Raw genomic sequence first — 113570 nt, 5'->3', positions numbered from 1 at the left:
TCCGGGCTCGAAGGTCGTCACCGGGTACTACGACAAGGCCGGCATGTGGCCCTACCTGGAGAAGCTCGGCTTCCACCTCGTCGGCTACGGCTGCACGACCTGCATCGGCAACTCGGGTCCGCTCAACGAGGAGATCTCCAAGGCGATCAACGACGCCGACCTCGCGGTCACGTCCGTCCTCTCGGGCAACCGGAACTTCGAGGGCCGGATCAACCCGGACGTCAAGATGAACTATCTCGCGAGCCCGCCGCTCGTCATCGCCTACGCACTCGCCGGGACCATGGACTTCGACTTCGAGACCGAGCCGCTCGGCACGGGCTCGGACGGGGCAGATGTCTATCTCAAGGACATCTGGCCCGCGCCGGAGGACGTCGAGCAGACCATCGCCGCCAGCATCAACCAGGACATGTTCACGGAGGACTACGCGGACGTGTTCGCCGGTGACGACCGGTGGCGGTCGCTGCCGACGCCCGAGGGCGACACCTTCGAGTGGGACGGCGAGTCGACCTACGTGCGCAAGCCCCCGTACTTCGAGGGCATGGCGGCCGAGCCGGCCCCGGTCGAGGACATCGCCGGGGCACGGGTGCTGGCCAAGCTCGGCGACTCGGTCACGACGGACCACATCAGCCCGGCCGGCTCGATCAAGGCGGACAGCCCGGCGGGCCGCTACCTGGCGGAGCACGGCGTCGAGAAGCGCGACTTCAACTCGTACGGCTCGCGGCGCGGCAACCACGAGGTGATGATCCGCGGCACCTTCGCGAACATCCGGCTGAAGAACCTCCTGCTCGACGGCGTCGAGGGTGGCTTCACCCGCGACTTCACCCAGGGTGGCGAGCAGACGACCATCTACGACGCAGCCCAGAGCTACGCCGAGGCGGGGACACCGCTCGTCGTGCTGGCCGGCAAGGAGTACGGCTCGGGGTCCTCGCGTGACTGGGCGGCCAAGGGGACCCGCCTGCTCGGCGTGCGGGCAGTCATCGCCGAGAGCTACGAGCGGATCCACCGCTCGAACCTCATCGGCATGGGCGTCATCCCGCTGCAGTACCCCCAAGGCCAGAACGCCGACTCGCTCGGGCTCGACGGCACCGAGACCTTCTCGATCACCGGGATCACCGAGCTCAACGAGGGCCGGACGCCCAAGACGGTCAAGGTCGTCGCGGCGAAGGACGGTGGCGAGACGGTCGAGCTCGACGCCGTGGTGCGCATCGACACCCCCGGTGAGGCGGACTACTACCGCAACGGCGGCATCCTGCACTACGTCCTGCGCTCGCTCGTCGCGAGCTGACGGACCGCACCGCCGGGACGGTCTGAGAGTTCCGAGACAGGCCGCGTGCGGCGCCCTCCCGGGTCGAGAAGGACTTCGGGAGGGTTGCCGGACGTGGCCTTTCGGCCTCTGGCATGCTCATCCGGTGAACGAGCGACACGCCACGCTGACCGTGTGGGAGAACGGCATCGGCTGGGCCTCTGCGGAACCCCTGACGTATGCCGACGAGCACGTCGAGGGGGCACGGCCCCAGACGTACGTGGCGCGCAGGTGGGAGTCTCCGGTCGTCGAGTCTGCCTTCCCCGCAAGGGAGCTCATCCCGTCGTGGAACGCCGCCACACCCCCTGGGACGTGGCTGCTGGTCGAGGGCCGGGTGGCCGACGAGGCCGGGTGGACCCCGTGGTTCACCTTCGCCCGGTGGGCGCAGGATGACCCGATGGGGGAGTCCCCGATCACCCGGACGACCGTCACCGGCCAGGGGTTCGACGCGGGCCAGGTCGAGACCGACACGTACCTCGCCGCGCCCGGCCGCCACTTCGACCGCTGGCAGCTGCGCCTGACCGGGCTGGCTCTCGCGCAGGAGGCGGGGCACGCGAGTGCCGGGGCGTCCTGGCCGTCGGTGTCACTCGTCGCCGGAGCAGCGTCCTGGTTCGCGATTCCGGACGACGCTCCGGCGAGCTCGCCCTCGGTCGGCCTCGGCCACGAGATCGACGTCCCGCGCCACTCGCAGCGGCTGCACGTCGGGACCTTCCCGGAGTGGGACAACGGGGGCGAGTCCTGGTGCTCGCCCACCTCGACGACGATGGTGCTCGAGCACTGGGGCATCGGCCCGAGCCGGGCGGAGAGCGCGTGGGTGGGCCACGACACGGACCCGTCGGTCGTCCACGGTGTGCGACGCGTCTACGACCGCGCCTACCGCGGTGCGGGCAACTGGGCGTTCAACACGGCATACGCCGGTTCGCGCGGGCTGCGTGCCTACGTCACCCGACTGCGCGACCTGACGGAGGTCGAGCGGTTCGTCGCGGCCGGCATACCGCTCGTGGTCTCGGTGACCTTCGCCGTCGACGAGCTCGACGGCGCGGGCTACGACACGAACGGCCACCTGCTCCTGGTCGTCGGCTTCACCGACGAGGGTGACGTCATCTCCAACGACCCGAACTCCCACCTCGTGGCGAGCAACGACGAGGTGCGGACGGTCTACCGGCGGGACCAGTTCGAGCGGGTCTGGTTGCGGCACAACGGGGGTCTGGCCTACGTCATGCACCCACCGACCGCGGAGCTGCCCGCCCCGCCCGCCGAGGCGAACTGGCGCTGACCCGTCCGGCGTCCAGCCGGCACCCGGAACGGGTGATCTTGTGGTGGGAGACGGCCCGGTCGCGGTTTTTTCTGCTGCTAGGCCCCCCTCGCCACTCGCACGGGTGTTGACTGGCCCCGCCATTTCCCCTCCAGGAAGGTCAGCCATGCCCAGTCGTTCCGTCGTCTCAGAGTCACCGTTCCAGCCGAGCCGTCGCACCCTGCTCGCGACCGCCGCGGCCGGCGTCGCCCTCGTCGGCGTCGCGCCCCGCGCCAGGGCCGTCCAGGCCAAGAAGGGTGACTCCACCCGCCACATCGCCCGCTCGTCGTGGGCGGGTACGGACTTCTCGCGTGGCACCGGCTACGGGGTCGCGGTCTCCGATGCGGGCATCGCGTTCGCTGTGTCGCAGGAAACGGTCTCCTACACCGACCCCCACGCCGCGAACCCGACGCCGCGCGCCTACGAGGTCGCCCGCTGGGTCGCGCCGACCGTGCCCCTCCTCTTCGGACTCACCGAGCTGGTCGCGTCGTGGAACGCCTCGACCCCCGGGGAGTCATGGATCGAGGTGCTCGTTCGCGGTGACCAGGGTGGCGGCACCCTGACGAAGCAGTACGTGCTCGGCCGCTGGGCTGCCAAGGACCCCGCCGACGGAGGCGGCATCCACCGGACGTCCCTCAACGGCCAGGGTGACACGGTCGCCACCGTCTTCACCGACACTCTGGCCACCCGGAGCGGGTTCTCCCTGACGTCGTACGAGCTCGAGGTTCGCCTGTACCGGCCGGTGGGCTCCAGCGACGTCCCCACGATCACCGAGCTCGGGGCCATGGCCTCGGCGCTGCCGGGCGACAAGAAGGTGCCGCGCAGCCCGAACGGCCCCGCCTGCGGCACCACCCTTAACGTCCCGACCTTCTCCCAGGAGAAGCACAAGGGCCACTTCCCGCAGTGGGACAACGGCGGCGAAGCCTGGTGCTCGCCGACGTCGACGTCGATGGTCGTCGCCTACTGGGGTGCCGGTCCGAGCGCAGCAGAGACCCAGTGGGTCACGACACAGATCCCTGACGAGAGCGACCCACAGGTCGACTTCACCGCGCGCAACGTCTTCGACTACACCTACGACGGGGCGGGCAACTGGCCGTTCAACGCCGCGTATGCCGCGACCCGCGGCCTGCGCGGTTTCGTCACCCGCCTGCGCACGCTGACCGAGGCCGAGGAGTTCATCAAGGCCGGGATCCCACTGGTGGCGTCGGTCTCCTTCACCAAGGGCGAGCTGAAGGGGGCGGGCTACAGCACGAACGGTCACCTCATGGTGATCGTCGGGTTCGCACCCAACGGCGACGTCGTCTGCAACGACCCGGCGTCGCACCTCATCCCCGACAACGGCCAGGTCCGCGTCACCTATGACCGTGAGCAGTTCGAGAACGTCTGGGCGCCCCACAGCGGCGGCATCGTCTACGTCATCCACCCCGACACCGTGGAGCTCCCGGTCGCCCCGCCCGAGGCGAACTGGTGACCCAGATCTCCTGACGAAGGGGCGGCGCCTGCGCTGACCTGGTCGCCGCCCCCTTCACGTCAGCTGCCGCCCGCCGAGGCAGACTGGGACCGTGACCGCGCACACTCCTCCCGGCTGGCCGCCCGGCGTGCCGCCCGCTCACACCCCTGGGTGGGAGGACCGCGCGGTCATGTGGCTGCTGGACCAGTGCCCGCCGGACTACCGGTCGTATGCCGGGTGGCGACGGCACCCCATCGCGCTCGCCTGGCTGGCCGGCCGGCACCTCGACGGCCAGGTGGTCGCCATGCGTGAGGCCTGGCGTGAGGCGCGCGTGGCGATCGGGCCGGACGTCCCTCCGGAGGCGCTCGCCGAGATCCTGCTGCAGATCGAGAAGGAGGGGATGCGCCTGCGGGCCGCCAGCCGCGGGGCGAGCCTGCTCCACGAGGCGCTGCAGGGCAAGGTCTTCGCCCCACGCCTGTGAAGGTGGGGTGAAGACCTGTCCGGCCGGCCACGCACAAACAGGCACGGCCTGGGACAAGTGCGACGTGAGGTACGTCGCGTCAGGTGCACCTTTGGGAGCGTTCGTGCGTTGACCCGTAGACTCGATCGACCCCGTTCGAGTCTGCCGAACGACGACAAGCACCGAGAGGACGAGCCAGCGTGGCGCTGCTGGAGAAGATCACGAGCCCGGCCGATCTCAGGGCGCTGCCGGAGACCCAGCTGCCGGCGCTCGCCGAGGAGATCCGCACGTTCCTCGTCACGGAGGTGTCCAAGACCGGTGGGCACCTCGGGCCGAACCTCGGCGTCGTCGAGCTCACGATCGCGCTGCACCGCGTGTTCGACTCGCCGAGCGACACGATCGTCTTCGACACCGGGCACCAGTCGTACGTCCACAAGCTCCTCACCGGGCGCCACGACTTCAGCAAGCTGAAGAAGCAGGGTGGCCTCTCCGGGTACCCGAACAGGGCCGAGTCCGAGCACGACGTCGTCGAGAACTCGCACGCCTCGACCGCTCTCTCGTGGGCCGACGGGATCGCGAAGGGTCGGCGGCTGCGCGGCGAGGCCGGGCGGCATACGGTCGCGGTGATCGGCGACGGTGCCCTGACCGGCGGGATGGCCTGGGAGGCGATCAACAACATCGCCGTCGACAAGGACCTCCCGCTCGTCATCGTGGTCAACGACAACGAGCGGTCCTACGCGCCGACGACCGGCGGTCTGGCCGACCACCTGGCGACCCTTCGCACCACCCGCGGCTACGAGAAGTTCCTCTCGTGGGGCAAGCGGTCCCTGGCGAAGACCCCCGTCGTCGGTGCACCGATGTTCGAGACGCTCCACGGCGTCAAGAAGGGCCTGAAGGACATCGTCGCGCCGCAGGGCATGTTCGAGGACCTCGGGCTCAAGTACCTCGGGCCCGTCGACGGCCACGACGAGCAGGCGGTCGAGCGGGCGTTGCGCAAGGCAAAGGACTTCGGGGGACCCGTCATCGTCCACGTCCTCACACAGAAGGGGCGCGGCTACCAGCCGGCGGTCGACGACGCTGCGGACCAGTTCCACGGGGTCGGCAAGTTCAACCCCGAGACGGGCCTGCCGTTCGAGGTCGCCGGCCGGATCTGGACGGACGAGTTCAACGAGGAGATGGTCGCGATCGGGGCCGAGCGCCGCGATGTCGTCGCCATCACCGCCGCGATGCTCATCCCGGTCGGCCTCGACGGCTTCGCCGCGGCCTACCCTGACCGCGTCTTCGACGTCGGCATCGCCGAGCAGCACGCCGTCACGATGGCGTCCGGGCTCGCGTATGCCGGCCTGCACCCGGTCGTCGCGGTCTATGCCACCTTCCTCAACCGGGCCTTCGACCAGGTGCTCATGGACTGCGCGCTGCACCGCGCCGGGGTCACCTTCATCCTCGACCGCGCCGGGATCACCGGCAGTGACGGCGCCTCGCACAACGGTATGTGGGACATGACCCTGACCTCGATCGTGCCTGGTCTTCGACTCGCCGCACCTCGAGACGGCGACCAGGTCAAGAAGCAGCTGCGCGAGGCCCTCGAGGTCGCCGACGGCCCCACGGTCATCCGCTTCCCGAAGGGCGATGTCGCCGACCCGCTGACGGCGGTGCGCAGCATCGGTGGCCTCGATGTCCTGTTCGAGAACTCCGGCGACGAGGTCGACCTGCTCGTCGTGGGCGTCGGCGCCTTCGCCGGACTCGCGATCGAGGCGGGCGAGAAGATCGCCGCCCATGGCCGGACCGTCCGCGTCGTCGACCCCCGGTGGGTCGTCCCGGTGGCCGACGAGCTCGTGGAGCTGGCCCGCAGGGCCGGTGCGGTGGCCGTCATCGAGGACAACCTCGTCAGTGGCGGGGTCGGCGCTGCCGTGACGCTTGCGCTCGGGGAGGCGGACGTCGCGACGCCGGTGCACTCGTACGGCATCCCCAAGCGGTTCCTTCACCACGCGTCGCGCGGCCAGATCCTCGAGGAGCTGGGCCTCACGGCCGACCAGGTCGTGGCAGACCTCGAGCCGCGCCTGACCTGACCCGCGTCGCCCCGCGCCCGGCGGGGGCCGCACCGTGTCGTCGAAGCACACGAGTCCGGCGTGTTTGTGGTGGGACACCCCATCCGGGCCCTCCGTCCGTCCGACTACGTTCGCCGGAAACGGTTGGGCGTCAATGGATCTCGTCGCAGCAAACGCGCGAGCGCCCACCAGAGGTGGAGGACATCGGTGTCCAAGCGTTGGAGCCTCGCCGTGGCGAGCGCGATGATCACGTTCTCGGTCGCAGCCTGCGGCTCGCCCGGTCAGCCCGGCGCCCCTGCCGCGGGTGACTCGACCGCAGGGGCTTCGGGCGCGACGGCCGCGCCGTACAAGGTCGGACTGGTCTACTCCAAGTCGGGTCCGCTCGCCAGCTACGGCGAGCAGTACCGGATGGGCCTCACCGCCGGCCTCGCCTACGCCACGAAGGGAACCGGCGCGGTGGCCGGGCACAAGATCGAGCTCACCGAGCAGGACGATGCGGGTGACCCCGCCAAGGCCGTCGCGTCGGCGACGGACCTGATCGGCCAGGGCAACAAGATCATCGCCGGCTCGACCGCGTCCGGGGTGGCCCTGCAGGTCGCGCCGCTGGCGAACGACAACAAGGTCCTGTTCATCTCCGGGCCGGCCGCCGCGGATGCGATCACCGGAGCCAACCGGTACACCTTCCGTTCGGGCCGTCAGACCTACCAGGACGTCGCCACGGCGGGGTCGATGCTCGGCGACGTCAAGGGCAAGAAGGTGACCGTGCTCGCCCAGGACAGCGCCTTCGGCAAGGCGAACGTCGCCGCGGTCACCGCCATCCTCGGGAGCAAGGGCGCCACCGTGAGCGCGGTCGAGGTGCCCGCCGCCGCAACCGATCTCACCCCGTTCGCCACGAAGGTCAAGAGCGCGACGCCCGACCTGCTCTTCGTCGCCTGGGCCGGGGCCAACGCGACGGCGATGTGGACGACCCTCGGCCAGCAGGGCGTCTTCGACCGGACGAAGGTCGTCACGGGCCTCGACATCAAGGCGACCCACCCGCTCTTCGGCGAGGTCGCGACGAAGATCGCCTTCCTGTCCCACTTCTTCGACGGCGCGGCGGACAACGCGGCGTACCAGGCACTCGACGAGGGCATGAAGGCTCAGGGCAGCACCGTCGACCTGTTCACCAACGACGGCTTCGTCGCGGGACAGATGATCGTGCACGCGCTGGAGACCGGCGGGGACGACGTCGACAAGATGGTCACCGCGCTCGAAGGCTGGAAGTTCGACGGCCCCAAGGGCGCCCTCGAGATCCGGGCCGAGGACCACGCGCTGCTGCAGCCGATGTTCACCGCCACGCTGAAGCAGGACGGGACGAACATCGTCCCCCAGCTCGGTGAGACGCTCGACCCGGCCGCCGTCGCGCCGCCGGTCACGCAGTTCAAGTGATCACCGCACAGGGCGTCGGCTGGAAGGTGGGCGGCGCGCAGATCCTCGACGGCGTGTCGCTCCAGGTCGGTGCCGGGGAGCTGGTGGGCGTCATCGGTCCCAACGGCGCGGGCAAGTCCTCGCTCGTCAATGTCCTCAGTGGGGTGACCCGACCGACGAGCGGCCGGGTCACCTTGCGGGACAAGGACATCACCCGAGCCAGCGCCACGTCGCGCGCCCGCATGGGGCTGGCCCGGTCGTTCCAGACATCGGCCCTCTTCGACGGCCTCACGGCGGGGGAGAACGTGCGCCTCGCGGTCCAGGCCGCCCGTCCCGCATCGATGTCGCCGTTCCGCGGCGCACGGGACCGCCACAGCGAGCGCGTGGCGGGCCTTCTGGCCCGGGTCCGTATGCCGGGTCGTGCGGAGACGCTGGCCGGTGACCTGTCGCACGGGGACCGTCGCAAGCTCGAGCTCGCCATGTCCCTCGCGTCGGAGCCGGCCGTGCTCCTGCTCGACGAACCGATGGCGGGCGTGTCGGCCGAGGACGTCGACGGCCTCACCGAGATCATCGGCGAGGTGCGCGACGCCGGGGTGGCGGTCGCGATGGTCGAGCACCACATGCACGTGGTGCTCGGCCTCGCAGACCGCGTCGCAGTGCTCCACCACGGTCAGCTCCTAGCCGTCGGAGCACCCGACGACGTCACCGCGGACGAGCGGGTCCAGCGGGCATACCTCGGGGAGGCACTGTGACGGACCGGACGTCGACCGAGCATTCCGGGTCGCCGGACGCCATGCAGCCCGGCGGGCGACAAGGTCCGGACCGGGTAGTGCTGCGCCTCGACGACGTGCACGTGCGATACGGGGGGTCGCACGTCCTGCAGGGGGTGACGTTCGACGTGCCAGACCGGGGCGTCACCGCGCTGCTCGGCCGCAACGGCGTCGGGAAGAGCACAACCCTCAAGGCCATCATCGGCCTTGCGCCGCGCGCAGGCCGCATCACGCTGCGCGGCAAGGAGATCCACGATTCCTCGACGGCCACGATCGTGCGTGGGGGCGTGGGTTACGTGCCTGAGGACCGTGAGGTCTTCGCCGCTCTCACGGTCGACGAGAACCTCAGGCTCGTCGATCCTGAACGGGGCGTCGAGGCTCCGGTCATCGCCGACCTGTTCCCCGACCTGCTCACGCGGCGGGCCCAGCGTGCCGGCACCCTTTCGGGTGGCCAGCAGCAGATGGTGGCCCTGGCCCGGGTCCTGCTGCGCGACAACGACGTCCTGCTCGTCGACGAACCCACCAAGGGCCTGGCGCCCAAGCTCGTCACGGAGGTGGCGGACGTGCTGGCGGAGGTGGCCCGACATACGCCGATCCTGTTGGTGGAGCAGAACCTCCCGCTTGTTCGGCGGATCGCCGACCAGGTCGTGGTCCTCGACGCAGGCACGGTGGTGCACCGAGGTGGCGCGAGCGAGCTCGTCGCCGACTCGGCGCTGACTCGGCAGCTCCTCGGCGTCTCGATGCACAGGGCGGGGGCCGCATGAGCGACCTCGTCCTGCTGCTCGTCACCGGTCTCGGGCTCGGCGCACTCTACTTCCTCGCAGCGAGCGGGCTGAGCCTGATCTACGGCCTGATGGGCGTGCTCAACTTCGCGCACGGCGTCTTCATGACGGCGGGCGCCTACGCCGGGTGGATCGTCATGGAGTCTCTGCCCGGGAGCTGGCCGGCCGCCGGGCGGCTCCCGGGCGCGATCGTCGTCGCGATCGCGGTCGGTGCCGGGATCGGCCTCGTGGTCGAGGTGCTGCTGATCCGCCCCCTCTACCGGCACCACATCCAGCAAGTGCTCGTCACCGTCGGCCTCTCGCTTGCGGGAGTGGCTGCGGCGCAGGGGACCTGGGGCGCAGACCCGCGACCCGTCGAGAAGCCGGCATGGATGAGCAGCACGACCGAGGTCCTCGGTGCCCGCCTACCCAACGACCGTCTCGTCTACATCCTGATGGCGGGGGCCCTGTTCGCGGGACTCGTCGCCCTCCTGCAGCTCACCCGGCTGGGGCTCGTCATCCGAGCCGGAGTCGAGAACCGCACCATGGTCGAAGCGTTGGGCATCAACGTGCACCGGACCTTCACCGTCGTGTTCGCCATCGGAGGGGCGGCGGCGGGCCTGGCCGGCGTCATGTACTCGCAGTACGCCGGAGCCGTGTCCCCGACGCAGGGTGGCTCGCTGCTGATCTACGCCTTCATCGTCGTCGTCATCGGCGGAATGGGTGCGCTGACAGGCACGGCCGTGGCCGCGGTCGTGGTCGGGCTCGTCCAGCAGCTGGCCAACTTCTACGCGGCCAGCGGTGTCGGAGACCTGTCGGTCGTCTTCCTGCTCGCACTGGTCCTGCTGCTCCGCCCCTCGACCCTGAAGGGAGCGACGCCATGACCAGTCCCGAGCTGACCAGTCCCGAGCTGACCAGTACCGACCCGACCAGGACCGAGATCTGGGCTGACGAGCCGGGACCTCGGACCGCGCTCGACGGTCCTTTCGCGACGGCCCGCTCGAGGCGGCGTATCCCGACACTCGGGGCCCTCCTGGCGGTGCTCGTCCTCGGAGTGCTCGCCTACCTGCCGTATGTGCCCGCCGAGCTGCCCGGCATACTCCCGGGGCGACTCAACGGGCCAGGGTCGATGCAGCTGCTCGCCACGTGTCTTGTCATGGGCGGGATCGCGCTCAGCTACGACGTTCTCTTCGGCAGGACCGGCCTGCTCAGCTTCGGGCACGCCCTGTTCGTCGCCTCGGGCAGCTACCTGCTGACGATCTCGGTGTCGGCGCTCGGCCTGCCCCTGCCCGCAGCGGCCGCGCTCGCCCTCGGCGCATCGACCCTGCTAGCGCTGGTCGTCGGGGGAGTCGCTCTTCGTGTCGGTGGGATCGCGTTCGCCATGGTGACGCTCGCGTTCGCGCAGGCAGCCTCGATTCTCGTCATGCGCAACCCGGGCGGGGTCACGGGCGGCGAGGAGGGCATCACCCTCGACCGTGCGGAGCTGCCCAGCCGGCTCGTCGGGGTCGCCAACGCGCCGTACCGGTACTGGCTCGCCCTGGCCTTCCTCGTCGTGGCCTGGCTGGTGGTCACCCTCGTCGTGCGGTCGCGGGCCGGCCATGCGATGGCGGCGGTTCGCGAGAACGGCGCCAGGGCCGCGGTCCTCGGCTTCGGGACCTACCGGGTGCGACTGCTCGCTCTCGTCGTCGGGTCGGCCCTCGGTGCGCTCGGCGGGATCGTCCACGCCCTGGTGCTCGGCGGGTCGAACCCGCATCTGACCACCTCGGAGTTCACGCTGTCGCTGCTCCTCATGGTGGTCCTGGGCGGCGCGGGAAGCCGCTGGGGCGCGGTAGTCGGCGGCATGCTGTACACCTATGCAGACGCCAGGCTGGTCGAGGTGAGTGGCGCGCCTTTCATCGACGCGCTGCCACCGCTTGTCGGCCAGGTGCTCTCGGAGCCGCTGTTCATCCTCGGGGTCTTCTTCATCGTCGTCGTGTACTTCGCACCCTCCGGTATCACCGGGCTCGGCGCGAGGCTGATCAGGAAGGCAGGGGCTTCATGACCACTCAGTCCGCGTTCGTCATCGAGCTGCCAGAGGGGAGCCTCGCGATCCACGACCTCACCGTCGGCTCGGCCGCTCCCGATGCGCCGGTCGTGCTGGCCGTCCACGGCATCACCGCGAACGGCCTGTCCTGGCGGCGGGTGGCCGACGAGGTGGCTCGGCGTCACGGTCCAGGCACGGTCCGAGTCCTCGCCCCGGACCTTCGAGGTCGCGGCGACAGCCGCTTTGCACCGGGCCCGTACGGCCTCGGCGCGCACGTGGACGACCTCGTGTCGGTGGCTACCGCGTTCGCGGCAGCGCCCGTTCTGGTCGGCCACTCCATGGGCGCGTTCGTCGCGGCGCTCGCGGCGGCCCGCCATGCCGACCGGTTCCGCCGTATCGTCCTCGTCGACGGGGGCCTGGCGTTCCCCGTCGCGCCGGGCCTCGACATCGACGCTGCCCTGCAGTCGGTCATCGGCCCGGCCATGGACCGACTGCGCATGACGTTCGCCGGCCCTGCGGCATACCTCGGGTTCTGGGACCGGCATCCCGCCCTCGGCCCGGTGCTGCGCGGCCCGGCAGGCGACGTCGCGCGGGCCTACATCGAGCACGATCTCGTCGAGGACGCGGCCACACCGGGGGCCTGGCGCAGCTCGTGCGTCCTCGACGCCGTCAGAGCCGACGGCGCAGACGTGATGGCCGACCCCGAGACGCACGGTGCCCTCGCCAGAGCGGTCGAGCAGGGCGTCCGAGCCGAGCTCGTCTGGGCTCGCCGAGGGCTGCTGGACGAGCCGCAGGGCCTCTACGACCCAGGTCGCCTGGCGGCGATCGGCGTCCCTCCCGGAGTTGTCACGACCGAGGTCGACGCGAACCACTATGACGTCGTCATGGGCGGCCCAGGTGTCGCCGCCGTCGTCGACGCCATCGACCGCCAGCTCGGATCGACGGGCTGAGAGTCGGCGTCAGCGGGCCTGCAGCGCGCGCAGCCGCAGGGCGAGCTGGAGCTCGAGCGACTGGTCAGGCGACTGCCACGACTCACCGAGCAGGGCGGTGACGCGCTCGAGGCGCTGCGACACCGTGTTGACGTGCACGTGCAGGGCACCGGCCGCGTGCCGCGGGCTGCCGCCGGCCGCAAAGTATGCCGTGAGCGTCCCCACGAGGTCGGTGCCGCGCCGCTCGTCATAGTCGAGCACCGGCCCGAGCTGCTTGCGGACGTACTCGTCGACATCGGGTTGCGCGCCGACGATGAGGCCGGCGAAGCCGAGCTGCGTCGCGGCGGCTCCCTTGCCCTTGTGTCCGAGCGCGATGAGTGCGCCGACCGTGCGGGCGCCCTCCTCGTGCGCCTCGGGGACGCGCACGACGTCGGAGACCGGGCCGACTCCCGCGACAGTGACGCACGTGCGCTTGGCGATGCGGGCCGCCACCGACCGCGCGAGCCCGTCGGCATCTGCGCCCGGCACGAGGGCCACGACGTCACCGTTGTGCGACCCCACCAGAGCCGCCTCGCCGGTCGCCGCGCTGGCCGAGATGAGCAGGGCACGGTGCCCGTTCGGGTCGTCTCCACGAAGGACGAGCAGGCAGAACGGACGCTGCGGCTCGAACCCTGCCGCGCGGGCGAGCTGGACTCGCTCGTCCCGGGAGCCACGGGCGCTGATGAGGTCGCTGACCAGCCGGTTGCGTGCAGACTGGCGCGCGTCGGCCGCCTGGCGCTCGAAGAGCAGCACCAGCGCGGTGACCACTCCAGCCCGCTCGACTGTCCGCTGCTCTGAGTCGCTGAGGGTGCCGAGGCCGCCGACATAGATGGTGCCGAGGCGCTCGCGGGCCGCGGTGATCGCCACCGCATACGCGCCGTTCCGCTCGACAAGCCGCCCGCTGTCGAGCCCGGGCACGGCGTTGAGCGCGGCGAACGGGTCGGCGCCGCCCGGCGCGTCGGCCGGCGCAGGGCCGGAGGCGCCGCGGCGGGCGCCGGTCTCGTCGACCAGCACGGCCCAGCCGCCGAGGAGCTCGGCGAGGGCGTGTGCGATGTCGTCGACGCCACCGCCGTCGAGCACGAGGGAGGCGAAGCGGTCGTGTGCGGCGGCCGCCTTCTCGACGCCGGCGGCATACTGGCGGACCGTCTCGTGGGCGTCCGACAGGGCAGCCAGGGCATTCTCCGCGTCGGCGAGCGCACGAGTCTGAACGAGTGTCACGGCGGCCAGCGTGGCGAGGTTGCCGAGCAGTGCGACCTCTTCGCGCGTGAACGGGCGGGACGTGCGGTTCGCCGCGAAGAGCACGCCGACGAACTCCGACTCGACGATGAGCGGCGTCCCGCAGATGGCGATGATCCCTTCTTCGCCCACCGCGCCGTCGATGGCAGCCGTGTGGCGGAACCGCTCGTCGGACCAGTAGTCCGCGGTCCAGTAGGGCTTGCGCGTCGACGCGACGAGCCCACCGAGGCCGGCACCGAGCGCGAGCCGCACCGACTGGAAGGCGGCTGAGACGGACCCGTCGGTCGCGCGCATGTACGTGTCGCCGGCGACGGGGTCATAGAGCGTCAGGTAGGCCAGGTCCGTGCCGAGCAGCCGCCGCGCCCGCCGCACGATCGCGTCCAGCACCTCGCCCGGGTCGCTCTCCGTTGCCAGCTCGCGCGCGGTGTCGAGCAGGGCGGCCAGTCCGGCCTCGCGGTGCTGGTGCACCTCGCGCGCGTTGGTGATACGCAACGCGAGCTCGCGTGCGGCCGCCGGGGCGTCGGCCGCTGCGACCTGGGCGGTGGTCGCGTCGCGTGCGAGCAGCTCGAGCAGGTGCAGCATCTGCTCGGCCGGGCGAGCCGCCGGGACGGAGTCGGCGCCGGGGTCGCTCACGCTGGTGCCGTCGGCGGTCGTTTCGGCGATGTGGGTGCTCCGTGCCACGGGCAGATCCTAGGGTCGAACCTCAGTGTGCCGTCCATCCGCCGTCCATCGAGAATGACGTGCCGTTGACCGACGCGGACGCGGGACCGCAGAGGAACAGGGCCAGTGCGGCCACCTCGTCGGGCTCGACGAGGCGCTTGACCGCGACGGGCGCGAGCATGATCGTCTCGACGACCTCGGACTCCGGTATGCCGTGGGTGCGGGCCTGGTCGGCGATCTGCCTCTCGACGAGCGGGGTCCGCACGTAGGCAGGGTTGATGCACGTCGAGGTCACCCCGTGCGGACCGCCCTCCAGCGCAACGACCTTGGACAGGCCCTCGAGCCCGTGCTTGGCGGTGACATACGCCGCCTTGAACGGGCTCGCGCGCAGGCCGTGGACGCTCGAGATGTTGACGACCCGGCCCCAGCCCTGCTCATACATGTGCGGGAGCGACTGCCGGATCAGCCGGAACGGCGAGACGAGCATGAGGTCGACGATGAGGTCGAACCGGTCGAGCGGGAAGTCCTCGATGGGGCTGACGAACTGGATGCCTGCATTGTTGACGAGGATGTCGACGTCGGTCGGGAGGTCGGAGAGGGCATCGAGGTCCGCGAGGTCCATCGTGGTCGTCGCGACGCCCGCCGAGTCGGCGAGCACGGCCAGGCCCTCGGCATCGCGGTCGACCGCGTGCACCTTGGCGCCGGCCGCGGCCAGCGCCCTGGCGACGCTCGCACCGATGCCGCTCGCGGCTCCGGTGACCAGGGCGGCGCGCCCGGTCAGGTCGATCGGGTCGTTGACCGCCACGGGCACTCGCAAAGGATCCCCGTGAGCGTCGTCGCGTGCGTCGGTGCGGGCGTCGGGCATGCGGGAAGACTAGGGACCGCACCCCCGACCCCCTGTGTGGCCGCCGAACACAAATCCGCTGTATCCATGTGTCCGGGCCCACGGCCGCTAGATGTCGCGGAACACCTCGATCGTGGCGCCGAGTGCGTTGAGCCGCTCCGCGAGGTCCTCGTAGCCACGGTTGATGACATAGACGTTGCGCAGCACCGACGTGCCCGGAGCGGCGAGCATCGCGAGCAGGACGACGACGCCGGGACGCAGAGCCGGCGGGCAGACCACCTCGGCCGCACGCCACCGGGTCGGGCCTTCGACGATGACGCGGTGCGGGTCGAGGAGCTGGACGCGCGCACCGACCTTCGTCAGCTCGGTGAGGTAGATCGCGCGGTTCTCGTAGACCCAGTCGTGGATCATCGTGCTGCCCTCGGCGACGGCCCCGATGAGCGCGAAGAACGGCAGGTTGTCGATGTTCAGGCCCGGGAACGGCATCGGGTGGATCTTGTCGGTCGGGGCGCGCAGCGGACCCGGGATCGTCGTGAGGTCGACCAGGCGGGTTTTGCCGTTGGCCGACATGTACTCCGACGTGAGGTTGTACTTCATCCCCATGCCGTCGAGCGTCGCGAGCTCGATCTCGATGAACTCGATCGGCACCCGCCGGATCGTGATCGACGAGTCGGTGACCACGGCGGCCGCGATCAGGCTCATGGCCTCGATCGGGTCCTCGCTGGGGGAGTACTCGACATCGACGTCGATGTCGGCCACGCCCCGCACGGTCAGGGTGGTGGTGCCGATGCCCTCGATCCCTACGCCGAGCTTCTCGAGGAAGAAGCACAGGTCCTGGACCATGTAGTTGGGGCTCGCGTTGCGGATCACGGTCGTGCCGGCGTAGCGCGCCGCCGCCATGAGCACGTTCTCGGTCACCGTGTCGCCGCGCTCGGTGAGCACGATGGCGCGGGTCGGGTTGACCGACCGGTCCGAGCGCGCCTCGTAGAAGCCGTGGGTCGCGGTGACCTCGAGCCCGAACGAGCGCAGCGCGGTCAGGTGCGGCTCGACGGTGCGGGTGCCGAGATCGCACCCGCCGGCATACGGGAGGTTGAAGAGCTCGTGCTCGTGCAGCAGCGGGCCCAGGAACATGATGACGGTCCGGGTGCGCCGCGCCGCGGCCACGTCGATGTCGGACAGGTTGAGCCGCGCGGGCGGAATGATCTCGAGGTCGTTGCTGTCCGGGAGCCAGCGGGTGCGCACGCCGATGGAGCCGAGGACCTCGAGGATGCGGTTGACCTCCTCGATGCGAGCGAGGTTGCGCAGGGTGGTGCGGCCGCGGTTGAGCAGGGAGGCGCAGAGCAGCGCGACAGCGGCGTTCTTGGACGTCTTGACCTCGATCGAGCCGGACAGCTGCTTGCCGCCGACGATCCGCAGGTGCTGTGGGCCGGAGTGGCCGAGCGAGACGAACTCGGAGTCGAGCGCGTCGCCGATCTTGGCCAGCATGTCGAGACTGAGGTTCTGGCGTCCGGCCTCGATGCGCGTCACCGCTCCTTGGGACGTGCCGAGCAGCTCTGCGAGCTCCGCCTGGGTCATGCCCTTGTGCCGCCGAGCGTCGCGGATGAGGCCGCCGATCCGGGTGAGGTAGGTCTGTGCCACGCGGTCGACCTTAACTCATATATGAGTTAAGGCAAGTCGACCCGCCGTGACGGGCCCGTATGCCGTCCGGCCCCGACGCGCGCCCCGGCCCACCGTTTGGTCGGGTGGACCGGGACCATCGGCTGCGCGTCACGGATGGGCCGCGAGACTCTCAGCGCGAAGCGTTCGCCACGCCGAGTGGCAGGAACCGCGAGCCGGTGACCTGCTCCGAGATGCCCGTCCGGTCGAGCAGCGGCGTGATGCCGCCGTTCCAGAACTGGAACCCGGCGCCGGTGATCATGGCCAGGTCGATGTCCATCGGTGCCTGTGCCACGCCTTCGTCGAGCATCCGTCGGGCCTCGTCGGCCAGCACGGTGAGCACGCGCTCGCGCACCTGCGCCACCTCGAGGACGACCGGCTCGGCCGGCCGCTCGATGAGCTCGGCTGCCGTCGGGAGCAGGACCGGCTTGCCCGTCGAGAGGTCGTAGAAGCCCGGGAGCCCCGCCGCCACCAGGCGCTGCAGTGTCGGCGATGCGTAGAACCGATCCGGGAAGGCCCGCACGAGCGTCTCGCCGTTGTGCAGGGCGATGGCCGGACCGACGAGGCCGATGAGCACGAACGGGGGCATCGGGGCGAGGCCCGCGAAGGCCAGGTCGACCACCTCGATCGGCGTCCCCTGATCGACGATGCGCGCCGCCTCGCCCATGAACCGGCCGAGGAGCCGGTTGACGATGAACGAAGGCCGGTCGGCAGCCCGGATGCAGGTCTTGCGCAGGCCCTTGCCCACGGTGAAGGCGGTCGCGAGGGTCACGTCGTCGGTGCGCTCGCCGGGGATGATCTCGAGCAGCGGCATCACCGCGACCGGGTTGAAGAAATGGAAGCCGACGACCCGCTCGGGGTGCTCGAGGAGGGAGGCCATCTCGGCGACGGACAGGCTCGAGGTATTGGTGGCGAGCACGCAGTCCGGCCGCACGACGGCCTCGAGCTCAGCGAACACCTGCTGCTTGACGGACATCTCCTCGAAGACCGCCTCGATGACGAAGTCGGCGTCGGCGAAGCCGTCCTTGGATGTCGAGCCGCTCACCAGGGCCTTGTAGCGGTTCAGCTTGTCGTGGTTGAGGCGGCCCTTGGCCGCGAGCTTGTCGAGCTCGGCGTGGACGTAACCGACGCCCCTGGCTACGCGTTCGTCGTCGATGTCGGTGAGCACGACAGGCACCTGCAAGCGCTGGACGAACAGCAGGGCCAGCTGGCTCGCCATCAGTCCGGCCCCGACGATGCCGACCTTGGTGACCGGCCGCGCGAGGGCGGCGTCGGGCGCGCCCGCGGGCCGCTTGGCGCGCTTCTGGACGAGGTCGAACGAGTAGAGGCCCGCCCTCAGCTCGTCGCTCATGATGAGGTCGGCGAGGACCTCGTCCTCTGCCGCGAAGCCCGCCGTGCGCGACGAGGTCCGCGCGTCGACCAGCAGGGCGAGAGCGGCATACGGGCTCTTGGCCTGGCGGCCGGTCTTGACGTCGGCCAGGGCCTTGGCCTTGGCGATGGCAGTGACCCACGTCGTCTCGTCACGGTCGACCTCCGGGCGGCTGACGGTGACCTCCCCGCTGAGCACGCGTGCGGCCCAGGCGATCGACTCCTCGAGGAAGTCGGCCGGCTCGAAGATCGCGTCGGCCATCCCGAGCTGGAAGGCCTCGATGCCGCGGAGCATGCGGTTCTGGCTGAGCGGGTTCTCGATGATGACCTTGATGGCCGACTCGATACCGACGAGGTTGGGCAGCAGCCAACAGCCTCCCCAGCCGGGCACCAGCCCGAGGAAGACCTCCGGGAGGGCGACCGCCGGCACGCCGGCGCTGATCGTGCGGTAGGTGGCGGACAGCGCCAGCTCGACGCCGCCGCCCATGGCCGCGCCGTTGACGAACGCGAAGGTCGGGACCGGCAGGTCGGCGAGCTGCGCGTATGCCGCGTGGCCGGCTCGTGCGACCTCGAGCGCCTGCTCGCGCCCCGTGACGAACGGGATCCCCGTGAGGTCGGCGCCGACCGCGAAGACGAACGGCTTGCCGGTCACGGCGACCGCGGTGATCTCGCCCGACTCGGCGCGCCCTCGCAGCCCGTCGATCACCTCGGAGAGGATCGAGATCGACTGGGGGCCGAAGGTGTTCGGCTTCGTATGGTCGTGACCGTTGTCGAGGGTCACGAGGGCGAGCGTGCCGGCGCCGCCGGGCAGGTCGACGTCGTGGACGAGGGCGCGGGTCACGACCTCGCTGGTGAATGCGGCGGCGCCGCCCGATCCAGCAGAGGCGCCGACGTGGGTGTGCTCGGTGGTCGCGGTCACTGGACGGACTCCTTCGTCGCAGAGGTGGTGGCGGTCGGCGTGTAGTCGGCGTGGTGTGGGTTCTCCCAGATGACCGCGCCGCCCATGCCGATGCCGATGCACATCGCGGTCAGGCCGTAGCGCACCTCGGGGTGCTCCTCGAACTGGCGGGCGAGCTGGGTCATGAGGCGCACCCCTGAGCTGGCAAGCGGGTGTCCGGTGGCGATCGCGCCGCCGTACTCGTTGACGCGGGGGTCGTCGTCGGCGATGCCGAAGTGGTCGAGGAAGGCGAGCACTTGGACGGCGAACGCCTCGTTGAGCTCGAACAGGCCGATGTCTTCGATGCCGAGGTCGGCCTTGGCGAGGGCCTTCTCGGTGGCGGGCACGGGCCCGACCCCCATCACCTCCGGCTCGACGCCGACGAAGGAGTACGACACGAGGCGCATCCGGACGGGCAGGCCGAGCTCGGTGGCGGCCGCCTCGGATGCGAGCAGGCAGGCGGTAGCACCGTCGTTGAGGCCGGCGGCGTTGCCGGCGGTCACGTTGCCATGCGCGCGGAAGGGGGTCTTGAGCGCGGCCAGGTCCTCGACGGTCGTGCCGGGCCGCGGCGGCTCGTCGGCCGTGGCCAGGCCCCAGCCGAGCTCGGTGTGCCGGGTCGCCATGGTGACGAGGTCGCGCTGGATCGTGCCGTTGGCATACGCCTTGGCCAGCTTGTCCTGGCTGCCGACCGCGAACGCGTCGGCGCGGGCCCTGGTCAGATGCGGGAAACGGTCGTGGAGGTTCTCGGCCGTCTTGCCCATGACGAGCGCGTCGGGGTCGACGATCTTCTCGGCCACGATCCGCGGGTTGGGATCGACGCCCTCGCCCATCGGGTGGCGGCCCATGTGCTCGACGCCGCCGGCGATGGCGACGTCGTACGCGCCGAAGGCGATCGCGGTGGCCGTCGTGGTGACCGCGGTCATCGCGCCTGCGCACATGCGGTCGACGGAGTATCCGGGCGTCGTGGACGGCAGGCCGGCGAGCAGCGACGCGGTGCGTCCCAGCGTCAGCCCCTGGTCGCCGATCTGCGTGGTCGCGGCGATGGCGACGTCCTCGACCCGCTCCTTGGGCAGGTCGGGGTTGCGGCGCAGCAGCTCGCGGATGCACCGGATCACGAGGTCGTCGGCGCGAGTCTGGGCGTACATGCCGTTCTCACCCGCCTTGCCGAACGGCGTCCGGACGCCGTCGACGAAGACGACCTCATTGAGTGCGCGTGGCACGGTGCCTCCTCAGGGATCACGGGGCAGCCCCGGTGTACCCGGGGCCCGACTCGATCCTACTGCTGAGTAACTTCAGGGCAAACGGTCGGTCGGGTGACCATCCTCACGCTGGGTCAGCCGCGTGGGTTCTCACCACAGGCGAGCGCGATCAGCGGCGCGGTCACCGTTGTCTGCCAGCGACGGGCTCCGAGCGAGACGAGCGCGTCGGCGACCTCGGTCGTCGACGGCGCCGCGGGACCCTCCCAGAGGAAGCGCCGAAGCAGGTCGGGAGTCAGGAGGTTCTCGACGGGGACCGCGAGCTCCGTGGACAGGGCGCCGATCAGCTCACGGGACCGGGCAAGGCGTGCGGCGGCGACCGGGTCGCGGTCGATCCAGGCCTTCGGGGGTGGCGGTCCGGTGGGCGGCAGCGCCAGGACTGGCAGCTCGCTGTCGGGGAGCTCGAGCGCACGAGCGACCACCTCGACGATGGCCTCCTGGTTGCGCCTCATCGCTCGCGCGAGGCGCGGGTCGCTGGACCCGACACTGCGCGGCGGCTGGGTCGCCCGCTGGTTCGAGATCGCGATCTCGCTGATGGCCGCGTCGGGCAGGACCCGGCCGGGTGAGAGGTCTCGCTGCTGGGCGACGTCGTCGCGCCACAGCCACAGCTCCCGGACGATCGCCAGCCCTCGTCGGCCACGCACCTTGTGCATGCCGGACGTCCGCCGCCACGGGTCGACCCGCGGCTCGGGTCCGGTGAAGGTCAGCAGGCTGTCGAACTCCTCGGCCGCCCACCCGGCCTTGCCCTGGGCCTCGAGATCGGCCGCGACCGCGTCACGAAGGTCACCGAGCACCTCGACGTCGAGAGCGGCATACCTGAGCCATGGCTCCGGAAGGGGCCGCTCCGACCAGTCCACCGCGGAGTGCTCCTTCGCCAGCCCCAGACCGAGGTAGTGCTCGACCATGGCCCCGAGGCCGACGCGTGGCAGCCCCGCGAGGCGGCCGCCGAGCTCGGTGTCGAAGAGGTGTCGCGGGTGCAGCCCGAGCTCGGTGAGGCAGGGGAGGTCCTGGGTGGCGGCATGCAGGATCCACTCGCCCTCGCCGATCGCCTCGTCGACGGGCGAGAGGTCGGGGCATGCGACGGGATCGATCAGCCACGTCCCGGAGCCCTCCCGCCGCAGCTGCACGAGGTAGGCGCGCTGGCCGTAGCGGTAGCCCGAGGCGCGCTCGGCATCGATCCCGATCGGGCCGCGACCGGACGCCATCGCCTCAGCCGCCCGCATCAGGGCCCGCTCGTCGACGACGACATCAGGGATGCCGTCTCGCGGCGTCGTCAGGGGAGTGAGGTCGACCTGCGAACCGGTGTCGCCGTGGTCCTCGTCGATGTCGTTGGTCTCCGCCGTCACCGTCGCTGCCCCGGCAGGGGGACGACTCCGTCGGGAAGCGGCGGGATGCCGGCGATCGTGCACAGCATGTCCGCCCACGCCCGCAGGTGGTCCACGAGGTCACCGCCCACCGGGGTCCACGACGCACGGATCTCCATCTCGACGCTCGCCGCCCGGTCGGCGAGCCCGGCAAAGCTCTCGCTCACGACCCGCGTCACGGTGCCCGCCTCGGCGGTCCACGACAGGTCGCGCCCACCCAGCGAGTCGGTGAGCCACGACCAGCCGACGGCGCCGAGCATCGGGTCCCCGGCGAGCTCCGGCTCGAGCTCGGCGCGGGCAAAGGTGACGATGCGCCACTGGCCGTCCCACGTCTCAGGGGCGGCCGGGTCGTGGAGCAGGACGAACCTGCCCGTCGCGAGGTCCTCGTCAGGGTTCGCGACGTCGACGACATCGGCGGTCAGGGCAGCGGCATACGGCGCGATGCGCGTCGGCGCCGGCACCTCGGTGAGGTGCACCTCAGAGCGCATCCGGACGTCGCGCAGGGCGTTGAGCGTCCTCGCGAAGACCGCGCCGTGGTTGCCCGGCAACGTTCTCGTGTGCACCTGACGAGGGTATGCCGGACTGTGGCGATCTGTCCTCAGGGCGCGCCGAGCTTCGGCGGCCCGCGAGTCCCCGCCCGGACTGGCGGGGGGCGCTCCCTGCGCGTGGCAGGATTGACCGGTGCCGACATCCGCCCTGCCGACCACCCGCCAGAGCGACCTCGTGCGCGCCGCGCGCCGCGAGCAGGTCTCGCGCACCCCGGTGTGGTTCATGCGCCAGGCGGGCCGTTCGCTGCCGGAGTACCGCGCGGTGCGGCGCGGCATCCCGATGCTCGAGTCGTGCATGCGCCCCGACCTCGTCACGGAGATCACGCTCCAGCCGGTGCGACGGCACGGTGTGGACGCGGCGATCTTCTTCAGCGACATCGTGGTGCCGCTCAAGGCCATCGGCGTCGACCTCGACATCGTCCCTGGCGTGGGGCCCGTCGTGGCGCGGCCGATCCGTTCGGCGCAGGACCTCGACCAGCTCGTGGACCTGACCCCGGAGCACGTCCCGTACATCACCGAGGCAGTGCGCCACCTCGTCGCGGAGCTCGGGGATACCCCGCTCATCGGCTTTGCCGGCGCACCGTTCACCCTCGCCTCGTATCTCGTCGAGGGCGGGCCGTCGAAGAACCACGAGCGCACCAAGGCGCTCATGCACGGCGACCCGGCGCTGTGGGACGCCCTGTGCGCCCGCCTGGCGCGGATCTCCGGCGCCTTCCTGCGCGTGCAGGCCGAGGCCGGCGCCAGCGTGGTGCAGCTCTTCGACTCCTGGGCCGGGGCGCTGTCCCGCGCCGACTACGCAGCCCGGGCCATGCCCCACTCGGCGACGACCCTTGCGGCCGTCGCCGATCTCGATGTGCCCCGGATCCACTTCGGCGTCGGCACCGGAGAGCTGCTCAGCCTGATGGGCGAGGCCGGAGCCGACGTGGTGGGTGTGGACTACCGCGTGTCCCTCACCGACGCCGTCGAGCGCCTCGGTCCGGGGTACGCCGTGCAGGGCAACCTCGACCCGGCCCTGCTCTTTGCTCCGTGGGATGCCCTGGAGCGGCGGGTTCGCGAGATCGTCGGGGAGGGGCGCACCGCCCCGGGCCACATCTTCAACCTCGGGCACGGCGTGCTCCCCGATGTCGACCCCGACGTGCTGACCCGGGTGACCGCACTCGTGCACGAGTGCTCGAGCCGCCGATGACGGCAGCTCCGTCGGTCGCACGCTCCAGCCTCACCATGTTCGGTGGGTCTGTGGCCTCGCGCGTGCTCGGCACCGTGCGGGCGGGGCTCATCACCTCGATCATCGGCGCGCGGCTCGCGGGCGACGCGTTCTCGCTGGCGAACACGCTGCCGAACGTCCTCTACATGCTCGCCGCAGGCGGCATTCTCAACGCCGTCCTGATCCCGTCGCTGACTCGCGCGATGCGGCTGCCCGACGGTGGGCAGCAGTTCACCGACCGTGTCATCACCATCGCACTCGTGGGGATGACGGCCCTGACCGTGCTCGTCACGGCTGGCGCGGGACTGTTCGTCCAGCTCCTCGCGAGCACCAGCGCGCCCAGCATGAAGCGGCTGGCGCTCGCGTTCTCCTTGATCACGTTGCCGCAGATCTTCTTCTACGGTCTCTTCGCCCTGCTCGGCCAGATCCTCAACGCGCGGGGGAGGTTCGGCGCGTTCGCCTGGGCGCCGTTCATGGCCAACATCGTCGCGGTGACGGGCCTGGTGCTGTTCATCATCCTGTTCCCGGCGCCGCACCAGGTCGACCAGACCGGACAGCCGTTGCCGCGCGCCCCCGAGCAGTGGACCGGCCCGATGATCTGGCTGTTCGCGGGGTCGGCGACGCTGTCAGTCGTCGTGCAGTCGCTGTGGCTCGTGCCGGCGCTGCGCCGCAGCGGCTTCCAGTACCGCCCCCGGTGGGGCATCCGGGGTGCCGGGCTCGGCGGGGTGAGCAGGCTGGCCATGTGGGCCTTCGTGGGGCTGGTGGTGTCGCAGCTCGGGTTCTTCATCACCCAAGGCACGCTCAACCATGCCGTGAGCGAGGCGCCACGCGGAGTGCCGGTGGGCGGTCCCGCGGTGTCCGGCATCGCCTTCACGATCTTCATGCTGCCGCACGCCTTCGTGACGGTGTCGATCATCACGGCGCTCTTCCCGCGCCTGTCGGCGGCCGCCGCCCGGGGCGACGCGGGCCATATGCACGGCGACTTCCGCACGGGCCTGATCATGCCGCTCGTGGTCAATGTGGCCGTCATGGCCTTCGTCATGGTCGAGGCGGAGCCGATCGTCGCGTTGCTCAATCCCGGTCTGTCGCAGGACTCCGTCCGCGACTCTGCCGTCGTGCTCGTCATCATGATCCTTGGCATCATCCCGTTCGGGATCGACCTGCTGTGCTACCGCACGCTCTTCGCCCTCGAGGCCGGGCAACCCACGTTCATCATGCAGATCATGCTGACCGGGACGAGCGTCGTGGCGATGCTGGTCACCTTCGTCGTCGCTCCGCAGTGGGCGGTCGCCGTGATGGCCTTCGGCCAGACGGTCGGCAACATCATCAGCTGCGCCTACGGCCTGCGCTGCGTCCGCACCCGCATCGGCCCGATCGGCGGTGCCGCGGTCATCGACGCGGCGGCGCGCGTGGGGGTCGCCGCGACCGTGGCCGGCGTCATGGCTTGGGGGACGCACAGCGTGCTGGCCCCGATCCGCACGTATGCCGCTGAGGGTGAGGGCACGACCGTTGTCGGAAGGATGATCGCCAACGCCCTCGAGATCGGCCTCGTCGGCGTCGTGTTCGTAGCCATCTATGTCGGCATCGCCCACCTGCTGCACGTCAAGGAGGTCCGCGAAGCCGCCGAGATGGTCCGCGACCGGGTCAGCGACACCGGCATGGCCTGACGCCGCTTCCGATCCCGGTGCCACAACGCGGCGTTCGGTGTCGTCACGTGGTGCTGGTCGGGTCACTCGGGGGCCGGGTCGGGTCACTCGGGGGCCGGGTCGGGTCAGGTGTGGTCGCTGCGCCTGAGGTCGCGGTGCCCGAGGTTGCGGGACCCGAGGTGGGTGCGGCACCCGTGGAGGGTGCGGGACCCGGGGAGGGTGCGGCACCGACGGTCGCGCCTGCAGGCGCCGGAGCGACGGTGCCGGTGCGGCGGCGGTAGATCCTCAGCCCGAACCACGCGAGCAGACCGAGGACGAGCAGCCAGGGCAGCAGCGCGGCCAGGCCGGTGAGGATGACGGTGACCGAGCTCAGCAGCCCGTCCCATGCGGTCCGCAGTCCGTCGACGAAGCCGTTGCTGGTCTGGGCGGGCGCCGTCTGGTCCGTCCACATCGTCAGGGTGACGTCGCTCATCGTCGTGCGCTGCTCGAGCGAGGCGAGCTGCTGGGTCAGCGAGTCGAGATCGGCTTGGCGACGGTTGAGCTCCTGCTCGAGCAGGATGATCTGCTGCAGGTCCTTGGCCTGGCTGAGCAGCCGCCGGACCTGGTCGATGCTCTCCTGGGCGGGCGCGATACGTGCCTTCACGTCGACGTAGGTGTCGGTCACGTCCTCCGTCTGGGACGAGCGATAGGCGACCGTGCCCAGCCGTGAGAGCTCGAGCAGAGCACCGTCCAGCTTCTCCTCGGGAACGCTCAGCGTCATCCGGGCCTGGTCCACCCCGACGGGCACGGTGGCGACGTCCTCCTTGACGCCGGGGCTCACCGACCCGGAGCTCGGCACGCCGTAGCCCCCGGTCGGGTCGGTAGCGGTGACGATGTTCTCGGACGTCACCCGACCGCCCGCCGACGTCGCAATGGCCCGCGCCTGGGCGCTGGCGCCGGTGAGGTCGCTCACCCGGATGCCAAGCCACGCGGACCGCGCGAGCTTCGGCTCGATGGTGCCTGCGGCCGCTCCGAGCGAGTCCGAGCTGTTCCCGTTCGCGCCCGCTGCCGAGGGGGCGCCCGCGGCGCCGGACGTCCCCTGTCCGGCGGCGTCTCGCGCGGCCTGTGGGGCCTTGGGTGCTGCGTCCGACTCAGCGAATGAGGACGCAGCAGCGCCCCCGCTGGTCGCGACGTCTCCTGACGCGTGGATCGTCTTCAGCCCTACGGGAATCGCGATCGCGATCACGGCCAGGACGGCTAGCGCAATGAGGATCGGGCGGCTTCGCACGAGGTCGAGACGCGAGCGGCGAGACGGGGTGAGCGCTGTCATGGCGACCCTTTCGACATGTCGCCGGTCCAGCTGGGAGGGGCCCTCTGGGGGATGGCGACGCTTCTGCCCTGTCAAGACACGTGTGCGTCGCCGTTCGTTGCACGACGGCGGGACGGTCAGGTGCGGTCAGGTGCGGTCAGGTGCGGCCTCAGGTTCGCTCGGGCGTGGCAACCGCCGTCAGTGGTGGTCGCAGGGTGAGTCAGCGGGTGGGTCGGCCGGCCCCGACACCGGGGGAGGGCCGCCCTGTCGGAGAGACTCGAGGTCTTCGTCGACGGGGTCTTCTCGACCACGACGGAGCCGCCGGACCACGAGCCAGCCGACGACCACGACCACCGTGATCCCGACCGCCCAGTCGAGCACCCAGGAGTACTGGTCCACGAGCTGGTATCGGGCCCCGAGCACCCAGCCCAGGCCGATGAGCAGCCCGTTCCACATCGCACTGCCGACGATGGTGAAGACGCTGAACCATCCGAGCGGCATCCGGACGGCGCCGGCCGGCAAGGACACCAGGCTGCGCACACCCGGCACGAGACGGCCGATGAACACCGAGCGCCGCCCGTGGTCCTCGAACCAGCGCGCCGACCGCTCGAAGTCGCTGCGGTCGACGAGGGGGAGCCGCGACAGGAGGGCGACCGCCCGCGACTGCCCCAGCAGCGCGGCGGATCCGTAGAGCACCAGCGCGCCGAGATAGGCACCGAGCGTGCTCGTGAACATCAGCAATGGGACGCTCATCTGCCCCTGCCTCGCCACGAACCCGGCCAGCGGCAGGATGACCTCGCTCGGGATCGGCGGCACGACCGTCTCCAGGAACGTCAGAGCCCCGACGCCCCACTCGCCGAGCGCCTCGATGACCCGGACCGCGAAGCCGACGATGCCGCTCGGCTCGCTCTCGGCCGCGGCCTGGAGGGCCGCCGCTGTCAGGTTCATGCCTCTACGGTCGCGCGACCGGCCGAGGCGGCGCATCGGCCGTTCGGGGTGAATGGGAGAGTGGCCGCATGGCACGGAGGGTTGCAGTCGTCGGTGGGGGCATCAGCGGTCTGGCGGCCGCCTGGGAGCTCTGCCGCTCCGACGGCGACGTCGAGATCACGGTTCTGGAGGGCGCGGACCGGCTCGGCGGCAAGCTGCGCCTGGAACCCGTCGCAGGGGTGCCGGTCGATGTCGGGGCCGAGTCCGTGCTCGCCCGTCGGCCTGAGGCGCTCGCCCTCTTCGAGGAGCTCGGGCTGCAGCAGCAGACGACCCACCCTGGCCCGGTGGGCGCCACGATCGTCTCGCGAGGCCGTCGGTGGCCGATGCCCAAGGGGACGGTGATGGGCGTACCCTCCGACCCGGAGTCCGTCCGCGGCCTGCTGCGTGACGACGAGGTCGCACGGCTCGTGTCCGAGCGGATCGACGGTCCGGTCGCTGCGGACGTCTCGGTGGGCGACCTGGTGGACGGCAGGCTCGGAACCGCCGTGACCGACCTGCTTGTCGAGCCGCTGCTTGCGGGGGTGTATGCCGGCCACGCCCGCGAGATCTCCGTTGACCTCGCGGTGCCGGCCCTGGCTCAAGCAGCCCATGAGGGGGGCTCGCTGCTCGATGTCGCGCGCCGGGCCGCCGCTGCGGCGCAGTCCGGCCCGATGGCAGTGCTGCCTGTGTTTGCCACGCTCGTGGGCGGCCTGGGTCGTCTGCCGGTCCTGCTCGGCGAGGCCCTCACCAGGGCAGGTGTCACGGTCGCCACCGGGACGACCGTCCGGGAGCTGCGTCGGGACGGCCACGGGTTCGTGCTCACGACCGGACCGACGACCGATGCCGTTGAGCACCGGTTCGACGCCGTGGTCCTCGCGACGCCGGCAGCCCCGACCGCGCGCCTCCTACGAGGCGTCGCACCGGAGGCGGCCGCCGCACTCGCGTCTATCGGGTATGCGTCGATGGCGATCGTGACCCTCGCCCTGGACGGACCCCCGCCCGCGGCCCTGGACGGCAGCGGCTTCCTCGTCCCGCCGACCGAGCCGCTGACGATCAAGGCCTCGACCTTCTCCACGGTCAAATGGCCGTGGCTGGCGCAGGCGCGCCCGGACTACACGTTCCTGCGCGCCTCGATCGGTCGCTACCGTGAGGAGGCGTCACTGCAGCGCTCCGACGACGAGCTCGTCGACGTCGCGCTCAACGACCTGCGTGCGGTGCTCGGCCCGGGGCTTCCGGACCCTGTTGCGGCGCACGTCCAGCGCTGGGGCGGGGGACTGCCTCAGTATGCCGTCGGGCACGCCGAGCGCGTCGCGGCCACCCGGGAGCCGGGGGCCGGTCTCGCCCTGTGCGGTGCGGCATACGACGGTGTCGGGATCCCAGCGTGCATCGCCTCCGGCCGCGCTGCCGCGCGCCGGCTGGTGGGGGCCTTCGCGACCCGCTGAGCAGGCGGGTCGGGCGGCTTGCGATAGTGGGGGCATGAGTGACCGCCTTACCCCTGCACAGATGCGTGAGATCAACGAGACGATCCGCTACTCGATGTGGTCCGTCTTCGGCAGCGTGACCCCGCTCGACGACGACCGCGACAAGGTGCTTGCGGACCTCGAGGCGTTCCTCGGCGAGATCGCGGACGACGGGGTTGTCGTGCGCGGGCTGTACGACGTCGCTGGTCTTCGCGGCGACGCCGACTTCATGGTCTGGTGGCACGCCGGCTCGATCGAGCAGCTTCAGTCGGCCTACCACCGGCTGCTGCGCACCGAGCTGGGGCAGCACCTCGAGCCGGTCTGGAGCGCTGCAGCCCTGCACCGTCCGGCAGAGTTCAACAAGAGCCACATCCCGGCCTTCATGGCCGAAGAGGTGTCGCGCAAGTACGTGTGCGTGTACCCGTTCGTCCGTTCGTACGAGTGGTACCTGCTCGATGAGAAGGAGCGCCGTGACCTGCTGCGCGAGCACGGCCAGATGGCGCGCGACTACCCCGACGTGCGCGCCAACACCATCGCGTCGTTCGCGCTCGGCGACTACGAGTGGCTGCTCGCCTTCGAGGCGGACGAGCTGCACCGGATCGTCGACCTCATGCGCGAGCTGCGCGCATCGGGTGCGCGGCGGCACGTGCGTGAGGAGATCCCCTTCTTCACCGGGCCCAAGGTCGAGCCGGCCGACCTCGTGGCGAACCTGCGCTGACCGCTCGTCCGGCTCAGTCGTCGATGGCGTTGCCGATGATCGCCAGCACCGGGATGAGCAGGAAGGCGAGCCACGACCGGGTGACGGCGAACGCCGCCAGCGCGATGAACGGCGACAGGCTGGCAATCGTCTGACCGAGCTTCCGGTGCCGTCGCGCAGCCACGGGGCCGGCAGGTCGCTGGGCGACGCCTGCGCCGGCGCTGGACCGGGTCCCGGCCAGCTTCGGCCGGGGCTCGGGCAGGTCTGTGAACAGCGCCGTCAGGTCGCGCTTCGTCACCGCGTCGACCGCCTTGCCGCGCCGGTCCTCGTACTCGAACGCGTCGAGGCGCCCCGCGTCCCGGTGCACGGCGAGTGCGGCCAGCGCCTCGTCACGCTCCTCGGTGCCGATCCGGATGTCGCCGTCGTCCGCCATGCTCCAAATCTATGCGGTATCTATGCGGTCGGAGCGGTGTCCTCGTCAGGCTCGAGGCGGAGCGAGATCGAGTTGATGCAGTAGCGCTGGTCGGTGGGCGTGTCGTAGCCCTCGCCCTCGAAGACGTGACCCAGGTGAGAGCCGCAGCTGGCGCATCGGACCTCGACCCGGCGCATCCCGAAGGTCCGGTCCTCGATGTACTCGACGGAGTCGCCGGCCAGCGGCGAGTAGAAGGACGGCCACCCGCAGTGCGACTCGAACTTCGTGTCGCTGCGGAACAGCTCGGCCCCGCAGGCGCGGCAGGCGTAGACGCCGTGGGTCTTGGTGTCGGTGTACTCGCCCGTGAAGGCGCGCTCGGTGCCGGCCTGACGCAGGACGTGGTACTCGTCCGGGCTGAGGGCGGCCCGCCACTCCTCGTCGGTGCGCTGCACGGCATACGGCTTCGGGGTCGTGCTCTTGTCACTCATGTCCAGACCAACGTCAGGTGCGGTCGCTTTGTGCCCGGACAGTCCCACGGCGCAGGACAGGCTTTGCGACGATGTGTCCGTGCGTTGGCGCAGGATCGTGTCGCGTCCGGTGCTGGTAGCTGCTGCCGCGGGCACCGGATCGCTGCTGGGTGCCGCTACCGGGTCGGTCGCGGCGGCAGCCTACTTCGCGAGGCGGATACTCACCCCCGACGAGCTCCAACCCGATGATGTCGTCGTGCTCGGGCACGACGACCAGACGGTGACGTTCGCAGCGGGGCCTGACCCGGTGGTGCCGGGACGGTACGGCGTCTGGCTGAACGGCGGGCTGGGTCACGCTCGGGTGGGGGAGATCGTGGGGCAGGACGCCGAGTCGGTGACGCGCCGCCTCATCGCCGTCGACCGGGGAGCTCTGGACGTGGGCCCCGCGCGATGGAACCAGTACTACTACTGGGACCGCCCCTCGGTCAGCCTGGACATTCCCGACCAGGACGTCTCGGTGCTGTCCGACGTCGGTCCGCTGCCGGGCTGGCTCGTGCGTCCGGCGGGCCGTGGTCGCGGGCGGGACTGGGCCGTGCTCGTGCACGGCCGTGGCGCGCGCCGGGAGGAGACACTGCGGGCGGTCCCCGTGCTTCGTGAAGCCGGCTGGACGAGCCTGGTGACGGCATACCGCAACGACCGCGACGCCCCGAAGGGGCCGGACGGGCGCTACAACCTGGGCCTCTCGGAGTGGCGCGACGTCGAGGCCGCCATGGCGTACGCCGTGTCCCACGGAGCCCGACGGATCGTGCTGCTGGGCTGGTCCATGGGCGGCGCGGTCGTCCTGCAGGCAGTGGACCGCTCGCCGCTGGCAGACCGCGTGGCGGGCGTCGTGCTCGACTCGGCGGTCATCGACTGGGGAGTCGTGCTGCGGCACCACGGCCGTTTGCACCGCGTCCCGAGGCCGCTGGTGCACGTCGCAACCGACCTCATGGGCTCCTCGCGCAGCCGCAGGATCGTGGGCGTCCGGGAGCCGATCGACGTCGCGAGGACCGACTGGGTGGCGCGGGCGGGCGAGCTGCGTCACCCGATGCTCGTCATCCACTCCGACGGCGACGACTTCGTGCCCATCGGTCCCGCCGTCGCGCTCGCCGGGCGGCGTCCGGACATCGTCCGGTTCGAGCGCTGGCAGGTCGCCCGGCACTGCCGCGAGTGGAACTTCGACAGCACCCGGTGGGAGCGGGTCCTGCGGGAGTTCGTCAGCGGCCTGTGAGCCACCGGCCGAGCAACGTGCCGTCCTGCTCCGCGAGCAGCTCGAGGTGCAGGTCGGCCGGCACGTCCTGACCGCCGAGGGGTCGCGGATGGTGGCCCCCGACGACCGCGGGGACGATCGTGAAGCAGAGCTCGTCGAGGAGGCCGTCGCGGAGCAGGGCGGAGAGCAGAGACGGGCCTCCCTCTGCGAGCAGCCGCGTCCATCCGCGGTCATGCAGCGCCTGGACCAGCTCGCCGAGGTCGACGGCCTCACTGCCGCACAGGATCACGTTGTCGTCGCCGATGGAGCCCGCCGATTGCTTCAGCCCCGCAGCCGACCCGTGCGTCGCGAGGACCACGGACCCGTCACGCACCCCCTCCAGACGAGGTGGCAGCTCACCCGAGTTGCTGACCGCGACGATCGGCAAGGCGGGTGGGAGACCCTGGGCTGCGCGCAGCGCGCGCCACCTGTCGTCGACGGAGATCGGCGTATACCGCTCTGCCCGAAGGGTTCCCGCGCCGACGACGACCGCGTGGGACCACGCCCGAAGGGCCTCGAAGACGAGGCGGTCAGCCGCGTTGTTGATGGAGCCGGATCGCTCGTCCGCGCCCGTCACCGACCCGTCGAGCGTGCTGACCATGTTGCTCCGGAGCCACGACGCCCGGGGAGGGGCGTATGCCGCGAAGACCGTCGCGTCGTCGAGCTCGCGTAGTGGGGGGATACCGGTAGAGCCGGGAACGAGCAGACGCATGCGGACAGTGTCCGCTGGATCCCGCTCTTGCGCACCGCATTCCGGCAGGATGACCGCATGGGCAGCAAGGACGAGAAGAAGAAGGCGAAGAAGAAGGCCAAGAAGCTCGAGGAGGCGCGGGCGGCGGTTGTCGACGACGGTGCTCGCCTGGGCGGTTTCGGTGACGCGCTGCGCGTCGGCCCCGAGTTCCTTCTCGCGGATGTCGACCTGTCGGGCACGCCCGCGTTCGACGGCGACAAGTCCGACGGTGAGGCTGCCCTCGAGGCGGCGCACGACGAGTTCGCCGACCTGCTCGAGCGGCTGTACGCCGGGTCGACGGTCGGGTCCGAGCGCGCGCTGCTGCTCGTCGTGCAGGGCATGGACACCGCCGGCAAGGGCGGCATCATGAAGCACGTCGTCTCCATCAACCCGGAGGGGGTCCGAGCGACGGCCTTCAAGGCTCCCACCGAGGAGGAGCGCTCCCACGACTTCCTGTGGCGGATCGAGAAGGCCCTGCCGAAGCCGGGACAGCTGGGGGTCTTCGACCGGTCGCACTACGAGGACGTGCTCGTCGTGCGCGTCCACCAGCTCGTGCCGGAGTCCGTCTGGTCTCAGCGCTACGCCCAGATCAACGCGTTCGAGCGCGAGGTCGAGTCCTCTGGCACGCAGGTCATCAAGGTGATGCTGCACCTGTCTCGCGACGAGCAGCGGGCCCGGTTGCTGGAGCGGCTCGAGCGCCCGGACAAGTACTGGAAGTACAACCCCAGGGACGTTGACGAGCGCGCACACTGGGACGAGTACATGGACGCCTACCAGGCCGTGTTCGACACCACCTCGACGGTCGGCTCGCCGTGGTACGTCGTCCCGGCGGACCGCAAGTGGTACGCGCGTCTGGCCGTCCAGCAGCTGGTCCTCGAGGCCTTGCGGGAGATGGACCTGCCCTGGCCGGCCGCGGACTTCGACGTCGATGTCGAGAAGCGCCGTCTCGCCGAGAGCTGACCCGTCCCCGCCGGTTCGAGGTATTCGGGTGGAGGTGTTGGGTCGCCCACCCCGCCGACTCAGTGCCTCCAACCGAGGGTCTTGCGGTGCTAGAGCGCGCGGGCGATGAGGTCCTCGGTGGCGGCGGCGAGGTCCACGTCGAGCGACCCGAAGGCACCTCCACGCCGACCGGAGATCCGGCTCGCCACGAACGCGTCGGCAACCGGCCCCGGTGAGTGTTCGACGAGCAGGACCGCCTGGAACGCGACGGCCAGGCGCTCGACGACGGAACGGGCCACGAACGCCGCCGATGGGGACGTGGCGTCGAGCGATGCTGCTAGCGCGACAGCGGAGTCGACGTAGGCGTCAAGTTCCGCACTCCGTCCGCGCACGATGTGCAGCTCCTTGGTCAGCGCCTCCAGGCTGGCCGGCTCACGGGTCACGGCTCGCACGACATCGAGCGCGTTGACGTTTCCCGAGCCTTCCCAGATCGAGTTGAGCGGTGCCTCCCGATAGAGCCGGGCCAGCCCGTTCTCCTCGACGTAGCCGTTGCCCCCGAGGCACTCCAACGCCTCCGCCACGACCGGTGCGGTGCGCTTGCACACCCAGAACTTGCCCACCGCGACCCCGAGCCGCGCCAGGTCCGTGTCCCCCTCGTCAAAGGCGCGAGCGAGCCGAAGGCCGAGGACGGTCGCCGCCTCCGACTCGAGCGCGAGGTCGGCCAGGACATTGCGCATGAGCGGTTGGTCGACAAGCAGGGCCCCGAAGGCGGCACGGTGCCGTGCGTGGTGCGTGGCGCGGGCCACGGCGTCGCGCATCGTCGCCGCCGAGCCGAGGATGCAGTCGAGGCGGGTCGCGCCGACCATGTCGATGATCGTGCGGACGCCGCGGCCCTCGTCGCCGAGGCGGGTGGCCCACGTGCCGTCGAGCTCGACCTCGCTCGAGGCGTTCGAGTGGTTGCCGAGCTTGTCCTTGAGCCGCTGTAACGCGAACGCGTTGCGGCGGCCGTCGTCGAGGGCCCGTGGAACGTGGAAGCAGGTCAGCCCACCAGGTGCCTGGGCGAGCATGAGGAACATGTCGCTCATCGGGGCTGAGCAGAACCACTTGTGGCCGGTGAGACGGTAGGCGTCCCCGGGCAACGGACCGTCGGACATCGGGACGGCCTGGGTCGTGTTGGCGCGGACGTCGGAGCCGCCCTGCTTCTCGGTCATGCCCATACCGGCGATCGCGCCGGACTTGTCCTCGACGGGGCGGATGCCGAAGTCATAGGACCGGCTCGCGAGCTTCGGGAGCCAGCGGTCTCGCAGGCCCGCGTCGTGTCGCAGGGCCGACCCTGCGGCATACGTCATCGAGATCGGGCAGCCGTGGCCGGCCTCCACCCGGGACCACATCATGAACCCGGCCGCGCGGCGTACGTGCGCACCAGCGTCGGCTGGCTGGGTCCAGGGCTCGGCGGTGAGGCCCGCGGCGACCGACTGCGACATGAGCCAGTGCCAGGACGGGTGGAACTCGACCTCGTCGAGCCGGTTGCCGCTAGGGTCGTGCGTCCGCAGAACCGGCGGGTTGGTGTCGGCGAGGCGACCGTGGGTCTGGGCCTCGGCCGTCCCCGCGAGGCGGCCGAGCGCCTCGAGCTCGGCCACGCCAGGGGCGGGAACCCACCGCCTCACGTTCTCGGAGAGAGCCGGGTCGGTCGCGAAGAAGTCGTACCCGACGAAGGGCGGCGCTTGGTTCGACACCTCGTGTGTGCTCACCCGCCGAGACTAGGCCGCCCGGATAACCTCGGGGGCGATGACGGTCACGGAGAGGGTGCGCGCCGTCCTGGAGCGGATTCCGGGGGCGGTGACACTGGCGCGCCTCACCGTGCGCACGTTCGACATCTGCCTCGACTACCGCGTCACGGGCCTCGCGGCCGAGGCAGCCTTCTTCATGCTCCTGTCCCTGCCGCCGCTCGTGCTCGGACTCTTCGGCGGCCTGGGTTACATCAGCGGCTGGGTCGGGCCGGACACCGTCAACGACGTCGTCAACGCCATCCAGACGTATGCCGCACGCTTCCTCACAGAGGACAGCATCACCAAGCTGCTCGTGCCGACCATCGACGACGTCCTCGGCCGCGGCCGCCCCGAGCTCGTGTCGGTCGGGTTCCTGCTGTCCCTCTGGTCGGGCTCTCGGGCCCTCAACGTGTTCATCGACACCGTGTCGATCATGTACGGCCAGAAGGACGTTCGTGGCATCGTCCGACTGCGGCTGCTGAGCCTGTCCCTCTACACCGTCAGCACGATCGCAGGGATCCTGCTGCTCCCGCTCGTGCTGCTCGGGCCTCAGCTCGTCGGGAGCTGGCTGCCGCCCCAGGCCGGCTTCGTCCGGATCTTCTACTGGCCGGCGGTGGTCTTCTTCGGCGCTCTCGCGCTGACGACGCTGTACCACGTCTCCACACCGCGGCGAGGCCCGTACTGGCGCAATGTGCCCGGTGCCTTTCTCGCGATGGCGATCTGGCTCCTGGCGTCCTACGTCGTCCGGGTGTCGCTCGAAGCCTCTCTCGGCGGCTCGACGATCTACGGGCCGCTCAGCGCGCCGGTCGTACTGCTCATCTGGCTCTACTTCCTCGCCATCGCGATCCTCGTCGGGGCCGGTCTCAACGCCGCCACACGCGTGCTCTGGCCGGTCCAGCTCCGCGAGCGACGGCACAGCAGGTTCACCATGTCCGCAGGGACCTCGACCGAGCCCGGCGGCCCCGCGGGACCGGATGTTCCCGGGTCCGGATGACCGGCCCTGTGGGTGCTCTCGGGGCTTGCCCGAGCCCACCGCTGGGTGCGTCGCCCCGTCATCCGGCACCGGTTTTGTATCTCGCAGACCGATCGGCTAATGTCTACCAAGCGCGAGCGGGGAGTTACACCGCTGGTGTTCCGCGGACGTAGCTCAGTTGGTAGAGCGCAACCTTGCCAAGGTTGAGGTCGCCGGTTCGAGCCCGGTCGTCCGCTCGGAGAGGCAGAGCACGGCAGATGCCTTCCACGGTGGAGTGGCCGAGAGGCGAGGCAGCGGCCTGCAAAGCCGCGTACACGGGTTCAAATCCCGTCTCCACCTCGGTGTGCACCACCGAGTTGCACAACCCCGGGCGATTGGCGCAGTGGTAGCGCGCTTCCTTGACACGGAAGAGGTCACTGGTTCAAACCCAGTATCGCCCACCATCTAGAACGGCCCCTGATCTGCGGAAACGCAGTCAGGGGCCGTTTTCGTGCAACGAACCGTGCAACGAACGGCGGCTCCTGCGGATCCGGAAGTGGTCAGCAGTGAGACACAGCCCACATCCGTTGTCTAAGGAGCATGCCGCTGGGGGCCTCCGATGATCGGGCACAGCGTCGCCGTGCGGGACTCGGCGTCCGTCCGCGTGTCTGCACCCTCTCAGGTTCAAAGCGCAGGAAGCACTCGCAGCGGGTCTGGTCGTCCGGCTCAGCGGTCACGGTCGTCCGCGACGGTGCCGACCAGGGGTCAGACCGATGATGCACAACGTCGTCAGGCGGCCCGAGCGGGCGATCCCGGCTGGACCGATCCCGAGGTTCTGGGAGACACGCTGCCGGGTCGCGTGGCTCTTGACTGACGTGGCGTCAGTGATCGCGCGGGTGGCGCACGCCCTCGATGACAACGCGCCACCGCCTGACGCGGCCGCGAGGGCCTGGGAAGAGGGCTACAGGCTCGGCTATGGTCGCCGCCTGCGCAGGCTCGGCCATCGTCGCGGAGCGTGGTCACGTTGACGCTGTTCGAGCGCATGATGGTCGAGCCTGAGACCGGGCCGGATGAGGCTCTGGTGCTCGTGCGCGCGACCATCCGCACGCCGTCCGGCGCGCCGCTCACATCCTTCGGTGGCTTCGTGCCGCGCTGGATCGTCGACGATGACCGCGTCTTCGCCATCTTGAAGCGAGCTCACCGCGGCTCGGTCCTGTCCGACGTCAACATCGGCCCGAACGCGTCCGGCTACCGGGTCACCTGGGAGACGACGGACCAGTCCGCCTGACCCGCTCTACACACGAGGGCAGCTCCCGGCGCCAGCAGGGGCCCAACCGGCCCCTGCTGGATCTTCTTCGCCTCCCGCGCGGGACCTGACGGCCCGTCAGATGCCAGGAGGCCGGCCAAGGCGGGACTCGCCCCACACGACTGGCGTGATCTGCCACCGCGCGCAGTCCGACAATCGCTCCTAGGGGCCGATGCGAATGTTGTCGTAGTGCTTACCCTCTCTGGTCCGTGCCACTTGCGTGAGCGGTTCGTCGCTTGGAACGATCGCGTCCCTGCTTGCGTCCGAACCGTCGACCCCTACGACGATGACCGCCCGTTCATCACCGGTCACGACCCTGCCCCTTCCAATGCGTTCGATGCTTGGGCGCTCTGTCAGTGGATGTCGAGTCGCCGGAATGCTCCCAGGGCGCCGGCAGCGAGCCCTAGTGCAACGCCTGCGAGCACCGCGATGGCGAAGGGATCAAGCCCATCGACGAGCTGGTTTGCTCCGACGGCCCAGTAGAACAGGGAGGCCCGCCGAACGGAGCCGACCGACGGCACCACGGGCGCGAGTGCACTGATGACATACGACGCGGTGGCAACGGCCGTGGCCACGCCGAGCGCCAGACCGCGTCGGCCGGTCCAGGCGCCGATAACGAGAGCGACCAGGCCGAAGTCGAGGGCCAGCAGGATCGCCCCGACGGTGGTGCCGAGTAGGGCGCCGGTGTCGAGGTCCAGGTGGAACCCGCGCCCGGCGACCGACGCGGCGAGGGTGACCAATGGCACGGGCAGGGCCAGCACCGCGGTCACCGCGATCTTCTCGACGATGACGCGGGTGCGGGTCAGCGGGAGGCTCGCGACGCTCCAGAGGGTGCCGTCCTCGTCCTGGCCCGCGATGGCCGCCGCGCCGTACCCGATGGTCATGAGCAACGCGAACAGGGGGACGAAGTTCACGAACAGGTTGGCGTTCATCCAGCCGGCCGGGGTGGTGAGTGACCCGGTCGCGCCGAAGAGGGCGCTGACCGTGGGGTTGTCGCGGGTCAGCTCGTCGAACGCCGTGTCGTGTTGGAATGTCGGGTACAGCAGGACGATCAGGGCGGCATACACGGCGAAGCCGAGGGTGATCCCGACGCTGCCGCGCCGTCGGATGCGTAGGTCGAGGCGGGCGATGTCAGTGGGCATCGACGGTCACCTCCTTCTGGGCGTAGAAGGTGCGGAACAGCTCTTCGAGGTCGACCGGACGTGCGGTCATCTCGACGGGGTCCAGACGGGCGGCGGCGGCAAGAAGCTGCCCGAGGTCACCCTCGACGGTGAGACTCACATTCCGGCCAGAGTGTGCCGTCACGTGCGCACCGTGCACGTGGCTGAACGCTGTTGGTCCTACCGGTTGCCGGAAGGTCAGTTCGATCGTGCGCGGGGCGCGGGCGCGCAGTCCCTGGACCGTGTCGACGGCGACGATCCCGCCCTCGCGGATGATCGCCACCTGATGGGCCAGGCGTTGCACCTCGTCCAGGTCGTGCGATGAGAGGAAGACACTGCGTCCGCGGTCGACCGAGTCCTCCAGCAGGTCGGCGAACTCCTTCTGCAGCAAGGGATCGAGCCCCGAGGTCGGCTCGTCGAGCACGAGCAGCTGAGGGTCATGCATGAACGCCTGGACGATACCGATCTTCTGCCGGTTTCCCTTGGACAGCGTGTGCAGCGGGCGGTCCAGCTCCGCCTCGAAGCGGCCCTCCAGCCACGCCCGCCGGGCGGGCTCGACGCCACCTCTCAGATGAGCGATCCGGTCGAGAATCTCCCGACCGGTCAGCCTCGGGTGGAACGCCAGCTCACCCGGGATGTAGCCGATCTGTCGCCGCACCAGCGGGCCCTTCACGTCCGTGTCCAGGCCGAACACCTCCGCTCGACCCGAGGTCGGGCGGTACAGGCCCATGATCAGGCGGATGGTGGTCGACTTCCCGGCGCCGTTCGGGCCGAGAAACCCGAACACCTGGCCCCGTCGGACCACCAGGTCGACATCCCTGATCCCACGATTGCCTCCGAAGGTCTTGGTGAGACGCGTGAGCCGCACCACGTCAACGTCGCCACCATGTGTCATGTTCGATCACCACCCCAAAAGAGTCGCCGAGTCGCCGAACGCCTGTGGTTCATCCGCCGCCTCGGTGAACGCGACCAGAGCCTCCACCAGCCGCACGCGATGTCGGCTCGGCATCGCGTCTACGACCTGCGCGATCGCACGCCGGCGTCGTTCTGTCACTTCGCCGACCAGTCGGCGACCCGCATCCGTCAGCTCGATGATGACCTCACGCCTGTTCTCGGTGTTCTCCCGCCGGTCCACCAGGCCAGAGCCGATCAGCCGGTCGACCGTGCGCAACGTGGTGGATGCGTTGACCTGGAGCCGATCGGCGAGGCGGTTGAGCGTCGAGGGCCCATGCGCGTCCAGCACCACCAGGGTGCGGAACTGGGTCAGGGTCACGGTGTCCTCGACCATCGCTAGGGACCGGGCAGAGACGCCGACCAGCGCCCTGGACGCGGTCAGCAGAGCGGTGACGAGCTGGTCCAGGTCCTCGCTCGTGCGGTTCCCGCGGTTGGTGGGGGAGCGGCTGCCTGTGGCGGTCATGAGTGGCCCTCAGATACCAGAACATTGGTGAGAGCAATGATTGCACTACGCAAGACTCGACGCAATGTTCCCGGGAGCCGGATGGCCCGCTGGGGCCTGTCGCCACGGCTCATCGCCGTCATCGCTCTTCCTCCTGCCGCTCGCGCGGGCTCGTGTCCGGCATCCGCGGCGACACCTCACGCGACCCGCGGGTCCACGCCCGCCTCATCGCCTCCGGGTTGTCCGCCAGCCGGGCGGCTTCGTAGTCGCGCCGCGCAAACCAGCTCTCGAACTCGTCGGTCATCGGCGGGGCGCCCTCTTCCGGGGCATCCTCTCCTGCCAGACCAAAGGCCTGACCAGTCAGGATGTCCGCCGAACGGGGTCAACCCATGCGACGAGGCGTTCGCTCGACCGTTTGGGCCGGGGTGAGCGCGCCCACCTGGTAACGCGGGGGCAACCCCAGGTCGGTATGGCGTAACGGCCCGCCGCCCTCGGCGATGTTGTCGGCAGAGGGGCTGCGGCCGATCCCCCGAGCGGTTCGCAGCCCCTCGCTCGGGTTGGCGACAGCCGCCCCGGGGGCTCCGGGAGCTCCCTACAGTCGGTCGGGAAGCACGTCGATGCCAAGCCGGGCTAGGTCCTGGCCCAGTCCCTGTGCAGCGACTCCGAGGTCGGGGCATGCGTCGGCGTCAGCGACGAGCATGATGTCGAGCCGGCCGGCATACGACACCGCACCGACCCCGACCGAGACCGAGCCGATGAGCGGGAGCAGCGGGAACACGTCCGTGATCCGGGCCCCAGCGAACCATCGCGGGGCGCCCGGACCCACGATGTCTGCAGTGGTCACGCTCACCGGGTTGCGGTCGAGCAGAGCGACCAGCAGCCGGCGGCCGACCGGGTTGCCCACGAGCGCGCCGAGCGGGGGATGGGGTGCGTGCTTGGCGGCGGCCGACGCGCGGCTGATCTCCCGCAGGCGGTATGCCGGGTCTTCGACGCCGAGGGGGAGCGGAACCACAAGCTGGGTGAGGAGGTTGCCCCGAGCCCCGTCCCGGTCGTCCTCCCGTCGCAGGGTCGCAGGGACATAGCAAGGCAGTCGCGGCGTCGGCTCGCCGCGGGCGAGCAGGAGGCAGCGCAGTGCTCCTGCAGTTGCGGTCAGCAGGATGTCGTTGACCGTCGCGCCGTGCGCCCGAGCCGTCCCGCGGACCGGGTCCAGCGGCACCCTGACCACGGCCAGGGTGCGGTCGGGGCCGACGACCCGATCCAGGCTCGTCCGCGCGGGGTGCGGACCGGCCAGCAGCCGCAGGAATGGCCGGGCGACATCGGCGGGCCGCCGGGAGCCGGCCCCTCGTGGGATCGACGGGCTGGTTCCGGCCCTGCCCGCCGGACGCGCGACCGCACTCGTCCGGGGCCGCCGGGAGTCTGAGTGCTGCGCCGCGCTTGTTGGCTCAGTGAGCACGCCGCCCTCGGGCGCGCGGACCTCGGCGTCGAGAAGAGCCGACAGCGTCGCCATGCCGGCCATCCCGTCGGCCACCACGTGGTGGAGACGCGCCAGGAGCCCGACCCGCCCATCGGCCAGGCCGGTGAGGAAACACAGGTCCCAGAGCGGCTTCCCGTGGTCAAGCGGACGCCGGCGCAGCTGCTCGACCACAGCGAGCAGCACGGCGGTGTCGCCGGGTGCCGGCACACCGACGGCATCCACGTGCCGCTCGACTGCGAAACGCGCGTCCGGGACCCAACGAGGGCCCCCACGGCCAGGCCCTGGCATGACGAGGCGCTGTCGCAGCCTCGGCACGTGGTCCAGGCGTTGGTCGACCTGGCGTCGCAGCGCGTCCAGCCGAAGCCGCCCATCGTCAGCGAGCAAAGGACCGCCATCGAGGATCAGGAGCGCACCGACGTGCTGTGGCCACCGGGCCTCGGGCCACAGCATGACCTTGTCCTCGGAGCTCAACCGCTCGTCGCCCGAGGCCCTTTCAACGCGAACGCGTTCCATGCGGACGCCTCCGTACCCACGCCTCCGTGCGCACGTCTCCGCACACACGCCTCCACTCGATGCCACCGTTCCACCGGCCCGTCCTCGGGGACAGGGACTTTGGGCCCGGACGCTCGATCGGTCAGGGGTGAGACGGTGGAATGAACGGGAGGTGCATCATGGCCGGGATCGCGATCGAGGACGCCAAGGCAGTCGATGACCGGGTGGATGAGACCCTCGCGCGCTGGGCCGCGGTCGGCCTGGCGGTCGGCGTGGTCCGCGACGGGCAGCTCGTCCACTTCAGGGGACACGGCGTGGCTGACCTGAAGACCCGGGTCCCGATCACTCCCGACACCGTCTTCCGTGTCGCCTCCATCACCAAGACCTTCACAGCAGTGGCCATCGCACAACTGTGGGAGCGCGGCCTCGTGGACCTCGACGCCCCCGCGCAGCGGTACCTCCGCAGCTACCGCCTCGTGCCGGTGCGGCCGGGGATCACCCCGCCGACGGTGCGTCACCTGCTGACCCACACGTCCGGCATACCCGAGCTCGCGAGCGCGACCGGGCTCTTCAGGCCGCTGTTCGGTGAGGTTGTCAAGGCCGACCGGCCGGTCCCGTCCCTGGCCTCGAGGTACGGACGTGGCCTTCGGGTCGTGGCCGAGCCCGGCACCCGGTGGCGGTACACCGACCACGGTTATGCGACCCTGGGCCAGATCGTCGCCGACGTGTCGGGACGTCCCCTCGCCGACCACCTCGCGGCGAACGTGTTCGCGCCGCTCGGCATGACCGACACGTCGCTGACACGCACGCGCGCCGTCGACGAGCGGCTTGCCACGGGGTACACGCTGGGCCGTCGTGGGCCGAGACCGGTGCGCGACTACGAGTTCACCACCCCGGGAGCCTCGGCCGCCTTCTCCACGCCGCGCGACATGGCGGCGTACCTCGCGGCCCTGATGGGCGGCGGCGCCAACGAGCGCGGCCGGATCGTCGCTCCCGAAACGATGCAAGCGATGTTCGAGCCGCAGTACCAGCCGGACCCCCGGGTGCCCGGGATGGGCCTGGCCTTCTTCCGATCCGCTGCGGGCGGCCACGCCCTGGTGGAGCACGGGGGCATCGCACCTGGCTTCAACTCGCAGTTCTTCGTCGCACCGAACGACCACCTCGCCGTCATGGCCTTCACCAACGGTGCCCGCAACGCGATGCTGTGGCTCCCCGGAGAGCTCGGTGGCCTCCTCGACCTGCTGCTGCGGACCACCGCCGCCCGAGCCGAGGATGCGGGACCCTCCAACGGTGTCGCGCAGCAGCCTCACCTGTGGAACGACCTCTGTGGCTGGTACCCACTCCCTGGACCACCCAGCGACGCCCGGGCCCGGATGATGTTCGGCGCGGGGGCCACGGTGTTCGTCCGCCGTGGTCAGCTCCACCTTCGGTGCGTCAGTCCCGTTCCCATGCTCTATCGAGGCTTCCGGCTCATCCCGGACGATCCCAAGGACCCGTACGCCTTCCGGCTGGACCTGTCGGCCCTCGGGATCGGCGATGCGGGGCGAGTGTTCTTCGCCCCCGGCGACGGCCGGACGAACATGTACTTCGACCTCAACCCGATCACTGTGACTCGCCTTCGATGACCTCGAGTCTCTCGAGCACGAAGAGCAGCGCCGCCGCGAACACGTTCCCGTCGGTCATGCGCCGGACCACGTCCCAGTCGACCTGCTCCCGCAGCGACCGCGCGACGGGGATGACGGCGGCCAGGTCGCAGTCGTGCTCCGACAAGGCGTTGAGCTTGTGAGTGACCAGGTCGGTGGCCGGCAGGACCGGCATCTGCACCGAGAGCACCTCCATCGACGTGGCTCGTTCGACGTCCATCCGGGTGGCCGGCTCTCCGGCAGGACGGGAGATCACGTCGACGAGCGAGTCGTCGACGTACACCTTGAAGAGCCAGTCCTCAGGCGGCTGAACGACCATGAGGCCGGAGTCCGCGAGCGCCTGCGCGATCCGGTGAGAGTCCTCGGCGGCAACGAGGAAGTCGACATCGTGGTTCGGCTCGGGACCTCCGCGGGCCCAGACCCCGTAGCCCCCGATGAGCGCGAACGGGATGCCGGTCGACTTGAGCGCCACGGCCACGGTCTTGAGCGCCTCTCGGAGATCGCGCTGGGGGGAGTCCTGCATGCAATGCGCTTACCCGGTATGCCGCTCAGAGCCGTTCGTGGTGCCACCTGAAGGTCGCGGTCATCGCGGCTCGGGCCGGCGACGGGGTACGACAACGATCATGCGAGTCGCCACCTTCAACATCCTCAACGGCCGCGTGCCCAGCGACCAGCACGTCGACCCGTCTGGGCTGGCCGAGTCGGTGCGCCGCCTCGATCCGGACATCCTGGCGCTCCAGGAGGTGGACCAGAACCAGAGCCGCTCCGGGTTCCGCGACCTGACGACAGTCGCCGCCGTCGCCATGGGCGCGCATCACCACCGCTTCGTCGCCGCGATCGCCGGCACGCCGGGGGCGACCTGGGTCGCCGCGACGGGGGCAGAGCAGCCGGACGACGCGGCATACGGGATCGCCCTGCTCTCACGGCTTCCGGTGCGCACCTGGGAGGTGGTCCGGCTCGAACCCGTCCCCGTGAGGGTCCCGCTGCGTTTCAAGGGCAGGCATGGCATCTACCTGGTGCACGACGAGCCCCGCGTGGCCTTGGTGGCCACAGTCGAGACCCCAGAGGGCCCGGTGACGGTCGCCAACACGCATCTGTCCTTCATGTCGTGGTGGAACGGTCGACAGCTGCGCCGCGTGGTCCGCGCCCTAGACCGCACGCCGGGTCCCGTTGTTCTCGTCGGCGACCTCAACATGGAGCCGGCCCGAGCGCATCGAATCACCGGGCTCGAGCCGGCTGCCTCACATCCCACCTTCCCTCAGGACGTCCCGGCCGAGCAGATCGACCACATCCTTCTCGGCCCGGGAATCATGGTGGGCGGAAGTGGCGCGGAGGCACTTCCGATCTCCGACCACCGTGGTCTGTGGGCGGATGTGCAGATCGGCTCCGCGTCGGATACTCTCTCCATCGCACACCGCCACAGCGGTGACCCGCGGACGTAGCTCAGTTGGTAGAGCGCAACCTTGCCAAGGTTGAGGTCGCCGGTTCGAGCCCGGTCGTCCGCTCCGCAGCCGGCCCCGGTCACGACGTGACCGGGGCCGTCGCCGTGCCGGCGACCATGGGGGGGTCATGAGCCGGCCGACGGGAGCCGGAGCCCGGCACCCGCGCCTACTCTCGTCCCATGAGCCCTCAACCCGCCCCGACGGTGATGGCCGCCTGGGAAAGCGTCGGCGACGACGGGCCGCAGCGGATCAGACGGGTCGAGCGGCCGGTGCCGCGCCCCGCACCCGACGACGTGCTCGTCAAGGTCGAGGTGTGCGGGGTATGCCGGACGGACCTCCACGTCACGGACGGTGACCTTCCCGAGCACCTCCGTCACGTCGTGCCCGGCCACGAGGTCGTCGGTCGGGTGGTCGAGGTGGGTGCGGGCACGACGCGGTTCGCGACCGGCGACCGAGTCGGCATCGCCTGGCTGAGACACACGTGTGGAGAGTGCCGGTGGTGCCGCAGTGGTCGCGAGAACCTCTGTCCTGCAGCGAAGTTCACAGGGTGGGATGCCGACGGCGGCTACGCGCGCTTGGCCACGGTGCCTGCTGCATATGCCTACCGGATTCCCGACGAGGTCACGAGCGTGCAGGCCGCGCCGCTCCTGTGTGCGGGGATCATCGGGTACCGCGCGCTCCGAAGGGCCGAGCTGCCTCCCGGCGGACGACTCGGCATCTACGGCTTCGGAGCGAGCGCTCACCTCACCGCACAGCTGGCGATCGCGCAAGGAGCCGAGGTCCACGTCCTGACGCGTGGTGATGACGCGCGGCGGCTGGCGCTGGAGCTCGGCGCTGCCTCGGCGGGTGCGGCCGACGGCAAGCCACCGGTGCCGCTCGACGCCTCGATCCTCTTCGCGCCGGCGGGTGAGCTGGTGCCCGTCGCCCTGGCCGCTCTCGACCAGGGCGGCACCCTCGTCACGGCCGGCATCCACGTCAGCGACATCCCCGGGCTGGTCTACCAGGACCACCTGTTCCGTGAGCGGCGGCTGACCTCGGTCACCGCGAACACCCGGCAGGACGGCGAGGAGCTGTTCCGCCTCGCCGGGTCGCTCGGGCTGCGCGCCAGCGTGCGCGAGTATGCCTTCGAGGACGCCGACCGCGCTCTCGACGACCTCGCGGCCGGTGCGTTCAGTGGGGTGGCCGTCCTCACGATGTGAGGCGACGCCCGAACGCAGTGCGTTGCCGGAAGAGTGTCGGCATCGTCAGTAGCCTGGGGCCATGGCAGCCGCGCGCAGCAGCCCGTCCGTCGAGCTCGACGTCGAGGGCTTCGACGTCCGGCTCACCAACCCTGATCGCGTGTACTTCTCCGATCACGGCGAGACCAAGCTCGACCTTGCGAAGTACTACCTGTCGGTGGGCCCCGGCATCGTCAACGCGCTACGCGAGCGGCCATGCATGCTGCACCGGTTCCCCAAAGGCGTCGAGGGCCAGAAGGTCCACCAGAAGCGCCTGCCCGCGGGCGCGCCACCGTGGGTCGAGACGGTGCGGCTGCACTTCCCACGATTCGGTCTGCACGCCGACGAGCTCTGCGTGACGCGCCTCGCCGATGTGATCTGGGCCGTGCAGATGTCGACGGTCGAGTTCCACCCGTGGAACAGCCGCCGCGCCGACACGGAGAAGCCCGACGAGTGGCGGATCGACCTCGACCCGATGCCCCGCTGTCCCTTCGACCGCGTGCGACGGGCCGCCCATGTGGCGCAGGAGGTCCTCGACGAGATCGGCGCCGTCGGCTGGCCCAAGACCTCGGGCGGCAAGGGGATGCACGTGTATGTCCGGATCAAGCCGGACTACGGGTTCAAAGACGTGCGGCGCGGCGCGCTGGCGTTCGCCCGTGAGGTGGAGCGCCGCCTGCCCGACGAGGTCACGACGACCTGGTGGCGCAAGGACCGCTCGCCGGACGACCTGTTCGTCGACTACAACCAGAACGCTCGCGACCACACGATCGCGGCGGCGTACAGCGTCCGTGGCAACAAGACCGGGACGGTGTCGGCGCCCCTTCGCTGGGACGAGATCGACGATGCCGAGCCGGACGACTTCACGATCCGGACGATGCCCGCGCGCTTCGCCGAGCTCGGGGACCTGCACACAGGGATCGACGAGGCCGTCTTCGACTTCAGCACGCTGCTGGAGTGGGCTGACCGCGACGAGCGCGAGGGAAGGCAGGCGCCACCGGAGCCGGACGAGGACGACGCGACTGACGGCTGAGCGCAGGCCCACCCACCCCGGGACGTCTGTCGAGGCAGACCTGGGCGATGATGGTCGTATCCGACCAAGGAGGACACTGTGGCTGTTATCGGCGACTTCAAGGCGACGGCGCTCGACGGTGAGGAGCGGTCACTGTCCGACTACTCCGGTGACGTCGTGCTCGTCGTCAACACGGCGAGCGCGTGCGGCTTCACTCCGCAGTACGCCGGTCTCGAGCAGCTCTATCGCACCTACCAGGAGCAGGGCCTCCGGGTGCTCGGCTTCCCCTGCAACCAGTTCGGCTCCCAGGAGCCGGGCACCGAGGAGGAGATCGGCGAGTTCTGCCAGAAGAACTACGGCGTGACCTTCCCGATGTTCGCCAAGGTGGACGTCAACGGCGACGACGAGCACCCGCTGTTCACGTGGCTCAAGTCGGAGAAGGGCGGCCTTCTCGGCAAGAAGATCAAGTGGAACTTCACGAAGTTCCTCGTCGGCCGTGATGGCAAGGTCATCGCACGGTACGCCCCGTCGACCGAGCCCGCCGGGCTGGCCGACGACATCGAGAAGGCGCTGGCCGCCCAGAACTAGTATCTGCGGGTGGACCACGCCCGCTTCGCCGACAGGCGCGCCTGCCACGTCCTCGACGTGCGCCATGGTCCCGATGCGCTCGAAGCCATCTCCAGCGAGGGGTTCTGGGCGGTCGTGGCCACCTTCGAGGGTGACGTCACGGCGGTCCGGTTCGCCGACGTCAAGGCTGGACCAGGCGAACCAGCTGGCGCGACCTGGGGGCCGCTGCGTGGCACCTGGCACACCTCTCTCGACCGGACGGCATACGTCGACGCCGTGCGCGAGGTCCGCGACCGCATCTCCTCGGGGATCGTCTACCAGGTCAACGTATGCCGCGTGCTCAGCCACGAGCTCACTGGCGACGCGGACCTCGACGCGCTCGACACCCTTGTCCGACAAGGAAACCCAGCACCGTATGCCGCCCGGATCCGCTGCGAGGCGGCCGGCCTCGACGTCGTGAGCGCGTCGCCGGAGCTCTTCCTAGCGCGACGTGATGGGCGGCTGGTGACCCGCCCGATCAAGGGCACGGCCCCCACAGCGGAGCAGATGCTCCCGAAGGACTACGCCGAGAACGTCATGATCGTCGACCTCATGCGCAACGACATCTCGGGGGTCTGCGAGCCGGGCACGGTGTCGGTCGACGAGCTCTGCGCGTTCGAGCAGCACCCGGGGCTCGTCCATCTCGTGTCGACGGTGAGCGGACGGATGCGCGATGACGTCGCGTGGCCCGAGGTGTTCGCCGCCGCATACCCGCCCGGATCGGTGTCCGGGGCGCCGAAGTCGAGCGCGCTCAAGGCGATCCGTGATCTCGAGGCGTCGCCGCGGGGTCCCTACTGCGGCGCCGTGGGCTGGGTCGACGCAGACCGGGACGAGGCCGCCCTCGCGGTCGGGATTCGCACCTTCTGGGCGGAGCGGGACGAGGACGGGCGGCGCTGGCTGCGCTTCGGCACCGGTGCCGGCGTCACGTGGCATTCGGACCCGGCGGGGGAGTGGGCCGAGACGGAGCTCAAGGCCGCCCGCCTCGTCGGGCTCGCCGCAGGCACTGTGACACCATGAGGTCGGCTCGCCCCGACCCGATGGGATGAGCCGGGGAAGGGATCATGAGCACGACTACTCGCGTGTGGGTCAACGGTGAGCTCGTGGAGCCGACGGGGCCGTCGGTCTCGGCGCTCGACCACGGTGTCACGGTAGGTGACGGCGTCTTCGAGACCGCCAAGGTCGTGGGCGGGCAGCCGTTCGCCCTGACCCGCCATCACCGGCGGCTCGAGCGCTCTGCACGGGGGCTCGGCCTGCCGCCCCTGGATCTCACGCTGGTGGACAAGGGGATCGCCGCTGTCCTCGACGGGCCACCCATCGACTTCGGGCGGGTGCGGTACAGCGTCACGGGCGGCCTCGGGCCGCTTGGCTCGGACCGCGACGACGCCTCGCTCACGTACATCGTCCTTGCGGCCCCGCAGCCGCCGAACCCGCCCAGCGGCAAGCTTGCCGTCATGCCGTGGACGCGGAACGAGCGCTCGGCCGTGGTCGGGCTCAAGACGACCTCGTACGCCGAGAACGTCGTCGCGCTGGCCCGGGCCAAGGAGGCCGGCGCTGTCGAGGCGGTCTTCGCCAACAACCGCGGCGAGCTCTGCGAGGGCACAGGCAGCAACGTCTTCGTCGTCGTGGACGGCGTCGTGCTCACCCCACCTCCGGAGTCGGGGCTCCTTCGTGGCATCACCCGTGAGCTCGTCATCGAGTGGGGGAGGGCCGCAGGTCTCGACGTGCGCGAGGAGACGCTGCCCCTGGATGTCCTCACGACGGCCGACGAGGTCTTCATCACCAGCTCGACCAAGGACGTCCTGCCGGTCCATGCCGTCGACGACCGCGAGCTCCCGGCGGAGCGCCCGCTGACGACCGCCCTGCAGGAGATCTTCCGCACCAACGGGGAAGCAGACCTGGACCCGTGAGCGACGACCGTGAGAAGCAGGTCGACTACTCCGACCCGAACCTCACTCTCGACGCTGCCGAGGACCGCTGGGCCTGGCGGGCGCGGCTGCGACGGAACCGCGTGACTCACCTGGCGTGGCGCACTGCAGTCGGCGTCGTCGGGGCGGTCGTCACGGTCGCCGGCCTCATCATGGTGCCGGCGCCCGGCCCGGGCTGGCTCGTGGTCTTCTTCGGCCTGCTCATCCTCGCGAGCGAGTTCGAGTTCGCCCAGCGCTGGCTCGACTTCGCGCGCCGTCACGTCAGCCGGTGGAACGACTGGATCCTCGACCAGGCGCTCTGGGTCCGAGGCCTCGTCGCGTTCGGGACGGTGCTGGTGGTGTGGGTCGTCATGTGGGGCTACCTCGCGTGGCGTGGCGTGCCGCCGTTCGTACCGCAGTGGGCCGAGGACCTGCTCGGCCAGCTGCCCGGCATCGACTGAGGGCCCGGCGCGCCAGGGCGCGCGGACGCTGGATGAGCCGGATGCTGTCTGGGCGGGTCGATTACCGCGAGGGGAGTGGATGCGGCTATTGTTTCCCTCCGTCGCCCCGATGTCTGTCGGTTGAGTGGGGCGCCCGGACGTGTAGCTCAGTTGGTTAGAGCGTTCGCTTCACACGCGAGAGGTCAGGGGTTCGAGTCCCTTCACGTCCACCGGTCGAACACGGCCCCTGAACTGCGCAAACGCGGATCAGGGGCCATCGTCGTCCGGACCGCGAGTCTCGTGCGCGGGCCGCGGGCCCTGAACCACCGCGGAACGACTAGCGTGACGACCATGAACGCCATCGTCTCGAGTCTTCACATCTACGCCGACTCGGACGCCCCGGGCCAGTCGCTCGAGTCCGTCGAGATCACGCCCAGCGGGCCCGAGGGCAACCGCTCCAAGAAGCATGCCGTGCACCTCGTCTCCGCGGAGGAGTACGTCGAGACCCACCCGAAGGCCAACATCGTGCTCGACGTCGAGCCGGCGGTACTCGAGGGCCTGGTCGGCAGGCTGATCCGGCTGGGCGCCTGCACGCTCACGGTGACGCAGAAGCCGGCGCAGTGCGCGGGTGTCTATGCCGAGGTGGTCGAGCCCGGTGAGGTGTCCGTCGACGACGCGCTCCTCGTCGCGGACCCCGAGTGACGATCCACACCAGCCATCCCTTCCTGCCTCCCGACGAGGACCGCGACCCGCTGCGCCGGCTGCGCGGCCGGGTCGGCGCCACGGTGTCCCTGTGGACATCGGGCGACGGGCCGGACCGCGCCGGCCTGACCGTCTCCTCGTATCTCGTGGCCCCGGGCGACCCGGGTCGGGTCGTCGCCCTGCTGCACCCGGAGTCGGACCTGCTCGAGCGTCTCGAGGAGACCCGGCTCGCGGTGATGAGCCTGCTCGGTTGGCGGCACCGGGACCTTGCTGACGCGTTCGCGGGAACGATGCCCGCGCCCGGCGGTCCGTTCCGCCTCACCGACTGGGAGCAGACCGCCTGGGGCCCTCGTGTCGTCACCGCGGCGACGTGGGCCGGCCTGCGCCTCGACGTCGGTGCGACGCGCGACGTGGGGTGGTCGCGGCTCGTCGAGGCGGTCGTCGAGCACGTCGAGGTCGGTGACGACCCGAGCCCACTCGTGCACCGCAGGGGCCGGTACCAGCGCCCGACTGACTGAGGGCCCGGTTATGTTGTGTCTGACGCCGTCGCGCACGGGCCGCAGCGCCTCAGTGCCTGCGCCGGTTCCGGAGCCCATCAGCAGGAGAGACCATGGCCACGAAGTCAGCCGCCCGCTCGCCCCGGCGTGTCGCCGTCCTAGGCGGCAACCGCATCCCCTTCGCGCGTGCCAACGGCGCCTACGCCACCGCGTCGAACCAGGACATGCTCACGGCGACCGTCGACGGTCTCGTGGCGCGGTTCGGCATCGCCGGCGAGCGCCTGGGTGAGGTGGTGGCCGGTGCGGTGCTCAAGCACAGCCGCGACTACAACCTCACCCGCGAGACCGTGCTCGGCACGCGCCTCGCCCCGACGACGCCCGCCTACGACGTCCAGCAGGCCTGCGGCACCGGCCTCGAGGCAGCGATCCTCGTGGCCAACAAGATCGCCCTCGGGCAGATCGACTCCGGTGTCGCCGGCGGCGTCGACAGCGCGAGCGACGCCCCGATCGCGGTCAACGAGGGTCTTCGCCAGACGCTTCTCGCGGCCAACCGAGCACGCTCCGCCGTGGATCGGGTCAAGGCGCTGACCGGCCTGCGCCCAGGGCACCTGGTGCCGTCGATCCCGCAGAACGTCGAGCCCCGCACCGGTCTGTCGATGGGCGAGCACATGGCGATCACCGCCGCGCAGTGGGGAATTCCGCGGGAGGAGCAGGACGAGATCGCCGCTGCGAGCCACCAGAAGCTCGCGGCGGCATACGACCGTGGCTTCTTCGACGACCTCGTCACGCCCTACCTCGGGCTCACCCGGGACAACAACATGCGCGCTGACTCGACTGTCGACAAGCTGGCAGGGCTGAAGCCCGTCTTCGGCAAAGGTGAGGGAGCGACGCTGACCGCGGGCAACTCGACCCCGCTCACGGACGGTGCCTCAGCCGTCCTGCTGGCCAGCGAGGAGTGGGCCGCGAAGCACCGGCTCACCCCACTTGCGTGGTTCGTCGACGCCGAGACCGCGGCGGTCGACTACGTCCACGGTGACGAGGGCATGCTCATGGCGCCTGCGTATGCCGTCCCGCGCCTGCTCGCGCGAAACGGCCTGACGCTCCAGGACTTCGACTTCTACGAGATCCACGAGGCGTTCGCCGCCACCGTGCTGACCACGCTCAAGGCGTGGGAGGACCCCGACTTCTGCAAGCAGCGGCTCGGGCTCGACGAGCCCCTCGGCTCCATCGACCGCGCACGGCTCAATGTCAACGGCTCGTCACTCGCCGCCGGGCACCCCTTCGCTGCCACCGGCGGTCGCATCGTCGCGTCACTTGCGAAGCAGCTGCACGAGGCCGGCGGCGGCCGCGGGCTCATCTCGATCTGTGCGGCGGGCGGCCAGGGTGTCGTCGCGATCCTGGAGGCCTGAGCGGATGAGCGACGTGTTCACCACCATCATCGGCTCGCCCGTCGCCAAGAGGGTCGGGGTGCCGCAGCCGACCCGGCTGCGCCGCTACGAGCCCGGTATGCCGCTGTGCGAGGGCCCGGTGCTCGTGGCGGGGGACGGCGCGTTCGCCGACGGCCTCACCGCGTGGCTGGGCACGCTCGGCCTCCCCGCGGTGGGGCGCACGGACGATGCGGAGAGCAGGCTCGGTGCCGTCGTCCTCGACCTCAGCGCGGCGACCGACCCGTCCGACCTCGACCAGCTGCGCGTCCTCGGTGCGCCAGCCGTCAAGGCACTCGCTCCGAACGGCCGGGTGGTCGTGATCGGACGAGACCCGGCGACGCTGACCGATGTCACCCAGGTGACCACCCAGCGCGCGCTCGAGGGACTCGTCAGGTCGCTCGGCAAGGAGCTGCGCGCCGGCGCGACCGCGAATCTCGTTCTCGCTCAGGGCGACTCGCCATCGGGTGTCCGCTCGGCTGTGGAGTTCTTCCTGTCCGGGAGGTCGGCCTACGTCGACGGCCAGGTGGTCCGCGTGGGGGAGCGTGAGGGCGACAACGCCAGCGCCGTCCGGCCGCTTGACGGCAAGGTCGCGGCCGTCACCGGCGCAGCGCGCGGCATCGGTGCCGAGATCGCTCGGGTCCTGGCCCGCGACGGCGCCACGGTCGTGGCCCTCGACGTCCCCGCCGCCGGCGACGCGCTGGCGAAGGTCGCCAACGAGGTGCGGGGCACGGCGTTGCAGCTCGACGTCACGGCCGAGGACGCGGGGGCGCGGCTCGTCGAGCACGCCGTCACGCGGCATGGCGCGCTCGACATCGTCATCCACAACGCCGGGATCACCCGGGACAGGCTGTTCGTCAACCTGGACGAGGCGCGCTGGAGCAGCGTGATCGAGGTCAACCTGCGGTCGATATTGAGGATGAACGACGCGATCCTCGCTCCTGGAGCGATGCCCGATGGGGGTCGTATCGTCTGCGTCGCGTCGATCGCAGGCATCGCCGGCAACCGCGGGCAGACCAACTACGGCGCGAGCAAGGCGGGGGTGATCGGGCTCGTCACGGCGTTGTCGGGCGCGGTGGCCGCCCGCGGCATCACCGTGAACGCGGTCGCCCCTGGGTTCATCGAGACGGAGATGACGGCGAGGATCCCGTTCGCGACGCGCGAGATCGGCCGCAGGATGAACTCACTCCAACAGGGCGGGCAGCCCCGGGACGTCGCGGAGACGATCGCCTGGATGGCCCAGCCCGGCTCGGCGGCAGTGACGGGTCAGGTCGTCCGGGTCTGCGGTCAGAGCCTGCTCGGAGCGTGAGACCGCGATGACGAAAGAGATCACGCTCGACTCCGCCCCGGACCTCAGACGCATCTACGCGACCGCAGCACTCAAGCGAGGTCGCTCGACCGAAGACCTGCCGGACATCCGGGTCTCCCGCGCGGGCGTCCGCGTCGACCTGGCCGACCTCGCGGCATACGACCGCGTCTGCCGGTTCGGGGTGGGTAACACGCTTCCGGTCACCTACCCGCACCTGCTCGCATTCCCTCTGCAGATGGCCGTCATGAGCGGTGACCGTTTCCCGCTGCCGCTGCTCGGCACCGTCCACGTCGAGAACCGGATCACCGCGTCCAGTCCGATCGCCCTCGACGACGCCCTGGATGTCTCCGTGTGGGCGGAGTCGCTGCGTCCCCATCGACGAGGTCGGCAGGTGGACCTCGTGTCGGAGGTCAGTGTCGCCGGGCGGGTGGTCTGGCACGGAGTCAGCACCTACCTGTCCCGAGGCCCGGAGCAAGCCGAGGCGCCGTCGTCGGAGCCTCCGTCCGTGGACCCGCTCGTGGGAGTGAGCACGGGACCGACCTGGCGTCTGGAGGAGGGCACGGGACGGGCGTATGCCGCGGTATCTGGCGACTGGAACCCGATCCACGTCCATGCGCTGGCCGCGCGGCCGTTCGGGTTCCCCACGGCCATCGCGCACGGGATGTACTCGTACGCAAGGGTTCTCGCGGCACTGGGCCCGCGCCTGCCCGAGAGCGGCCTGACGAGCCGCGTGTGGTTCCGCAAGCCGGTACGCCTGCCTTCGACGGTGCGGCTGCGCACGGTCTTCGACACGAATCGGAGCCTGTCTGTGCTCGAGGAGGCCGAGGGCGGCGTCGAGCACGCGGTCGTCGAGAACCTGTGGGCGTGAGCCTCGATCGAGGGTCCCTCACGCACACGGACGCTGCGAGCGGTCAGCCCGGGAACCCGGCCGACATCCGGAAAACGCCGCTCGTGACGACGTAGCCGAGCTGCGCGTTGACGTGCCGGATGCCCGTGTTGAGCTCTTCGTTGTGGGTCCGGCTCACCGTCGCCCCGGCGCGGGCGGCGACGAGGTGGGCCTGCTGCTTGACCAGCCGCATCAGGCCGCGACCGCGCAGCTGCGGGTCGATGCCGCTGTAGCCGATGGTCAGCACGCCCTCCGCGACCGAGCCCGTCGTGATGCCGGCCGGGACGCCGTCGACCCGGGCGAGGACGCAGACCGGGGCCTCCTTCTCACCGACGAAGGACGCCAGCTTGGCCAGGTCGAATACCCACCCTTGCTCCGCCTCCGGGTTGGTCTGGCTGCGCAGCAGCATCGCATCGACGGCCTCCCGGTCGTCGAAGTCGAAGTCGGGCGCCTCGTGGAGCGTCACGCCCTGGGGGAGGTCAGGCTGGGGGAGGTCGACCAGAGACAGCTCGGACTCGATCGCGTGCTCGTCCGTCGTGAAGCCCCAGTGGCGGGCCACGTCGAGCGACCGAGGCTCGTCGTCGTACACGCCCGACACCAGCATCGTCGTGCCCGGTGGCACATGCTCGAGCGCGGCCGACCGCAAGGCACTGCCCAGCCCATGACCCTCGTGGTCGGCGCTCACGACCACCCGCAGGAACGAGCGTCCCGCGGGCGCGAACACCGGATGTGCGGTCACCGCAACCCCCACGAGCTTGTCGTGCGGGTCGAGCGCCTCGATGACGGTGCGATCCTCGATGTTCGCTCCGGCCTCGAAGACCCAGCGGGCCTCGACGGCAGACAGGTGCGGCAGCCGGGCCACGGTCAGGTCGACGACCTCGTCGATCCGGTGCTCGGCGAAGGGCGCCAGGCGGATGCGTTCGGCATCCGGCGCGCTCGCGGACCAGAACCCGGCGAATCCCTCGACAGTCACTGGTTCCATCCTCGCCACATCCTCACGTCTCGTTGCGCCAGACCCAGTTGCGGCGGTCGTAGATGTCCACGAACCCGGCCCGTCTCATGTTGTGCAGCGACGGGTTGTGCGCGCCATCGGCCTCCTGCCACGTCTCGGCGCTCATCCAGGCGCACCCGGCGGCGCGAGAGTCGGCAACCCGCCGCTCCATGAACGCCGACTGCGCACCCTTGCCTCGTGCGTCCGGGAGCGTCGCAGCGCCGCAGAACGCGGCGGCTGGGCCCGCGACATGCAGCTGCGCTGCCGACACCAGCCGGTCGCCCTCCCAGGCGCCGTATGCCGTGAAGCCGAGTCCCGACGTGACCACCGCACCGAACATCGCCAGCATGTGCGGCTCCTCGGGCATCTCGAACCCCCTGGCGAAGACCCTTGCGTAGTCGGCGGCCGACGCGCGATCGACGACGTCGATCCGAAGGTCCGTCTGGCCTTCCGGCGGAGCGGCCTCGGCGCGGCGCAGGAGCTTGACCCACAGGTTCCCCCCGGCGATGTCGTGGCGCGCGCAGATCTCGTCCCAGTCGGCTGGCAACGCCGACGGCGCGATCTGCAGGACCATCGCCGGCGCTCCGCCGGACCGGTAGAAGTCAGCCAGCTCCGCCACGAGCTCGGCTGTCACGGGCTCGGTGACCCCGAACCCGAGCGCCTTGTTCCAGAAGCCACCCGTCGGGTCGTGCCGCATGACCAGGGCGACCCCGCCGCCCACCCGCCGTGACGCCATGCCGAGGGCCTGCTTCGCCTCGTCGGGAGCCCCTTCGTGCAGTGCCCACATGAACTCGGCTTCCGCGGTCTCCGCTAGTCCGACAGCGGACCCGACCTCGAGGCCGAGCGCTTCAGGGCCGGCGGCGGGCGGCGTGCCGTCGACGAAGTCGGTGATGCCGGCGTCGACGGTGTTGTCCACGGTGATTGCCCCTGATCCCTTGGTCGCTGGCGGTGCCTCGGCTGGCGGCCAGTCGACTCACCAGTATCCGCGCGAGCGGTGACAAGGCTGGGCAAATCCGAGAAGACTGGGAACCGGCTGCAAGCGGGTCGCGTACAGGTCAGGCGTCCCACGCCTCACTCGTAGAGGACGTACTCCGGCTGCGGCCGCAACGCCAGGACTTGCGCGGGCGTCATCAGCGGCCCGAACCGTCCGTCCTCGGAGTAGAAGAGCTTGAACCCTGCGTGGACCGGCCGGGGCAGGTGGGCGACGAGCTTGTCGTAGGTCTCGAGCTTCATCGCGCGGCTGCCGATCCCGTCGATGGACTTGACCAAGACGACGCCCGGACGAGCCCGGATACCCGCCTCACGGCGCACGATCGACGGAGCCAGCTGATGGTAGACGAGCACCTTCTCGGGGAGGTTGTGCCGCTTCACGAGCGCCGAGAGGTAGGCCGCGACGCCGTCGATCTCCGCGCCGGTCGTGGACCCGAACTCCCGCATCGGCACCTGGTGCGGCCCCATCGCCCATTCAGGGTCGAGGGCGACACCGACATCGGGCTGTGCCAGCCACCGCTCGTAGTGCCGCACCTCATCGATGAACCGGGCGCGACCCGGCTGGATGTTGAGCAGCAGGATCCCCTTCGCCCGGCGAGCCGCCCTGAGGTACCTGTCGATCGTCGCCGGCTCCGTCCGGGTCCGGTACATGCCGTCGCCGCCGGGCTCCGAGCGCACCACCGTCGCGATGAGCTCGAGGACGGGCATCACCGTGCGCCCGCCGGCGAGCGGTCCGGCCACCTTCTCGATCTCGCGGACCCGGGCATCGAGGTCGCCGATACCGAGCCGGCCCAGGGCCGCCGAGCCCGGATAGCCGGCATACCCGACCAGCCGGTAGGCGGGAAACAGGACCCGCCCGCCACGCGGCAGCGCCGGAGCGGGAACCGCGGTCGTCGGTGAGGGCCCGCCCGTGCTCGTCGGAGGAAGGGGCGCGGTGACCGTCGTGGGCTGGTGGCTCTGCGGCGGGGCGCTCGGGTCGTCGCCGTTGATGACCGGCGAGCATGCAGCCAGAAGGGCTGACAGGGCCGCGGTCGCACCCGTTGCGGCGGCGTGCAGTCGAGCGGTCATGGCGTGCCCCCTGGCTCGTCGCGATCACGGTCCGCTCATCGAGACTAGCCCGATATGTCGGACGGAGCGGGACAGCGACTCGCTGGCGCCGCCGGATCCTGCTGGTCGGGTGACCGGGCATCGGCACCCATCGATACGCTTGCCGGAGCCGCAACCACGCGGCATACCTCGTCCGACCCACGTCTGCGGGTCCCATGCGCAAGGAGCACGAGCCGTGTCTGCACAGATCAGCGTCACCGTCGCCGGTAGCGAGCGATCGGTCGCCGAGCAGACGACGGCCGGCGACCTCTTCGACGGCGACCGCAGCGTCGTCGTCGCCCGAGTCAACGGCCAGCTGCGCGACCTAGCCCATGTGCTCGCCGACGGCGACGCGGTCGAGCCGGTGACCATCGACAGCGAGGACGGGCTGGCCGTCCTTCGCCACTCGACGGCGCACGTCCTCGCACAGGCCGTCCAGCAGGTCAACCCGGAGGCCAAGCTCGGCATCGGACCGCCCATCCGCGACGGCTTCTACTACGACTTCGACGTCGCGACGCCGTTCCACCCCGATGACCTCAAGGCGCTCGAGCGCGCGATGCAGAAGATCATCAACGAGGGGCAGACGTTCTCGCGCCGCGTCGTGACCGACGAGGAGGCCCTCGCCGAGCTGGCCCACGAGCCGTACAAGTGCGAGCTCGTCGGGCTCAAGGGTGGTGCTGGTGACGCTGCGGAGGGGGCTGGCGTCGAGGTCGGCGCCGGCGAGCTGACGATCTACGACAACATCCGGCGCGACGGCACCCGCGCCTGGGGCGACCTCTGCCGTGGCCCCCACCTGCCCAGCACCAAGCTCATCGGCAACGCGTTCAAGCTCACCCGCTCCGCGGCGGCATACTGGCGCGGGTCGGAGAAGAACCCTCAGCTCCAGCGCGTCTACGGCACCGCGTGGCCGACCAAGGACGACCTCAAGGCCTACCTCGACCGCATCGCCGAGGCCGAGCGCCGCGACCACCGCAAGCTCGGCATCGAGCTCGACCTCTACAGCTTCCCCGACGAGCTCGGCTCGGGGCTGCCGGTGTTCCACCCCAAGGGCGGCGTCATCAAGCGCGAGATGGAGGACTACGTCCGGCGGCGGCACATCGAGGAGGGCTTCGACTACGTCGGCACGCCCCACATCACCAAGGACGGCCTGTTCCACACGTCGGGTCACCTGCCGTACTACGCCGACACGATGTTCCCGCCCATGGAGATGGAGGGCGCGGAGTACCGCCTCAAGGCGATGAACTGCCCGATGCACAACCTCATCTTCAAGTCGCGCGGACGCTCGTACCGCGAGCTCCCGCTGCGGCTGTTCGAGTTCGGCTCGGTGTACCGCTTCGAGAAGTCGGGCGTCGTCCACGGCCTCACCCGGGTGCGCGGCCTGACGATGGACGACTCGCACTCCTACGTCACCGCGGAGCAGGCGCCGGGCGAGATCAAGCACCTGCTCGACTTCATCCTCGGCCTGCTGCGCGACTTCGGGCTCGAAGACTTCTACCTCGAGCTCTCGACCCGTGACGACACCGACGAGGAGAAGAAGGCGAAGTTCATCGGCAGCGACGAGGAGTGGGCGCAGGCCACCGCGATCCTCGAGGCCGTGGCCACCGAGTCCGGGCTCGACCTCGTGCCCGACCCGGGCGGCGCCGCCTTCTACGGCCCGAAGATCTCCGTCCAGGCCAAGGACGCCATCGGACGCACCTGGCAGATGTCGACGATCCAGTACGACTTCAACCAGCCCGCAAGGTTCGGCCTGGAGTACCAGGCGGCGGACGGGTCGCGGCAGCAGCCGGTCATGATCCACTCGGCCAAGTTCGGCTCCATCGAGCGCTTCCTCGGCGTCCTCGTCGAGCACTACGCCGGAGCGTTCCCGGTCTGGCTCTCGCCGGTGCAGGTCCTCGGTGTGCCCGTCGCCGACGACTTCGCCGACTATCTCGGCGAGGTGCTCGACCGGCTCAAGCGCCGGGGCGTGCGGGTCGAGCTCGACGCGAGCGACGACCGCTTCCCGAAGAAGATCCGCAACGCCAGCAAGTCGAAGGTGCCGTACGTGCTCATCGCCGGAGAGGACGACCGGGCCGCGGGCGCCGTCTCGTTCCGCTTCCGCGACGGGTCGCAGAAGAACGGCGTGCCCGTCGACGACGCGATCGCCGAGATCCTGGCCGCGATCGAGACCCGCGCGCAGGTCTGAACGCCCACGAAAGGCGCAGCCCCGAGACGTGCCGAGGGCCCCGTGGTCTCACACACCACGGGGCCCTCGGATCAAGTAAACCGCACGAATCACCCCACGCGACAGCCGATCCGAGGGGAGCCAGGGCCGTGGGGTATGCCGTTGCCGGCCGTTCATCTGGGCGTCGACGCCGCGACACGCCGACGAAATCCGCTGACACGCCGCTCGGGGGCCACATTGACAGGGGATCTTTTGCCAAAGCACTTGTCAGGCCCGGGGGAGCGGGTCTACAACTGTCCTTACCAAACCGCTTCGGCGGAATGGTTTCTGGATCACCTCGGTGAGACAGGATCGGAGGCCCGGGAACTCATACTTCCCGGGCCTTCACCTTCCTCGACCGCGACGGGTGCCTGCTCCCTTGCGCCCTCGTCGGACCTCGGCCCTGCGGCTCTCACACCCGCAGGGCTGATCCGTGCCAGGGTCGACAGACGACGAGGGCCCTGCGGTCTCACACACCGCAGGGCCACCCAGCATTCAACCCGGGGCAGCGTGAGATCTCCCAATCGACACGCCCGGCACAGCGATCCTTGTGGCTTGCGTCACACCGCCGCGGGCGGCCCCGGGAACGCCGGGCCGCGCCGACTCACGGTTCGTCGTCGCCTTAGGATCAACAACCATGACGGAGCACCCCGGAGGTCCCGTGCCCGAGCTCGCCGCCGACTTCGCCCATGTCGACGACGGTTTCGAGCGGCTCTGGACGCCGCACCGCATGGCGTACATCCTCGGCGACCGGCCCACCGAGGAAGCGGGCCACGGCTGCCCGTTCTGCGCTGCGCCCGGCAAGTCCGACGCGGAGGGCCTCGTCGTTCACCGCGGCACGCTCTGCTACGTCGTCATGAACCTGTTCCCGTACAACCCGGGACACGTTCTCGTCTGCCCCTACCGCCATGTCTCGCTCTACATCGACCTGTCGGACGAGGAGACCGCGGAGTTCACCGCGCTCACGAAGCAGGCGGTCCGGGCCCTGCAGGCGGCCTCCGCGCCGCACGGGTACAACCTCGGGATGAACCAGGGGGCAGTCGCCGGGGCCGGGGTGGCCGCGCACCTGCACCAGCACATCGTGCCGCGCTGGAGCGGCGACTCGAACTTCCTGCCGATCATCGCCCAGACCAAGGCGCTGCCTGTCCTGCTCGAGGAGACCCGAGCCCGACTGGTGGACGCCTGGCCCCGCGACTGAGTCCGGGCCGACCACGGTCAGTACGCTGTCACCACCATGCTCAACAGACTCCTGCGCGCCTCGATCGAGAAGATCTTCGGTCCGGTCGCCAACCTCTTCCTCAAGCTCGGGATCAGCCCTGACATCGTCACCATCGTCGGCACGCTCGGAGTCTGTGTCGGCGCGCTCGCGTTCTTCCCGCGCGGGGAGATCTGGGTGGGCGTCCTCGTCATCACCGCCTTCGTGTTCTCCGACAACATCGACGGTGTCATGGCGCGCAAGCTGGGCCGCTCGAGCAAGTGGGGCGCTTACCTCGACTCGACGCTCGACCGCGTCGGCGACGCCGCGATCTTCGGCGGCCTCGTGCTCTACTACGCCGGCCCCGGTGCCAACTTCTGGATGGCCGGGCTGGCCCTTGCCTGCCTGATCCTCGGCTCGGTCGTGTCCTACGCCAAGGCCCGGGCGGAAGGCCTGGGCTTCACGGCCAACGTCGGCATCGCCGAGCGCGCCGACCGCCTCGTGGCCGTGCTCGTTGCGGCCTTCTTCGCCGACCTGTTCAACTCGACGCTCCTGCTCGGCGTCGTCCTGGGCGCGCTCGCAGTCGCGAGCTTCGTGACCGTCCTGCAGCGGATCCTCACGGTGCGGCGACAGGCGCTCGCGACGGGCGAGGTGTCCAGTTGAGCGGCATCGTGCACCGGGCGACCGACACGGTCAGCGTCCTCGGGTTCAAGCTGGGCTGGTCGGTCGTGCGCGCGCTGCCCGAGGCGGCGGCATACGGCCTGTTCAACCGCGTCGCCGACCTCGCCGTGGCCCGCGGCGGCAAGGGCATCGATCGGCTCCGTTCCAACTATCGCCGGGTGCGTCCTGAGCTGACCGACGACGAGGTCGACCACCTCGTCCGCGAGGGCATGCGCTCGTACATGCGCTACTACTGCGAGGCCTTCCGCCTGCCTTCCCTGCGCGCCGAGCAGGTCAACGGGGCCGTCCGGACCATCGGCGACGAGGAGGTCCGTGCGCTCTCCGCGCGGGGCGAGGCGGTCGTCCTCTTCGTCGGCCATCTCGGCAACTTCGACCTCGCCGCTGCCTGGGCGGCGCACAACCTCCAGCCGGTCACGACCGTCGCCGAGCGCCTCAAGCCCGAGGCGGTCTTCCAGGAGTTCGTGCAGTTCCGCAACTCGATCAACATGGACATCATCCCGTTGACCGGAGCGGGCGACCCGTTCGCCGGCCTGCTGCGGGCGACGCGCGCCGGTGGCCGGCTCATCGCGCTCGCGAGCGACCGGGACCTGACCAACGGCGGCGTCGAGGTCGACCTGCTCGGCCACCGCGCCCGCATGGCCAAGGGCCCGGCCGTGCTCTCGCTCATGACCGGCGCCCCCTTCCACTGCGCGCGGATCTGGTACGAGAAGGCGCCCAAGGGGGTCGGCCTCGGCGGCTACTGCACGGTCATCGAGTTCAGCGAGCGGCTGCGCCCGAGGGTGACGGGCACGACGGCGGAGAAGGCGGCCGACCTCATCCAGCAGTGCGCGGACCACATCGGCGGCACGATCCGCGACCACACCTCGAGCTGGCACATGCTCCAGAAGGTCTTCGTCGACGACCTCGACGACCGCGTCACGGCACCCTCCCGTATGCCGTCCGGCGCCTCCCAGCGGGACACCCCGTGAGGATCGGGATCGTCTGCCCCTACTCGTTCGACGTCCCGGGTGGGGTGCAGTTCCACGTCCGGGACCTCGCTGAGTACCTCATCAGCGTCGGCCACGAGGTGTCGGTCTACGCGCCGGCCGACAGCGACACCGCTCTTCCGCCTTACGTCACCTCGGCCGGTCGCGCGACCGCCGTGCGGTACAACGGGTCGGTCGCCCGGCTCAACTTCGGCCCCGTCACGGCCGCGAAGGTCGGGCGCTGGGTCGACGCCGGCGGCTTCGACGTGCTCCATCTGCACGAGCCCGTGACGCCGAGCGTCAGCGTGCTCGCGCTCCTGGCCGCCGAGGGCCCGATCGTGGCGACGTTCCACACCTCGATGCTGCGGTCGCGCACGATGCAGACGGCATACCCGATCGTCCGGCCGCATCTGGAGAAGATCGCCGGGCGGATCGCGGTGAGCGAGGACGCCCGGCGTACGGTCACCACACACGTCGGCGGCGACGCTGTCGTGATCCCCAACGGGGTGTACGTCGACCGGTTCGCGACCGCTCCGCGACGGGCCGAGTGGATCGGCACGCCGACCTCGCCCACGGTCGCTTTCCTCGGGCGGATGGGCGAGCCGCGCAAGGGGCTGCCGGTGCTGGCGCAGGCGCTGCCTGCGGCGCTCGACTCGATCCCCGGCCTGCGAGTGCTCGTGGCGGGTCCGGGCGACCCGGCGGAGATCACCGAGGGCTGGCCGCCGGAGGTCGTCGCGGCGTGCGAGTTCCTGGGCGCCGTCTCCGACGCCGACAAGGCGTCGCTGCTCGCGTCGGTGGATGTCTACGTCGCACCGAACACCGGAGGCGAGAGCTTCGGGATCATCCTCATCGAGGCGATGTCGGCCGGCGCGTGCGTCCTGGCCAGCGACCTGCCGGCCTTCTCCCGAGTGCTCGACGGCGGGTCGGCCGGCGCGCTGTTCGGCAACGAGCAGCCCGACGACCTCGCGCGCGTCCTGGTCGACCTGTTGCGCGACCCGCGCCGGCGTCGCGAGCTGGCGCAGGCGGGCTCGAGACGCGCGAGGATGTTCGACTGGCCGGTCGTCGCGGACCAGATCATCGCGGTCTACGAGACGGTGATCGAGGGTCGTGCGGCGGCCTCGTGGGAGCCACCGAGCCGCTGGAACCGCTTCCTGCGCGGAGGAACCCGATGAGCGAGGTGCTCTCGTGGGTCTTCGCGGTCCTCTTCGTGCTCGTCATCATCGCGTGGTACCTCTCCTACACGGCGGCCCGGCTCGACCGGCTGCACGTCCGGCTGAGCGGCACCCTGGCCGCCCTCGACGCTCGTCTGGTGCGGCGGGCGGAGGCCTCGGTCGAGCTCGCCAACACCGGCCTGCTCGACGGAGCGACCGCACTGCTGCTCGCCAACGCAGCAGCCGAGTCGCTCGAGGCGCCTACAGACCATGGCGAGGCGCGCGAACAGGCAGAGAGCGACCTCACCGAGGCACTGGACCTCGCGCTCACCCCGGACACGGTGGCCACCCTGCGGGAGACCCCCATCGGGCAGGACGTGCTGGCCAGGGTGACCTCGGCCTGCACACGGGTTCAGCTCGCCCGCCGCTTCCACAACGACGCGGTGACCGACGCGCGCCGGGTGCGACGCAAGTGGGCGATCCGGATGTTCCACCTGGCCGGGTACACCCCGATGCCGCACACCATCGAGTTCGACGACGAGATGCCACAGCAGCTCTCGGTGTGACAGTGGGCGGCCCTCCGGGTCGTCCTCCCGGCACTTCGACCGGTCGTGAACCGTGTCGTGGGCACCCTTCGCAGGGGCCTACGCTGTGAGCAACCGATCTCGTGGCTCCTGCGGGAGCCCGATCACGAGCGCGAGAAAGCAGGACATCGTGAGCACCACCCCGACCACGGGCACCACGTCCGCGGCTGACCAGCAGACCGGCACGGGCACGACGCGCGTCAAGCGCGGCATGGCCGAGATGCTCAAGGGCGGCGTCATCATGGACGTCGTCACCCCGGAGCAGGCCAAGATCGCCGAGGACGCCGGCGCGGTCGCCGTCATGGCCCTCGAGCGGGTCCCGGCCGACATCCGCGCCCAGGGCGGGGTCTCCCGCATGAGCGACCCCGACATGATCGACGGCATCATCGCGGCCGTCTCGATCCCGGTGATGGCCAAGGCCCGCATCGGCCACTTCGTCGAGGCCCAGGTGCTGCAGAGCCTCGGCGTGGACTACATCGACGAGTCCGAGGTCCTCACCCCGGCCGACTACGCCAACCACATCGACAAGTGGCAGTTCACCGTGCCTTTCGTGTGCGGGGCGACCAACCTCGGCGAGGCGCTGCGGCGCATCACCGAGGGCGCCGCGATGATTCGCTCCAAGGGCGAGGCCGGCACCGGTGACGTCTCGAACGCGACGACGCACATGCGCCAGATCCGCGCCGAGATCCGGCGGCTGCAGGGCCTGCCCGAGGACGAGCTGTACGTCGCCGCGAAGGAGCTCCAGGCGCCGTACGACCTCGTCAAAGAGGTCGCCCAGGCGGGCAAGCTCCCGGTCGTGCTGTTCACCGCCGGCGGCATCGCCACCCCGGCCGACGCCGCGATGATGATGCAGCTCGGCGCCGAGGGTGTCTTCGTCGGCTCCGGCATCTTCAAGTCCGGCAACCCTGCCCAGCGCGCCGAGGCGATCGTCAAGGCGACGACCTTCCACGACGACCCCGACGTCATCGCGAAGGTGTCGCGCGGCCTCGGCGAGGCCATGGTCGGCATCAACGTCGACGAGATCCCGCAGCCGCACCGGCTGGCCGAGCGCGGCTGGTAGTCCGCCCGCACCCACCACACGACGTATGCCGCCGGGCTGGCTCCCAGCCCGGCGGCATACGCATCCCGGTGGTGCAGGCCGTCAGGTGACGGCGCCGCGCTCCGCGAACTCCGGCCGCTCGAACTCGCGGTCGTCGAGCACCTCGCGGACGTGTTCGGCGGCTCTGACCGCGTCGACGTGGGTGACGTAGAGGGGAGCGAACCCCAGCCGGATGATGTCCGGCTCCCGGAAGTCGCCGATGACACCCCGCGCGATGAGGGCCTGGGCCACGGCGAACGCCTGCGGGTGCCGCAGCGACACCTGTGAACCGCGTCGCGCATCCTCCCGAGGGGTCGCGAGCGGCAGGTCTACGCCGAGCTCGTCGAGAGCGGCGATGAACGTGCCCGTCACCGACAGGGACACCGCCCGCACGTCCGCTGGGGAGAGCCCGTCGTATGCCGCCAGCGCCGTCTCCAGCGCCAGCATCGACAGCAGCGGCGGGGTGCCGACGCGGGCGCGGGTGATGCCGGGTGCGGGGGCATAGTCCGGGCTCATGTCGAACGGCCGCGCGTGCCCCTGCCAGCCCGTCAGCGGCTGGTCGAAGTCGTCCTGGTGGCGCGCGGCGACGTAGAGGAAGGCCGGGGCCCCGGGGCCGCCGTTGAGGTACTTGTACCCGCAGCCGACGGCGAGGTCGGCCTCGTGTGCGTCGAGCTCGACCTCCATCACGCCGGCCGAGTGGCACAGGTCCCAGCAGGCGAGTGCGCCGACAGCATGCGCGGCCGCCGTGATCGCGGGCAGGTCCCAGACTTCGCCGGTGCGGTAGTCGACGCTGGAGTAGGCGGCCACGGCCAAGGCCTCGCCGACCTCGTGGATCGCGGCCTCCGCCTCGCTCGGCGTCACGCGCCGGACCTCCAGGCCCGCGAGGCGCGCCGCCGCCTCGGTCATGTACAGGTCCGTCGGGAACGAGTCGGGGTCGGTGAGCACGACCGTGCGCCCGGGACGAAGGCGGGCCGCGCCGACCACGGCCTTGAAGAGGTTGACCGAGGTCGAGTCGGTGACGACGACCTGGCCTGGCGCCGCTCCGACGAGCCGGCCCACCGCGTCCCCGATGCGCGTCTGGGCACCCCACCAGTCAGCCTCGTTCCACGACCGGATGAGCCGTTCGCCCCACTGCCGGTGCACCACGTCCTCGACGGCGGTGGGAACGGCCTTGGGCAGCGCCCCGAGCGAGTTGCCGTCGAGGTAGATGACGCCGTCGGGCAGTGTGAACAGGTCTCGCGTGGCCCGCAGCGGTGAGGCGGCGTCCGCGGCCTCGGCGCGGGCCCGGAGCGTGTCGAGCGTCTGGGAGGTCATGGGCGCAACGTATCCCGTGCCGCGGTCGCCACGTCAGTCGCGCCTTCCCGACACTGTCTCGCATCCCAGACCGCCTCGACCCGCAACACACCCGGAAACCCACAGCTCCGGCCGGTTGCAACGGTCGCGAGCTGTCGGTTTCCGGGTGTGTTGCCGCGACAGTTACGCTCGCGCCCATGGCACCACGCACCACCGCGCCGTGCATCGGCGTGCTCGCCGTCCAGGGTGACGTGCGAGAACATCTGGCGACCCTGACCTCACTCGGCGCCGAGGCGGTCACCGTCCGACGACCCGAGGAGGTCGAGCGGGTCGACGGGCTCGTCATCCCCGGCGGCGAGTCGACGGTGATGGACAAGCTCGTCCGAGCCTTCGAGCTGCAGGAGCCGCTGCGCAAGCGGATCGCCGACGGCATGCCCGCCTACGGCTCGTGTGCCGGGATGATCATGCTCGCGGACCGCATCGCCGACGCGCGGCCGGATCAGGAGACTCTCGGCGGCCTCGACGTGACGGTCCGCCGCAACGCCTTCGGCCGCCAGGTCGACTCCTTCGAGCAGAACCTCGAGTACGCCTGGCTCGACGTGTCGCACGCGGGCACCGTGCACGCCGTCTTCATCCGCGCACCCTGGGTGGAGGAGACCGGTTCTGGTGTCGACGTGCTTGCCCGCGTGAGCGAAGGCCCCGCCGCCGGTAGGATCGTCGCGGTCCGGCAAGGGAACCTCATGGCGACCTCGTTCCACCCCGAGGTGCTGGGTGGCGACCGCCGGATCCACGCCGAGTTCGTCTCGATCGTCAGAGCGCACCGCCGGTAGCTCGGGCGCGACACCCGGCGACGCGATCACCGGCGGCGACACCCGGCATGCGCGACATCCAGGAACGCGACACAGCACACGAACGCGAGGACACTGCATGAGCGGCCACTCCAAATGGGCCACCACGAAGCACAAGAAGGCTGCCATCGATGCCAAGCGAGGCAAGCTCTTCGCCAAGCTCATCAAGAACATCGAGGTCGCGGCCCGTCAGGGCGGCGGTGACCCGACCGGCAACCCGACGCTCTACGACGCGATCCAGAAGGCCAAGAAGTCGTCGGTGCCCAACGACAACATCGACCGCGCCGTCAAGCGCGGTTCGGGCGCCGAGGGCGGCGGGGCCGACTACCAGACGATCATGTACGAGGGGTATGCCCCGAACGGCGTCGCCGTGCTCATCGAGTGCCTCACCGACAACCGGAACCGCGCCGCGGCCGAGGTCCGCACCGCGCTGACGCGCAACGGCGGGCAGCTGGCCGACCCCGGTTCCGTGGCCTACGTGTTCAACCGCAAGGGCGTCGTCATCGTGCCCAAGGACGCCGGCTCGGAGGACGACATCCTCGAGGTCGTGCTGGAAGCCGGCGCCGAGGAGGTCAACGACAACGGCGACACCTGGGAGATCGTCTCCGAGGCGACCGACTTCGTGGCCGTCCGCAAGGCCGTGCAGGACGCGGGGATCGACTACGACTCCGCTGAGGCCTCCTTCGTGCCGAACCTCCAGGTCCCGCTCGACCTCGATGGCGCCAAGAAGATGATCCGGGTCATCGAGGCGCTCGAGGACAGCGACGACGTGCAGAACGTCTTCGCCAACGGCGACATCCCCGACGACGTCCTCGCCCAGCTCGACGACGAGGACTGAGCGCAACCAAGGCACGCACCCGACGTTCCGCGGTGCGAGGGAGGCACGCCGGTCACGGCGTGCCTCCCGTTCTTTCCCGGCGGGGTGGATACGGTGGTAGCCGAACACCTGTTCGCATGAGGCCGCCCAGCGTCGCGCCCCGACCACAACCCGAGGAGGTATGCCGTGCGCGTCCTCGCCGTTGACCCCGGGCTGACCCGCTGTGGCGTGGGAGTCGTCGACGGCGTGCCCGGGCGCCGCCTGTCCCTCGTCGAGGTCGGAGTGATCCGGACACCCTCCGGCGACCCCACGCCGAAGCGCCTGGTCGCCGTCGAGGATGAGCTTCGACTGTGGTTCGACCGGCACCGCCCCGAGGCGGTCGCGATCGAACGGGTCTTCGCCGACACCAACGTCTCGACCGTCATGGGCACGGCGCAGGTCACCGGGATCGTCATGATGCTCGCCGAGCGTCGCGGCCTGCCCGTCGCGCTGCACACCCCGACCGAGGTCAAGGCCGCTGTCAGCGGCAGCGGACGTGCCGACAAGGCCCAGGTCACCACGATGGTCACCCGGCTGCTCGGGCTCGAGCGCGCCCCCAAGCCCGCCGACGCCGCCGATGCACTCGCGCTCGCGATCTGCCACGTCTGGCGCGGTGGCACCCAGAGCCGGCTGGAAGAGGCGCACCGCGAGGCCCTGGCCCGTGGTGGCACCCGGCCCGGCGGCATACCTGCGGCCCGAAAGGTCCGGACACCCACAGCCCGTTCGGCTCGCAACCTCCCCGCACTCCCGACCACTGGAGCCCAACCTCGATGATCGCCTCGCTGTCCGGCACCGCCCTCAAGGTCGGCCTCGACTCGGTCGTCGTCGGGGTCGGGGGAGTCGGCATGCTCGTCCACACAACCCCGGCAACAGCCGCGTCGGTGCGCCTGGGGCAGCCGACCGAGCTCGCGACCTCCCTCGTCGTGCGCGAGGACTCCCTGACGCTCTACGGCTTCGCCACCGACGACGAGAAGGTCATCTTCGAGACCGTCCAGACCGTGTCGGGGGTGGGGCCCCGGCTCGCGCTCGCCATGCTTGCGGTGCACTCGCCCGACGCAGTCCGCGTCGCTCTGGGCACCGGCGACCTCGTCGCCCTCACGAAGGTGCCCGGCATCGGCCGCAAGGGCGCCGAGCGGCTCGTGCTCGAGCTGAAGGACAAGATCGGGGCGCTCCCGAGCTCCACCGGCGCCCCGGAGCCCGTCCACCTCGACTCCGGCGAGCTGTGGCGCGAGCAGGTCCGCGAGGCCCTCGTCGGTCTCGGCTGGACCGTTCGCCAGGCCGAGGACGCTCTGGACAAGGTGGCCCCCAAGGCCGCTGAGGGCGCCGGTGTCTCGGCCCTGCTGCGGGCCGCGCTTCAGGAGCTCGGCCGATGAGCGAGGCCCGCCCCGCGCCGTGGGAGTCCGGCGACGGACCCGCGCTCGAGCCTGAGATGACATGGCACGACGGCTCGTTCGATGCGACCGCCCGCATCGTGGACGCACGGCTGGACGAGGCGGACGAGGCCGACGAACGTCAGGTCGAGGCCGCACTGAGGCCGAAGCGACTCGACGACTTCCCCGGGCAGAACCGCGTTCGGCAGCAGCTGGGCCTCGTCCTCAAGGCGGCGCGGCGTCGCGGCACACCGCCGGACCACGTGCTCCTGTCCGGGCCACCTGGCCTGGGCAAGACGACCCTGGCGATGATCGTCGCCAGTGAGCTCGAGCAGCCGATCCGCATCACCTCCGGCCCCGCCATCCAGCACGCCGGGGACCTCGCGTCAGTGCTGTCCTCGCTCGCCGAGGGCGAGGTGCTCTTCCTGGACGAGATCCACCGCATGTCGCGCTCCGCGGAGGAGATGCTCTACCTCGCGATGGAGGACTTCCGGGTCGACGTCATCATCGGCAAGGGGCCTGGCGCCACCGCGATCCCGCTCGAGCTGCCGCCGTTCACGGTCGTGGGTGCCACGACGCGCGCCGGGCTCCTTCCGGCGCCCCTGCGCGACCGCTTCGGATTCACGGCGCACCTGGACTACTACGCTGCCGCCGACCTCGTCCAGATCCTTCAGCGCTCGGCACGGCTGCTGGGGCTGGAGGCCGACGACGACGGCATCTCCGAGATCGCTCTGCGCTCCCGGGGCACGCCCCGGATCGCCAACCGGCTGCTGCGCCGGGTGCGGGACTGGGCCCAGATCCACGGCGACCATCGGGTCACCCGCCCCGCCGCCCGCCAGGCGCTGGAGCTGTTCGACGTCGACGAGCGCGGACTGGACCGGCTCGACCGCGCGGTGCTCGATGCCCTGTGTCGTCGCTTCAACGGCGGACCGGTGGGCCTGTCGACCCTGGCTGTCGCGGTGGGGGAGGAGCCCGACACCGTGGAGACCGTCGCGGAGCCCTACCTGGTCCGAGAGGGGTTCATGGTGCGCACACCGCGCGGGCGAGCAGCCTCGAGCCTGGCCTGGGCGCATCTCGGGCTGACACCGCCGCTCGATGCCCAGGGGCTCTGGTCGGCCACCCTGCCGCTCGAAGAGGCCGGCGGAGCTCGCTTCGACAGCCGGTCGTGAGGGCGCCCGATCCGCCTTGCCAGGCAATGCGGCCAAAACGTGACCCGGCCACCGCGTGCATCCGGGTCCCCCGGTCTGACAAACTGCCGCGTCGCACGTAGACTCCTGCGGGCATCAGTCGCCGCTGCCCTTGCGGCACTATCCGGTGCCTCCGGTCGTTGATGCGACGTCCAGACACCCTCAACGTGGTCGTGGCGTGCCCGCATGACGACCGGATGATGAAACGAAGGATCGAGCCTGACATGAACTCCAACGGGGCATCCTATTTGCTGATTTTCGCCCTGCCTCTGCTGCTCCTCGGCTGGCTGTTCTACACCCAGAACAAGCGGATGAAGCAGGTGCGCGAGTTCAGCGCGGCGCTCAACGTCGGTGACAAGGTGATCACCTCGTCCGGCCTCTTCGGCACGGTCAAGCACCTGGACGAGACGAGCGCCTGGCTCGAGGTCGCCGAGGGCACCACCCTGCGCTATGACCGTCGCGCGATCGCGATGAAGCAGTCCGACACCCAGGCGGGCACCGCCAGCCTGGCCGACGCCGACGCTGACGGCGACACCATGCCGGACACCACGCCGGGCACCACGACGGACACCGCGCCGGGCGCATCGCAGAACGGTCAGTGAGGCGCACGTGGCTCGTACCTCCATCACCAAGTCGGCGACGCGGAGCCTGTTGGCGCTGCTCGCCATCATCCTGGCCCTCGGCGTCCTCGCCGGCGGCCTCGCCAAGTGGGGCGACGGGTCGCTGACCCCGCGCCTCGGCCTGGACCTCGAGGGCGGCACCGAGATGGTGCTGAGGCCCGTCCAGGTGGGCAACGAGAAGGTCACCCCCGGACAGGTCGACCAGGCGGTCGACATCATCCGTCAGCGCATCGACGCCAACGGCGTCTCCGAGGCCGAGATCTCGACGCTCGGCCAGGACAACATCGTCGTCTCCATCCCGGGCACGCCGTCGGCCGAGCAGCTCGACGCCATCCGCAAGTCCTCGCAGATGCGCTTCCGCCAGGTCTATGTCCAGGCGGTCGAGCCCAACGCCGCCGCGACCACCCCGGGTGGTTCTTCGACCGGCACTCCGACCCCGACCGGCACCGCGACGACGCCCGCCGGCACGCCGTCAGCGTCTGCGACCGGCACTCCCTCGACCTCGGCGACGGCCCAGAACGGCGCAGTGCCTCAGGCGCTGCGTGCGGCTACGGGCACCGCGACGGGCACCGCCACCGGGTCGCCCTCTGCGACGGCGACCACCCCGTCGCCCACGTCCACCGCGGCCGCGCCCACCGCGGCACAGACCGAGGCCGCCCTCAAGGCGCAGGCGAGCAAGGGCCTCGTCGGGCTCGGCTGGACCCAGGCCAAGGCTGACGAGGCTGCCGCCAACGTGGCCAAGCAGTACATGGCGCTGGACTGCACCAAGCCGGGCGCGACCGACAAGGTCGTCGACGACCCGGCCCTGCCCGTCGCCACCTGTGGCGACGACCGCGTGACCAAGTACATCCTCGGCCCGGCCGAGATCAACGGTGACGAGATCGCCGACGCGAGCAGCGGCTTCCAGCCCGGACCGAACGGCCAGCCCACGTCGATCGTCGAGGTTGCCCTGTCGTTCAAGGACAGCGGCAAGGCCAAGTTCGCGGCCGTCACCAAGCGGCTCTACGCCCTGCAGAACGACCCGCCGCTCGACCAGTTCGCCGTCGTGCTCGACAACTCGGTCATCACCGCTCCTCAGGCGCGCGCCGTGATCACCGACGGTCGCGCCTCGATCACCGGTTCGTTCACGATCGACTCGGCCAAGCAGCTCGCGCAGCAGCTGAAGTTCGGCGCCCTGCCGATCAGCTTCCAGCTCGAGACCAACGACACGATCACGCCGCAGCTCGGTCAGGAGCAGCTCAAGATCGGCCTGCTCGCCGGCTTCATCGGCCTGCTCCTCGTCGTCATCTACTCGCTGTTCCAGTACCGCGCCCTGGGCCTGGTCACGGTCTTCTCCCTCGTCGTCGCCTCGGTCATCACGTACCTCGCCGTGACCGTGCTCGGCACGACCCACGGGTTCCGACTGACCATGGCCGGTGTCACCGGTCTGATCGTGGCCATCGGTGTGACCGCAGACTCCTTCATCGTGTACTTCGAGCGAATCCGTGACGAGGTGCGCGAGGGCCGTCCGCTCGTCGCAGCGGTGGAGACCGGGTGGAAGCGCGCTCGGCGCACCATCCTGGCCGCCGACACGGTGAACTTCATCGCCGCGCTGGTGCTCTACCTGCTCGCCTCGAGCAACGTCCGGGGCTTCGCCTTCACGCTCGGCCTCACGACGATCATCGACCTGCTCGTCGTCATCCTCTTCACCCACCCGACGGTCCAGCTGCTGGCCCGCACGAAGTTCTTCGGCGGCGGCCACAAGTGGTCCGGGCTCGACCCGGTGCGCCTCGGCGCCAAGGAGTCCATCCGCTACCGCGGAGCCGGTCGCTTCGGCCCGGCGCGTCCCGCATCGCCGGCCGCGGGCACCACCAACCCGGCCCCGACCCCGACCCCGGCCGGTTCGGCCCGACTCTCCGAGCGGAAGGCGTGACGATGGTCAACTTCGCCCAGGTCGGCAATGACCTCTACACGGGCAAGCGCTCGATCGACTTCATCAAGCGCCAGAAGACGTGGTACGCGTTCTCGGGCGTGCTCATCGTGCTCGCTCTCGTCGGCATCTTCGCCCGAGGACTCAACTTCGGTATCGAGTTCCGTGGCGGCACCGAGTTCCGGGTCCAGGGCGTTTCCAACAGCCAGGGCTACGAGGAGAAGGCGCAGAGCGCCATCGGCGACGCCGGCATCAGCGGCAACGTCGTCACGACGATCGTCGGCCAGAACACCGTCCGCGTGCAGACCGAGGCAGCCTCGGAGCGCACCGACGAGGGCCGCACCGAGCTCGCCCAGGCGTTCGGCGTCCCTCAGGACTCGGTGAGCGCCTCGCTCATCGGCCCGAGCTGGGGGGAGTCCGTCAGTAAGCAGGCCATCCAGGGCCTCATCGTGTTCCTCATCTTGGTGACGATCGTGATGGCGCTCTACTTCCGGACCTGGAAGATGGCCATATCCGGGCTCGTGGCGCTGCTGCACGACCTGGTCATCACGGTCGGCATCTATGCCCTGTTCGGGTTCGAGATCACCCCGTCGTCGATGATCGGCTTCCTGACCATCCTCGGCTACTCGCTCTACGACACGGTGGTCGTCTTCGACAAGGTCCGCGAGAACACCGCGGACGCGTTCCGCACCAAGCGGATGACGTATGCCGCAGCCGCCAACCTCGCCGTGAACCAGACGCTGGTCCGGTCGATCAACACGACCGTGGTGGCCCTGCTGCCGATCGCGGCGGTGCTCTTCGTCGGCTTCACGTTCCTTGGCCCGGGCACGCTGCTCGACCTGTCCCTGGCCCTGTTCATCGGCATCGGCGTCGGCGCCTACTCCTCGATCTTCATCGCGACCCCGCTGCTCGTCGACCTGCGACGCAACGAGCCGGCGGTCCGCGAGCTCGAGAAGTACGTCGCCCGGCACGGTGCCCGGCAGGCCGAGCGCGAGGCGGCTGCAGCCGCGGTGGGTGTTCCGGAGCCGGTCGTGGTCGGTGCGGACAGCACCGGTGCCGCATCCACCGACCGCACGCGTGCCGCCGACGGGGCGCCCCGTCCGCTGCACAAGTACGCCCAGTCGGGACCGCGGAACCAGCCGAAGCACACCCCGAAGTCTCAGCGCTGAGGCGCTGCCCGGACCGACCCGAACCGGCCCCGGCCGGATCTGCACCCAGGAGGTGGCGTGACCGCGATCGCGGACATCGTCGCGCGAGGTGTTCGCGACGTTCCCGACTTTCCCAAGCCCGGGATCGTGTTCAAGGACCTGTCGCCTCTGCTCGCCGACGGGCCCGCGTTCGCCGCGCTCGTCGGCGACATCGCGGGCCGATGGGACGGCCGGATCGACGCGGTCGCCGGGGTCGAGGCCCGAGGGTTCATCTTCGGTGCCCCGGTGGCCCACGCGCTCGGCATCGGTTTCGTCGCGATCCGTAAGGCCGGAAAGCTGCCCGGGGAGACGCTCGGGTCGTCCTACGACCTCGAGTACGGCAGCGCACACGTGGAGGTCCAGAGCGACGCGTTCCGGCCCGCAGAGCGGGTCCTGCTCGTGGACGACGTCCTGGCCACAGGCGGCACCGCGGCTGCCGCCTGCGAGCTGGTCGAGCGCACGGGCGCGTCGGTGACCGCTCTGGAGTTCGTCATCGAGCTGGGCTTTCTCGACGGACGCTCCAGACTTTCCGGCCGCACCGTGGAGTCGATCCTGACCGTTTAGGGTTTGAGCGGCGGCAGCCCGCGTCCTGGTCCGCACGAAAAGGCGGCCGAAAACTACTTGCGGCCGGTCGACGAATCCGATGACCCGTTGTCCAGGGCTGTGACGAGCATCGGACTCGGTGCCTGGCCGCGGACCGCCAACCTGAGAACGAGTCCGGCGGAAACGAGGAAGAGAGCGGCATATGCCGCCCATCCAAGCGTCTCGTGACTCGCGATCCAGATCATCAAAGGCGGTCCGGCGATGTTGACTGCGGGCGTAACGACGTCGAACGCGGCCAGGTAGTCGGGTCGCTCTGCGGGCGAGGCGTACTCATAGGACAGCGTCCACCAGCCCGCGCTGTCCCACATCTCGGCTACCGCGGCGAGGACGGTCGCAACGACGAGCACCACGACGGCAGCCCATGCCGCGACCCGCGCAGACAGCGCCATGAGCAACACCGACACGGCGAACAGCACGCCCGCGCTGATGACCGCTCGGCGCGCCCCCGACCACGTTGCCGAACCGCGTGCGAGTCGGACCTGCAGCACAACGACGAGGACGGTGTTGATGATGAGCAGCGCGCCGACGACCCCGCCGGGCGCCCTCGTGTGGCGCACCACCCACAGCGGGACGCCGACGGTGAGCAGGTGCATGCTCGATGCCATCACGGTCGCCGCCGCGATGAGCCCGAGAAACCGCAGGTCCCGCAGGGCGGCTCGTGGGCCGCTGTGCTCCTGACGGTCGACGGCCCTCGTCTGCCCTGGCTCTGGGAGCGGCAAGAGAAACAGCGCTGCGACGACGAGGGCGACGCCGCAGGCGACGAAGGCAGCGGAGTACGCGGCCCGGCTTCCCACTCCGACGACGACGCCAACCGCCATGCCGCCGAGGGTGAAGCCAACGTTGCCGAGCGTCCGTCGGACTGCGAGGACATCGGTTCGCGACTCCTCGCCGACCGCGTCGGCGATGATCAGCTGGTAGACGGAGAACGCGGCCGCTTCGCACAGGCCCACGAGCAGCACCACGCCGATCGTCCACGCCGGGTGTACTGAGAGCGGCAGGATCACGAAGAGCGCGCCGCGGCTCAGGCATGAGGCGATGGCGAACCGGCGCGCGCCCAGTGTCCGGATGGCCCGGCCGGCCAAGGGTGTAGCGACCAGGCACAGCGCGGAAGAGCCGAGCAGCGTCAGCGCCGTCGTGCGGTCGCTCAGGCCTGCAGGCCCGACCAGGTAGAGGGCCATCAGTGCCGTCGCCATGAAGATCCCGACCGCGCTCGTCGTCGCCTGCCACGCCAGCAGGCCACGCGGACCGCGGCCGCCGAGGTCGCGCATCCAAACCGGCAGGTGACCGACGCCGGGGCTCATGGGAGTGCCGCCTCGCCCGCGGTCTCCACGAGCCAGCGCAGGACAGTGCGGTCATTCGGCGGCTCCATCAGCGCGAAGTGCTCCACCGCGACAACGGACGTCTGCCCTGGCGGCATCACCTTCCTCCATGAGCCGGTGTGCTCGCCGCGGCTCCAGGTGCCCACAGCGACGTCGGCGTTCTCCTGGCACTGCAACAGCCGCGTCCGGGTAACGCCTTCGGACAGCACGTAGTCGTCGAGGATGCGGGCGTTGCTCGCATAGACCATCCAGGCGTCGGCGACCTCGTCGTCCGAGGCCGTACCGGGCAGGCTGCCGGTCCGTCGAGCGGCCGCGGCGACCCCAGCCAGGTCATAACCGTCGGTGGTGACGAACGACGCCACCGGCTCGTCGACTCGCCAGCCGACCCGTACGAAGATGTCGAACGCCTCACCGAGGCTCATCTGCGGCTCGGCCGGGTCTGGCGGGTCCAGGAGCAGCGCCGCCACGATGGGGCTTCGGCCGTTGCGCTGCGCGAGAGCGAGCTCGGTCCGGCGAGCGACCTCGTGCGCGAAAACCCCGCCGAGGGAGTAGCCGGAGAAAACGATGCTCTCGAACATCCCGAGGTCCTCGGCCAGCAGCCGCTCGGTGAGCCCGTCGGCGAGTCGGTCCATCCCCCCGTCGGAGAGATCGGTCGGCGTCTCCATGGCCCATACCGCGTCGCCGGCCGGCAGCAGTGCCGCCATCGCGGCGTACCGCGTCACCGCGCCGGACAGCGGCGGGAGGAAGCACCACAGTCGCCGAGAGCCAGAGCGGCGCATCCGCACCAAGGTCCGCCCGGTGGTGTGGTGGGCGGTCGGTATGTCCTCGTCGGGCGCGCCGGCGCCGAGCGCGGCGACGAGGTCCTCGGCGGTGGGTGCGCGGTAGAAGTCGCGCATCGCGGGAGCCCTTCCGAGCCGTCGGGTCAGGATCTCGATCAGCTCCAGCGCGGCCAGTGAGTCCCCACCGGCCTCGAAGAAGCTCTCGTTGTCGGCCCTGGGTGGCGCACCTAGCGCGGCCTCCCAGGCAGCGACGACCGCGCCGTGCACCTCGTCGGTGGTGGCAGACTCGTTGTCCTGCTCGTCGGGCAGCAGCGCGGCGAGCGCCGCCTCGTCCACCTTGCCGCGGCTAGTGAGCGGGATCGCGTCCACCGATTGGAGATGCCATGGGACCATCCAGTCCGGGAGCGTCGCAGCGGTCGCCGCACGCATCGCGCTGACGTCGACCGTCCAGCCCGGTATCGGCACGACGTAAGCCACCAACACCTTTGCGCCGCGTCGCTCGTGTGCCTGGATGTGCACCTGGCGTACGCCGGGCTGCGACTGCACGACACTCGCGACCTCTCCGGGTTCGACCCGGAATCCACCACGCACCTTGACTTGGGCATCTGCACGGCCGAGGAACTCGAGGTCGCCCGACGCGTCCTGGCGCGCGAGATCGCCGGTCCGGTAGGACCAGACGCCGTTGACGTCTGCGAACCCGACGCCTGGCCGCTCGAGGTAGCCCCGCGCCACGGCCGCGCCGCTGACGACGATCTCGCCGGGCTCGCCAATGGGGACCGGCCGGTCGTGCTCACCGAGCAGGCTGATCGTCACACCCTCAAGCGCGCGACCAATCGTCACCGACCGGCCAGGCTGCAGCGAGGCGAGAGTGACCGACACCGCCGCCTCGGTCGGGCCGTATGCGTTGACAACCCGGAAGTCCGGGTTTGTGGCCGCCCTGTGCCACGCGGCGACGGCCGCCGCTTGCGCGGGCTCGCCGCCGACCACGACGAGCCGCAACTCCGAAGGCAACCGCACCGCGGGGTTGCCGGCGAGTTCTGCACCGAGCCGGTTCCAGAGCCCCGTGGGGAGGTTCAGCACCGTGATGCGCCGCTCGTGACACCGCTCGAGGAACTCGTCAACGCCGCCGAACACGAAGTCTGCATCGCGATGGACGAGAGTGCCGCCGGCGGCGAGGGTCGAGAAGATCTCGTCGATAGCGATGTCGAAGGCGATCGACGAGAACTGCAGCTGTCGGTCGTTGGGTCCGAGGCTGTAGACCTGCACGACCTGCTCGACGTAGTTGACGATCGCCGGCTGTTCGGTGACGACGGCCTTCGGCAGACCCGTCGAGCCCGACGTGAAGCTGACATACGCCGGCAGGCCAGCTTTTGCGGGAAGACGCTCATCCAGTCTGGCACCGACGGCGTGAATCACGGCGTCGGCAGTAACGACTGCTGTGGGAAGGGCTGCGCGCTGCATCGCCGCACGGCGGGCTGTCGGTTCGCGGGGGTCGATCGGCATGAAGGCGGCCCCGCGCAGGCCCGTTGCGACCATCGCGACCACGGTGCGCGATCCAGGCTCCAGGTCCAGCGCCACGACGGACTCGCGCCCAACGTTGGCGGCAGCGAGCTCCTCGGCGAGTCTCGAGGCAGCGGCGAGAAGCTCGACATAGGTCAGCGTGGTGCCGCCGTCCTCGAGCGCCAAGTGGTCCGGGTGCTTCATCGCGCTCCGGGTGACGAGGTCAACCAGGGACGACGCCGAGAGCGTCATGCAAGACTCCATTCAGTCATCGCCGCCACGGCGGACTCGATCGCGTCCGCGCGGTTGAGGAGCTCGTCGAGGGTGTCTGCCTTGACCCAGACGTCGAGGATCCGACCAGCAGAGCCGGACCGCCAGTCGGTGGGTTCCCCAGCGCGGACCCGCCGGTCGACGCCGTACACACCGCCGAGCGCGCGCACGGTCTTGACATCCGGCGCGGTAAGCAGCCCCGTCGCGTCGTACGGCGGCTGGACGTACAGGTGCAGGGCGACGCCGGTGGGTGACGGGAGGGCCGGAACAGGCTCGCCGAGCGCGAGGTCGACGGCGAGCCCGACGAGGTCTGGCCCGCCGGCCGCGGGCGCGATCGAGGATAGTCCTCCGCCCAGCCGGGCATTCACCTCGATCACCTGCGGACCGCCGGCGCCGAGCTTGATCTCGGTGTGTACCAGGCCGTGCCGGATGCCGAGCGCGGTGATCGCGGCCTGTGTCAGACCCTGAAGCTCTTGAGTCAGCGCAGGCTCCGGGCTGATCGGGAAGACGAGGCCCCGCTCGCGCGCCGGCTCGGCGAGGGGCAACCGTCCGGTACATCCCAGGTGAACGACGTCGTCGCCGACCACGGCCGACTCCACGGACAGGTAGTCGGCGAGCCGGGTGTGAATCGGGGCCGTGGAGCCACCGATGCGCTGCTCCACGACGAAGCGGGCCCCCGCCGGGTGGCGGGCGAGCTCGGCCGCCACTTCGGCCGGCGACTCCACCATCAGCGTGTCCCGGCTGCCGGCACCCACACACGGCTTGAGCACGCCGGGGAGCGGCACGTCGCTGAGCTGCTCCTTCGGCTGCCCGCCGTATACGTTCACGGTCGCTACCGCGCCAACGCCGCTGGCGTTGAGCCGTCGCCGCTGTGTTCCCTTGTCGGTGAGTTGCTCGACGATCTCCGGGGAGTGCCCCGGGAGGTCGAACGCGGCGGCCACAGCCGCCGCGCACGGCAGGGTCGCCTCGGCGAACGTCACCACGGCCTGCGGGGTACAACCGTGCAAGGCCGCCACGGCATCAGCCGGAGCCACGGCCTCGAGCACCGTGCCGAAGGCCTCCAACAGCCGCAGGTGCACAACGGCTTCCCGGTCTGTCGGGTCAACGACAAAAGTCGCGAGGTGGCCGCGGTCCTGGCAGGCCAGTGCGATCTGGCTCGGCGTCGCCGAGCCAGCGGTGTACGGGATCACGATCAACGGATCAACCGTCGATCAGGTAGTCCGTGCCAGGCACGAGGTGCGGCAGGTGAGGGGCGATCGAGTCGACGTTGACCGTCTTGATGATCCAGCGGGTGCGCAGTTTCTCCTCGTCGGCGACCTTCACGACCTCCTTTGCGTGGATTGTGAAGTTGTTGTAGGTGACGACAAAGTCGCCCGGCTCGATGAATACCCGCTGCTTGAGCGCGTGCAGGGCCTCGTCAAGCTTCACGAGCACCCGCTCGGCGGCCGGGGTGAGGCCGCGGGTGCGGTTCTCGAAGTAGCGCAGGTCGCCGATCGGGCCGAGGACCGGGTGCCTGTCCGCCTCGCCGAGGACTTTGCTCCCCTCCACGCTCAGGTCGTCGAACGGCGTGTAGAAGTCTCGTGAGCGCAGAATCTCGAGCTCGCGCTCAGTGAACTGAGGCCAGATGTCGATGTTGCGAACGAACGAGGTGTAGACCTCGTTCTCGGGGTGGCTCCGCATGCCGACCATGTAGACCTGGTCGGGACGGACGAAGTGGTTGGCGAGGTCCTTGTGGAAGTGGATCTCCCTGAGCGCCTTCTGCGACTGGGTGGCCGCCATCGACTGCTTCGGGTATATGTCCTGGAAGACGTCGCCGTCGTTGACGTTGACGTAGCCGATAGCGGGCGTGCCGGCGAGCTGGGCGAACATGGCCAGCATCGCCTCTGAGACGAACGTCTTCTTGAGCTCGTACTTGGACTTGACCGGGTCTGCGAAGTCGAAGATCGGAACGTCTCGGTCGTGCGGCCCGTTCTTGATAAGGACGACGGGCAGTGTCGCACGGTCGCGGCCGGCCAGTGTCGCAACGTAGTTGGCGAAGCGCGTCGGCACCGCGCCCGCGCCGATCAGGTCGGTGACCTGCCGAGTAAAAGCGACGTAACTTCGGTACGGCGAGACGGTGGTGGTCGCGAGGGCATCCTGGAGGGCGTCGCGCTCCTCATCCGTAAACACGAACTCTGGCTCGATCGTCCAGGTCTCGGCGGCCCCGGCGGAGGCACGGCCGGTCCGATCTGCGGTCTCGGCGTTCACAACACGTACTCCTTGAGAATGAGAGGCGCCCCAGACGGGGGCGCCTGACGAGTGTTTGGCTCAGGCATCGAGCACGCGGCCCGACAGCTCAGCGCCGACGAGCGATGCGACAACCGCACCCAGAGCGAGGATGCGCCCCAGCGAGCCTTGACTTCAAGCTCAATGAACTCTGCTTGACCTTGGTAGCTTCCGTATACCGTCAGAGGCTACCGTTTGACCCGGTGTCCTGCTCGGACTCGGCGTTTGGAAGCGGCCCTCACGGCCTCGCCATGGCCGCACCCTGGGTTCGATCTTCACGGTCTGATTTGCGCTGCGCCCTAGACTCAGTACATGAGTGAGGACGTCCGTAGCGAGCTCTCCACCCCGTCGCGGGTGCGAGCCCGCTTTGCCCGGTTCGGCGCGGCCCGGCCGACCGGCAACCCGGTGCTCGAGCCACTCATGACCGGCGTCCGCCAGAACCACCCCAAGGCCGACCTTTCGATCATCGAGCGGGCGTATGCAGCCGCGGAGCGCGCCCACGAGGGCCAGATGCGCAAGAGCGGCGACGCGTACATCACGCACCCGCTGGCGGTCGCCACGATCCTCGCCGAGCTCGGCATGACACCCCCGACCCTCGCGGCGGCGCTGCTGCACGACACCGTGGAGGACACGGCATACGGCCTGGACGAGCTGCGGCGCGACTTCGGCGACGAGATCGCGATGCTCGTCGACGGCGTCACCAAGCTCGACAAGGTGACCTACGGCGAGGCGGCACAGGCCGAGACGGTGCGCAAGATGGTCATCGCGATGGCGCGTGACATCCGCGTCCTCGTCATCAAGCTCGCCGACCGGCTGCACAACGCGCGCACCTGGCGTTATGTCAGCGAGGAGTCCGCCAAGCGCAAGGCCAACGAGACGCTCGAGATCTACGCGCCGCTCGCGCACCGGCTCGGGATGAACACCATCAAGTGGGAGCTCGAGGACCTCTCGTTCGCGACGCTCTACCCGAAGGTCTACGACGAGATCGTCCGGCTGGTCGCCGAGCGCGCTCCCGCGCGCGAGGAGTACCTCAAGGAGGTGCGGACGCAGGTCACCGACGACCTGACCGGAGCGAAGATCAAGGCCGCGGTCACCGGCCGGCCCAAGCACTACTACTCCGTGTACCAGAAGATGATCGTGCGCGGCCGTGACTTCGAGGAGATCTACGACCTCGTCGCGGTCCGCGTCCTCGTCGACACGGTGCGTGACTGCTATGCGGCGCTCGGCGCCCTGCACTCGCGATGGAATCCGGTTCCTGGCCGGTTCAAGGACTACATCGCGATGCCGAAGTTCAACATGTACCAGTCACTCCACACCACGGTCATCGGGCCACAGGGCAAGCCGGTCGAGATCCAGATCCGCACGCACACGATGCACCGCCGTGCCGAGTACGGCGTCGCGGCCCACTGGAAGTACAAGGACCAGGCCGTCAACGGCGGGGGAGAGCGGCCCGGCGAGATCACGCCACAGAACGACATGGCCTGGCTGCGCCAGCTGCTCGACTGGCAGCGCGAGACCGAGGACCCGGGCGAGTTCCTCGACTCGCTGCGCTTCGAGATGGGTTCGAGCGAGGTCTACGTGTTCACGCCCAAGGGCTCCGTCGTCGCGCTGCCGATGGGTGGCACCCCGGTCGACTTCGCCTATGCCGTGCACACCGAGGTCGGGCACCACTGCATCGGCGCCCGCGTCAACGGCCGCCTCGTGCCGCTCGAGTCCACCCTCGAGAACGGCGACGTCGTCGAGGTGCTCACCAGCAAGGCCGACGGCGCCGGGCCCTCGCGCGACTGGCTCCAGTTCGTCAAGAGTCCGCGCGCCCGGAACAAGATCAAGGCGTGGTTCAGCAAGGAGCGTCGCGAGGAGGCCATCGAGGCCGGCAAGGACTCGATCGCCAAGGCGCTGCGCAAGCAGAACCTCCCGCTGCAGCGGCTGATGAGCCACGAGTCGATGACGGCCGTCGCCACCGACCTGCGCTACCAGGACATCGAGGCCCTGTATGCCGCAGTCGGCGAGGGACACGTCTCCGCGCAGCACGTCGTCAGCAAGGTCGTCGCCTCCATGGGCGGCGTCGAGGGTGCCACCGAGGACCTCGCCGAGGCCACCGTCCCGACGCGCGCGGCGAACCGTCGTCGCCGCGGTGGCGACCCGGGTGTCGTGGTCGTCGGCACCGCGGACGTCTGGGTCAAGCTGGCCAAGTGCTGCACGCCCGTGCCGGGCGACCCGATCATCGGCTTCGTCACCCGGGGTAGCGGCGTGTCAGTGCACCGCGTGGACTGCACCAACGCCGCGCAGCTGACCGCCAACCCGGAGCGACTCATCGACGTCGAGTGGGCGCCGAGCTCGGCGAGCGTCTTCCTCGTCCAGCTCCAGGTGGAGGCGCTCGACCGCAACCGGCTGCTGTCCGACGTGACGCGAGTCCTGTCGGACCAGCACGTCAACATCCTCTCGGCCTCGGTGCAGACGTCGCGCGACCGCGTGGCGCTCTCGCGCTTCACGTTCGAGATGGGTGACCCGGCACATCTCGACCACGTCATCAAGGCGGTGCGCAAGATCGACGGCGTCTTCGACGTCTACCGCGTCAACGGCGGCAAGTCGACCAACTGAGCCTCAACGTCGAGTGGCCGCGTCGTCACACGCGCCACGATGAAGGGTGTCCTTCAGGCGGTACGGGTGTGACGACGCGGCCACTCGACGGGTCAGTCAGCCGCCGAACTCGGCGACGCCGGCACGGGCCTGGTCCAGCCAGGCCTGTCGCGCGTCGAGTGCCTCCCGGGCCTTGCGGATCTGGGCGGCGTTGCCCGACGCCTCGGCTCGGGACAGGTCCGCCTTGAGCTCGGCGACAGCGCGCTCGAGCTGGTCCACCATGCCGCGGGCACGCGCCGCGACCTCGGGATTCGTCGAGCGCCACTTGCGGTCCTCGGCGTCGCGCACGGTCTGCTCGACGCGGCGAATGGCCTTCTCGATGCGGTCCATGTCGGCGCGGGGCACCTTGCCGGCCGCGTCCCACTTGTCCTGGATGACGCGCAGCTGAGCCTTGGCCTTCTCCAGGTCGGTGACCGGCAGGATCGCCTCGGCCTCGACGAGCAGGGCCTCCTTGGCCTCGAGGTTGCCCCGGAACTGCTCTTCCTCGGCTGCGACGACCTCGTCCTTGGCCGCGAAGAACGAGTCCTGTGCCGCCTTGAAGCGCGCCCAGAGGCGGTCATCGTCGGTGCGGCTGGCTCGGCCCGCGCGACGCCACTCGTCCATGAGGCGCTTGAACGCGCCCGCGGTGGCCGCCCAGTCCGTGCTCGTGGCGAGCCCCTCCGCCTCACGGACGAGCCGCTCCTTGGTGGCCTTGGCGTCGGCGTGCGCCGCGTCGAGGCCGGCGAAGTGGCTGCGACGCGCCTTGTCGAAGCTGTTCCGAGCAGCGCTGAAGCGCTGCCACAGGGCGGACTCCGTCTCGCGGTCGAGACGGGTGGCCGCGCGCTGGTGGGCCTTCCACTCGTCGAGCAGCTCGCGCATCCGGGCGCCGCTGGTCTTCCACTGGATGCGGTTCTCCGGCTGGGCGGCGATCGACTCTGCCTCGGCCACGATCCTCTCGCGCTCGACGGTCGCTGCGGCTCGGGCTTCGGCTCGGTGCTGCTGCTCCACGGTTCGCTTGTGCGCGATGCCCGACTGGATCTCGTCGAGCTTGGCCGCCAGGGCGTCGAGGTCACCGACGACGGAGGCATCCTTGACCTGGGCCGCGAGGGTCTTCAGTCCCTCGGCGACATCCTTGGAGGGCACCTCCGGCTGGGCGAGGCGCTGTTCGAGCAGAACCGCGGAGGCGAAGAGCTCGTCGTACTTGCGGGCGAAGTAGTTCAGCGCCTCGTCCGGTGTCGCACCCGGGTAGGAGCCGACCTCGTGCTCGCCTTCCTTGGTGCTCACGAACACGGTGCCGTCGTCGGCAACCCGCCCGAACGCGGCCGACACCGAATGGTCGCTGACGGTGGGTGCGGGTGGTGCGGGGACCGCCGGGTGCGGCGCGGCCTTGGCCAGCGCGGCCGGCGTCGGAATGGCGCTCGGCTTGGGGATCGCGAAGTCCGCAGGCGACGGCACCGGCGCTGCCGCCTCGGGCTCGGGGGTGGCCTCGGTGTCGGCTGCCGCCTCGGTGTCGGCTGCCGCCTCGGGCTCGGCTGCCGCCTCGGGCTCGGCTGCCGCCTCGGGCTCGGCTGCCGCCTCGGGCTCGGCTGCCGCCTCGGTGTCGGCTGCCGCCTCGGCGTCGGCTGCTGCCTCCGGCTCGGTGGCCTTTCCAGCAGCGCCGCCACCCTCGGTCGACTCGACCGAAGCCATCACGTCGTCGAGCTCGGCAGCGGCCGGTTCAACCTGCTCCTCAACCTGGGGTGCGACCGGGGCCACTGCAGGGGCTGGTGCCTCGTCCGCCGAATCAGCCGAATCAGCCGGATCAGCCGTCACCGGGTCAGCGGGGGTCGTCTCCGCGGTGTCGGAGGCCGTCTCCGCAGCGGCATCCATGGGTGGCGGCGCATCCTCTGACATGGTCGGGTGCGAGTGGATGTTGTCGGTCATGCCTTCTTCTCCGTCACGCTGACGCTGAGGATGCTGATCGGGGACACGGGGGTTCCGTCCTGCGGGCTCGGCGGCAGGGCCTTGTTCGCTGCGATCTTCTCAACGATGTCGAGGCCCTTGGTCACCTTCCCGAAGATCGTGTAGCCACCACCGTCGGTCGGCAACTGGGTTTCCTTGTACGTGATGAAGAACTGGCCGCCGTTGCTGTTCGGGTCGCTGGTGCGCGCCATGGCGAGGGAACCCGTGGGGTACTTGCCGTCCTTGGGCGCGTTCTCGATGCCGAACGTGTAGCCAGGCCCGCCGGAGCCGGTGCCGGTGGGGTCGCCGCACTGAAGCACGTAGATGCCCTCGGTCGTGACGCGGTGGCAGGGGCTCGGGGCCCAGTAGCCGTTCTTGGCGAGGTTGAGGAAGGATGCGACCGTCTGGGGCGCCTTGGTGCCGTCGAGCTCGAACGTGATGTCGCCACAGGTCGTCTTGACGGTCGCGACGAAGGTCTTGCCCGCAGCGGTCGCCTTGCTGGGGACCTCGGTGAACTGCTTCGGCTTGGCCTGGAGCGCAGGCGGTGTGGTGCACCCGGCCGCGAGCTTCTGGCCCTCCTTGAGGCCCGCCGCGTTCGTCGTGGGAGACGTCGTCGTCGCGGACGTCGCCGGGGTTGTGGCCTCGCCGGCAGCGGGGGTGCCGTTGTCCGAGCCGCCGATCAGCTTGGGCACGACGATGACGGCGGCGATGACGAGAAGGACCGCGAGGATCACCCCGAAGACCTGCTTGTCGCGCGTCGCGTCGCTGACGGGCGGCTTCTGGGTCTTCTGGTGCTCTTCGTAGCGGCGGCGCGCGCGAGCGCGTTCCTGCTCTTTGGTCACGAACTTCTCCTCGAACGGGCCCGAGGCGGTGCTCCCCGGGGGCGTTCGGTCATTTTAGGGAACTGCTCCTGTGCAGGCGCAGGCGGACGGGTCACGACTGCATGACAACTGCTCCGGGACCGACGCATTTACCGCAGATACACGCAGCTACGTCACCTTCTGTCGTCCCGATGTACATGTCGCGAGTCCGAGGCCCCAGCGCTGGTGCGCCGGAGGCCGTCACAGCGCGTCCCGTATGCCGGTGCCACCCTGGCCTGCCGTGGCTAGGCTCCGAGGGTGCTGACGATCGCGTTCCCGGCTCGAGCCTTCGACACCAACTGTTATGTCATCGCCACCAGCTCGGGGCAGGAATGCGTCGTCGTCGACCCTGGGGTCGGCGTCGAGGAGCACCTGCGCGAGGTCCTGACGGAGCACCGGCTGCGCCCCGCCGCGGTGTTGCTCACCCATGGCCACATCGACCACGTGTACTCCGTCACGCCGGTGTGCGGAGCGGACACTGCGGCATACATCCACGCCGACGACCGCTACCGCCTCACCGACCTGCTGGGCCGGAGCAACCCGGGGCTGCTGGCGATGTTCGAGCAGCAGTTCGGCGCGAGGGCCACCTGGACCGAGCCGAGCAACGTCGTCGAGATCAAGGACCGCGTACGACTCTCGCTGGCCGGGCTCGACTTCGAGGTCCTGCATGCTCCCGGCCACACCGAGGGGTCGGTCATGTTTGGCATCGACGACGTGCCCGACGGCGTCCGCGAGCAGGTCGACGTCGACCGGACCATGGTCACTGGCGACGTGCTGTTCGCGGGGTCCATCGGGCGCACCGACCTTCCGGGCGGAGATCCCGAGGCCATGCAGCGCAGCCTGCGCGACGTGGTTCTGCCGCTGCCCGATTCCACCCTGGTGCTGCCTGGGCACTACCACGCCACGACGATGGCCCACGAGCGCGCGACCAACCCCTACCTGAGAGACTTGCCGTCGTGAGCACGCCCCGTACGGCCGCCAAGGTCACGCCGATCAGCGGCTTTCCCGAGTACCTCCCGAACGACCGGATCGTCGAGCAGCGCTTCCTCGACGTCATTCGTGAGACTTTCGAGCTGCATGGTTTCGCCTCCGTCGAGACTCGTTCGATCGAGCCGATCGATCGACTCAGCGCGCAGGGCGAGGACACCGACAAGGAGATCTACACGGTGTCCCGGCTGGCAGGTGGCTCCGAGGACGACGCGCGCTGGGGCCTGCACTTCGACATGACAGTGCCGTTCGCGCGCTATGTCCTGGAGAACGCCGGAAAGCTGGCGTTCCCGTTCCGGCGCTACCAGATCCAGAAGGCGTGGCGGGGTGAGCGCCCGCAGGAGGGTCGCTATCGGGAGTTCACCCAGGCCGACATCGACGTCGTGGACGTAGGCGAGCTCTCGCCGCACTTCGAGGCAGAGATGCCCCTGGTCATCGCCGACGTGTTCAGCAGGTTCCCCGTCGGCGACTTCGTCATCCAGGTCAACAACCGCAAGATCCCGAACGGCTTCTACCAGGGCATCGGGCTCACCGACGTCATCGGCACTCTGCGGATCGTCGACAAGCTCGACAAGATCGGTCCCGAGAAGGTCAAGACCCTGCTCGTGGAGTCGGGTGCCACGTCCGAGCAGGCCGACCAGTGCCTGGCCCTGGCCTCCATCCGTTCCGCGGACCTCGGCTTCGTCGAGCAGGTCCGAGCGCTCGGCGTGCAGCACCCGCTGCTCGACGAGGGCCTCGAGTCGCTGCAGGCGGTCATCTGCACGGCGATGACGCACGCTCCGGGCAAGGTCGTCGCGGACCTGCGAATCGCTCGCGGGCTCGACTACTACACCGGCACGGTGTACGAGACGCAGTTCATCGGGCACGAGGACTGGGGCTCGTTCTGCTCGGGTGGGCGGTACGACGCGCTCGCGTCCGACGGGAGGAACACCTACCCGGGGGTGGGGATCTCGATCGGGGTCACCCGGATCCTCGGCCTGCTCATCGGCCGCGGCCTGGTCACTGCATCGCGCTCGACCCCGGCTGCCGTGCTCGTCGCACTCAAGGACGACGACTCGCGCGAGCAGGCCGTGGGAGTGGCGACGGCGCTGCGCGCGCGTGGGATCGCATGTGAGGTCGCTCCGTCGGCAGCGAGGTTCGGCAAGCAGATCAGGTATGCAGAGCGTCGCGGCATCCCGTATGTCTGGTTCCCGGGTGCGAGCGACGCGGGCGACGAGGTCAAGGACATCCGCTCGGGTGAGCAGGTGCCGGCCCGGCCCGACTCGTGGATGCCGCCGGCGGGCGACCTCGTCCCGCAGGTGACCCGCATCGGCTGAGCGCGGGTCTGGCGCCGGTCGGCGTCGTCGCCGGCAGCATGGTCGCCGCCGGCCCGCCCTACGCGCGCAACGCGAGCCGTCAGCGCGGCTGCGGGTCGCGCAGCCGTGGCGGGCGCAGGCCCTGCTCCCGGAGCTCGAGCACCGCCAGGCGGCGGATGACCTCCTGGTCCTGCCGGCGCCAGGCTCCGGCCGGGTCGTCGCTGATCTGCGCGAGTGCCTTCATCGGCTGGGTGGCCATGGCGCGCAGCGCAAACAGGTCGAGGTCCTCGCGGGCGTCGATGAACCGCTGGGCACTGGAGGCCTCCCGCACGAAGCTGATCCGCATCCACAGCCAGACCCACGCCACCGAGACGATCGGGACCAGCGCGGTGATCAGACCCAGGACGAGCGCCAGCTTGCCGACGGTGTCGGACATGGAGGTGCCGGCGTCGGACAGCGTGGTGCCGGCCCCGGCGGCCTTGTCGAGCCACTGCTCGAGGCTTTGGCCGACGAGGGGGAGCCTGCCCGCCTGGTCACCCGCTCCGGTGAAGGCTCCGTTGACGGACTGACCCGCATGGGTGATGGAGCTGGCAGGGGTCTGCAAGGTGAGCACGAGGTTGTGGACCTGCCGCCCCAGCCAGACCCACAGGGCGACCCACAGCAGGACGAGGATGTCCGCGACGAGCTGGCGGGTCCGGCGGACCGGCAGGTCGGCGTAGAGCTTCATCAGGGGGCCTCTCCTTCGTCGGTGCGTGCCAAACCTACGCGGAGTTCGGGGCGCTCAGCCGGTCAGCTGCCGAAGGATCGAAGCGACTGCGACCACGGTCAGGACCCCGAGGTAGAGCAGGACCAGCCGGGTGTCTCCGAGGAGGCAGCGCGACCGGAGCAGCCCGGCCCGCCGCGCCCGCCAGTACCCCACGAAGCCGAGCCCGGCGAAGAACGCCAGGGCCCATGGTCCGGCGAGCCAGGCGAGCAGCGCCACGGTGGCGAAGATGCACAGCCGAAGCGGATCGTGTGCCGCCGGGCTCGCCGACGGGGCAGGCACGGGCCCTGGTGGCGTCGGTGTCAGGTCGAGCGCACGATCGGTCGCACCGGGAGCCTCGGCGTGATCGCTCGGATCGCTCCAGTCGCGGGCCGGCATGTCAGGCACCCTGGGACGACAGCGTCGCGATCAGCCCGATGCAGGCCCCACCGACCACGATGATCACCAGCCCTACGGCGATGAGGAAGCCCACGGCATACGGCCGGAAGCGCGGGCTGAACATGGCGAGCGTCGATCCGACCACGGCCAGCACCATCCCGCTGATGACCAGGGAGACCCCGTTGGACAGCTGGAGGCCACCGCCGACGAGCACGATCACGAAGGCAACGCCGATGCCGGCGCCCATGAGGCGCCGATACCGCGGCGGCTCCGGTTCAGGGGGAGGAGGTGGGGAAGAAGGCGGGGGAGGAGGCGGGTAGTTCGGCGGAGGGATGCTCATCTCAGCCTCCCGCGGGCCGAACCGACGGCGATCATCGGGAGCTCCTGACCGGTCGTGGAGGACATCCGCTGGCGCGCCAGTGTCGGCCACGCCTGGACGGCACAGAAGGGCGCGCACTGGTCGGCGCCGTCGGGGCCGCGCGTGCCGACATGGACGCAGCACTGCGTCAGGCGCTCCTCGATCATCGTCGAGAGGTCCATGAACGGCTTGACGGTGACCCGCACGACCCGCTCGGCAAGGAGCCGGCGCAGGCGCTTGGCCCCGCCGGGGAGGCCAGAGCCGGCCAGCGTGGCCAGGGTGCCGACGCCGAGGTCGCAGTTCTGGCAGATGCCCCGCCACAGATCGCCGACCTGCGGGTGGGACAGCGACGACTGCTCCGAGAGGAGCCCGAGGACCGACTCCTTGACGACTGCGCGCAGCTCCGACGGGATCGCCTGGTCGACGACGCGGTTGGCAAGCACGTCGGGAGCCAGGTCGAGCCATTCCAGGAGCCGGTCATGGCCGACGGCGCGGGTCAGGGAGGTCCAGTCGCCGCTGTCGCCGCGCAGCAGGTACCCGACCGACGCGCAGTGCGGATGTGAGCAGGGCAGCGCCGTCAGGTCGCGCCACGAGACGAGCCCGCCCGTCTGCTCCTCCAGACGGGCCAGGACTCCGGTGTGGGTCAGGCGGTCGACCGGGTCGATCGGCCCGCTACGGCCGCTGCCGAACTGCGGCTGGATGGACACGCCACCGACATACGGCGTGTGGAGAGCCCGGAGAACGACCTGTCCGATCTCGCGGTCGTTGACGCCGAGAGCAGCGGTCATCGTCAGCGTTGTGAACACCTCGGCGGCAGACAGCCGCTCGATCGCGAGGTCCTTGAACCGTCGCAGGTCGGCGCCGCGATGGTGCCGGGACGCCTCGGCGCTGTCGCCGTCGTACTGGAGGTAGACCTCGACGCGCTCACGGTGCTGCCGAAGCAGGTCGAGCAGCGCGTCGTCCTTGGCGATCGTGATGCCGTTGGTGTTGACGAGGATCCGCACGATCGGGCGCGACACGAGGGCGTCGAGCAGCTCGCCGAAGCGCGGGTGAAGGGTTGGCTCCCCGCCGGACAGCATGAGCACGTCGAGCCGGCCGTCCTCGCGCGCGATGCGGGCGTCGACGTTGGCCAGCACGTCCTTCACCGGAGCCACACCCCGCAGGGTGGGCGCCGAGTCGGTGAAGCACGTCGGGCAGCGCAGGTTGCAGTGCTCGGTGACGTCCTCGAGCAGGATGCAGGTGTGCTGAGTCTGCATGGCAGGCAGGCCGTAGGCGTAGGCCTCAGGAGCAGGCAGGAAGTTGCCGACGCGGTCCGGCACATGCGACTTGGTCGGTGCGGTCCACTGCTCGAGATAGCGCAGAATCTCGGGTGACTCGTCATAGAGCGTGCGCACCAAGCCGTGTTCCCGACAGCCTCGCTCGAGCCAGATGCACCCGTCTCGCTCGGCGAGCCATCCGCTGAGTCGCGGCACCTCGGCGAGGTCGCGGTCCGGGTGCTCGTCATGGCATCGCGGGCAGAACGCGTTGACATAGCGGTGGATCCGGTCGCCGCGAAGACCCCGGCCGGGTCCGGTCGGTGCGGAGGTGGCGGCGGGCGTGCCGGTGGCGGGCGTGGTTCGGCTCACGCGGTCTCCTGCAGGACGGGCGCCGGGCGCGGCGCGGACAGCACGACGGCCGCACGCCACACGGCGAACGGCCCGAGGACGGCAAGGAACAGCTGCGGCCGGGTCAGACCCAGCCACGCGACGTCGTTGTCGCGGACGAACTCGACGAGGAACCGGAACGCCGCGTAGGCCGCGATGTAGACGGTGAACAGGCCCGCAGGGTCGGCGAGTCGGTCCCGGCACGCAATCAGCACCACGAGCGCGACGACGTGGAAGGCGATCTCGTAGCCGTAGGACGGGTGGAGCGGAACGTTTGCCGCGGCCCCGGTGCGAGCCGCGGCGTCCGGGTCGAGGACGATGCCCCACGCATGTCCCGTTGGCGTGCCCGGAGCCTCGGTCAGGAGGCAGCCGATCCGCCCGATCGCCATCCCGGCGGCTACGGCGGGGGCGAACAGGGCGCCCGTGCGACCGCGGTAACCGGTGATCCGTTTGCCGACGAGGGCTCCGGCATATGCCCCGACGAGCCCACCGAGGATGCTCCGGTTGCCGTAGAGGAACTGCTCGACGAAGCCGGCGTTCTTCGACGGGTCGAGGTGCTGGAACCAGGTGCCGGCATACATGAACACCCCACCCCAGGCGAGCGCCACGGCGACGACGGCCCACAGCCGCTGGTCGACCATGCCGCGCCGTCGCATCTCGGCCCGGAACACGAGGATCGCGACGGACAGGCCGAGCGCGACGAAGAACTCGTGGGTGCCGATGGTCACCCCGAGCACTTCGACGAGGACCGGATGCATGGGGACACGATGGCACGCCCAGGGGCCGCGACACGCTGATCAGCGCACGCCTGTGGATGACGAACGATGTCGTCGGGCACCTGTGCAGGACTGCGTTTCGCAGGCCCGTCCTGACGGTGCCGGGGCCGCGGTTACAGTGGCCTGGCAGCCCCTTGACGGGGCGCCCGAGCCACGGCAACGGCGCCGGGGTGGTGGTCAGTCCGAAAGGAAGTGCAACAGCATGAAGGTCGGCATCCCACGCGAGGTCAAGAACCACGAGTACCGCGTGGCCATCACACCCGCCGGGGTCCACGAGCTGGGCCGGCAAGGGCACGACGTGTTCGTCGAGCGTGACGCAGGAGTCGGTTCGTCGATCCTCAACGAGGACTACGAAGCCGCCGGCGCCAAGGTCCTCGACGGAGCCGACGAGGTCTGGGACACGGGCGATCTCATCCTCAAGGTGAAGGAGCCGATCGCGTCCGAGTACAGCCGGATGCGCGAAGGACAGACCCTCTTCACCTACCTTCACCTGGCTGCGGACCGGCCGCTCACCGAGGAGCTCGTCAAGCGCAAGGTCACCGGGATCGCCTACGAGACCGTCGAGCTGCCCGACCGCAGCCTGCCGCTGCTCGCCCCGATGTCCGAGGTCGCCGGACGCCTTGCGCCACAGGTCGGCTCCCAGGCGCTGCTGCGGGCGGAAGGTGGGCGAGGTGTCCTCATGGGTGGTGTCAGCGGGGTGTACGCCGCCAAGGTCGTCGTCATCGGGGCCGGTGTCTCCGGGATGAACGCCGCCGCGATAGCGCTCGGCATGCAGGCCGAGGTGCTTCTGCTGGACCGCGACATCAGCAAGCTGCGCCACGCCGACTTCGTCTACCAGGGCCACTGCCAGACGGTCGCGTCCAACGCCTACGAGATCGAGCGTGCCATCTCCGACGCCGACATGGTCATCGGGGCCGTGCTCGTCCCCGGCGCCAAGGCTCCCAAGCTCATCACCAACGAGCAGGTCTCCCGGATGAAGCCGGGATCGGTGCTGGTCGACATCGCGATCGACCAGGGCGGCTGCTTCGAGGACTCGCGCCCGACGACTCACGCGGACCCCACCTACATGGTCCACAACTCCGTCTTCTACTGCGTCGCGAACATGCCCGGCGCGGTGCCGCACACGAGCACCTACGCGCTGACCAACGTCACGCTGCCGTATGCCGTGGAGCTGGCCAACCGGGGCTGGCGCGACGCGCTGCGCGCAGACCGCGCCCTCGGGCTCGGTCTCAACACCTACGACGGCCATGTCACCTACGCGGGCGTCGCCGAGGCGCACGGGATGGACTCGATCTCGCTCGAGGAGGCGCTGTCCTGACCGAGGACGTCACGGTGGGTCCGTCAGCGGCCACGACGGATGCCACGTCGAGCGCCGAGGCCATCCAGTCTCCGACGCGCACGTCCACGCGCCTGGAGCGGGATGTCCGCGGCTGGCTCGACCACGTGCGGGTCGAGAAGGGCGCGTCCGACAACACGCTGAAGTCGTATGGCCGAGACCTTCGGGCGTACTGCGCATTCCTCGCCGAGCGGGGGATCGACGACCCCGGCCGGGTCACCGAGGCCGACGTCACCGACTTCCTGGCCTCGCTGCGAGAGCGCGGGCTCGCGGCCTCCTCAGCGGCGCGGACCCTCGTCGCGGTGCGGGGCTTCCATCGCTTCCTGGCTCTGGAGGGGGACGTACAGGGCGACCCGGCGGCCAACGTGGCGCCGCCGAAGCCGCCGAGCCGCCTGCCCAAGGCCATCCCCGTCGAGGCGGTCGAGCGCCTCCTCGCCGCCTCGTCGCTCGGCGACACGCCCGAGTCGCTTCGCGACCGTGCGCTTCTCGAGATCCTCTATGGGGCCGGCGCGCGGATCAGCGAGGCCGTGGGCCTCGACGTCGACGACATCGACACGGGAGAGGCGGACCAGGGGTCCGGCACACCGGCGGAGGACGGCGGGCCGAGCGGCCGTGTCGGCACCGTCCGGCTGCGCGGCAAGGGCCAGAAGGAACGCATCGTCCCGGTCGGGCGCTACGCGGTGGAGGCTGTCACGGCATACCTGGTCAGGGGCCGACCAGCCCTGGCCACGCACGGATCGGGGGGTCCCGCGCTGTTTCTCAACCAGCGCGGGCAGCGGCTGTCACGCCAGTCGGCGTGGGCGGTCATCCAGCGAGCCGGGTCCCGAGCGGGCCTTACCGAGCACGTGTCGCCGCACACCCTGCGTCATTCCTTCGCCACCCATCTGCTCGACGGGGGCGCCGATGTCCGGGTGGTCCAGGAGCTGCTCGGTCACGCCTCCGTGACCACCACCCAGATCTACACCATGGTGTCCGTGCACCGACTCCGCGAGGTCTATGCGGGCGCTCACCCACGTGCCCGCTGATAGGGTCACTCGTGATCAGCGAGAGGCTGACCGCAGCCTCTCGGCACCAGGCCGAGCGGAGTGGAACCCACGGTGAACGAGGAGTCACACGACACTATGCAGTCCGTGCCGTCCGAGCACGTCGTGACGCCCAGCACGGCACGTTCCACCCCCTCCTCGAACCATCTGCCCGAGACCGAGACCTTCGTCGCCGGCGAGATCGGCCCCACCGGCCGGCCCCTGCCGGACTTCCCGCAGCCACCGCCGCTGACCAGTCACGGGCCCGCGCGGATCATCGCGATGTGCAACCAGAAGGGCGGCGTCGGCAAGACGACGACGACGATCAACCTCGGTGCCGCGCTTGCCGAGCTCGGGCGCAAGGTGCTCGTCCTCGACTTCGATCCACAAGGCGCGCTGTCCGTCGGACTCGGGATCAACGCACAGGAGCTCGACCTCACGATCTACAACCTGCTCATCGAGCGGGGCCACGAGATCCACGAGATCATCCAGCAGACGCGCACCCCCAACCTCGACCTCGTCCCGGCGAACATCGACCTGTCTGCGGCCGAGGTGCAGCTGGTGGGCGAGGTGGCGCGCGAGCAGGTGCTTGCCCGGGTGCTCCGTCCCGTGGTCGACGACTACGACGTCGTCCTCATCGACTGCCAGCCGTCGCTCGGCCTGCTCACCGTCAACGCCCTGACCGCCTCGCACGGCGTGGTCATCCCGCTCGAGTGCGAGTTCTTCGCCATGCGCGGGGTCGCCCTGCTCATCGACACCATCGACAAGATCACCGACCGGCTCAACCCGAGACTGCGCCTCGACGGCATCCTTGCCACGATGTACGACCCGCGCACGCTGCACAGCCGGGAGGTCGTGAAGTCCGTCGTCGACCACTTCGGCGACCAGGTGTTCCACACGGTGATCAACCGCACCGTGAAGTTCCCCGACGCCACCCTGGCTGCCGAGCCGATCACGACCTACTCCTCCGACCACTCCGGCGCGAACGCCTACCGCCAGCTCGCGCGCGAGCTCATCGCGCGCGGCGGTGCCGCCTGACCGCCGTGGCGTGATGACCGAGCAGGACACCGTCGGCCGCGGGGCGGTCGACCCCGACACGTCTGCCGTGCCCCCCGACGCCCCGGCGCAGCCGAGGAGCCTTGGCGGTGCCGGCGAGGAGCTGACGCCAGGTGGTGTCATCACCCGAAGGGCCGCGGCACCGTTCGAGGTGCACCTCGACGTGTTCTCCGGCCCGTTCGAGCTGCTTCTCGGCCTGATCAGCAAGCACAAGCTGGACATCACCGAAGTCGCCCTCGCGCGCGTGACCGACGAGTTCATCGCGCACATCAAGGCCGCGCAGGCAGCGCAGAGCGAGTGGGATCTCGGCCAAGCCTCGGAGTTCCTGCTCATCGCGGCGACCCTGCTCGACCTCAAGGCCGCTCGCCTGCTGCCGCAGTCGGGTCCGCAGGACGACGAGGACCTCGCCCTCATCGAGGCCCGCGACCTGCTCTTCGCGCGGCTCCTGCAGTACCGCGCGTACAAGGAGGTCGCGGCCATCTTCCGGCAGCAGATGGCGACCGCCGGGCGCATCACGCCGCGCCTGGCGGGGCTCGACCCTGAGTTCACCAGCCTGTTGCCGGAGCTGGTCATCGCGGTCACCCCGGAACAGTTCGCCAAGATCGCCGCCCGCGCGATGACGCCCAAGGCGCCGCCGACCGTGGGCCTGGAGCACCTGCACGCGCCTCAGGTCAGCGTTCGCGAGCAGGCCGCGATCATCGTCAACCGCCTTCGGGCCCGCGGGCAAGTCTCCTTCCGCAGCCTGGTCGCCGACGCGGACACCACGCTGGTCATCGTGGCGCGCTTCCTGGCGCTGCTCGAGCTGTTCAAGGAGTCTGCGATCGCCTTCGAGCAGGCCGAGGCTCTCGGTGAGCTCGACATCCGCTGGACCGGCACGGACGAGGGTGACGTCTCGATCGAGGACGAGTTCGACGAGTTCGACGAGGACGGCGAGACGCGCGAGGCTGGTACCGGGCCGGACGACGTCTTGGCGGAGCAGGAGCACGACAGCACGACGGGTGGAGACACCCCACGGACAGGAGCAGACGATGAGTGACCAGTCGGCGCAGGGGCCCGGCGCGGTGACCGAGCCTGACGAGCTCGACACCGCCGCGGGTGCCGACGAACAGATCGCCTTCGACATCAACGAGTTCCCGGGCGGGGCCAAGTCCGCCCTCGAGGCGGTCCTCATGGTCGTCGACGAGCCGATCAACGAGGTGTCGCTCGCGTCGGCGCTGGAACTGCCGGTCGAGGACGTCCGCGCGCACCTGCACGAGCTGGAGCAGGAGTATGCCGCCCAGCAGCGTGGGTTCACCTTGCGCAGCGTCGCGGGTGGCTGGCGCGTCTACAGCCGGGCCGACTACGCCCCCGTCGTGGAGAAGTTCGTCCTCGACGGCCAGCAGGCCAAGCTCACGCAGGCCTCGCTCGAGACACTCGCGGTCATCGCCTACCGGCAGCCGGTGTCCCGCTCGCGAGTCAGCGCGGTCCGCGGCGTCAACGTGGACGGGGTCGTGCGGACGCTGCTGTCGCGCGGCCTGATCGAGGAGCTCGACGATGTCGGGGAGAGCGGCGCGGTGCTCTATCGCACGACCCCCTACTTCCTGCAGCGGATGGGCCTGGCGTCCCTCGACGACCTTCCCGCCCTCGCCCCGTACCTGCCCGACGTCGATGTCATCGACGAGCTCATCGAGGAAGGACACGCATGAGAGATGCTCGATGGCGCCTCCGCTCCGCTCGCTCGTTCCTCCCACGCAGAGCGTGGGACCCAGCTCGCTGCGCTGGGTCCAGGCAACGCCGGCCCCTCGGCTCTCCAAGGATGGTGACCTCGTATGAGTGAGTACTCGCGCTCGCCACGTCAGCCTCGTAAGAGGGCCGCAGGCGCAGGCCGACCCAAAGCGAGCAAGAAGGCCGCAGGCTCTGGCAAGGCTTCGGCGCGCAAGAGCGCAGGGCCGCGCTTCGCTGGCTCGACCAAGGCGAGCCAGCCGACCAAGCTCCCGCCGCGGCGGGAGGCCGTGCCTGTCGACGTACACGACCCGGATGGCGTGCGCCTCCAGAAGCTCATGGCCGCGGCCGGGGTGGGCTCCCGGCGCGTCTGCGAGAACCTCATCGAACAGGGCCGCGTAGAGGTCGACGGGCAGGTGGTCACCGAGCTCGGCGTCCGGGTCGACCCCAAGAGCGCGGTCGTGCACGTGGACGGGGTGCGCGTGAACCTCGACGAGGACCGCGTCTACCTCGCCTTCAACAAGCCCAAGGGTGTCGTCACCACGATGAACGACGAGCTCGGCCGCATCTCGCTCGCCGACTATGTCGGCAACCGTGAGGAGCGCCTGTTCCACGTCGGTCGTCTCGATGCCGACACCGAGGGGCTGCTACTGCTCACGAACGACGGCGACCTCGCGCACCGCCTGCAGCACCCGGCATACGGAGTCCTCAAGACGTACATCGCAACGATCCGCGGCCCGGTCAACCGGGATGTCGGCAAGCGGCTGCGTGAGGGCGTCGAGCTCGAGGATGGATCCGTGAGCGTCGACTCGTTCCGCATCGTCGACCACCAGCCGGGCAAGGCGATGGTCGAGGTGGTGCTTCACGAGGGGCGCAAGCACGTGGTCCGCCGCATGCTCGAAGCGGTCGGGCACCCCGTGCTGGAGCTGGTGCGCACGGAGGTGGGCCCGATCCGCCTGGCAGACCTCAAGTCGGGGCGGATGCGCCGCCTCAACAAAGCCGAGATCGGCGCGCTCTACAAGGCCGCCGGCCTGTGATCCGAAGCGGGCGCGACTGCGCAGGATCACCCACCGCCTCGCTACGCTGAGCCGGTGACCACGCACGTCCGTATCATCGGCACCGGACTGATCGGCGCCAGCCTCGGAATCGCGTTGTCCGCCAACGGATTTCAGGTCTCTCTGGAGGACCCGTCCCCGACAGCCGTCCGGCTGGCTCGGGACCTACGGGCGGGCGAGATCGCGGACGACGCGACCCCGACCCCCGATGTCGTGGTCGTGGCGGCACCTCCCGACGTCGCCGCGGATGTCGTCGTCGCGGCCCTCGCCCGCTGGCCTGAGGCGGTCGTCACCGATGTCGCCTCAGTGAAGGAGTCCGTGCTCGACCGCGTCCTCGCCTCAGGCGTCGACGCATCGCGCTACGTCGGTTCGCACCCGATGGCGGGTCGCGAGCGGTCCGGGCCCGCAGCCGCCCGGGCCGACCTCTTCGACGGCCGCGCCTGGGTGGTCGTACCACACCCCGGCTCGACCGAGACCGCCGTCCGGCAGGTGCGTGCGATGGCTACCGCTGTGGGATCGGCCGTCCGCGTCATGCCGGCCCACGAGCACGACGAGGCCGTCGCGGCGGTGTCACACGTCCCGCAGCTGGCCGCGAGCATCGTCGCAGGCTGCCTGCGCGAGCTGCCCGAGTCGGCGGTGGGTCTCGCCGGGCAAGGCCTGCGCGACGTGACGCGTATCGCCGCCAGCGACCCGAGGCTCTGGACGCAGATCCTGGCGGGCAACGCGCCTGCGGTGAGGGACGTGATGCGCCATGTGCGCGAGCAGGTCGACGACATCGTCGCAGCACTCGACAGGCTCGTCGACGACGACGGCGAGGGGTCGTTCGGGACCCTCAGCCGCGTCCTGGAGGCCGGCAACCTCGGCCACGCGCGGATCCCGGGCAAGCACGGTAGCGCCCCGGCGGCATACGAGGTCGTGTCCGTGGTCGTGCCCGACGTGCCCGGGTCGCTGGCCCGCCTGCTCACCGACGTCGGTGAGGCGGGGATCAACCTCGAGGACCTGCACCTGGAGCATGGTCTCGGGCAGGCCGTCGGCATCGCCGAGATCTCCGTCGTGCCGGCGTCGGTCGAGCCGCTTCGGACTGAGCTCGAGCGGCTCGGCTGGCGCGTGCACGACTGAGTGCGACTGCGCTGCGGGTCGGGCCGATCCGGCCTACGGGCGGGTCCCGGCGCGGTGGGTGCGAGGCACTATCCTCGGGCGCATGTCGCAGACCCCTGATGAGAGCTTGTCCGGATTCGTCGTCGCCATCGACGGTCCTTCCGGGTCGGGCAAGTCGAGTGTCTCGAAGGAGGTGGCGCGCAAGCTGGGGTTTGGGTTCCTCGACACCGGCGCCATGTACAGGGCGCTCACCTGGTGGTGCCTGCACGAGGGCGTCGACCTGACGGACCCGGACGCGGTCACGGCAGCGGCGCGCACCTTGCCCCTTGAGATCGGCACGGACCCCGACGTGCCGACGGTGAGGGTCGGCGGCACCGATGTCACCGCCGCGATCCGTGAGACCGGCATCTCGACGAACGTCTCGGCCGTCGCGACGGTCATCCCAGTGCGTGAGACGCTGCGGGTCCTGCAACGTCGCCTCATCGCCGATGCCGGACGCACTGATGGCGGCGTCGTGGCAGAGGGGCGCGACATCACGACCGTCGTGGCTCCCGACGCTCAGGTGCGGATCCTGCTCACCGCGTCGGAGGAGGCCCGCCTGGCCCGCAGGTCGAAGGAGCTGTACGGCGCCGCCCACGACGAGGCAGTCGCGGCGACCCGCTCCCAGATCGTCGACCGCGACAAGGCCGACTCCACCGTGTCGGAGTTCACCGTCGCCGCAGACGGTGTGACCACCCTCGACACCTCCCACCTCGACTTCGACGGCTCCGTCGCCGCGGTCCTGCAGATCGTCGAGACGGCACGAGCATGACCGACGCCACGGCCCCACACCCGAACCGCGCCCGGATCGGCCGCCTGATCGGCAAGTTCCTCTTCAGCACGCTCTACTCCGGCCGGGCCCGCCACGCGGAGCGGGTGCCGATGACCGGTCCCGTGATCCTCGTGGCCAACCACGCGGCGTTCCTCGACGGCCCGCTCGTGTTCGGCATGGCGCCCCGACCGGTCAGCTTCCTGGTCAAGCAGGAGGCGTTCAGCGGGTTCTGGGGCTGGACGATCCGGAACGTGGGCCAGATCCCTATCGACCGCACCGTCGGCGACCGAGCCGCCTTGGCGGCGGCGACCGCGGTGCTCGAGAGCGGGGGAGCGGTCGGCATCTTCCCAGAGGGCAACCGCTCCGACGGTGACGTCCAGCAGGTCAACCAAGGCGCTGCGTGGATCGCCCTGCGCACCGGGGCACAGGTCGTCCCAGTGGCCGTCATGGGCACTCGCGTGCCGGGCAAGACCAAGGACTCCTGGCCTGCACCGCGCTCGCGGCTCGTTGTCGACTTCGGCGAGCCGTTCCAGCTCGCCGTCGACACGTCGGCCCCCGGCCGTGACCGGCTGCGACTGGCCAGCGAGCAGCTGCGCGAAGCGCTCGCGTCACATGTGCAGCGCGCCCGGGTGGAGAATGGTGCGTCAACAGACGTTCACTGATTCGAGGACACCGTGACTGACGAGACCGCCCGCCCCACCGACGAGGGCGCTCCGATCTCGACCACCGACCTCGCTGGCGACTCCGCCAGCGAGGCCGCATTCGATGTAGGGCCCGACGACGCGTCGGTCGAGCGCGCCCTGCGCGCCGGCCTCGCCGACTTCGACCTCAGCGCCGAGGACGAGGCGCTGCTTGCCGCAGAGGGGCCGTATGCCGCAGACGAGGTCGGCGAGGGACCGCTGCCGGTCGTGGCTGTAGTCGGCCGCCCCAACGTCGGCAAGTCGAGCCTGGTCAACCGCATCCTGCGACGACGCGAAGCCGTCGTCGAGGACGTCCCCGGTGTCACTCGCGACCGGGTGTCCTACGAGGCCGAGTGGGGTGGCCGGCGGTTCACGATCGTCGACACCGGCGGCTGGGAGATCAACGCGACGGGGATCCACCTGCGCGTCGCCGAGCAGGCCGAGATCGCGATCGACCTCGCCGATGTCGTCATGTTCGTCGTCGACGCGACGGTCGGCTCCACCGACGACGACGAGGCCGTGGTGCGGCTGCTCCGCCGGTCCGGCAAGCCGGTCGTGCTCGTCGCCAACAAGGTCGACGACGAGCGTGGCGAGGCGGATGCCGCGGCACTGTGGAACCTCGGCCTGGGCCAGCCGTGGCCGGTGTCCGCCGTGCACGGCCGAGGAAGCGGTGACGCGCTCGACGCTGTGCTCGAGGTGCTTCCCGCGGTGTCCGCCTACGGCGCGTACGCGCCGGGCGGGCCGCGTCGCGTCGCGCTCATCGGCCGCCCCAACGTCGGCAAGTCCAGCCTGCTCAACAAGCTTGCCGGGTCCGACCGGGTGGTCGTCGACAATGTCGCCGGCACGACCCGCGACCCGGTCGACGAGCTGATCGAGCTCGGCGGGAAGACGTGGCGCTTCGTCGACACCGCCGGCATCCGACGGCGGGTCCACCAGACGCGCGGCGCCGACTTCTACGCCTCGCTGCGCACTCAGACGGCCCTGGAGAAGGCCGAGGTGGCGGTCGTGCTCATCGACGCCGGGGAGCCCATCGCCGAGCAGGACGTTCGCGTCATCCAGCAGGTCATCGACGCAGGCCGCGCGCTCGTCATCGCCTACAACAAGTGGGACGTCCTCGACGAGGAGCGCCGCTACTACCTCGAGCGCGAGATCGAGAAAGAGCTCGTCCAGGTCCCTTGGGCGCCCCGCGCCAACATCTCCGCCCGGACCGGGCGGCATACGGACCGCCTCGTGCCGGCCCTCGAGACCGCGCTCGAGTCGTGGGACACCCGCATCCCGACTGCTCGCCTCAACGCGTTCCTCGGCGAGATCGTCGCCGCTCACCCGCACCCGGTACGGGGCGGCAAGCAGCCGCGGATCCTGTTCGCGACCCAGGCCTCGACGCGACCGCCCCGTTTCGTCGTGTTCGCGTCCGGGTTCATCGAGGCCGGCTACCGGCGGTTCCTCGAGCGCAGGCTGCGTGAACAGTTCGGCTTCGAGGGAACGCCCATCGAGGTGTCGGTCCGGGTCCGCGAGAAGCGCCGCCGCTGACTGTCGGCTGACGCTGCGGCAGAGCAGCGTGTCAGGTCCGCGTGCCCGGTCGGCGTGCCCGGTCGGCGTCCTGGAGCACACGTATGCCGTCGGGCCTGTTCCGCTAGAAGGGGACCCGACGGCATACGGCTGGGTCGGGCGTGTCCGGGGCCGATTCGGCCGCCGCCGTGCCCGTGCGCTATGGTTTCGTTCGCCCCACGGGGCAACGGGCTGTGGCGCAGCTTGGTAGCGCACTTGACTGGGGGTCAAGGGGTCGCAGGTTCAAATCCTGTCAGCCCGACCGACCGGGCCCTGACCTGTTTTCGCAGGTCAGGGCCCATTTTCGTACGATCCCGCACGCTGTTGTGTGCCGCTTCGTACCGCGTCCGCTGCGTTACTCGGCCCACAAACCCCCGAAAGCCCAGAAGTCAAGGGGTTCAAGCCCCTAGCTCGGCTGTCACTGAGGCCATCTGCCGCTCGCTCGTCGCGCCTGAGCTGATCGCGCCCCGGGCGCGGTTTCGCTGCCGTGCTTCGGCGAATGAACTCGGAGCAAAGGGGGCTTCAAGGACAGCGCATGTCAAGCGTGCAGCCACCGCGACCCCAAATTCTTGGTTCGACTGCGGCGTCGCCAGAGCAGGGTGTAGTTCGGAATGAGGGTCATCGCGCTGGCCCAGAACAGAACCCAACCCGAGGAGGTGGCATCCCCACCAGACGAGGGCCGGCGGAGCGTCGGGAGACATGGCGCCGACCGTCGTTGCCCTCACTCGCTGATCCGCCGTTCGCGCGTCGCTCGATTCGGCCGGCGACGTCGCCACACCCCGACCCAATCTCATGTGCAGCTCATCAGGAGGATCCCATGCTCACGAGTGCATCCGTCACCGCCAACATCCCTGCCGCCGATCTCGCGCGAGCCCGATCGTTCTACGCCGACACCCTCGGCCTGGAGCCAGCCATGGAGCTCGGAGACGCCGGAATGCTGATCTATCGCACCGAAGGCGGCACGGCGTTCAGCGTCTACCAGACCGAGTACGCCGGCCAGGCCGGTCACACCATCGCCCAGTTCCACGTCGACGACGTCGAGGCCGAGGCGCGCGCCCTGCAAGCCAAGGGTGTCGCTCTCGAGACCTACGACATGCCCGGCGTGGAGTGGGATGACGGCGTCGCCTCCATGGGTGATATGGGCAAGGCTGCCTGGTTCAAGGACAGCGAGGGCAACATTCTCTGCCTCGACTCCGGGCTCCCGGAAGCCTGAGCAGTCAAGCGCCCGAAGCGACACGAGTGGGCCTGGAAACAGCCTCGTAACGGTCAACGCCCGCGCCATACCCCCTGTCCGCCCCTGTCGAAGCCTCGAATGGAAAGCCGGCTCGGGGACCGGCTTTCGCGTTCCGAGGCCACTGCCGCCTGGGCGAGGGTCATGGTGAGGAGATCTGGCGGAAGAAGCGCTCGGTCGCCGCATCGAGCGGGTAGATGAGCTCGATCCGCAGCTCGTCGAGGGTCACATCGACCGCCGCGTCGAAGCGTGCCGTCAGCACGATGGTTCGCACGATCCTGTCGCCGACGCGGAACCAGGGACAGACCACGAGGCTGTCGGGGCCGGTGTCCAACGGCTTCGGCAGGCCGGCCACCGCGGACTCGGCGAGGTCGACCTGGTCCTGCAGGCGTTCGTCCAGGGGCGCCCGGTCGCGCTGACGACGCAACCTGGCCAGGGCGGCATACGCGACCTCGGGCCAGTTGACAATCGCGTCCCGGGAGGCGGGGTTGTCGAGGTAGAACTCGACCATGTCCGCGGAGACGAGGCCGTCGCCGAAGAGCGGACTGCAGGCCCGATTCGCCGCAACCACAACGGAGTACGCATCGAGCACTAGAGCCGGGAACGGCTCGTGGGCGGCGAGCAACCGGTCGATCGGGGCGGCATACGGTTCCAGCTCCGGGTCACCGACCGACCCCTGCCGGTATGCCGGCGCGAACCCTGCCGCTTGCAGCAGCAGGTTGCGCTCGCGCGGGGTCAGGTCGAGCACGTCGGTCAGCCGGACCACCATCTCGCGGCTCGGCCGCGACCGCCTGGTCTCGAGGAACGAGACGTGGCGTGCGGTCGAGGCCGCGCGGCGGAGGAGGGACGACAGACGATGGCCGCATTCATGACCTGGGTCGAGCAAGTCGGCTCAGCCCTGGTCGATCCTGGAGCCCCGCTCGACGACGGCCGCGCTGCTCCGGGATCACCCCTTCGTCGGACGTGGCGGTGCACTCCAGGTCAGCGAAGCCGTGTCACCCGGCTGAGCGCAACCCGGCGGGTTCCTCCTACATGGGCATCGCCTCGTATACCCACATGTCCATGGGGCAGGACTCGAGCAGCGAGACCGCTGCATCCATCGACTCGGCCTGAACGATTGAGTAGCCGAGTGCGGGTGGAAGGTCCGCGCCGATCTGGGCGACAGCACCGTCCTTGGAGACGTCGTGTCCGTTGAACAGCGGGTTCCCCGAGTCGACGACGTGGCCTTGCATCGAGGACCACCACGCCTTCTGTGCCTGGATGAACTCGGGGGTGCGCTCCATCGTGCCGTGCGCGAGGAAGACGAACTTCTTCATGGTGACTCCTTGGTGGCGGATGACTGCCGTTCGAAGTGGGTTGCGTAGGTCTCGAGGGACTCCGAGTCGTCGCCCCACCAGGGGTGGAATTCATCGACCCAGGTCTGCAGGGAGCGAAGCGGTGCGCGTTGGAGAGCCAGAAAGTTGACCCTGCCGACCTTGCGGCGGCGCACCATCGCTGCGGCCTCGAGGATCTGGATGTGCTTGTGAATGGCCGGCAATGACAGGTCGCACATCGCGGCCAGCTCGCTGATCGAGGCGGGCTTGATGGCGAGCGCACGGACGATCCGGCGCCTGTTCTCGTTGGCCAGTGCGTCGAAGACCGCGTTCAGCTCATCCATGGACCCATCCAGATACTTAACCGTTTGGTTAACTGTAGCAGCTGGCGCCCTCCCGCCACAGCGAATGAATCGTCCAGTGTCCCTGGCCGTCGCCGAGAACCGGCCGAGCACCGCTTCTGTGTGGCGACGGTGGGAAGATACCGGCGTGACCGACCAGGTTTCGGTTCTGGGGCTGAATATCGCGTACGAGCGAGTGGGAAGCGGGCCGGCGGTGGCGCTTGCCCATGGCTTCGTGGGCGACGCGCGCTCGACGTGGGGCAGCCAGATCGATGCGCTCGCAGCCGATTTCACGGTGATCGCGTGGGACGCTCCGGGCGCGGGACTGTCAGCGGACCCTCCCGAGGGCTTCGGCATGAACGACTACGCCGACTGCTTCGCGGCCCTCCTGCGGACGCTTGAGATAGATCGAGCCCATCTGGTCGGGATCTCCTTCGGCGGGGCGCTCGTTCTCGCCGCGTTCCATCGACATCGCGAACTCGCGTCCTCCCTCGCACTCGTGAGCGGGTATGCCGGCTGGCGCGGCTCGCTGGGAGCTGAGGACGCCGAGCAGCGGCTCGCCCGATCGCTTCACGCGTCGGGGCTTGCTGCCGACGAGTTCGCGGCCGCGATGGCGCCGTCGATGTTCTCGCCGTCGGCGGGGGGTGAGCTGGTCACCGCCTTCGTCGACAGTGTGAGGGCGATCCGTCCGAGTGGCTTCCGGGCCATGAGCCGCGCGTGCTTCGAGGACCAGAGTCATGTGCTTCCCGAGATCGACGTGCCAACGCTCCTGGTGTATGCCGACCACGACGTGCGCGCTCCAGTCGCGGTCGGCGAGGCGATTCATGCTCTGGTGCCCAGTTCCGAGCTCGTCGTGCTTTCCGGTCCCGGCCACGTCAGCTCGGTTGAAGCCCCCGACGACGTCACCAGAGAGCTGCGGCGCTTCCTGCACTCGGCCGAGCACCGCACGGGTCAGCCGTGACCCAAGCCGTAGAAGGTCGAGGCTGTCCGCGGCGCGAGTGAAGACAGACAGGCTCGCGCGTCACGGGCTTCCACGGGAGCCGCTCGACCCGCATCCCGGCGACCGCGGGAAGGATGCCTTTGTCCTTGCTCACGAGCTCGGGGACGCCATCGCCCGTCACAGCGACGCAGCACATGCCGCTGGCACGACGCTACGGGGCACGCACTTTCCAACATCGTCAGCGGCCGATCAGGGTTGAGTCCTTGGCCCGTACCTTCGCGGCGAGGACGGTGGGCCCGTTTTGGGCCCAACACGGTGCAGGTCCTTCGCGCTGTGCGGGGGCGGCAGGATGCGGGGAGGAGGAGCGCACCGCGCCGAAGGACGAGCAACGGGGTCCGACGATCCGGCGAGTGTGTGACCTTCGGACCAGCTTGCTCGTTGGGGGAGTGGCCGGGTGGCCGCAGCGCCGTGAGGGTGCGTCACGTCATGAGTCTGCGCATGGCAGCTGTGGCACCGCGTAGGTAGCGCTCGACGACGACCCGCTCGTCGTCGGTGAGCGTGGCATCGCCGACAGCGCGAGCACGCCAGGCGGGGTGCGCGACGTCGATTCGTCGCCAGCAGCGCAGATAGACATGGCCGCGCCGGCCGCCGAGGAGGGCCGCCGCGAGGGCCCACCCGATTATCGGACGTCCGTTACGGGGTCCGCAGGACTGCGCCGCCTGACGTGTCGACATTAGAGCTAGCCGGGCGGGTCGTCAGCGTCAGCACTACGCCGCCCGAGGCCGAGCCGTTGAGGGAGCCGCTCACGGTCAGGGTCGCCACCACGCCACCGCTGAGACTGACGCTCGCGTCCCTGGCTCGGAGTCCACCCAGATCCGCGATCGCCCCACCGCTGGCTCCGAGGTCGAGGTCGCCGATGGACCCGGACAGCGTCGCCCGAGCACCGCCGGACATGTCGATCGCAAGCTTCTCGGGAGTTCCGGCCGTGCCGGACGCGCCGGCTCCCCCTGAGAGCCCGATCGCGGTCAGGCTCGGCGCCGTGAGCTTCACGACGAGGCCCTCGCGGGTCACGTACCCGCTCGTGGTGTCGACGGTGAGGCGCGAACCCGACACCTCAGTCGTCGTGATGCCGACGATGTTCGGCTGCGCGGTGACTACCACTTGATGCGGGCCGGTCGCGAGTTCGAGCTGGATGCCTGCACCAGCCTGCACTTCGGTGAAGTCGGCCACACTGCGGGTCTGGGAGGTGACACTGCCTGAACCGACGACCATGCCACCTGCAGAGCCGTAGCTGCAGGCCCCGGGCAGGGCGGCGAGTGTCGCGAGCGCGAGGGCGCCGAGCCGGATGGATACGCACCTCGTCACTGACCTCATGGTTGCCTCCATCCGCGAGCATGACGGCGGCGATGCTGGGTGGGCAGGGCACAAGGTCCCGCGACGCCGCCTCTGCTGCAGCGGATGCGGAGAGGTCCGCGCCACTGGGTCGGGCAAGGCCATCCGACGACGCCACGAGCCCGCTGCGTAGGTCCTTGGCGGCGTCGCGGTTGGGGAAGATGCCCACGACGTCGGTGCGGCGCCGGATATGGCGGTTGAGCCGCTCGTTGGGGTTGTTCGACCAGATCTGGCGCAACCCGCATCGGACGAGCTCAGCGGAACCAGGGCATGACCGGCGTCACCCTCGTGACTCCCACGGGGCCGCCATCAGTAGTCACCAACGTCGCACAAGAAGTAGTGCCGCCGACCTCGGCGGGGCACGCCTTCGGCTGTGGGACGCTCCCTGATCGTCGTTGGGTGTTTGCTTACAGCCCTCTATCGAGGAGGCCACGTCAGGATCGAGGGCACTCGACGGCTGGGGGCGCGGCCTCGCATGCCTATTCGCCTGTAGGACCGTGGGGCCGTTTTGGGCCCAACGCTGTGCACGCCATGGCGCGCAGCCGCCCCCACGGCTCAGTCATCGCCCGGTCACGTCGGGTGTCGTGCAGGTACCGGTCACGTTCTGTCGCGCGGGTGCCGAACCTTGACAAGCAAGCAGACATGGTGCGTTTCAACGTAGGTCAGCAAATCACGGCCGGCCACCCGCAGGATTTGGCTGGGGCCCGCTTGCATGCCGGATCCCATCCCGTCATCGGCACAGTCGATAGGGGGCTCGACGGCACGAGAGGATGAGCCACAACTGTCGACCTCGTGGTTGGTTGTTGCGGGCCGGGTCACCGGTTCGGCGCGACTCATGAGCACGTGTTCGGTTGTTGTGCAGCCAGGTACGAGCAAAGTGCACTGGCCCACTACAAGACCCAGCCGCGACCGGACCTCGTAGGCCACTCACGCGGAGTCAGCGTCGTGACCACTCGGCCTGTGCATGCCGTGGTCAGTCGGGTGCGGAAGTGACCACTCGACCTTTGGCACGTCGAGTGGTCACTTCGTATGGGCGCACGGATCGTCCGCCGGGTCGTCAGAGGGCTTTGACGGCGAGCTGGATCTTTGGCCGCAAGGTGATGCTGCCAGCCGGAACCGTCGAGCGGGTCGACTGGGACGACAGGGACGTCTGGGTCGACCGCACGAAGGACCAGATCAAGGACTCGCCGGATGTCGACGAGCACCAGCTGACGGATCCTTCGAGCCGCGACCGCGTGGGTGCCTATTACGGCGGGACCTGCGACGAGCGGAACCCGCTCTGACCCGACCGGTTGTGTGAGTCAGGTATGCCGCCGGGCGTCTGCCCGGCGGCATACCCGTTCGACAGCGAGGTAGTTCGGCCCAGCATCCGAGCTCTTCGACGTCTGCGAGCCGATGCGCGCCGGGCGAAGGCAGGAATCGTGAGGATGGTCTCGAGGGTTTGCCTCAGTACCCGGTCTATGGCTGGGCTACCCGTTGATGGCCGGACGCCTCAGGCCCGAGAACCGGCTCGGCGCTCCAGGGCTTCGATGACGGTGTGGCACACATCGATCTCGTAGAGCCTTTCGATGCTCTGCATCCCACCGGGGCTCTCCGCATTGATCTCCACCACCTTGTCCCCGATCACATCGATACCGACGAAGAACATGCCATCGTCCAGAAGTTTCTCGCTCATCGCGTCGACGATGCCGAGCTGAAGCTCGCCGATCTCGAACGGGACCGGGTGCCCGCCCGTACTGATGTTGGCGCGTAGGTCGTTGCCTGTCGGCACCCGCCGGAACCCAGCCAGCCTCCCGTCGCGCTCGAGGATCCGTCCTTCGAGCAGGAAGATCCGGGCATCGCCGTCCTCGCCGCCGTCGACGAACTCCTGCACAAGTGCGTAACCGTCCTGAAGGACCGCCTCTGTCATCTGCGCGAGGTTCGCTTCGCCCGCGTCTTCGATCATGAACACGTTTCGGCCCTTGGCCCCGTATAGGGGCTTGACGACCGAGCGGCCGATCTCGGCAACGAACCGTTCAACAGCTTCAGGGTCGCGCGTCACGAGCGACCGTGGTCGGATCTTCTCGGGAAACTCCTCCAGGTAGAGCTTGCTCGTCGCACGAACCAGGGACATGGGGTCGTTCACGACGATGACCCCTCGCCCCTTGAGCATCTGGCCGAAGACCACACCGAGTGGACTTGCCCAAGACCGTTCCTGCAGGTCGTCGATCGACTCGTTGCGCAGGAACAAGGCATCGAGGTCGTCCATCACGATCCGTTCGGCGGCGCCCACCTTGATGCGCTCCATGAAGCTCTCGAGCGTGTCGCACCGCTTGAACCGTGCGGCCTGCGCGCGGGCCAGCAGCTGCCCGTCAGCCTCCCCGAGCTCGACGTCCCCGAGACCGACATACCAGGCCTCGTGACCTCGCTGGGCTGCGGCTCGCGCCAGCCGTGTGGTCGTGTACTCGTCGATCTCGGTGGCGACGTCGTTGACAAAGAACGCAAGCCTCATGCTGACACCTCTCCCTCATACAGGTCCAGGACGGACGCGCCGGCGCGCAGTCTTTCGAGACGCTTCTGGGAACCTGGCAGGTCCAGCCATCGCGGACGAACCCATGGCGCGGTGAGCACGTCGCGGTCGAGCAGGTCCTGGATCACCGGGACGTGGTCCAACGCGAGCTTGCCGACGAAAAGCACGTCGAGACCGATGCCTTCCGCCAAGGCCTCGAGGACTCGCGAGATCCCACGAAGGTAGATCACGTCCTTCACGCAACCGCCTCCGACGACAACACGAATGGTGATGGTCCATGCGGTCTTCGTCGGCATCCGGTGTTGGGTGCGCAACGCCTCGAAGATCTCCAGGAACTCGGCGCCGTCGAGCAGCTTGTCGACGGCGACGACCCTCGCCGCGAGCACGCGGAGACGCCGCGGGTCCAAGCCACCTGTCAGGTACTCGGCGAGCACGGCCAGCCCCTCCTGGGTCTCGTCGTAGCCCGGCAGCCCGACCGTCAGCAGCTTCAGGGGTTGCCTGGCACCGTTCTGGTAGGTGACGACATGGGTGCCTATCTCGTGATGCAGCAAAGGCTCGACGCGGTCGGCTCTGAACGTCGCGGCTTCAGGGATGAGCAGCCGGCCGTGCGAGACCATGAGCTCGGACACGTCGTCGCGAACGTCCATGTGGGCCGGGAAGTCGCGATATGCGGCTCGGTACCGGTCGAACTCCGCACGAGCCGCCTCCGCGAACACGCCGGCCGTGACGCTCCTGGTGCGCGTGGCCGGGGCCGGGATGGTCGCGAGCAGCTCCTCCGCGGTGGACAGGAGCGGCGGGGCAATCCCTCCGTAGAGCTGAAGCGACCCGTACACGAACCGTGACGTGTCGCGATCCTCCAAGGCCGTGATCTGTCGCGCTATCTCGTCCCGCTTGGCCCGCAGGAGCGCGTGCAGTGCCGGGTCGGTGACCTTCTCGATCTCGAGGCTGTAGAGGTCCCGCCGCACGAGATCAGGATCGAACTCCAGCGGTCTGAGCCGGAGCGTCGGGACCGTGTCGAAGTCGCTCCGCTCGAAGTCCGTCCATGCCTCGGCCGCGTTGAGTGGCGTGATATTGAGCAGGAGGTCCACGTCGCGCTCGAGCGCGGCAAGGCGCGCGTCGATGTCCAGTGCAGGCGCGAGCCCGAGGTCCGGGAACGTCACGTCCCTGAGATACCCACATGGTTCTCCCAGCAACCCGCCTGGGGATAGGGGATCGCGTGGGGGAACCTGTCCCGGCGTTGTGCTCGGAAGCGCCCCCACCGACGCACCAGGCGGGTCCTGGGCGACCACGATTCTCGCCAGCCCGCTCGATGTGGGGATGCAGTTCGACAGACATCGGGGAGGCCTTGGCCGGCCTTCGACTCCAATCACCGCGCATAGTCGTCGGCGAGGCGTTCGATGTCGTCCTCGTCGAAATGGCCGAACGCGACTTCGAGCACCCGGCCCGGGCGCGGCCCGGGATTGCCCAGACGGTGCACGGCACCGCGAGGCACCCAGACGGAGTCTTCGGATCGTGCCGTCCAGCTGCGGGCCCCGACAACGACCTCCATCGGCTCGTCGAGGACCCGCCACAGCTCTCCGCGGTGCGCGTGCCTCTGCAGTGAGAGGCGCTGTCCGGGCTCGACGGTCAGAATCTTGACTGTGACTGGCGTGTTGGACACCAGCTGCTCGAACTGCCCCCACGGCCGTCGCGCGGTGAAGGCCGCGTCTGCCGAGTGACCGGAGCCACCCGCCGTGGCTCGCGCGCGCTGGTTGAGATCACGGACGACGGAGTGGGTCATCCCCGTGTGGCTGTGGTCACGGGAGGACGGATGGGCGAGGTCCCTCGGTGCCACCCGGGGATAGGTGTTGCGCGAGGTCGCGGCCGGCCTGCGGTTCCTCATGAGGTCTCCTTCGAGGGCTGGTCTGCGATG

At 70.0% G+C, this 113570-nt stretch carries 106 protein-coding genes, 6 tRNA genes and 1 pseudogene (2 of these 113 running past the window's edge); 70 read left to right on the top strand and 43 right to left on the bottom strand.

Annotation, left to right across the window (positions count from 1 at the left end; all coding sequences use genetic code 11):
- From acnA to ACWEOW_RS03500, 11 genes are all read left to right on the top strand, one after another.
- Positions 1–1285, top strand: the final stretch of a protein-coding gene (acnA, locus tag ACWEOW_RS03550; protein ID WP_452267775.1) for an aconitate hydratase AcnA. 1493 nt of this gene lie to the left of the window's left edge; the window shows 1285 of its 2778 coding nt (coding positions 1494–2778); its start codon lies off the left edge, out of view; the stop codon is at positions 1283–1285.
- Between the two features lie 124 nt (positions 1286–1409).
- The gene (locus tag ACWEOW_RS03545) at positions 1410–2579 is read left to right on the top strand and encodes a C39 family peptidase (protein WP_452267774.1); all 1170 of its coding nucleotides are present in this window, start codon (positions 1410–1412) and stop codon (positions 2577–2579) included.
- Positions 2580–2724: 145 nt separating this feature from the next.
- Complete coding sequence (locus ACWEOW_RS03540) at positions 2725–4068, top strand: peptidase C39 family protein (protein ID WP_452267773.1); 1344 nt, start codon at positions 2725–2727, stop codon at positions 4066–4068.
- Between the two features lie 91 nt (positions 4069–4159).
- The gene (locus ACWEOW_RS03535) at positions 4160–4528 is read left to right on the top strand and encodes a hypothetical protein (protein ID WP_452267772.1); all 369 of its coding nucleotides are present in this window, start codon (positions 4160–4162) and stop codon (positions 4526–4528) included.
- Positions 4529–4707: 179 nt separating this feature from the next.
- Positions 4708–6576: a 1-deoxy-D-xylulose-5-phosphate synthase gene (gene dxs / locus ACWEOW_RS03530; RefSeq protein ID WP_452267771.1), complete on the top strand. Its 1869-nt coding sequence runs from the start codon at positions 4708–4710 to the stop codon at positions 6574–6576.
- Positions 6577–6762: 186 nt separating this feature from the next.
- The gene (locus ACWEOW_RS03525; RefSeq protein ID WP_452267770.1) at positions 6763–7983 is read left to right on the top strand and encodes a substrate-binding domain-containing protein; all 1221 of its coding nucleotides are present in this window, start codon (positions 6763–6765) and stop codon (positions 7981–7983) included.
- Positions 7980–8714, top strand: a complete 735-nt coding sequence (locus ACWEOW_RS03520; protein WP_452267769.1) for an ABC transporter ATP-binding protein — start codon at positions 7980–7982, stop codon at positions 8712–8714. The genes ACWEOW_RS03525 and ACWEOW_RS03520 overlap by 4 nt, the downstream gene beginning before the upstream one ends.
- Positions 8711–9496 (top strand): ABC transporter ATP-binding protein, encoded by a 786-nt coding sequence (locus tag ACWEOW_RS03515; RefSeq protein WP_452267768.1) that lies wholly within the window; start codon positions 8711–8713, stop codon positions 9494–9496. Before ACWEOW_RS03520 ends, ACWEOW_RS03515 begins: the two co-directional genes overlap by 4 nt.
- Positions 9493–10377: a branched-chain amino acid ABC transporter permease gene (locus ACWEOW_RS03510; RefSeq protein WP_452267767.1), complete on the top strand. Its 885-nt coding sequence runs from the start codon at positions 9493–9495 to the stop codon at positions 10375–10377. Before ACWEOW_RS03515 ends, ACWEOW_RS03510 begins: the two co-directional genes overlap by 4 nt.
- Complete coding sequence (locus tag ACWEOW_RS03505) at positions 10374–11534, top strand: branched-chain amino acid ABC transporter permease (RefSeq protein ID WP_452267766.1); 1161 nt, start codon at positions 10374–10376, stop codon at positions 11532–11534. Before ACWEOW_RS03510 ends, ACWEOW_RS03505 begins: the two co-directional genes overlap by 4 nt.
- The gene (locus ACWEOW_RS03500; protein ID WP_452267765.1) at positions 11531–12466 is read left to right on the top strand and encodes an alpha/beta fold hydrolase; all 936 of its coding nucleotides are present in this window, start codon (positions 11531–11533) and stop codon (positions 12464–12466) included. Before ACWEOW_RS03505 ends, ACWEOW_RS03500 begins: the two co-directional genes overlap by 4 nt.
- A gap of 9 nt (positions 12467–12475) precedes the next feature.
- On the opposite strand, the gene ACWEOW_RS03495 is transcribed toward ACWEOW_RS03500, so the two are convergent.
- The 7 genes from ACWEOW_RS03495 to ACWEOW_RS03465 form a co-directional block, all read right to left on the bottom strand.
- Positions 12476–14401, bottom strand: a complete 1926-nt coding sequence (locus ACWEOW_RS03495) for a helix-turn-helix domain-containing protein (RefSeq protein ID WP_452267764.1) — start codon at positions 14399–14401, stop codon at positions 12476–12478.
- A 22-nt stretch (positions 14402–14423) separates the two neighbouring features.
- A complete protein-coding gene (locus ACWEOW_RS03490; protein ID WP_452267763.1) occupies positions 14424–15245 on the bottom strand; it encodes a 3-hydroxybutyrate dehydrogenase in 822 nt (273 codons plus the stop codon).
- Positions 15246–15332: 87 nt separating this feature from the next.
- The gene (locus ACWEOW_RS03485) at positions 15333–16862 is read right to left on the bottom strand and encodes a helix-turn-helix domain-containing protein (RefSeq protein ID WP_452267762.1); all 1530 of its coding nucleotides are present in this window, start codon (positions 16860–16862) and stop codon (positions 15333–15335) included.
- 151 nt (positions 16863–17013) lie between these two features.
- On the bottom strand, positions 17014–19167 hold the full coding sequence (locus ACWEOW_RS03480) for a 3-hydroxyacyl-CoA dehydrogenase NAD-binding domain-containing protein (RefSeq protein ID WP_452267761.1): 2154 nt from the start codon (positions 19165–19167) through the stop codon (positions 17014–17016).
- Positions 19164–20405, bottom strand: a complete 1242-nt coding sequence (locus ACWEOW_RS03475) for a thiolase family protein (protein ID WP_452267760.1) — start codon at positions 20403–20405, stop codon at positions 19164–19166. Before ACWEOW_RS03475 ends, ACWEOW_RS03480 begins: the two co-directional genes overlap by 4 nt.
- Positions 20406–20518: 113 nt before the next feature.
- The gene (locus ACWEOW_RS03470; protein ID WP_452267759.1) at positions 20519–21787 is read right to left on the bottom strand and encodes an HRDC domain-containing protein; all 1269 of its coding nucleotides are present in this window, start codon (positions 21785–21787) and stop codon (positions 20519–20521) included.
- Positions 21784–22368 (bottom strand): DUF3000 domain-containing protein, encoded by a 585-nt coding sequence (locus ACWEOW_RS03465; RefSeq protein WP_452267758.1) that lies wholly within the window; start codon positions 22366–22368, stop codon positions 21784–21786. Before ACWEOW_RS03465 ends, ACWEOW_RS03470 begins: the two co-directional genes overlap by 4 nt.
- Positions 22369–22486: 118 nt before the next feature.
- Between ACWEOW_RS03465 and hemE the strand changes: the two genes are divergently transcribed.
- Positions 22487–23539 carry a uroporphyrinogen decarboxylase gene (hemE, locus tag ACWEOW_RS03460; protein ID WP_452267757.1) on the top strand — a complete coding sequence of 351 codons (1053 nt, stop codon included), beginning with the start codon at positions 22487–22489 and terminating at the stop codon, positions 23537–23539.
- Complete coding sequence (gene murJ / locus ACWEOW_RS03455; RefSeq protein ID WP_452267756.1) at positions 23536–25224, top strand: murein biosynthesis integral membrane protein MurJ; 1689 nt, start codon at positions 23536–23538, stop codon at positions 25222–25224. Before hemE ends, murJ begins: the two co-directional genes overlap by 4 nt.
- Before the next feature lie 43 nt (positions 25225–25267).
- Here murJ and ACWEOW_RS03450 read toward each other — a convergent pair whose 3' ends face one another.
- Positions 25268–26512: a DUF4349 domain-containing protein gene (locus ACWEOW_RS03450; RefSeq protein WP_452267755.1), complete on the bottom strand. Its 1245-nt coding sequence runs from the start codon at positions 26510–26512 to the stop codon at positions 25268–25270.
- Between the two features lie 177 nt (positions 26513–26689).
- Positions 26690–27439 carry a DedA family protein gene (locus ACWEOW_RS03445; RefSeq protein ID WP_452267754.1) on the bottom strand — a complete coding sequence of 250 codons (750 nt, stop codon included), beginning with the start codon at positions 27437–27439 and terminating at the stop codon, positions 26690–26692.
- Between the two features lie 68 nt (positions 27440–27507).
- Here ACWEOW_RS03445 and hemG point away from each other — a divergent pair, with 68 nt between their 5' ends.
- Entirely contained in the window at positions 27508–28899 is a 1392-nt protein-coding gene (gene hemG / locus ACWEOW_RS03440; protein WP_452267753.1) for a protoporphyrinogen oxidase, read from the top strand.
- Positions 28900–28933: 34 nt separating this feature from the next.
- Positions 28934–29635, top strand: a complete 702-nt coding sequence (gene hemQ / locus ACWEOW_RS03435) for a hydrogen peroxide-dependent heme synthase (protein WP_452267752.1) — start codon at positions 28934–28936, stop codon at positions 29633–29635.
- 13 nt (positions 29636–29648) lie between these two features.
- Here hemQ and ACWEOW_RS03430 read toward each other — a convergent pair whose 3' ends face one another.
- Together ACWEOW_RS03430 and msrB are read right to left on the bottom strand one after the other, a co-directional pair.
- Positions 29649–30047, bottom strand: a complete 399-nt coding sequence (locus tag ACWEOW_RS03430; RefSeq protein ID WP_452267751.1) for a DUF1707 SHOCT-like domain-containing protein — start codon at positions 30045–30047, stop codon at positions 29649–29651.
- Between the two features lie 20 nt (positions 30048–30067).
- Positions 30068–30514 (bottom strand): peptide-methionine (R)-S-oxide reductase MsrB, encoded by a 447-nt coding sequence (gene msrB / locus ACWEOW_RS03425; RefSeq protein WP_452267750.1) that lies wholly within the window; start codon positions 30512–30514, stop codon positions 30068–30070.
- Positions 30515–30593: 79 nt separating this feature from the next.
- Between msrB and ACWEOW_RS03420 the strand changes: the two genes are divergently transcribed.
- Positions 30594–31763 carry an alpha/beta hydrolase family protein gene (locus ACWEOW_RS03420; RefSeq protein ID WP_452267749.1) on the top strand — a complete coding sequence of 390 codons (1170 nt, stop codon included), beginning with the start codon at positions 30594–30596 and terminating at the stop codon, positions 31761–31763.
- On the opposite strand, the gene ACWEOW_RS03415 is transcribed toward ACWEOW_RS03420, so the two are convergent.
- Positions 31750–32493 carry a dihydrofolate reductase family protein gene (locus ACWEOW_RS03415; RefSeq protein ID WP_452267748.1) on the bottom strand — a complete coding sequence of 248 codons (744 nt, stop codon included), beginning with the start codon at positions 32491–32493 and terminating at the stop codon, positions 31750–31752. The two genes, ACWEOW_RS03420 and ACWEOW_RS03415, sit on opposite strands and share 14 nt — an antisense overlap.
- 57 nt (positions 32494–32550) lie before the next feature.
- On the opposite strand from ACWEOW_RS03415, the gene ACWEOW_RS03410 reads away from it, so the two are divergent.
- The gene (locus ACWEOW_RS03410) at positions 32551–33471 is read left to right on the top strand and encodes a PPK2 family polyphosphate kinase (RefSeq protein WP_452267747.1); all 921 of its coding nucleotides are present in this window, start codon (positions 32551–32553) and stop codon (positions 33469–33471) included.
- 89 nt (positions 33472–33560) lie between these two features.
- On the opposite strand, the gene ACWEOW_RS03405 is transcribed toward ACWEOW_RS03410, so the two are convergent.
- Positions 33561–35201 carry an acyl-CoA dehydrogenase family protein gene (locus ACWEOW_RS03405; RefSeq protein WP_452267746.1) on the bottom strand — a complete coding sequence of 547 codons (1641 nt, stop codon included), beginning with the start codon at positions 35199–35201 and terminating at the stop codon, positions 33561–33563.
- Between the two features lie 37 nt (positions 35202–35238).
- Here ACWEOW_RS03405 and ACWEOW_RS03400 point away from each other — a divergent pair, with 37 nt between their 5' ends.
- The 5 genes from ACWEOW_RS03400 (at position 35239) to ACWEOW_RS03380 (ending at position 37459) form a co-directional block, all read left to right on the top strand.
- Positions 35239–36213, top strand: a complete 975-nt coding sequence (locus tag ACWEOW_RS03400; RefSeq protein WP_452267745.1) for a YihY/virulence factor BrkB family protein — start codon at positions 35239–35241, stop codon at positions 36211–36213.
- 142 nt (positions 36214–36355) lie between these two features.
- Positions 36356–36428 (top strand) — tRNA-Gly (locus ACWEOW_RS03395).
- Between the two features lie 32 nt (positions 36429–36460).
- Positions 36461–36531: transfer RNA gene (locus tag ACWEOW_RS03390), tRNA-Cys, on the top strand.
- 29 nt (positions 36532–36560) lie between these two features.
- Positions 36561–36635: transfer RNA gene (locus tag ACWEOW_RS03385), tRNA-Val, on the top strand.
- A gap of 551 nt (positions 36636–37186) precedes the next feature.
- Complete coding sequence (locus ACWEOW_RS03380) at positions 37187–37459, top strand: hypothetical protein (RefSeq protein WP_452267744.1); 273 nt, start codon at positions 37187–37189, stop codon at positions 37457–37459.
- Between the two features lie 371 nt (positions 37460–37830).
- On the opposite strand, the gene ACWEOW_RS03375 is transcribed toward ACWEOW_RS03380, so the two are convergent.
- The 5 genes from ACWEOW_RS03375 to ACWEOW_RS03355 all read right to left on the bottom strand — a co-directional run bounded on the left by ACWEOW_RS03375 (position 37831) and on the right by ACWEOW_RS03355 (position 42020).
- Positions 37831–38619, bottom strand: coding sequence for an ABC transporter permease (locus ACWEOW_RS03375; RefSeq protein WP_452267743.1), 789 nt, complete (start codon positions 38617–38619; stop codon positions 37831–37833).
- Positions 38609–39532, bottom strand: a complete 924-nt coding sequence (locus ACWEOW_RS03370; RefSeq protein WP_452267742.1) for an ABC transporter ATP-binding protein — start codon at positions 39530–39532, stop codon at positions 38609–38611. Before ACWEOW_RS03370 ends, ACWEOW_RS03375 begins: the two co-directional genes overlap by 11 nt.
- Positions 39533–39538: 6 nt before the next feature.
- On the bottom strand, positions 39539–40054 hold the full coding sequence (locus tag ACWEOW_RS03365; RefSeq protein ID WP_452267741.1) for a MarR family winged helix-turn-helix transcriptional regulator: 516 nt from the start codon (positions 40052–40054) through the stop codon (positions 39539–39541).
- 118 nt (positions 40055–40172) lie between these two features.
- Entirely contained in the window at positions 40173–40337 is a 165-nt protein-coding gene (locus ACWEOW_RS03360) for a hypothetical protein (protein WP_452267740.1), read from the bottom strand.
- 288 nt (positions 40338–40625) lie between these two features.
- Positions 40626–42020: a wax ester/triacylglycerol synthase domain-containing protein gene (locus tag ACWEOW_RS03355; RefSeq protein ID WP_452267739.1), complete on the bottom strand. Its 1395-nt coding sequence runs from the start codon at positions 42018–42020 to the stop codon at positions 40626–40628.
- Positions 42021–42178: 158 nt separating this feature from the next.
- On the opposite strand from ACWEOW_RS03355, the gene ACWEOW_RS03350 reads away from it, so the two are divergent.
- Complete coding sequence (locus tag ACWEOW_RS03350; RefSeq protein ID WP_452267738.1) at positions 42179–43624, top strand: serine hydrolase domain-containing protein; 1446 nt, start codon at positions 42179–42181, stop codon at positions 43622–43624.
- On the opposite strand, the gene ACWEOW_RS03345 is transcribed toward ACWEOW_RS03350, so the two are convergent.
- Positions 43602–44165, bottom strand: a complete 564-nt coding sequence (locus ACWEOW_RS03345) for a hypothetical protein (RefSeq protein ID WP_452267737.1) — start codon at positions 44163–44165, stop codon at positions 43602–43604. The two genes, ACWEOW_RS03350 and ACWEOW_RS03345, sit on opposite strands and share 23 nt — an antisense overlap.
- A gap of 100 nt (positions 44166–44265) precedes the next feature.
- Between ACWEOW_RS03345 and ACWEOW_RS03340 the strand changes: the two genes are divergently transcribed.
- From ACWEOW_RS03340 to ACWEOW_RS03275, 14 genes are all read left to right on the top strand, one after another.
- Positions 44266–45084, top strand: a complete 819-nt coding sequence (locus ACWEOW_RS03340) for an endonuclease/exonuclease/phosphatase family protein (RefSeq protein ID WP_452267736.1) — start codon at positions 44266–44268, stop codon at positions 45082–45084.
- A tRNA-Gly gene (locus ACWEOW_RS03335) sits at positions 45075–45147 on the top strand. Before ACWEOW_RS03340 ends, ACWEOW_RS03335 begins: the two co-directional genes overlap by 10 nt.
- A gap of 116 nt (positions 45148–45263) precedes the next feature.
- On the top strand, positions 45264–46283 hold the full coding sequence (locus ACWEOW_RS03330) for a zinc-dependent alcohol dehydrogenase family protein (protein ID WP_452267735.1): 1020 nt from the start codon (positions 45264–45266) through the stop codon (positions 46281–46283).
- Positions 46284–46344: 61 nt separating this feature from the next.
- The gene (ligD, locus tag ACWEOW_RS03325) at positions 46345–47331 is read left to right on the top strand and encodes a non-homologous end-joining DNA ligase (protein ID WP_452267734.1); all 987 of its coding nucleotides are present in this window, start codon (positions 46345–46347) and stop codon (positions 47329–47331) included.
- 78 nt (positions 47332–47409) lie between these two features.
- Complete coding sequence (locus ACWEOW_RS03320) at positions 47410–47898, top strand: glutathione peroxidase (RefSeq protein WP_452267733.1); 489 nt, start codon at positions 47410–47412, stop codon at positions 47896–47898.
- Between the two features lie 9 nt (positions 47899–47907).
- Positions 47908–48933, top strand: a complete 1026-nt coding sequence (locus ACWEOW_RS03315) for a chorismate-binding protein (RefSeq protein ID WP_452267732.1) — start codon at positions 47908–47910, stop codon at positions 48931–48933.
- A 44-nt stretch (positions 48934–48977) separates the two neighbouring features.
- Positions 48978–49823, top strand: a complete 846-nt coding sequence (locus ACWEOW_RS03310) for an aminotransferase class IV (protein WP_452267731.1) — start codon at positions 48978–48980, stop codon at positions 49821–49823.
- On the top strand, positions 49820–50281 hold the full coding sequence (locus ACWEOW_RS03305) for a TIGR02611 family protein (protein ID WP_452267730.1): 462 nt from the start codon (positions 49820–49822) through the stop codon (positions 50279–50281). Before ACWEOW_RS03310 ends, ACWEOW_RS03305 begins: the two co-directional genes overlap by 4 nt.
- A 135-nt stretch (positions 50282–50416) precedes the next feature.
- A tRNA-Val gene (locus tag ACWEOW_RS03300) sits at positions 50417–50490 on the top strand.
- Between the two features lie 121 nt (positions 50491–50611).
- A complete protein-coding gene (locus ACWEOW_RS03295; protein WP_452267729.1) occupies positions 50612–50962 on the top strand; it encodes a hypothetical protein in 351 nt (116 codons plus the stop codon).
- On the top strand, positions 50959–51480 hold the full coding sequence (locus ACWEOW_RS03290) for a flavin reductase family protein (protein WP_452267728.1): 522 nt from the start codon (positions 50959–50961) through the stop codon (positions 51478–51480). Before ACWEOW_RS03295 ends, ACWEOW_RS03290 begins: the two co-directional genes overlap by 4 nt.
- 92 nt (positions 51481–51572) lie before the next feature.
- Positions 51573–52868: an acetyl-CoA C-acetyltransferase gene (locus ACWEOW_RS03285; protein WP_452267727.1), complete on the top strand. Its 1296-nt coding sequence runs from the start codon at positions 51573–51575 to the stop codon at positions 52866–52868.
- Between the two features lie 4 nt (positions 52869–52872).
- Positions 52873–54192 (top strand): 3-oxoacyl-ACP reductase, encoded by a 1320-nt coding sequence (locus tag ACWEOW_RS03280; protein WP_452267726.1) that lies wholly within the window; start codon positions 52873–52875, stop codon positions 54190–54192.
- A 7-nt stretch (positions 54193–54199) separates the two neighbouring features.
- Entirely contained in the window at positions 54200–55060 is an 861-nt protein-coding gene (locus ACWEOW_RS03275; protein WP_452267725.1) for a MaoC family dehydratase, read from the top strand.
- A gap of 43 nt (positions 55061–55103) precedes the next feature.
- On the opposite strand, the gene ACWEOW_RS03270 is transcribed toward ACWEOW_RS03275, so the two are convergent.
- The 3 genes from ACWEOW_RS03270 to ACWEOW_RS03260 all read right to left on the bottom strand — a co-directional run bounded on the left by ACWEOW_RS03270 (position 55104) and on the right by ACWEOW_RS03260 (position 58127).
- On the bottom strand, positions 55104–56060 hold the full coding sequence (locus ACWEOW_RS03270) for a GNAT family N-acetyltransferase (RefSeq protein ID WP_452267724.1): 957 nt from the start codon (positions 56058–56060) through the stop codon (positions 55104–55106).
- 13 nt (positions 56061–56073) lie between these two features.
- Entirely contained in the window at positions 56074–56985 is a 912-nt protein-coding gene (locus ACWEOW_RS03265) for a GCN5 family acetyltransferase (protein ID WP_452267723.1), read from the bottom strand.
- A 155-nt stretch (positions 56986–57140) separates the two neighbouring features.
- Entirely contained in the window at positions 57141–58127 is a 987-nt protein-coding gene (locus tag ACWEOW_RS03260; protein ID WP_452267722.1) for a hypothetical protein, read from the bottom strand.
- A 214-nt stretch (positions 58128–58341) separates the two neighbouring features.
- Here ACWEOW_RS03260 and thrS point away from each other — a divergent pair, with 214 nt between their 5' ends.
- From thrS to pdxS, 7 genes are all read left to right on the top strand, one after another.
- Entirely contained in the window at positions 58342–60327 is a 1986-nt protein-coding gene (gene thrS, locus ACWEOW_RS03255) for a threonine--tRNA ligase (RefSeq protein WP_452267721.1), read from the top strand.
- A gap of 655 nt (positions 60328–60982) precedes the next feature.
- Positions 60983–61543: an HIT family protein gene (locus ACWEOW_RS03250; RefSeq protein ID WP_452267720.1), complete on the top strand. Its 561-nt coding sequence runs from the start codon at positions 60983–60985 to the stop codon at positions 61541–61543.
- A gap of 36 nt (positions 61544–61579) precedes the next feature.
- Positions 61580–62203, top strand: coding sequence for a phosphatidylinositol phosphate synthase (gene pgsA, locus ACWEOW_RS03245; RefSeq protein ID WP_452267719.1), 624 nt, complete (start codon positions 61580–61582; stop codon positions 62201–62203).
- On the top strand, positions 62200–63189 hold the full coding sequence (locus tag ACWEOW_RS03240; protein WP_452267718.1) for a phosphatidylinositol mannoside acyltransferase: 990 nt from the start codon (positions 62200–62202) through the stop codon (positions 63187–63189). The genes pgsA and ACWEOW_RS03240 overlap by 4 nt, the downstream gene beginning before the upstream one ends.
- Positions 63186–64358 (top strand): glycosyltransferase family 4 protein, encoded by a 1173-nt coding sequence (locus ACWEOW_RS03235; protein WP_452267717.1) that lies wholly within the window; start codon positions 63186–63188, stop codon positions 64356–64358. The genes ACWEOW_RS03240 and ACWEOW_RS03235 overlap by 4 nt, the downstream gene beginning before the upstream one ends.
- Entirely contained in the window at positions 64355–64903 is a 549-nt protein-coding gene (locus tag ACWEOW_RS03230) for a hypothetical protein (protein ID WP_452267716.1), read from the top strand. Before ACWEOW_RS03235 ends, ACWEOW_RS03230 begins: the two co-directional genes overlap by 4 nt.
- A gap of 148 nt (positions 64904–65051) precedes the next feature.
- Positions 65052–65981, top strand: coding sequence for a pyridoxal 5'-phosphate synthase lyase subunit PdxS (pdxS, locus tag ACWEOW_RS03225; RefSeq protein ID WP_452267715.1), 930 nt, complete (start codon positions 65052–65054; stop codon positions 65979–65981).
- A gap of 81 nt (positions 65982–66062) precedes the next feature.
- Here pdxS and kynU read toward each other — a convergent pair whose 3' ends face one another.
- The gene (gene kynU / locus ACWEOW_RS03220) at positions 66063–67313 is read right to left on the bottom strand and encodes a kynureninase (RefSeq protein WP_452267714.1); all 1251 of its coding nucleotides are present in this window, start codon (positions 67311–67313) and stop codon (positions 66063–66065) included.
- A 176-nt stretch (positions 67314–67489) separates the two neighbouring features.
- Between kynU and pdxT the strand changes: the two genes are divergently transcribed.
- The 9 genes from pdxT to ACWEOW_RS03175 all read left to right on the top strand — a co-directional run bounded on the left by pdxT (position 67490) and on the right by ACWEOW_RS03175 (position 75833).
- Entirely contained in the window at positions 67490–68122 is a 633-nt protein-coding gene (gene pdxT, locus ACWEOW_RS03215; protein ID WP_452267713.1) for a pyridoxal 5'-phosphate synthase glutaminase subunit PdxT, read from the top strand.
- A gap of 97 nt (positions 68123–68219) precedes the next feature.
- Positions 68220–68978 (top strand): YebC/PmpR family DNA-binding transcriptional regulator, encoded by a 759-nt coding sequence (locus tag ACWEOW_RS03210; protein ID WP_452267712.1) that lies wholly within the window; start codon positions 68220–68222, stop codon positions 68976–68978.
- 165 nt (positions 68979–69143) lie between these two features.
- Positions 69144–69770, top strand: coding sequence for a crossover junction endodeoxyribonuclease RuvC (ruvC, locus tag ACWEOW_RS03205; RefSeq protein WP_452267711.1), 627 nt, complete (start codon positions 69144–69146; stop codon positions 69768–69770).
- On the top strand, positions 69767–70369 hold the full coding sequence (ruvA, locus tag ACWEOW_RS03200) for a Holliday junction branch migration protein RuvA (protein WP_452267710.1): 603 nt from the start codon (positions 69767–69769) through the stop codon (positions 70367–70369). Before ruvC ends, ruvA begins: the two co-directional genes overlap by 4 nt.
- Positions 70370–70425: 56 nt before the next feature.
- Positions 70426–71535 carry a Holliday junction branch migration DNA helicase RuvB gene (gene ruvB, locus ACWEOW_RS03195; protein ID WP_452268021.1) on the top strand — a complete coding sequence of 370 codons (1110 nt, stop codon included), beginning with the start codon at positions 70426–70428 and terminating at the stop codon, positions 71533–71535.
- Positions 71536–71720: 185 nt separating this feature from the next.
- A complete protein-coding gene (gene yajC, locus ACWEOW_RS03190) occupies positions 71721–72155 on the top strand; it encodes a preprotein translocase subunit YajC (protein WP_452267709.1) in 435 nt (144 codons plus the stop codon).
- Positions 72156–72162: 7 nt separating this feature from the next.
- Positions 72163–74085, top strand: a complete 1923-nt coding sequence (gene secD / locus ACWEOW_RS03185) for a protein translocase subunit SecD (protein ID WP_452267708.1) — start codon at positions 72163–72165, stop codon at positions 74083–74085.
- Between the two features lie 2 nt (positions 74086–74087).
- Positions 74088–75251, top strand: coding sequence for a protein translocase subunit SecF (gene secF / locus ACWEOW_RS03180; RefSeq protein ID WP_452267707.1), 1164 nt, complete (start codon positions 74088–74090; stop codon positions 75249–75251).
- Positions 75252–75308: 57 nt separating this feature from the next.
- Entirely contained in the window at positions 75309–75833 is a 525-nt protein-coding gene (locus tag ACWEOW_RS03175) for an adenine phosphoribosyltransferase (protein ID WP_452267706.1), read from the top strand.
- Positions 75834–75886: 53 nt separating this feature from the next.
- Here the strand turns inward: ACWEOW_RS03175 and ACWEOW_RS03170 are convergent, their stop codons facing one another.
- Genes ACWEOW_RS03170 through ACWEOW_RS03155 form a run of 4 tightly spaced genes read right to left on the bottom strand, consistent with a single transcriptional unit; the run spans position 75887 to position 81987 of the window.
- A complete protein-coding gene (locus ACWEOW_RS03170; protein ID WP_452267705.1) occupies positions 75887–77173 on the bottom strand; it encodes an MFS transporter in 1287 nt (428 codons plus the stop codon).
- Positions 77170–79722: an AMP-binding protein gene (locus ACWEOW_RS03165; protein WP_452267704.1), complete on the bottom strand. Its 2553-nt coding sequence runs from the start codon at positions 79720–79722 to the stop codon at positions 77170–77172. The genes ACWEOW_RS03170 and ACWEOW_RS03165 overlap by 4 nt, the downstream gene beginning before the upstream one ends.
- Positions 79719–80936 (bottom strand): ATP-grasp domain-containing protein, encoded by a 1218-nt coding sequence (locus ACWEOW_RS03160; protein WP_452267703.1) that lies wholly within the window; start codon positions 80934–80936, stop codon positions 79719–79721. Before ACWEOW_RS03160 ends, ACWEOW_RS03165 begins: the two co-directional genes overlap by 4 nt.
- 4 nt (positions 80937–80940) lie before the next feature.
- On the bottom strand, positions 80941–81987 hold the full coding sequence (locus ACWEOW_RS03155) for a hypothetical protein (protein WP_452267702.1): 1047 nt from the start codon (positions 81985–81987) through the stop codon (positions 80941–80943).
- Positions 81988–82317: 330 nt separating this feature from the next.
- Between ACWEOW_RS03155 and ACWEOW_RS03150 the strand changes: the two genes are divergently transcribed.
- Entirely contained in the window at positions 82318–84606 is a 2289-nt protein-coding gene (locus ACWEOW_RS03150; RefSeq protein WP_452267701.1) for a RelA/SpoT family protein, read from the top strand.
- A gap of 96 nt (positions 84607–84702) precedes the next feature.
- On the opposite strand, the gene ACWEOW_RS03145 is transcribed toward ACWEOW_RS03150, so the two are convergent.
- Both ACWEOW_RS03145 and ACWEOW_RS03140 read right to left on the bottom strand, forming a co-directional pair.
- On the bottom strand, positions 84703–86547 hold the full coding sequence (locus tag ACWEOW_RS03145; RefSeq protein WP_452267700.1) for a DUF349 domain-containing protein: 1845 nt from the start codon (positions 86545–86547) through the stop codon (positions 84703–84705).
- Complete coding sequence (locus ACWEOW_RS03140; protein WP_452267699.1) at positions 86544–87407, bottom strand: peptidylprolyl isomerase; 864 nt, start codon at positions 87405–87407, stop codon at positions 86544–86546. Before ACWEOW_RS03140 ends, ACWEOW_RS03145 begins: the two co-directional genes overlap by 4 nt.
- A gap of 276 nt (positions 87408–87683) precedes the next feature.
- On the opposite strand from ACWEOW_RS03140, the gene ACWEOW_RS03135 reads away from it, so the two are divergent.
- Together ACWEOW_RS03135 and hisS are read left to right on the top strand one after the other, a co-directional pair.
- Positions 87684–88385: an MBL fold metallo-hydrolase gene (locus tag ACWEOW_RS03135; protein ID WP_452267698.1), complete on the top strand. Its 702-nt coding sequence runs from the start codon at positions 87684–87686 to the stop codon at positions 88383–88385.
- Positions 88382–89728: a histidine--tRNA ligase gene (gene hisS / locus ACWEOW_RS03130; protein ID WP_452267697.1), complete on the top strand. Its 1347-nt coding sequence runs from the start codon at positions 88382–88384 to the stop codon at positions 89726–89728. The genes ACWEOW_RS03135 and hisS overlap by 4 nt, the downstream gene beginning before the upstream one ends.
- A 79-nt stretch (positions 89729–89807) precedes the next feature.
- Here the strand turns inward: hisS and ACWEOW_RS03125 are convergent, their stop codons facing one another.
- The 5 genes from ACWEOW_RS03125 to ACWEOW_RS03105 form a co-directional block, all read right to left on the bottom strand.
- Complete coding sequence (locus ACWEOW_RS03125) at positions 89808–90434, bottom strand: hypothetical protein (protein WP_452267696.1); 627 nt, start codon at positions 90432–90434, stop codon at positions 89808–89810.
- Positions 90435–90488: 54 nt separating this feature from the next.
- Entirely contained in the window at positions 90489–90848 is a 360-nt protein-coding gene (locus ACWEOW_RS03120; protein WP_452267695.1) for a hypothetical protein, read from the bottom strand.
- 1 nt (position 90849) lies between these two features.
- Positions 90850–91095, bottom strand: a complete 246-nt coding sequence (locus ACWEOW_RS03115) for a hypothetical protein (RefSeq protein WP_452267694.1) — start codon at positions 91093–91095, stop codon at positions 90850–90852.
- Between the two features lie 89 nt (positions 91096–91184).
- Positions 91185–92831, bottom strand: coding sequence for a radical SAM protein (locus ACWEOW_RS03110; protein ID WP_452267693.1), 1647 nt, complete (start codon positions 92829–92831; stop codon positions 91185–91187).
- Positions 92828–93607 carry a prolipoprotein diacylglyceryl transferase gene (locus tag ACWEOW_RS03105; RefSeq protein ID WP_452267692.1) on the bottom strand — a complete coding sequence of 260 codons (780 nt, stop codon included), beginning with the start codon at positions 93605–93607 and terminating at the stop codon, positions 92828–92830. The genes ACWEOW_RS03110 and ACWEOW_RS03105 overlap by 4 nt, the downstream gene beginning before the upstream one ends.
- A gap of 220 nt (positions 93608–93827) precedes the next feature.
- Between ACWEOW_RS03105 and ald the strand changes: the two genes are divergently transcribed.
- The 12 genes from ald (at position 93828) to ACWEOW_RS03045 (ending at position 105145) form a co-directional block, all read left to right on the top strand.
- Entirely contained in the window at positions 93828–94943 is a 1116-nt protein-coding gene (gene ald / locus ACWEOW_RS03100) for an alanine dehydrogenase (RefSeq protein ID WP_452267691.1), read from the top strand.
- Positions 94944–94957: 14 nt separating this feature from the next.
- Entirely contained in the window at positions 94958–95986 is a 1029-nt protein-coding gene (gene xerD, locus ACWEOW_RS03095) for a site-specific tyrosine recombinase XerD (RefSeq protein ID WP_452267690.1), read from the top strand.
- Positions 95987–96082: 96 nt separating this feature from the next.
- Positions 96083–97021, top strand: coding sequence for a ParA family protein (locus tag ACWEOW_RS03090; RefSeq protein WP_452267689.1), 939 nt, complete (start codon positions 96083–96085; stop codon positions 97019–97021).
- Between the two features lie 13 nt (positions 97022–97034).
- Entirely contained in the window at positions 97035–98075 is a 1041-nt protein-coding gene (locus ACWEOW_RS03085; RefSeq protein ID WP_452267688.1) for a segregation and condensation protein A, read from the top strand.
- Complete coding sequence (gene scpB, locus ACWEOW_RS03080) at positions 98068–98724, top strand: SMC-Scp complex subunit ScpB (protein WP_452267687.1); 657 nt, start codon at positions 98068–98070, stop codon at positions 98722–98724. The genes ACWEOW_RS03085 and scpB overlap by 8 nt, the downstream gene beginning before the upstream one ends.
- Before the next feature lie 123 nt (positions 98725–98847).
- The gene (locus ACWEOW_RS03075) at positions 98848–99777 is read left to right on the top strand and encodes a pseudouridine synthase (RefSeq protein WP_452267686.1); all 930 of its coding nucleotides are present in this window, start codon (positions 98848–98850) and stop codon (positions 99775–99777) included.
- 54 nt (positions 99778–99831) lie between these two features.
- Complete coding sequence (locus ACWEOW_RS03070) at positions 99832–100914, top strand: prephenate dehydrogenase (RefSeq protein WP_452267685.1); 1083 nt, start codon at positions 99832–99834, stop codon at positions 100912–100914.
- An 82-nt stretch (positions 100915–100996) separates the two neighbouring features.
- Positions 100997–101704, top strand: coding sequence for a (d)CMP kinase (gene cmk, locus ACWEOW_RS03065; protein ID WP_452267684.1), 708 nt, complete (start codon positions 100997–100999; stop codon positions 101702–101704).
- Positions 101701–102366: a lysophospholipid acyltransferase family protein gene (locus tag ACWEOW_RS03060; RefSeq protein WP_452267683.1), complete on the top strand. Its 666-nt coding sequence runs from the start codon at positions 101701–101703 to the stop codon at positions 102364–102366. The genes cmk and ACWEOW_RS03060 overlap by 4 nt, the downstream gene beginning before the upstream one ends.
- A gap of 12 nt (positions 102367–102378) precedes the next feature.
- The gene (gene der / locus ACWEOW_RS03055) at positions 102379–103914 is read left to right on the top strand and encodes a ribosome biogenesis GTPase Der (protein ID WP_452267682.1); all 1536 of its coding nucleotides are present in this window, start codon (positions 102379–102381) and stop codon (positions 103912–103914) included.
- A gap of 206 nt (positions 103915–104120) precedes the next feature.
- A tRNA-Pro gene (locus ACWEOW_RS03050) sits at positions 104121–104194 on the top strand.
- A gap of 555 nt (positions 104195–104749) precedes the next feature.
- Complete coding sequence (locus ACWEOW_RS03045; RefSeq protein WP_452267681.1) at positions 104750–105145, top strand: VOC family protein; 396 nt, start codon at positions 104750–104752, stop codon at positions 105143–105145.
- A gap of 160 nt (positions 105146–105305) precedes the next feature.
- Here the strand turns inward: ACWEOW_RS03045 and ACWEOW_RS03040 are convergent, their stop codons facing one another.
- From ACWEOW_RS03040 to ACWEOW_RS03030, 3 genes are all read right to left on the bottom strand, one after another.
- The gene (locus tag ACWEOW_RS03040; protein WP_452267680.1) at positions 105306–105932 is read right to left on the bottom strand and encodes an MmyB family transcriptional regulator; all 627 of its coding nucleotides are present in this window, start codon (positions 105930–105932) and stop codon (positions 105306–105308) included.
- 259 nt (positions 105933–106191) lie between these two features.
- On the bottom strand, positions 106192–106479 hold the full coding sequence (locus ACWEOW_RS03035) for a hypothetical protein (protein WP_452267679.1): 288 nt from the start codon (positions 106477–106479) through the stop codon (positions 106192–106194).
- A complete protein-coding gene (locus tag ACWEOW_RS03030) occupies positions 106476–106820 on the bottom strand; it encodes an ArsR/SmtB family transcription factor (RefSeq protein WP_452267678.1) in 345 nt (114 codons plus the stop codon). Before ACWEOW_RS03030 ends, ACWEOW_RS03035 begins: the two co-directional genes overlap by 4 nt.
- A 145-nt stretch (positions 106821–106965) precedes the next feature.
- Between ACWEOW_RS03030 and ACWEOW_RS03025 the strand changes: the two genes are divergently transcribed.
- Positions 106966–107778, top strand: a complete 813-nt coding sequence (locus ACWEOW_RS03025) for an alpha/beta fold hydrolase (RefSeq protein ID WP_452267677.1) — start codon at positions 106966–106968, stop codon at positions 107776–107778.
- A gap of 672 nt (positions 107779–108450) precedes the next feature.
- On the opposite strand, the gene ACWEOW_RS03020 is transcribed toward ACWEOW_RS03025, so the two are convergent.
- Positions 108451–109131, bottom strand: coding sequence for a GIN domain-containing protein (locus tag ACWEOW_RS03020; protein WP_452267676.1), 681 nt, complete (start codon positions 109129–109131; stop codon positions 108451–108453).
- A 130-nt stretch (positions 109132–109261) separates the two neighbouring features.
- A pseudogene (locus ACWEOW_RS03015) lies at positions 109262–109384 on the bottom strand (transposase); the annotation flags it as partial.
- A gap of 865 nt (positions 109385–110249) precedes the next feature.
- Between ACWEOW_RS03015 and ACWEOW_RS03010 the strand changes: the two are divergent.
- Positions 110250–110432: a hypothetical protein gene (locus tag ACWEOW_RS03010; RefSeq protein ID WP_452267675.1), complete on the top strand. Its 183-nt coding sequence runs from the start codon at positions 110250–110252 to the stop codon at positions 110430–110432.
- A gap of 209 nt (positions 110433–110641) precedes the next feature.
- Here ACWEOW_RS03010 and ACWEOW_RS03005 read toward each other — a convergent pair whose 3' ends face one another.
- From ACWEOW_RS03005 to ACWEOW_RS02990, 4 genes are all read right to left on the bottom strand, one after another.
- Positions 110642–111640: an ATP-grasp domain-containing protein gene (locus tag ACWEOW_RS03005; RefSeq protein WP_452267674.1), complete on the bottom strand. Its 999-nt coding sequence runs from the start codon at positions 111638–111640 to the stop codon at positions 110642–110644.
- Positions 111637–112818 carry a flavohemoglobin expression-modulating QEGLA motif protein gene (locus ACWEOW_RS03000; protein ID WP_452267673.1) on the bottom strand — a complete coding sequence of 394 codons (1182 nt, stop codon included), beginning with the start codon at positions 112816–112818 and terminating at the stop codon, positions 111637–111639. The genes ACWEOW_RS03005 and ACWEOW_RS03000 overlap by 4 nt, the downstream gene beginning before the upstream one ends.
- A 206-nt stretch (positions 112819–113024) precedes the next feature.
- Positions 113025–113540, bottom strand: coding sequence for a phosphomannose isomerase type II C-terminal cupin domain (locus ACWEOW_RS02995; RefSeq protein WP_452267672.1), 516 nt, complete (start codon positions 113538–113540; stop codon positions 113025–113027).
- A protein-coding gene (locus tag ACWEOW_RS02990; RefSeq protein ID WP_452267671.1) for a hypothetical protein crosses the window boundary here: on the bottom strand, positions 113537–113570 show its final stretch. 404 nt of this gene lie beyond the right edge of the window; only the last 34 of its 438 coding nucleotides appear in the window; the start codon falls outside the window, past its right edge — the gene reads right to left on this strand; the stop codon is at positions 113537–113539. Before ACWEOW_RS02990 ends, ACWEOW_RS02995 begins: the two co-directional genes overlap by 4 nt.

This window comes from Monashia sp. NPDC004114, from assembly GCF_053603855.1.
Note: the sequence above shows the minus strand (reverse complement) of the source record. Positions and strands in the feature narration are given on the sequence as shown.

Coding starts and splice junctions, on each gene's coding strand:
- ACWEOW_RS03540 (WP_452267773.1), top strand. CDS start 2,725: ATGCCCAGTCGTTCCGTCGTCTCAGAGTCACCGTTCCAGCCGAGCCGT.
- ACWEOW_RS03510 (WP_452267767.1), top strand. CDS start 9,493: ATGAGCGACCTCGTCCTGCTGCTCGTCACCGGTCTCGGGCTCGGCGCA.
- ACWEOW_RS03505 (WP_452267766.1), top strand. CDS start 10,374: ATGACCAGTCCCGAGCTGACCAGTCCCGAGCTGACCAGTACCGACCCG.
- ACWEOW_RS03500 (WP_452267765.1), top strand. CDS start 11,531: ATGACCACTCAGTCCGCGTTCGTCATCGAGCTGCCAGAGGGGAGCCTC.
- ACWEOW_RS03490 (WP_452267763.1), bottom strand. CDS start 15,245: ATGCCCGACGCCCGCACCGACGCACGCGACGACGCTCACGGGGATCCT.
- murJ (WP_452267756.1), top strand. CDS start 23,536: ATGACGGCAGCTCCGTCGGTCGCACGCTCCAGCCTCACCATGTTCGGT.
- ACWEOW_RS03450 (WP_452267755.1), bottom strand. CDS start 26,512: ATGACAGCGCTCACCCCGTCTCGCCGCTCGCGTCTCGACCTCGTGCGA.
- ACWEOW_RS03445 (WP_452267754.1), bottom strand. CDS start 27,439: ATGAACCTGACAGCGGCGGCCCTCCAGGCCGCGGCCGAGAGCGAGCCG.
- hemG (WP_452267753.1), top strand. CDS start 27,508: ATGGCACGGAGGGTTGCAGTCGTCGGTGGGGGCATCAGCGGTCTGGCG.
- hemQ (WP_452267752.1), top strand. CDS start 28,934: ATGAGTGACCGCCTTACCCCTGCACAGATGCGTGAGATCAACGAGACG.
- ACWEOW_RS03430 (WP_452267751.1), bottom strand. CDS start 30,047: ATGGCGGACGACGGCGACATCCGGATCGGCACCGAGGAGCGTGACGAG.
- msrB (WP_452267750.1), bottom strand. CDS start 30,514: ATGAGTGACAAGAGCACGACCCCGAAGCCGTATGCCGTGCAGCGCACC.
- ACWEOW_RS03415 (WP_452267748.1), bottom strand. CDS start 32,493: ATGCGTCTGCTCGTTCCCGGCTCTACCGGTATCCCCCCACTACGCGAG.
- ACWEOW_RS03410 (WP_452267747.1), top strand. CDS start 32,551: ATGGGCAGCAAGGACGAGAAGAAGAAGGCGAAGAAGAAGGCCAAGAAG.
- ACWEOW_RS03400 (WP_452267745.1), top strand. CDS start 35,239: ATGACGGTCACGGAGAGGGTGCGCGCCGTCCTGGAGCGGATTCCGGGG.
- ACWEOW_RS03375 (WP_452267743.1), bottom strand. CDS start 38,619: ATGCCCACTGACATCGCCCGCCTCGACCTACGCATCCGACGGCGCGGC.
- ACWEOW_RS03370 (WP_452267742.1), bottom strand. CDS start 39,532: ATGACACATGGTGGCGACGTTGACGTGGTGCGGCTCACGCGTCTCACC.
- ACWEOW_RS03365 (WP_452267741.1), bottom strand. CDS start 40,054: ATGACCGCCACAGGCAGCCGCTCCCCCACCAACCGCGGGAACCGCACG.
- ACWEOW_RS03360 (WP_452267740.1), bottom strand. CDS start 40,337: ATGACCGACGAGTTCGAGAGCTGGTTTGCGCGGCGCGACTACGAAGCC.
- ACWEOW_RS03355 (WP_452267739.1), bottom strand. CDS start 42,020: ATGGAACGCGTTCGCGTTGAAAGGGCCTCGGGCGACGAGCGGTTGAGC.
- ACWEOW_RS03350 (WP_452267738.1), top strand. CDS start 42,179: ATGGCCGGGATCGCGATCGAGGACGCCAAGGCAGTCGATGACCGGGTG.
- ACWEOW_RS03345 (WP_452267737.1), bottom strand. CDS start 44,165: ATGCAGGACTCCCCCCAGCGCGATCTCCGAGAGGCGCTCAAGACCGTG.
- ACWEOW_RS03340 (WP_452267736.1), top strand. CDS start 44,266: ATGCGAGTCGCCACCTTCAACATCCTCAACGGCCGCGTGCCCAGCGAC.
- ACWEOW_RS03330 (WP_452267735.1), top strand. CDS start 45,264: ATGAGCCCTCAACCCGCCCCGACGGTGATGGCCGCCTGGGAAAGCGTC.
- ligD (WP_452267734.1), top strand. CDS start 46,345: ATGGCAGCCGCGCGCAGCAGCCCGTCCGTCGAGCTCGACGTCGAGGGC.
- ACWEOW_RS03310 (WP_452267731.1), top strand. CDS start 48,978: ATGAGCACGACTACTCGCGTGTGGGTCAACGGTGAGCTCGTGGAGCCG.
- ACWEOW_RS03295 (WP_452267729.1), top strand. CDS start 50,612: ATGAACGCCATCGTCTCGAGTCTTCACATCTACGCCGACTCGGACGCC.
- ACWEOW_RS03285 (WP_452267727.1), top strand. CDS start 51,573: ATGGCCACGAAGTCAGCCGCCCGCTCGCCCCGGCGTGTCGCCGTCCTA.
- ACWEOW_RS03280 (WP_452267726.1), top strand. CDS start 52,873: ATGAGCGACGTGTTCACCACCATCATCGGCTCGCCCGTCGCCAAGAGG.
- ACWEOW_RS03275 (WP_452267725.1), top strand. CDS start 54,200: ATGACGAAAGAGATCACGCTCGACTCCGCCCCGGACCTCAGACGCATC.
- ACWEOW_RS03270 (WP_452267724.1), bottom strand. CDS start 56,060: ATGGAACCAGTGACTGTCGAGGGATTCGCCGGGTTCTGGTCCGCGAGC.
- ACWEOW_RS03260 (WP_452267722.1), bottom strand. CDS start 58,127: ATGACCGCTCGACTGCACGCCGCCGCAACGGGTGCGACCGCGGCCCTG.
- ACWEOW_RS03250 (WP_452267720.1), top strand. CDS start 60,983: ATGACGGAGCACCCCGGAGGTCCCGTGCCCGAGCTCGCCGCCGACTTC.
- pgsA (WP_452267719.1), top strand. CDS start 61,580: ATGCTCAACAGACTCCTGCGCGCCTCGATCGAGAAGATCTTCGGTCCG.
- ACWEOW_RS03230 (WP_452267716.1), top strand. CDS start 64,355: ATGAGCGAGGTGCTCTCGTGGGTCTTCGCGGTCCTCTTCGTGCTCGTC.
- kynU (WP_452267714.1), bottom strand. CDS start 67,313: ATGACCTCCCAGACGCTCGACACGCTCCGGGCCCGCGCCGAGGCCGCG.
- pdxT (WP_452267713.1), top strand. CDS start 67,490: ATGGCACCACGCACCACCGCGCCGTGCATCGGCGTGCTCGCCGTCCAG.
- ACWEOW_RS03210 (WP_452267712.1), top strand. CDS start 68,220: ATGAGCGGCCACTCCAAATGGGCCACCACGAAGCACAAGAAGGCTGCC.
- ruvA (WP_452267710.1), top strand. CDS start 69,767: ATGATCGCCTCGCTGTCCGGCACCGCCCTCAAGGTCGGCCTCGACTCG.
- ruvB (WP_452268021.1), top strand. CDS start 70,426: ATGACATGGCACGACGGCTCGTTCGATGCGACCGCCCGCATCGTGGAC.
- secF (WP_452267707.1), top strand. CDS start 74,088: ATGGTCAACTTCGCCCAGGTCGGCAATGACCTCTACACGGGCAAGCGC.
- ACWEOW_RS03170 (WP_452267705.1), bottom strand. CDS start 77,173: ATGAGCCCCGGCGTCGGTCACCTGCCGGTTTGGATGCGCGACCTCGGC.
- ACWEOW_RS03165 (WP_452267704.1), bottom strand. CDS start 79,722: ATGACGCTCTCGGCGTCGTCCCTGGTTGACCTCGTCACCCGGAGCGCG.
- ACWEOW_RS03150 (WP_452267701.1), top strand. CDS start 82,318: ATGAGTGAGGACGTCCGTAGCGAGCTCTCCACCCCGTCGCGGGTGCGA.
- ACWEOW_RS03145 (WP_452267700.1), bottom strand. CDS start 86,547: ATGACCGACAACATCCACTCGCACCCGACCATGTCAGAGGATGCGCCG.
- ACWEOW_RS03125 (WP_452267696.1), bottom strand. CDS start 90,434: ATGAAGCTCTACGCCGACCTGCCGGTCCGCCGGACCCGCCAGCTCGTC.
- ACWEOW_RS03120 (WP_452267695.1), bottom strand. CDS start 90,848: ATGCCGGCCCGCGACTGGAGCGATCCGAGCGATCACGCCGAGGCTCCC.
- ACWEOW_RS03115 (WP_452267694.1), bottom strand. CDS start 91,095: ATGGGCGCCGGCATCGGCGTTGCCTTCGTGATCGTGCTCGTCGGCGGT.
- ACWEOW_RS03105 (WP_452267692.1), bottom strand. CDS start 93,607: ATGCATCCGGTCCTCGTCGAAGTGCTCGGGGTGACCATCGGCACCCAC.
- ald (WP_452267691.1), top strand. CDS start 93,828: ATGAAGGTCGGCATCCCACGCGAGGTCAAGAACCACGAGTACCGCGTG.
- ACWEOW_RS03090 (WP_452267689.1), top strand. CDS start 96,083: ATGCAGTCCGTGCCGTCCGAGCACGTCGTGACGCCCAGCACGGCACGT.
- ACWEOW_RS03085 (WP_452267688.1), top strand. CDS start 97,035: ATGACCGAGCAGGACACCGTCGGCCGCGGGGCGGTCGACCCCGACACG.
- scpB (WP_452267687.1), top strand. CDS start 98,068: ATGAGTGACCAGTCGGCGCAGGGGCCCGGCGCGGTGACCGAGCCTGAC.
- ACWEOW_RS03075 (WP_452267686.1), top strand. CDS start 98,848: ATGAGTGAGTACTCGCGCTCGCCACGTCAGCCTCGTAAGAGGGCCGCA.
- cmk (WP_452267684.1), top strand. CDS start 100,997: ATGTCGCAGACCCCTGATGAGAGCTTGTCCGGATTCGTCGTCGCCATC.
- ACWEOW_RS03060 (WP_452267683.1), top strand. CDS start 101,701: ATGACCGACGCCACGGCCCCACACCCGAACCGCGCCCGGATCGGCCGC.
- ACWEOW_RS03045 (WP_452267681.1), top strand. CDS start 104,750: ATGCTCACGAGTGCATCCGTCACCGCCAACATCCCTGCCGCCGATCTC.
- ACWEOW_RS03040 (WP_452267680.1), bottom strand. CDS start 105,932: ATGGTGGTCCGGCTGACCGACGTGCTCGACCTGACCCCGCGCGAGCGC.
- ACWEOW_RS03035 (WP_452267679.1), bottom strand. CDS start 106,479: ATGAAGAAGTTCGTCTTCCTCGCGCACGGCACGATGGAGCGCACCCCC.
- ACWEOW_RS03030 (WP_452267678.1), bottom strand. CDS start 106,820: ATGGATGAGCTGAACGCGGTCTTCGACGCACTGGCCAACGAGAACAGG.
- ACWEOW_RS03020 (WP_452267676.1), bottom strand. CDS start 109,131: ATGAGGTCAGTGACGAGGTGCGTATCCATCCGGCTCGGCGCCCTCGCG.
- ACWEOW_RS03010 (WP_452267675.1), top strand. CDS start 110,250: ATGCTGCCAGCCGGAACCGTCGAGCGGGTCGACTGGGACGACAGGGAC.
- ACWEOW_RS03005 (WP_452267674.1), bottom strand. CDS start 111,640: ATGAGGCTTGCGTTCTTTGTCAACGACGTCGCCACCGAGATCGACGAG.
- ACWEOW_RS02995 (WP_452267672.1), bottom strand. CDS start 113,540: ATGAGGAACCGCAGGCCGGCCGCGACCTCGCGCAACACCTATCCCCGG.